The sequence below is a fragment of the Ferruginibacter sp. genome (genome assembly GCF_028288465.1).
Classification (GTDB): domain Bacteria; phylum Bacteroidota; class Bacteroidia; order Chitinophagales; family Chitinophagaceae; genus Ferruginibacter.
Genome location: NZ_JAQBNR010000011.1, coordinates 1 through 115343 on the forward strand (window position 1 = coordinate 1; position 115343 = coordinate 115343).

106 protein-coding genes, 1 tRNA gene and 1 riboswitch (1 of these 108 running past the window's edge) are annotated in these 115343 nt (G+C 40.2%); of the genes, 59 read left to right on the plus strand and 48 right to left on the minus strand.

The genetic code is table 11. From position 1 onward, the window contains the following. Positions 1–117 precede the first annotated feature (117 nt). Positions 118–663, plus strand: a complete 546-nt coding sequence (locus JWR61_RS03805) for a sugar phosphate nucleotidyltransferase (protein WP_301926712.1) — start codon at positions 118–120, stop codon at positions 661–663. A 41-nt stretch (positions 664–704) separates the two neighbouring features. Here the strand turns inward: JWR61_RS03805 and JWR61_RS03810 are convergent, their stop codons facing one another. The 5 genes from JWR61_RS03810 to JWR61_RS03830 all read right to left on the minus strand — a co-directional run bounded on the left by JWR61_RS03810 (position 705) and on the right by JWR61_RS03830 (position 9147). After that, entirely contained in the window at positions 705–3110 is a 2406-nt protein-coding gene (locus JWR61_RS03810) for an outer membrane beta-barrel protein (protein ID WP_301926530.1), read from the minus strand. A 102-nt stretch (positions 3111–3212) separates the two neighbouring features. After that, positions 3213–4559: an efflux RND transporter periplasmic adaptor subunit gene (locus JWR61_RS03815; RefSeq protein ID WP_301926531.1), complete on the minus strand. Its 1347-nt coding sequence runs from the start codon at positions 4557–4559 to the stop codon at positions 3213–3215. 271 nt (positions 4560–4830) lie between these two features. Continuing rightward, positions 4831–6426 carry a TolC family protein gene (locus JWR61_RS03820; protein WP_301926532.1) on the minus strand — a complete coding sequence of 532 codons (1596 nt, stop codon included), beginning with the start codon at positions 6424–6426 and terminating at the stop codon, positions 4831–4833. A 144-nt stretch (positions 6427–6570) separates the two neighbouring features. After that, complete coding sequence (locus JWR61_RS03825) at positions 6571–7737, minus strand: PLP-dependent aspartate aminotransferase family protein (protein ID WP_301926533.1); 1167 nt, start codon at positions 7735–7737, stop codon at positions 6571–6573. 18 nt (positions 7738–7755) lie between these two features. Beyond that, a complete protein-coding gene (locus JWR61_RS03830; protein WP_301926534.1) occupies positions 7756–9147 on the minus strand; it encodes an APC family permease in 1392 nt (463 codons plus the stop codon). A gap of 112 nt (positions 9148–9259) precedes the next feature. On the opposite strand from JWR61_RS03830, the gene JWR61_RS03835 reads away from it, so the two are divergent. The 7 genes from JWR61_RS03835 (at position 9260) to JWR61_RS03865 (ending at position 16889) form a co-directional block, all read left to right on the plus strand. After that, positions 9260–9628, plus strand: coding sequence for a hypothetical protein (locus tag JWR61_RS03835; protein WP_301926535.1), 369 nt, complete (start codon positions 9260–9262; stop codon positions 9626–9628). A 58-nt stretch (positions 9629–9686) separates the two neighbouring features. Continuing rightward, on the plus strand, positions 9687–10619 hold the full coding sequence (locus tag JWR61_RS03840) for a hypothetical protein (protein ID WP_301926536.1): 933 nt from the start codon (positions 9687–9689) through the stop codon (positions 10617–10619). An 85-nt stretch (positions 10620–10704) separates the two neighbouring features. After that, a riboswitch (cobalamin riboswitch) is annotated at positions 10705–10934 on the plus strand. A gap of 129 nt (positions 10935–11063) precedes the next feature. Further along, a complete protein-coding gene (locus tag JWR61_RS03845) occupies positions 11064–12995 on the plus strand; it encodes a TonB-dependent siderophore receptor (RefSeq protein WP_301926537.1) in 1932 nt (643 codons plus the stop codon). Between the two features lie 208 nt (positions 12996–13203). Next, positions 13204–13701 (plus strand): PAS domain-containing protein, encoded by a 498-nt coding sequence (locus tag JWR61_RS03850; RefSeq protein WP_301926538.1) that lies wholly within the window; start codon positions 13204–13206, stop codon positions 13699–13701. 158 nt (positions 13702–13859) lie between these two features. Then, positions 13860–16124 (plus strand): TonB-dependent receptor, encoded by a 2265-nt coding sequence (locus JWR61_RS03855; protein ID WP_301926539.1) that lies wholly within the window; start codon positions 13860–13862, stop codon positions 16122–16124. Positions 16125–16223: 99 nt separating this feature from the next. Then, complete coding sequence (locus JWR61_RS03860; protein WP_290340637.1) at positions 16224–16814, plus strand: MarC family protein; 591 nt, start codon at positions 16224–16226, stop codon at positions 16812–16814. 3 nt (positions 16815–16817) lie between these two features. After that, positions 16818–16889, plus strand: a tRNA-Arg gene (locus JWR61_RS03865). Positions 16890–17505: 616 nt separating this feature from the next. Here the strand turns inward: JWR61_RS03865 and JWR61_RS03870 are convergent. Then, positions 17506–19803, minus strand: a complete 2298-nt coding sequence (locus JWR61_RS03870; protein ID WP_301926540.1) for a GH92 family glycosyl hydrolase — start codon at positions 19801–19803, stop codon at positions 17506–17508. Positions 19804–20581: 778 nt separating this feature from the next. Between JWR61_RS03870 and JWR61_RS03875 the strand changes: the two genes are divergently transcribed. Then, positions 20582–21664: a hypothetical protein gene (locus tag JWR61_RS03875; RefSeq protein ID WP_301926541.1), complete on the plus strand. Its 1083-nt coding sequence runs from the start codon at positions 20582–20584 to the stop codon at positions 21662–21664. Between the two features lie 38 nt (positions 21665–21702). On the opposite strand, the gene JWR61_RS03880 is transcribed toward JWR61_RS03875, so the two are convergent. Continuing rightward, complete coding sequence (locus JWR61_RS03880; RefSeq protein WP_301926542.1) at positions 21703–22362, minus strand: hypothetical protein; 660 nt, start codon at positions 22360–22362, stop codon at positions 21703–21705. 187 nt (positions 22363–22549) lie between these two features. Then, positions 22550–22993 carry an Hsp20/alpha crystallin family protein gene (locus JWR61_RS03885; RefSeq protein WP_290340632.1) on the minus strand — a complete coding sequence of 148 codons (444 nt, stop codon included), beginning with the start codon at positions 22991–22993 and terminating at the stop codon, positions 22550–22552. A gap of 361 nt (positions 22994–23354) precedes the next feature. On the opposite strand from JWR61_RS03885, the gene JWR61_RS03890 reads away from it, so the two are divergent. From JWR61_RS03890 to JWR61_RS03910, 5 genes are all read left to right on the plus strand, one after another. Next, positions 23355–23957: an HD domain-containing protein gene (locus tag JWR61_RS03890; RefSeq protein ID WP_301926543.1), complete on the plus strand. Its 603-nt coding sequence runs from the start codon at positions 23355–23357 to the stop codon at positions 23955–23957. 9 nt (positions 23958–23966) lie between these two features. Next, entirely contained in the window at positions 23967–26723 is a 2757-nt protein-coding gene (locus JWR61_RS03895; RefSeq protein WP_301926544.1) for an MFS transporter, read from the plus strand. A gap of 44 nt (positions 26724–26767) precedes the next feature. After that, positions 26768–27226: a cyclic nucleotide-binding domain-containing protein gene (locus tag JWR61_RS03900; RefSeq protein ID WP_290340629.1), complete on the plus strand. Its 459-nt coding sequence runs from the start codon at positions 26768–26770 to the stop codon at positions 27224–27226. Positions 27227–27380: 154 nt separating this feature from the next. Beyond that, positions 27381–28175, plus strand: a complete 795-nt coding sequence (locus JWR61_RS03905) for an NIPSNAP family protein (RefSeq protein ID WP_301926545.1) — start codon at positions 27381–27383, stop codon at positions 28173–28175. 49 nt (positions 28176–28224) lie between these two features. Further along, the gene (locus JWR61_RS03910; RefSeq protein WP_301926546.1) at positions 28225–28995 is read left to right on the plus strand and encodes a DUF1080 domain-containing protein; all 771 of its coding nucleotides are present in this window, start codon (positions 28225–28227) and stop codon (positions 28993–28995) included. A gap of 70 nt (positions 28996–29065) precedes the next feature. Here the strand turns inward: JWR61_RS03910 and JWR61_RS03915 are convergent, their stop codons facing one another. From JWR61_RS03915 to JWR61_RS03935, 5 genes are all read right to left on the minus strand, one after another. Beyond that, a complete protein-coding gene (locus JWR61_RS03915; RefSeq protein ID WP_301926547.1) occupies positions 29066–29821 on the minus strand; it encodes a ThuA domain-containing protein in 756 nt (251 codons plus the stop codon). Positions 29822–29830: 9 nt separating this feature from the next. Then, the gene (locus JWR61_RS03920; protein WP_301926548.1) at positions 29831–30517 is read right to left on the minus strand and encodes a DUF1080 domain-containing protein; all 687 of its coding nucleotides are present in this window, start codon (positions 30515–30517) and stop codon (positions 29831–29833) included. 11 nt (positions 30518–30528) lie between these two features. Beyond that, positions 30529–30939 carry a c-type cytochrome gene (locus JWR61_RS03925; protein WP_301926549.1) on the minus strand — a complete coding sequence of 137 codons (411 nt, stop codon included), beginning with the start codon at positions 30937–30939 and terminating at the stop codon, positions 30529–30531. Between the two features lie 43 nt (positions 30940–30982). Next, the gene (locus JWR61_RS03930; RefSeq protein WP_301926550.1) at positions 30983–32038 is read right to left on the minus strand and encodes a sugar phosphate isomerase/epimerase; all 1056 of its coding nucleotides are present in this window, start codon (positions 32036–32038) and stop codon (positions 30983–30985) included. Between the two features lie 114 nt (positions 32039–32152). Next, positions 32153–33319: a Gfo/Idh/MocA family protein gene (locus JWR61_RS03935; protein WP_301926551.1), complete on the minus strand. Its 1167-nt coding sequence runs from the start codon at positions 33317–33319 to the stop codon at positions 32153–32155. A 356-nt stretch (positions 33320–33675) separates the two neighbouring features. On the opposite strand from JWR61_RS03935, the gene JWR61_RS03940 reads away from it, so the two are divergent. The 20 genes from JWR61_RS03940 to JWR61_RS04035 all read left to right on the plus strand — a co-directional run bounded on the left by JWR61_RS03940 (position 33676) and on the right by JWR61_RS04035 (position 55631). Continuing rightward, on the plus strand, positions 33676–34971 hold the full coding sequence (locus JWR61_RS03940) for a sugar MFS transporter (RefSeq protein WP_301926552.1): 1296 nt from the start codon (positions 33676–33678) through the stop codon (positions 34969–34971). Between the two features lie 22 nt (positions 34972–34993). Next, complete coding sequence (locus JWR61_RS03945; RefSeq protein WP_301926553.1) at positions 34994–35893, plus strand: hydroxypyruvate isomerase family protein; 900 nt, start codon at positions 34994–34996, stop codon at positions 35891–35893. Positions 35894–35948: 55 nt separating this feature from the next. Next, entirely contained in the window at positions 35949–37628 is a 1680-nt protein-coding gene (locus JWR61_RS03950; protein WP_301926554.1) for a GMC oxidoreductase, read from the plus strand. Between the two features lie 52 nt (positions 37629–37680). Further along, positions 37681–39396 (plus strand): GMC oxidoreductase, encoded by a 1716-nt coding sequence (locus JWR61_RS03955; RefSeq protein WP_301926555.1) that lies wholly within the window; start codon positions 37681–37683, stop codon positions 39394–39396. 98 nt (positions 39397–39494) lie between these two features. After that, positions 39495–41207 carry a GMC oxidoreductase gene (locus tag JWR61_RS03960; protein ID WP_301926556.1) on the plus strand — a complete coding sequence of 571 codons (1713 nt, stop codon included), beginning with the start codon at positions 39495–39497 and terminating at the stop codon, positions 41205–41207. Positions 41208–41229: 22 nt separating this feature from the next. Next, positions 41230–41793 carry a gluconate 2-dehydrogenase subunit 3 family protein gene (locus JWR61_RS03965; protein ID WP_301926557.1) on the plus strand — a complete coding sequence of 188 codons (564 nt, stop codon included), beginning with the start codon at positions 41230–41232 and terminating at the stop codon, positions 41791–41793. Positions 41794–41885: 92 nt separating this feature from the next. Next, on the plus strand, positions 41886–42806 hold the full coding sequence (locus JWR61_RS03970) for an alpha/beta hydrolase (RefSeq protein ID WP_301926558.1): 921 nt from the start codon (positions 41886–41888) through the stop codon (positions 42804–42806). 61 nt (positions 42807–42867) lie between these two features. Continuing rightward, positions 42868–43746 carry a sugar phosphate isomerase/epimerase gene (locus JWR61_RS03975; RefSeq protein WP_301926559.1) on the plus strand — a complete coding sequence of 293 codons (879 nt, stop codon included), beginning with the start codon at positions 42868–42870 and terminating at the stop codon, positions 43744–43746. A gap of 349 nt (positions 43747–44095) precedes the next feature. Then, entirely contained in the window at positions 44096–45097 is a 1002-nt protein-coding gene (locus tag JWR61_RS03980; RefSeq protein ID WP_301926560.1) for an aldo/keto reductase, read from the plus strand. Between the two features lie 395 nt (positions 45098–45492). Then, positions 45493–45933 carry a MarR family winged helix-turn-helix transcriptional regulator gene (locus JWR61_RS03985; protein WP_290340607.1) on the plus strand — a complete coding sequence of 147 codons (441 nt, stop codon included), beginning with the start codon at positions 45493–45495 and terminating at the stop codon, positions 45931–45933. A gap of 75 nt (positions 45934–46008) precedes the next feature. After that, positions 46009–47220 (plus strand): aminotransferase class I/II-fold pyridoxal phosphate-dependent enzyme, encoded by a 1212-nt coding sequence (locus JWR61_RS03990; protein WP_301926561.1) that lies wholly within the window; start codon positions 46009–46011, stop codon positions 47218–47220. Continuing rightward, positions 47217–48338, plus strand: a complete 1122-nt coding sequence (locus tag JWR61_RS03995) for a hypothetical protein (RefSeq protein ID WP_301926562.1) — start codon at positions 47217–47219, stop codon at positions 48336–48338. The genes JWR61_RS03990 and JWR61_RS03995 overlap by 4 nt, the downstream gene beginning before the upstream one ends. Continuing rightward, positions 48335–49318, plus strand: a complete 984-nt coding sequence (locus JWR61_RS04000) for an NAD(P)-dependent oxidoreductase (RefSeq protein WP_301926563.1) — start codon at positions 48335–48337, stop codon at positions 49316–49318. Before JWR61_RS03995 ends, JWR61_RS04000 begins: the two co-directional genes overlap by 4 nt. 64 nt (positions 49319–49382) lie before the next feature. Continuing rightward, positions 49383–49838, plus strand: a complete 456-nt coding sequence (locus JWR61_RS04005) for a phosphatidylglycerophosphatase A (protein WP_301926564.1) — start codon at positions 49383–49385, stop codon at positions 49836–49838. Further along, a complete protein-coding gene (locus tag JWR61_RS04010) occupies positions 49838–50218 on the plus strand; it encodes a GtrA family protein (RefSeq protein WP_301926565.1) in 381 nt (126 codons plus the stop codon). Before JWR61_RS04005 ends, JWR61_RS04010 begins: the two co-directional genes overlap by 1 nt. Beyond that, positions 50215–52770, plus strand: coding sequence for a DUF5686 and carboxypeptidase-like regulatory domain-containing protein (locus JWR61_RS04015; protein WP_301926566.1), 2556 nt, complete (start codon positions 50215–50217; stop codon positions 52768–52770). Before JWR61_RS04010 ends, JWR61_RS04015 begins: the two co-directional genes overlap by 4 nt. A gap of 18 nt (positions 52771–52788) precedes the next feature. After that, positions 52789–53499, plus strand: a complete 711-nt coding sequence (locus JWR61_RS04020) for a CDP-alcohol phosphatidyltransferase family protein (RefSeq protein WP_301926567.1) — start codon at positions 52789–52791, stop codon at positions 53497–53499. Positions 53500–53509: 10 nt separating this feature from the next. Next, positions 53510–54049, plus strand: coding sequence for a DUF4833 domain-containing protein (locus JWR61_RS04025; RefSeq protein ID WP_290340597.1), 540 nt, complete (start codon positions 53510–53512; stop codon positions 54047–54049). Between the two features lie 23 nt (positions 54050–54072). Beyond that, on the plus strand, positions 54073–54702 hold the full coding sequence (locus JWR61_RS04030) for a sterol desaturase family protein (RefSeq protein WP_290340596.1): 630 nt from the start codon (positions 54073–54075) through the stop codon (positions 54700–54702). Continuing rightward, complete coding sequence (locus JWR61_RS04035) at positions 54702–55631, plus strand: phosphatase PAP2 family protein (protein ID WP_301926568.1); 930 nt, start codon at positions 54702–54704, stop codon at positions 55629–55631. The genes JWR61_RS04030 and JWR61_RS04035 overlap by 1 nt, the downstream gene beginning before the upstream one ends. Before the next feature lie 238 nt (positions 55632–55869). Here the strand turns inward: JWR61_RS04035 and JWR61_RS04040 are convergent, their stop codons facing one another. From JWR61_RS04040 to JWR61_RS04055, 4 genes are all read right to left on the minus strand, one after another. Continuing rightward, the gene (locus JWR61_RS04040) at positions 55870–56094 is read right to left on the minus strand and encodes a PLDc N-terminal domain-containing protein (protein WP_301926569.1); all 225 of its coding nucleotides are present in this window, start codon (positions 56092–56094) and stop codon (positions 55870–55872) included. 5 nt (positions 56095–56099) lie between these two features. Further along, the gene (locus tag JWR61_RS04045; RefSeq protein WP_301926570.1) at positions 56100–56741 is read right to left on the minus strand and encodes a hypothetical protein; all 642 of its coding nucleotides are present in this window, start codon (positions 56739–56741) and stop codon (positions 56100–56102) included. Continuing rightward, on the minus strand, positions 56738–57928 hold the full coding sequence (locus JWR61_RS04050; RefSeq protein ID WP_301926571.1) for a 6-bladed beta-propeller: 1191 nt from the start codon (positions 57926–57928) through the stop codon (positions 56738–56740). Before JWR61_RS04050 ends, JWR61_RS04045 begins: the two co-directional genes overlap by 4 nt. Positions 57929–58054: 126 nt before the next feature. Then, complete coding sequence (locus JWR61_RS04055) at positions 58055–58381, minus strand: hypothetical protein (protein WP_301926572.1); 327 nt, start codon at positions 58379–58381, stop codon at positions 58055–58057. Between the two features lie 1043 nt (positions 58382–59424). On the opposite strand from JWR61_RS04055, the gene JWR61_RS04060 reads away from it, so the two are divergent. Continuing rightward, positions 59425–59835 (plus strand): helix-turn-helix domain-containing protein, encoded by a 411-nt coding sequence (locus JWR61_RS04060; protein ID WP_301926573.1) that lies wholly within the window; start codon positions 59425–59427, stop codon positions 59833–59835. 243 nt (positions 59836–60078) lie between these two features. On the opposite strand, the gene JWR61_RS04065 is transcribed toward JWR61_RS04060, so the two are convergent. Continuing rightward, positions 60079–61935 carry a 2-oxoacid:acceptor oxidoreductase subunit alpha gene (locus tag JWR61_RS04065; RefSeq protein WP_301926574.1) on the minus strand — a complete coding sequence of 619 codons (1857 nt, stop codon included), beginning with the start codon at positions 61933–61935 and terminating at the stop codon, positions 60079–60081. A 277-nt stretch (positions 61936–62212) separates the two neighbouring features. Between JWR61_RS04065 and JWR61_RS04070 the strand changes: the two genes are divergently transcribed. Then, entirely contained in the window at positions 62213–62968 is a 756-nt protein-coding gene (locus tag JWR61_RS04070; protein WP_301926575.1) for a Bax inhibitor-1/YccA family protein, read from the plus strand. Between the two features lie 65 nt (positions 62969–63033). Here JWR61_RS04070 and JWR61_RS04075 read toward each other — a convergent pair whose 3' ends face one another. The 11 genes from JWR61_RS04075 to JWR61_RS04125 form a co-directional block, all read right to left on the minus strand. Next, positions 63034–63459, minus strand: a complete 426-nt coding sequence (locus JWR61_RS04075) for an arsenate reductase ArsC (RefSeq protein ID WP_301926576.1) — start codon at positions 63457–63459, stop codon at positions 63034–63036. Between the two features lie 46 nt (positions 63460–63505). Beyond that, on the minus strand, positions 63506–64582 hold the full coding sequence (gene arsB / locus JWR61_RS04080; RefSeq protein WP_301926577.1) for an ACR3 family arsenite efflux transporter: 1077 nt from the start codon (positions 64580–64582) through the stop codon (positions 63506–63508). Positions 64583–64604: 22 nt separating this feature from the next. Further along, on the minus strand, positions 64605–65453 hold the full coding sequence (locus tag JWR61_RS04085; protein ID WP_301926578.1) for an arsenite methyltransferase: 849 nt from the start codon (positions 65451–65453) through the stop codon (positions 64605–64607). An 18-nt stretch (positions 65454–65471) separates the two neighbouring features. After that, on the minus strand, positions 65472–65807 hold the full coding sequence (locus tag JWR61_RS04090) for a helix-turn-helix transcriptional regulator (protein ID WP_301926579.1): 336 nt from the start codon (positions 65805–65807) through the stop codon (positions 65472–65474). A gap of 108 nt (positions 65808–65915) precedes the next feature. Continuing rightward, positions 65916–66710: a TIGR00266 family protein gene (locus JWR61_RS04095; protein WP_301926713.1), complete on the minus strand. Its 795-nt coding sequence runs from the start codon at positions 66708–66710 to the stop codon at positions 65916–65918. Positions 66711–66804: 94 nt separating this feature from the next. Then, positions 66805–67215, minus strand: coding sequence for a hypothetical protein (locus tag JWR61_RS04100; RefSeq protein WP_301926580.1), 411 nt, complete (start codon positions 67213–67215; stop codon positions 66805–66807). Between the two features lie 181 nt (positions 67216–67396). Next, complete coding sequence (locus JWR61_RS04105) at positions 67397–67600, minus strand: DUF4287 domain-containing protein (protein ID WP_301926581.1); 204 nt, start codon at positions 67598–67600, stop codon at positions 67397–67399. A gap of 11 nt (positions 67601–67611) precedes the next feature. Then, a complete protein-coding gene (locus JWR61_RS04110) occupies positions 67612–67998 on the minus strand; it encodes a DoxX family protein (protein WP_301926582.1) in 387 nt (128 codons plus the stop codon). Between the two features lie 24 nt (positions 67999–68022). Beyond that, positions 68023–68442, minus strand: a complete 420-nt coding sequence (locus JWR61_RS04115; protein WP_301926583.1) for a VOC family protein — start codon at positions 68440–68442, stop codon at positions 68023–68025. Positions 68443–68841: 399 nt separating this feature from the next. Next, positions 68842–69234: an iron chaperone gene (locus JWR61_RS04120; RefSeq protein ID WP_301926584.1), complete on the minus strand. Its 393-nt coding sequence runs from the start codon at positions 69232–69234 to the stop codon at positions 68842–68844. A gap of 41 nt (positions 69235–69275) precedes the next feature. Next, a complete protein-coding gene (locus tag JWR61_RS04125) occupies positions 69276–69716 on the minus strand; it encodes an SRPBCC family protein (RefSeq protein ID WP_290340579.1) in 441 nt (146 codons plus the stop codon). A gap of 162 nt (positions 69717–69878) precedes the next feature. On the opposite strand from JWR61_RS04125, the gene JWR61_RS04130 reads away from it, so the two are divergent. Next, complete coding sequence (locus tag JWR61_RS04130; protein WP_301926585.1) at positions 69879–70856, plus strand: GlxA family transcriptional regulator; 978 nt, start codon at positions 69879–69881, stop codon at positions 70854–70856. Here JWR61_RS04130 and JWR61_RS04135 read toward each other — a convergent pair. The 5 genes from JWR61_RS04135 to JWR61_RS04155 all read right to left on the minus strand — a co-directional run bounded on the left by JWR61_RS04135 (position 70853) and on the right by JWR61_RS04155 (position 78764). Then, entirely contained in the window at positions 70853–71383 is a 531-nt protein-coding gene (locus tag JWR61_RS04135; protein ID WP_301926586.1) for an NADPH-dependent FMN reductase, read from the minus strand. The genes JWR61_RS04130 and JWR61_RS04135 overlap by 4 nt on opposite strands. 329 nt (positions 71384–71712) lie before the next feature. Next, positions 71713–75318, minus strand: coding sequence for an efflux RND transporter permease subunit (locus JWR61_RS04140; RefSeq protein ID WP_301926587.1), 3606 nt, complete (start codon positions 75316–75318; stop codon positions 71713–71715). Positions 75319–75531: 213 nt separating this feature from the next. Continuing rightward, entirely contained in the window at positions 75532–76773 is a 1242-nt protein-coding gene (locus JWR61_RS04145) for an efflux RND transporter periplasmic adaptor subunit (RefSeq protein ID WP_301926588.1), read from the minus strand. A 10-nt stretch (positions 76774–76783) separates the two neighbouring features. Further along, the gene (locus tag JWR61_RS04150; RefSeq protein WP_301926589.1) at positions 76784–78121 is read right to left on the minus strand and encodes a TolC family protein; all 1338 of its coding nucleotides are present in this window, start codon (positions 78119–78121) and stop codon (positions 76784–76786) included. A gap of 1 nt (position 78122) precedes the next feature. Then, entirely contained in the window at positions 78123–78764 is a 642-nt protein-coding gene (locus JWR61_RS04155; RefSeq protein ID WP_301926590.1) for a TetR/AcrR family transcriptional regulator, read from the minus strand. 235 nt (positions 78765–78999) lie between these two features. Here JWR61_RS04155 and JWR61_RS04160 point away from each other — a divergent pair, with 235 nt between their 5' ends. The 7 genes from JWR61_RS04160 (at position 79000) to JWR61_RS04190 (ending at position 87143) form a co-directional block, all read left to right on the plus strand. Then, a complete protein-coding gene (locus JWR61_RS04160; RefSeq protein ID WP_301926591.1) occupies positions 79000–79617 on the plus strand; it encodes a hypothetical protein in 618 nt (205 codons plus the stop codon). A 146-nt stretch (positions 79618–79763) separates the two neighbouring features. Next, positions 79764–80417, plus strand: a complete 654-nt coding sequence (locus JWR61_RS04165) for a DUF502 domain-containing protein (protein WP_301926592.1) — start codon at positions 79764–79766, stop codon at positions 80415–80417. 36 nt (positions 80418–80453) lie between these two features. Next, positions 80454–81422: a zinc dependent phospholipase C family protein gene (locus tag JWR61_RS04170; protein ID WP_301926593.1), complete on the plus strand. Its 969-nt coding sequence runs from the start codon at positions 80454–80456 to the stop codon at positions 81420–81422. Between the two features lie 319 nt (positions 81423–81741). Beyond that, entirely contained in the window at positions 81742–82809 is a 1068-nt protein-coding gene (gene serC, locus JWR61_RS04175; protein ID WP_301926594.1) for a 3-phosphoserine/phosphohydroxythreonine transaminase, read from the plus strand. Positions 82810–82850: 41 nt separating this feature from the next. After that, positions 82851–84089 (plus strand): DUF1015 domain-containing protein, encoded by a 1239-nt coding sequence (locus JWR61_RS04180; RefSeq protein ID WP_301926595.1) that lies wholly within the window; start codon positions 82851–82853, stop codon positions 84087–84089. 91 nt (positions 84090–84180) lie between these two features. Continuing rightward, a complete protein-coding gene (locus JWR61_RS04185) occupies positions 84181–85194 on the plus strand; it encodes a M48 family metallopeptidase (RefSeq protein WP_301926596.1) in 1014 nt (337 codons plus the stop codon). Positions 85195–85355: 161 nt separating this feature from the next. After that, positions 85356–87143 carry a long-chain fatty acid--CoA ligase gene (locus tag JWR61_RS04190; RefSeq protein ID WP_301926597.1) on the plus strand — a complete coding sequence of 596 codons (1788 nt, stop codon included), beginning with the start codon at positions 85356–85358 and terminating at the stop codon, positions 87141–87143. A gap of 18 nt (positions 87144–87161) precedes the next feature. Here JWR61_RS04190 and JWR61_RS04195 read toward each other — a convergent pair whose 3' ends face one another. The 12 genes from JWR61_RS04195 to radA form a co-directional block, all read right to left on the minus strand. Beyond that, entirely contained in the window at positions 87162–88097 is a 936-nt protein-coding gene (locus JWR61_RS04195; RefSeq protein ID WP_301926598.1) for a hypothetical protein, read from the minus strand. Between the two features lie 84 nt (positions 88098–88181). Next, positions 88182–88832: an endonuclease III gene (gene nth / locus JWR61_RS04200; RefSeq protein WP_301926599.1), complete on the minus strand. Its 651-nt coding sequence runs from the start codon at positions 88830–88832 to the stop codon at positions 88182–88184. A gap of 53 nt (positions 88833–88885) precedes the next feature. Further along, positions 88886–89122 (minus strand): hypothetical protein, encoded by a 237-nt coding sequence (locus tag JWR61_RS04205; RefSeq protein WP_301926600.1) that lies wholly within the window; start codon positions 89120–89122, stop codon positions 88886–88888. A gap of 92 nt (positions 89123–89214) precedes the next feature. Then, positions 89215–89520, minus strand: a complete 306-nt coding sequence (locus JWR61_RS04210; protein WP_290340563.1) for a septum formation initiator family protein — start codon at positions 89518–89520, stop codon at positions 89215–89217. 77 nt (positions 89521–89597) lie between these two features. Beyond that, on the minus strand, positions 89598–90887 hold the full coding sequence (gene eno, locus JWR61_RS04215) for a phosphopyruvate hydratase (RefSeq protein ID WP_301926601.1): 1290 nt from the start codon (positions 90885–90887) through the stop codon (positions 89598–89600). Between the two features lie 38 nt (positions 90888–90925). Next, positions 90926–91837, minus strand: a complete 912-nt coding sequence (gene gldA / locus JWR61_RS04220; protein ID WP_301926602.1) for a gliding motility-associated ABC transporter ATP-binding subunit GldA — start codon at positions 91835–91837, stop codon at positions 90926–90928. A gap of 65 nt (positions 91838–91902) precedes the next feature. Beyond that, a complete protein-coding gene (gene ricT, locus JWR61_RS04225) occupies positions 91903–93426 on the minus strand; it encodes a regulatory iron-sulfur-containing complex subunit RicT (RefSeq protein WP_301926603.1) in 1524 nt (507 codons plus the stop codon). A gap of 289 nt (positions 93427–93715) precedes the next feature. Then, the gene (locus JWR61_RS04230) at positions 93716–94927 is read right to left on the minus strand and encodes a hypothetical protein (protein ID WP_301926604.1); all 1212 of its coding nucleotides are present in this window, start codon (positions 94925–94927) and stop codon (positions 93716–93718) included. Between the two features lie 102 nt (positions 94928–95029). Beyond that, the gene (locus tag JWR61_RS04235) at positions 95030–95536 is read right to left on the minus strand and encodes a glutathione peroxidase (protein WP_367881790.1); all 507 of its coding nucleotides are present in this window, start codon (positions 95534–95536) and stop codon (positions 95030–95032) included. Positions 95537–95650: 114 nt separating this feature from the next. Continuing rightward, complete coding sequence (locus JWR61_RS04240) at positions 95651–97084, minus strand: hypothetical protein (protein ID WP_301926606.1); 1434 nt, start codon at positions 97082–97084, stop codon at positions 95651–95653. Between the two features lie 39 nt (positions 97085–97123). After that, on the minus strand, positions 97124–97720 hold the full coding sequence (locus JWR61_RS04245; RefSeq protein ID WP_290340555.1) for a ComF family protein: 597 nt from the start codon (positions 97718–97720) through the stop codon (positions 97124–97126). A 164-nt stretch (positions 97721–97884) separates the two neighbouring features. After that, a complete protein-coding gene (radA, locus tag JWR61_RS04250) occupies positions 97885–99267 on the minus strand; it encodes a DNA repair protein RadA (RefSeq protein WP_301926607.1) in 1383 nt (460 codons plus the stop codon). 487 nt (positions 99268–99754) lie between these two features. Here radA and JWR61_RS04255 point away from each other — a divergent pair, with 487 nt between their 5' ends. From JWR61_RS04255 to JWR61_RS04270, 4 genes are all read left to right on the plus strand, one after another. Next, positions 99755–102007: a carboxypeptidase-like regulatory domain-containing protein gene (locus JWR61_RS04255; RefSeq protein WP_301926608.1), complete on the plus strand. Its 2253-nt coding sequence runs from the start codon at positions 99755–99757 to the stop codon at positions 102005–102007. A gap of 37 nt (positions 102008–102044) precedes the next feature. Then, positions 102045–102686 carry a hypothetical protein gene (locus JWR61_RS04260; protein ID WP_301926609.1) on the plus strand — a complete coding sequence of 214 codons (642 nt, stop codon included), beginning with the start codon at positions 102045–102047 and terminating at the stop codon, positions 102684–102686. A 294-nt stretch (positions 102687–102980) separates the two neighbouring features. Beyond that, positions 102981–103571 carry a hypothetical protein gene (locus JWR61_RS04265; RefSeq protein ID WP_301926610.1) on the plus strand — a complete coding sequence of 197 codons (591 nt, stop codon included), beginning with the start codon at positions 102981–102983 and terminating at the stop codon, positions 103569–103571. Further along, a complete protein-coding gene (locus tag JWR61_RS04270; RefSeq protein WP_301926611.1) occupies positions 103564–103857 on the plus strand; it encodes a transcriptional regulator in 294 nt (97 codons plus the stop codon). Before JWR61_RS04265 ends, JWR61_RS04270 begins: the two co-directional genes overlap by 8 nt. A gap of 54 nt (positions 103858–103911) precedes the next feature. Here the strand turns inward: JWR61_RS04270 and JWR61_RS04275 are convergent, their stop codons facing one another. Further along, positions 103912–104289: a T9SS type A sorting domain-containing protein gene (locus tag JWR61_RS04275; protein WP_301926612.1), complete on the minus strand. Its 378-nt coding sequence runs from the start codon at positions 104287–104289 to the stop codon at positions 103912–103914. Between the two features lie 424 nt (positions 104290–104713). Here JWR61_RS04275 and JWR61_RS04280 point away from each other — a divergent pair, with 424 nt between their 5' ends. The 3 genes from JWR61_RS04280 to JWR61_RS04290 are packed head-to-tail and all read left to right on the plus strand — an operon-like array spanning position 104714 to position 107233. After that, entirely contained in the window at positions 104714–105643 is a 930-nt protein-coding gene (locus tag JWR61_RS04280; protein ID WP_301926613.1) for an ABC transporter ATP-binding protein, read from the plus strand. Then, complete coding sequence (locus tag JWR61_RS04285; RefSeq protein WP_301926614.1) at positions 105621–106514, plus strand: ABC transporter permease; 894 nt, start codon at positions 105621–105623, stop codon at positions 106512–106514. Before JWR61_RS04280 ends, JWR61_RS04285 begins: the two co-directional genes overlap by 23 nt. An 11-nt stretch (positions 106515–106525) precedes the next feature. Beyond that, entirely contained in the window at positions 106526–107233 is a 708-nt protein-coding gene (locus JWR61_RS04290; RefSeq protein WP_301926615.1) for a hypothetical protein, read from the plus strand. A 101-nt stretch (positions 107234–107334) separates the two neighbouring features. On the opposite strand, the gene pdxA is transcribed toward JWR61_RS04290, so the two are convergent. Next, entirely contained in the window at positions 107335–108423 is a 1089-nt protein-coding gene (gene pdxA / locus JWR61_RS04295) for a 4-hydroxythreonine-4-phosphate dehydrogenase PdxA (RefSeq protein ID WP_301926616.1), read from the minus strand. A 178-nt stretch (positions 108424–108601) separates the two neighbouring features. On the opposite strand from pdxA, the gene rsmA reads away from it, so the two are divergent. From rsmA to JWR61_RS04335, 8 genes are all read left to right on the plus strand, one after another. Further along, positions 108602–109417: a 16S rRNA (adenine(1518)-N(6)/adenine(1519)-N(6))-dimethyltransferase RsmA gene (gene rsmA / locus JWR61_RS04300; RefSeq protein WP_301926617.1), complete on the plus strand. Its 816-nt coding sequence runs from the start codon at positions 108602–108604 to the stop codon at positions 109415–109417. A 252-nt stretch (positions 109418–109669) separates the two neighbouring features. After that, positions 109670–110191 (plus strand): hypothetical protein, encoded by a 522-nt coding sequence (locus JWR61_RS04305; RefSeq protein WP_301926618.1) that lies wholly within the window; start codon positions 109670–109672, stop codon positions 110189–110191. 195 nt (positions 110192–110386) lie between these two features. After that, positions 110387–111187, plus strand: coding sequence for a hypothetical protein (locus JWR61_RS04310; protein WP_301926619.1), 801 nt, complete (start codon positions 110387–110389; stop codon positions 111185–111187). 14 nt (positions 111188–111201) lie between these two features. Continuing rightward, the gene (locus JWR61_RS04315; RefSeq protein ID WP_290340539.1) at positions 111202–111585 is read left to right on the plus strand and encodes a hypothetical protein; all 384 of its coding nucleotides are present in this window, start codon (positions 111202–111204) and stop codon (positions 111583–111585) included. Between the two features lie 21 nt (positions 111586–111606). Then, a complete protein-coding gene (locus tag JWR61_RS04320) occupies positions 111607–112578 on the plus strand; it encodes a DUF5777 family beta-barrel protein (protein ID WP_301926620.1) in 972 nt (323 codons plus the stop codon). 18 nt (positions 112579–112596) lie between these two features. After that, a complete protein-coding gene (locus JWR61_RS04325; protein WP_301926621.1) occupies positions 112597–113094 on the plus strand; it encodes a hypothetical protein in 498 nt (165 codons plus the stop codon). Between the two features lie 466 nt (positions 113095–113560). Further along, a complete protein-coding gene (locus JWR61_RS04330) occupies positions 113561–114913 on the plus strand; it encodes an ethylbenzene dehydrogenase-related protein (protein ID WP_301926622.1) in 1353 nt (450 codons plus the stop codon). Between the two features lie 37 nt (positions 114914–114950). Continuing rightward, on the plus strand, positions 114951–115343 hold the 5' portion of the coding sequence (locus JWR61_RS04335; protein WP_301926623.1) for a hypothetical protein. The gene runs 9 nt beyond the window's last position; only the first 393 of its 402 coding nucleotides appear in the window; it begins with the start codon at positions 114951–114953; its stop codon lies off the right edge, out of view.

Genomic DNA, 115343 nt, shown 5'->3' on the forward strand with positions numbered 1-115343 from the left:
CCCAAAGCACTGGCGCTGGTAAATGTCAAGAATTTATAGCAAAGAAATAATGAATACCTGCACAAATATAACATTACAGATGTAGTTGTAAATGTACACCATTTTGCAGACCAGGTAATTGACGCAATCAAAGCAAACAATGGATGGGGAAGCAAGATAACTATCAGTGATGAAACTGAAGCACTACTGGAAACCGGTGGCGGACTGCTAAAGGCAAAAAACCTGTTATCTGGCAATGAGTCCTTTCTGTCTCTGAATGTAGATATCGTCACCAATCTCGATTTAAATAGACTTATCGCCTTTCACCGGCAATACCACCCGTTGGTTACATTTGGTGTTACAAACAGAAAATCGTCAAGAGTATTGTTATTTGATAAAGACAACCGCCTGCGTGGCTGGCGAAATGTACAGACCGGTGAAGAAAAAGGTCCGCATTTAAATGCGGCCGAAACTGGTTTAAAGGAAATGGCCTATAGTTGCGCAGTAATTTACCAACCCGAAATATTTGATTTAATAAAACAGCAGGGCAAGTTTTCTATCATTGAAACCTACCTCGACCTGGCTGCTGAACACTCCATCCTGGGCTATGATCATAGCGGCGATTTATTGGTGGATGTTGGAAAGCCGGAGAGTGTGGCAGTGGCAGAAAAATTGTTTCTTTAAGGCGGCCATTACCAATAGTAAAATATTCCTTCGTTCAGCTTTTAATTATCCTTGCTATCCACCGGCGCTCCAAATGTATTGCCTTCTTTTTTTGGCTTGCTTAAGCCCAGGTTATAACGGAAAGTAAGGCCCAGCCTGCGGGTATCATTTACCCTTGATCCGCTGGCATGTACATTTCCCTGGTTGAGTGTAAAGTTGGTATGATTGGTTTGCAGCAAATCATTTACCGATAGAATCACATTGCCTTTTTTATTCAGCACCGCTTTGTTGATGGAAAAATATAAGCCACCAAAATTATCAAGTTCGTAAAAATTCTGCACCGCTTTGGTGCGCATAAATCCCTGTACATTCAATGTAATTGTTTTGGTCGCCTTCAATTCCTGGTACATAAAAAACAACCAGCTGCCGCGTTTGTAATTGAGTGGCTTATTTTGATAAATGCCATTGTACTCGTTGTAATTGTACTGGGCACCCATGTAAAAAAAATATTTGCCACCGGGCGGCATACCCGCTATAACACGCATATAGGTTTCTTTATTTTTACCCAGGTTATCATAGGTGCGGTAGGCAATTTTGGTTACATCATCCTGGTAAGTGACGTTGCTGAAGATGTCATTGGTTTGATTGATCCCTACTGCAAAAACAGGGAAATCCATGAAGGTTACATTCACTTCATAATTGGTAGTAAACTGCGGCTGTAGTTTCGGGTTGCCCACATCAAACAAATACTGGTCAATGTATTTTGGGTAAGGGTTTAGTATTTCATAATATGGCCGTTTGATGCTGCGCCTGTAGATAGCATTGCCCACCAGGTTGCGGCCAAACATCTTAAACAGGTTATGCCGTAAAAAAACATACGGAAAAAGATCAGTTCTTTTGATGGAAAAAACGGTGTCTTTCGGTATCAGCTGCCGGCCATTGATATCGGTTGTCTCCAACCTCAGCCCGGGTTTTAACGTAAAGCCAAAAAACATTTTGGCTACCTGCACATAGGCGGCGCTGACAGTTTCTTTGTATCTAAAGGTATTGGTCTGATAAAGGTCGGGTTTTGCGGGTCCATTACCGGTTGAATAAAAATAATCAGCGCTGTTATTACTGTTGCTGGCTGTTAATTTAACCCCGGTTTCCAGCGTAATTGTTGAAGGCAGTTTTAGGATAAGATCAGTTTGTGCTACATAAATATTTTTACCGTTTTTATTTTCACCACTGCCATTTACAACCGGGCTTGCAGGCAAAATAAAATTGTTATTGTAGGCCTGTGTATTGTTGTTTTTATAATAATTATAGTCCAATTCTGCGGTCCATTCGCTGCCGGCAGAATCGATTTTATATTTGGCAGTTATGGTATTGCCAATAAACAGGGCGTCGGTTTTATTGGTAACACCAGAGCGGCTGTTGTTCAACACATCCATTGCCGGTTCCTGGTAAATGGCATTGCTGTTACTTGCATTGCTGTTGCTGCTGGTATTGGTCAGCCTGATGTCGTAAGCAAGGTCAAATTTTTTTGTTAGCGCCACATCCAGTCCGCCGCCGAAATAATTGTTTACAGAAGGGTAGGAAGTGTAGGAATTTTGTGCCAGTAAGGAAGAGTCTGTTTTTATCAAACGGTTTGAAGTAAGCGCTTCATAGTTGTTCCGTTTGGTATACTGGTAACTGAAATAGCTGTTTACTCTGCCGGTACTTTTGTTAAGATTAAATCCCAGGGTTGCCGTATTATACACACCCTGGAATACCGCTGCATTTACACTGCCGCTGGTGCCCAGTTTTACTCCCTTTTTTAAAACAATATTTACAATACCGCCGCTGCTGGCAGCATCATATTTTGCCGAAGGATTGCGTAATATTTCTATTTTGCTTACACTGCCTGCCGGTAAACTTTTTAGTAGAGAAGCAATGTCGGCACTGCTAAGTTTCATTTCGCGGCCATTGATAAAAATAGTGGCGGGGCTTGTGCTGCTTAAATACACATTACCATCCTGGTCAATGACTGCTCCAGGTGTTTTCTCCAGGACCTCATACGCATTGCTGCTGCTGTTGGCCAGTACGGTGGCATCTATAATGGTTTTATCATCTTCCTGTTTTAGTAATTGCTTCCTGGAAATTACTTCTACTCCGGATAATGAGGCAGATTTTTTTACAAGCAATATGGGTAATTGTATGGGCAGATCTTTCACAGAAATGCTGGTTTCAATTGCTTCATATCCAACCGCCGATACCTTCAAAAGATAAACTGTAAATGGTGACACCCTAAATAAAGCAGTTCCTTTAAGGGATGCAACCTGTGCTGTCAATAAAACCGAATCAGTTAAAGTGTACAGCTGCAATGTGGCGCCTGCCGCAGGTTCACCTTTAGCGGTGGAGACATTTACCTGCAGGGAAACCTGCTGGGCTGCAGCAACAATAGTGAAAAACAAAAAAGGTATTAAAAAAATTAGTTTACGTTTCAAAACAGGGATGATTAAAACAGGGTGATTAAAACAAAAATGCACAACTTTTCATTTTTTGAAAAGTTGTGCAATGCAATGTATTACAAAAATTAAATCCGGCGATTATTTTTTAGGCGTAAACAGCTCCTTTTTATCTACCACTTTCACTTTATCTTTTTCCTTGAGGGTTTTGCTTACAATATCATAAGGGCCGGTAATTACTTCCTCTCCTTCGGTAAGGCCTTCCGTTACTTCAATGAAATTAATATCCTGTATAGACGTTTTTACTTTTTTCTTACTTACAGATCCATCCTTGTTTAAAATAAATACAACCACCTCCAGGTCATCCATATTAACAGTTGGCTCCTGTCCGTCTACGGGCTTTTTAACGGCTTTGGTGCTGTCATTTTTTTCACGTGTGGTTACCGCATTGATCGGTACGCTTAGTACATTGACATGCGTTTTGGTTTGAATGTCCGCACTGGCGCTCATTCCCGGGCGGAATGGATAGCTTGACTTACCCAGCAGATCGGGATAACTTTCCGGCAGCAAACGAATGTATACTTTGTAATTGGTTACATCGGTACTGGTGTTGGCAAGAGCGCTTTGTGTACTGGCGCCGTTGTTACTGCTGGCTATCTGTGTAACAATGCCTTTGAACTTTCTGTCTGTATAAGCATCTACGGTTACAATGGCACTATCTCCCAACACTACTTTAGGCACATCACTTTCACCAACATCTACCCTGATTTCAATTTTGCTCATATCCGCAATACGCAGCATTTCTGTACCCGCCATCATATTACTTCCCACTACACGTTCGCCTTTTTTCACACTCAGCAAACTTACCACGCCATTCATGGGCGCCAGCAGGGCGGTGCGGCTTAAATCTTTATTGGCTTTGGCCAGGTTGCTTTGCGCAGCCTGTACTGCAGCCTGTCCGCCGCGGATACCCTGTTTAGCGGCATTATAATTGGCAACGGCTGCTTTATAGGCAGCATCTGCCACATTAAATTCGTTGGGGCTGATTACCTTATCATCATACAACCTCTTTTGCATGTTGTAGGTTTTTTCTGTTTGGTCTACCTGGGCTTTCAACGCATCCAGCGCAGCCTGCGAGTTGGCTACCTGTGCCTGGCTTTGTGCTACGCCACTGGCGGCCTGGTTGGCCTGGATGCTGTAAATGTCCGCAAAAATGCGGGCCAGTATCTGTCCTTTTTTTACGCTGTCGCCTTCCTGCACGGTTAGTTCGGTAATTTCGCCACTTACATCCGGACTTACTTTTACTTCAATTTCCGGGTATACTTTACCGCTGGCATTTACAATTTCCGTGATGGTGCGTTTCTGCACTTTTTCCATGGTAACTTTTATTCCCTCTTCCTTACCAAAAATGCCGGCCGCTTTAAGACCGCCCAATAATACCACTAAACCGATCACGCCAAAAAGAATCCATTTTACAGTTTTGCTCATGTTAATTAGTTTTATCCCGGTTGTTTATTGCAACTGAAGATGAGATTATATTATCGATTGAATGATTTCAGCTCTTAATTATAGTGCTAAGTAAAATCATTTCATTTAAAAAAAGTAATTATTGTCCGGGCTGTTATAGCAATGGGCAACATCGTTGTGTCACTCCCTTTTGCCGCATACTTATAATCGGCCCTAACAAAAACCAGGTATATGCTTAACCTGAAGGCGTGAACAACCAGCAACAGGTTTGCATCGCTTAAATTTAAGCGCCTTATAACTTGATACCCTGCCCGCGGTAAAACTCCAGTACTTTCATTTTAAATACAAAATCATACTGGTTCAACACGGCCTGCAGTTTGGCCCTGAACAAATTGTTTTGTTGCGTAATTAATTCAAAGGTTCCCAGCATACCCACTTCATATCTCTTTTGCGCATAATCGTAAGTGCGTTGCGAAGCCGCTACACTTTTCTGGCTGGCATTGAATTTTTCCAATGCTACGGTGGCTGCATTGTACGCCTGGTAAATATCCTGCTTAATACTTAAATTATCTGACTGCTGTTGTAATTCAGCAGATTTAATATTTAATTTACTACGTCGGTAGTTGGTGCGTAGTTGTCCGGCACTAAAAATGGGCACACTCATACTTAACCCTATCTGCTGACGAAAGTTATTATCTATCTGCGTAAAAAAAGGCGTTCCTTTTTTACCTACAATGCTGTAATCCGGCGAACTCACTTTATATACAGTACCATTTACATCTATTTGCGGGCTCAACGGGTTATTGCTATAAGTTCCGGTGGGAGCATAGATGGAAGATTTTGCATTAATGTAGTTACTGCTTAAACCGCCAAACAATGAAAACGTAGGATACATATTGCCTCTTGCAGCTTCGGCTGCTTTTTGAGCAGCTTTTAATTTAAACTCATTTACCCTTTGTTGTGGCAGGTTTTTAATCGCCAGTTCATATACCGCGTCGGGTTGCAGGTCGGCTATCTTTTCTAATGGTATCAATTCTACCGGGGGTACAGCCACGTCAAAAGGTTGTGCTGCATCCATATTCAGAACCGACTTTAATACAAGAGTAGCCTGTACTACGTTTCCCCTGGCGCTGATATAGTTGGCACTATCCACCGCTTCCTGCGCTTCCAGTTCCGATGCATTTAATTCCGGTAACGAGCCTGCATCTACCAGTTTGCGTGTATTGGCCAGTTGCGCCTGCGTTTGTTTTAATTGTACCTGCGCAATATTCTCCTGTTCGCGGGTTAACAATATCTGCAGATAATCGTTGGCTACGGTCAAAGAGATATCATTCTTTAATTTGTCAACAGATGCCTTGGAAGCTTCATACTGCCATTGGTTGCTTAAAATGGTATTCTTTTTACTAAACCAATTAAATATATCGGCACTTGTCTGTAACTGCAGCCCAGCATTCAGATAAGTTTGCGTGATAAGGCTAAAGGAAGTAGGATCCTGGTTACGACCACTGTTAACGCTGGTACTGGCGTTGAAGTTGGCGTTGGGATACAATGCCAGCTTACTTTGTTTGTAAGCAAGTTCGGTAATGGCAGCCTGTACTTCCGATTGTTTAATACTGATATTATTGGCCACAGCGTAATCTACAATTTTACGCAGGTCCCATTTTTCCTGTGCATGGATAGAGGTGCAAAAACAGGTAATGGCTATAAGGGTGTAACTAATGTATCGCATATTCCAAAAATATAACTTCCTGTTGTAACGCAACACATCCATTATTATAAACGGTAAAAAACCAACAAAAAAGGCAGGTGTGCAAATGAACAGTGTTTTAAAAGCCAGTGTTGACACTAGTTTAATTGTCCAACCTGCATTTCCAAATGCGGCGGGCATATTAATCTTTGCAAATTAATTTCTTTAGCAACGGCCTGGTTTGGGTTAGTAAACTGGGTAATAGTGCAACTTGCGATGGCTACCGGTTTATAAACAGCCGGGGTGCTGACAAGGAATTGTGAGGGTTTTTTCGAACGGCCTGGTTTACTGCCCCATCATTCCGAATCCCCGCTCCAAATCCTTGATTATATAGTCAGCTTCTTCCAACCCAACATATAAGCGCAGCGACCTGTGCTCTTTATGCTGCGGATTAAAGGCAGAAGCCGGCAGCCCCGAGCATTTTGGTATGATAAGGCTTTCATGTCCACCCCAGCTTACGGCCATTAATATGTGTTGCAGGCTGTTGCAAAACTGTTCTATTTGTTCAACTTTATCTGCTTTAATAATAAAAGTAAGCAAACCACAGGCACCTTCCATTTGTTGTTTGGCCAATGCATATTGCGGAAAGGCTTCATCAAAAGGAAATAATACTTCTTCTACTTTATCATGCCCTTTTAGATAGTCAATTACCCTGGCAGTGGTTTGCGTAATGTGTTGCAGGCGCATGGGCAGGGTACGTAAGCCGCGTATTAGTAACCAGGCATTAAAAGGGGAGATGCCGCTGCCAATATTCATGTATTCTGAATTGAAAATTCGCGTAATCATCCCGGCACTGCCGCTTAATACTCCGGCAACGGTATCACTGTGGCCGCCAATGTATTTGGTTGCTGATTGAAGCGTAAGGTCAATGCCAAATTCAATTGGCCGCTGATAGATGGGTGTGCAATAACTGTTGTCAATAATGGTAACAATATCTTCTGCCTTTGCCAGTTCAGCTACTGCTTTTAAATCCTGTATGGCATAGTCCCAGCTGTTCGGACTTTCCAAATAAATTACTGTCGTATTCGGCAGAATGGCCCGTTCAAAATTTTCAATATCCCGGCCGTCAACATAAGTTGTAGTTACACCAAAACGCGGTAAAATTTCATTGAACATTTTTTGTGCCCAGGTATACGGCTTTCTAACAGACACAATATGATCGCCACTTTTTACATTGGCCAGTACCGCTGCGAAGATGGCTGCTGCGCCGCTGTTAAACACGAGGCAATCTTCCGCTCCATCCAGGGCAGCTAATTTTTTTCTTAAAATATCAACGGTGGGGTTGAGTCCCCTGCTGTACAGATAAGTAGAATATTCATCTGCAAAAGCGCCCCTCATATCATCTACTGTTTTAAACGCAAAATTGCTGCTCTGTATAATGGGCGGTGCGATGGCGTTAAAATAATTTTCTCTGTCTTCGGCCAGTTCGTTGATGATGTAAGAAATATCCATTGGTGAAATTTTATAGCGTTAATTTTTATTCTTTTTTAAAGCGGTCAATACAAAATACAAGGCGGTAAAAACCGCCATTACTGAAAGACCTATAGCCGCTGCATAGCCATTCTTTTTATAATCCAGCGCAATACTGATGGCAACAAATGAATAGGCAATGATAAAGATAACCGGCATCAGCGGAAACAGTTTCATTTTATAAATACCGGTATCATCCAGGTGCTTTGTCTTCTTTCTTAAAATAAAAATAGTGGCGGCAGAAAGTACCATCCCAAAGCAATCTAAAAAAATAGTAAAGCTTAATATTTTATCAAATGCCTTTGCCCAAAAAATAATGATGATGCAAATAGCAGCAAATACAGAAAGCGAAATGGTAAGTACATCTGTTTTTGCATTGCGGTGTTTAAATACGGGTGGCAGAATGTTATCTTCGCTCATGGCATACATTACCCTTGGGTTACTCATCAGCAAAACATTTACATAAGCCAGTACGCTCAAAAATAAAAAGCCCGACAATATTCTTTCTGCATTAACGCCAAAAATTTTTGAGGCCATAATGGCCGCGATATTGGTGGTGGTTTCCTGGTGCAGGGTATTAAAGCCAATTACTTTTATGTAAGCGTAGTTAATGGTAAGGTATAATGATACAATAATTGCAATGCCTAAAAAAATGCCACGGGGTATATTTGTTGCAGGCTTGTCAACCTCTGCACCAAAATTGATGGTCTGCTGGTAACCGCCATAGGTAAAGCTTACAGCAACCAGCCCGATGCCAAATGCTTTTATATACTCCTGAAAAGTTGGGGAGATTGTCGAAGGGCTGATAAACTGACTTGCTGCATGGTTATCTGCAAAAAACAATGGTGCAATTAATAGCAATATTAAAATGATCTTGATTACCGTTAGTACATTTTGTGTTTTAGCACTCATCTTTAAGCCGGCAAGATTTACAAAATAAAAAAGTACAATTGCTGTAATGGCAATGGTGATATGGATGTTCCCGATATAATTTACATTGGCAGGAATGTCCATCCAGTTCATATCTTTTGAAAGCGGTATAAAAATGCCCGTGATGTATTCTCCGCCAACCAACGCCACCGCTGCCAATGAGGCCGCATTGCTGACTAAGATTACACAGTTAATGGCAAACGCGACAGATGGATGATAAGCGTAAGAGAAAATCTTATAGTATGCCCCGGTTACAGGCAGGCGGCTGCCGATTTCGGCATAGGTTAGTGCGCCACACAAGGCTACTATTCCGCCGGCCACCCAGGCTGTAAAAAATAAAAAAGTATCAGGTGATGCTTTGGCTACATTGGCCGGCGTACGAAAAATGCCCATGCCAATAACCAGGCTCACTACAATCATGGTAAAATCAAAAAGGGTAAGCTTATTGGTTTTTGATGTCATGCTTTGAAGATACTGAAAGCTGATTATAAATTATCGGTACAGAAAAAAATACAAGTTTTATTTTATGACTGGCCTCATAAAATAAAATGGAGATAGCCTTATTTTTGCATGCATGTTTAAGCAACTAACAGCCATCATTTTAATTGCAGCATTTGTAGCACAAACGTTTAGCGGTGGTTTTGTTATGCTTGATTATTATACCAACAAGGCAACCTTCGCCAAAAACTGCATCAACAAAGCCAGACCGGTATTGTACTGCAATGGCAAATGCCAGACGATGAAGAAACTGAAACAGGAAGAAAGCAGGGACAAACAAAATCCTGAGCGAAAAAACGCCGGCAAAAATGAAGTACTGTATTTAACAACTGATCAATATACCTGTCAGTTATCAGCAAATCTTTTTAGCAATACCCATCCGCCTTACAATAGTAAAATTGCTATCGGAATCGCTTTCGATTTCTTTCAACCTCCCAGGGTATAATCACCATATTGTCTTTTACCTGCTTTAGTATTATTTACTTTATTTAATTATTATTTAAATGAAAAAGTTATTCATTGCTGCTATTTTATTAATAGTAGTGTCGGTTAGTTACGCATGCCCTATCTGTGGCTGCGGTGGTGGAAATTTATACATGGGTCTGTTTCCCAATTTTAAAAGTAAGTTTATTGGCATAAGATGGAATTATGCTGCTTACCATACACATCTCATCAATGATCCAGCACAGTTTAGTCACAATTATTATAATTCAACCGAAATATGGGGAGGGATCAATATCGGCAAACGCTGGCAGGTATTGGCTTTTCTGCCCTACCATTCCAATATACAATTCGATGATGATGCAGGTCATACCACCAAAAGCGGCCTGGGAGATATCACTTTGCTGGGTAATTACAAATTGTCTGATACAAGATCAGGAAATACATCATCACAACAAGTTTGGATCGGCGGCGGTGTTAAAATACCTTCCGGCTCTTTTAATGTTGATGCAAATAATCCTTCAACAACACTGGCGGATATCAATGCACAAATCGGAACAGGAAGTGTGGATCTTTTTTTAAATGCAAGGCATTCTTTTCAGTTTAAAGACTTTGGCATAAATACTTCAGCCAGTTATAAACTAGGGATGGCCAACAGCCAGCACTACAAATATGGCAACAAACTAGACATTAACAGCATAGCATTTTACCAGCTAAAAACAAAGCGCTTTATCATTGCACCCAATGCCGGCCTGGCGTATGAAAATACCGGGGGCAATCGCTTAAACAAACAGCAAATTTATTTAAGTGACGGGCTGGATGCAGGATCATTTACCACCGGTGGCCATGCGTTGAATTGCTTAGCCGGCGTTGAAGTAAATTTTAAAAAGATAACCGTAGGCGCCAATATTCAATCACCTATATCGCAACAATTTGCAGCGGGCCAAACCAACTTACATATGAAGGCAATGGTTCATGTAACTTTTTCTTTGTAATATTTTTGAGATTGCTGATGCAGGCAAAACGAAAATGAATTTATTAGAATCCGCCTTTTATTTGGATTGTAAAAATCAATGTATATACATTTGCAATGAATTTGGTTTCTCTGCTTCAATGCAGAGAATTAAAAGGGAAGCCGGTGTAATTCCGGCGCTATCCCCGTAGCTGTAAGAAGCCCCTCCAGCCTCCTCAAAGAGAAGCTGGGGAAGAGTAAAATTGTTGAAGTTTCACCACTGTTCCAACCAATGCGGAATGGGAAGGTTTCAATAATGCTTCGAGCCAGAAGACCTGCCAGGTATCATATTTAATCATTCACGGCTTTCGGGCGAAAGGCATGGAGTGTAAGCGCTGTAAGGCATTTATATTTCTAAACAATGTGCGTATTATTTTACCAGCATTGTAATTTTCCGGAAGCAGTCACAAAAAAATTTTTCAAAAAAATGAAAAGAAAATTTTTATTGGTGACTGCTGTAATTATCAGTAGTCAGTTGTACGCACAGGACAGTACAAAACAAACTTTGGATGAAGTAGTAGTAACCGCTACCAAAACTCCCATTAAGCAATCACAAACGGGCAAGGTAATAACCGTAATTGACCAGGCCACACTGCAGCGCAATGCAGACAAAACCCTCACAGAAATACTCAATTACCAGGCGGGTGTGTACGTGAATGGTGCCAATAATATATTGGGCACCAACCAGGAAATGTATATGCGTGGAGCTGCATCCGGTAACACACTTATTTTGCTGGATGGAATTCCCGTAAATGATCCCTCGCTGATCAATAATTCGTTTGATCTGAATAATATCAACCCTGCGCAGATTGAAAAAATTGAAATTTTAAAAGGTGCACAAAGCACACTTTGGGGCAGCGATGCTGTGGCAGGTGTCATCAATATCATTACCAAAAAAGGAGGTACAAAAAAACTTACCCCATCAGCCAATACTGCTTACGGCAGTTACCATACTTTTAAAGCCGGCGCCGGCATCAGCGGCAGGATTGACAAGTTTACTTATAACGTTAATTACAATCATACCAACAGCAAGGGCTTTTCATCTGCTTATGACAGTACCGGTGGTAATTCGTTTGATAAAGATGGATTTAAACAAAACAACGTACAGGCAAATCTCGGCTATGTTTTTTCACCAAAATTGTCCGTTGCTGGTATGACGAATTACGGCAAGTATAATACTGACCTGGATGGCGGCGCTTTTAAAGATGATAAAGATTATACCGGTGTGAATACAAGTTTTATCAACTCACTTACGCTTGTTTACAAATTAAGGAATGCGTCTTTTCATTTCAGCAATACACTCGTCAATACCCACCGTACTTTATCAAATGATACCAGTACCGATGCAGCCAATGGCGATTTTTACCGGGCAGATTTTAAAGGTACTTCGTATGTATCCGAATTGTTTGGTAATGTATCTTTCAGCAATAAATTATCACTGGTAGCAGGTGTTCAGCGCAACGCACAAAATACCAGCCAGCATAACAATGGCTACAGCAGGAATTACGATTATTCGTATTCATCTGCCCTTGGCAAAGACAGCGCTAAAACAAATAACTATGCACTATATGCTTCCTTAATGTTGTTGAACTTAAATGGCTTTAACGTAGAAGGTGGCGTACGTTACAATCACCATAATATTTATGGCAGCAATGCTACTTTTTCATTTAATCCATCTTATAATATTGATGAAAATACACGGGCATTTATTAATATTTCATCTGCTTACAAAGTACCATCCCTTTACCAGTTGTACAGTGAATACGGCAACAGGGATTTGCAACCGGAAAAAAGTATTAACTACGAAGCGGGAGTGCAATTCTTCGGCAACGACAAAAAAAATTCATTGCGGTTGGTAGCATTTAAAAGGGATATCCGCCAGTTAATTATTTTTTATTCAGACCCCGTAACCTATGCCAGTCAATACATCAACAGGGATAAACAAAACGATTATGGCTTTGAGCTGGAAAGTAATATGGCGGTTTGCAAAAAAGGCAACTGGATAAATAACATTACTTATGTAGATGGAAAAGGAAATACAGGGAGTGAAAAGGTGAAAAATTTTTACCGTCGTCCGAATTTTACGTTTAACAGTACGTTTAGTTTACAACCTGTTTCGCAACTGACCTTATCGCCTTCTTTTCGTTTTGTTGGCAGCAGGTTAAAGGGGCAATACGATGCTGGACCGGCCAGCATGCCGCAATATTATACGCTTGATTTTTACGCCGGCTACCATATTACCAAACAGGTAAACGCGTTTGCAGACATCCGGAATATCACCAACCAGCATTACCAGGATATTGTGGGTTATAACAGCCGTGGATTTAACTGGATGGCAGGTGTAAGTATTTCTTTTTAATGTAAAGGATTAGCAGGCAATCAATAAATGGCGGTCCATCAACCGCCATTTATTATTTTCTTACTGTTAAGGATATTTCAGCGTTGAAATAAAATTAAATTACCTCTCAACAATTTGGCGGGTACTGTTGTTATCAGGTTTTAATAGCAGGAACATTGTCCTCTTATACGAATTGTCCTTTTAAAAAATTGGTTTTAAAAAATATTTTATGCAAGATCTGAATTTTGATATGAAGGCGCCCCTGTTAAGCTGGGATGTTTTTTGCGGCACTTATAATACCCTGATGAAGGATGCTGAAAAGTACCAGCAATCTGTACAGCAAATGAAGCAGATTGCGAAGGTAAATTTGTGGAGCAAAGAGCAGTTAAATGAAGCCCTTAAAAGCATCCGGCAGTTTGTAATTGTCATTACTGATCCAGCACAACAAATTGCTTTCACAGGTCCGGGATTTGAAGAGATGACGGGCTATTCAGCTGAAGAAGCCTATGGGCGAAATCCCAAATTTTTGCAGGGCCCTACCACCAATAAAAAAAATACACAGACCATAAAGCAACAGTTAACCAATAATAAGGTTTCCGAAACAGTGCTGGAAAACTATCGCAAAGATGGGAAACTTTACCTCTGTAAAATCATTATAAAACCTGTTGTTAACATTCGCAAACAACTGGTAAATTATATTGCTTACGAACAGGAAATTGCGGCCTGAAATGGTAGCTTTACTTGCTCCATTAAAAAATCTGCCCACCGGTTATCAAATTAGGTATCGCTGATTGTTAGTGCTCTGAACGATATTTTTAGCAAACAAAATTATCCGGCAAAAGAGATTTAAATGGCGTTACTTGCAATTTCATTTATCAATCTGTTATGCGGTATACCATTGTAATTATTTTTTTGCTGAATTGTTTTTGCTGCCGTGTAATGGCCCAGTATAATTTTACAGGCATTGTTCGCAGCGCGGAAAATAACCTGCCGCTGGCTGGCGTAACCATTTCAATTTCCGGTAAACCCATTACTCAAACAGATAGCAGCGGTGCGTTTCAGTTTAACGATAGCAGTGATAAAATCAGTATTCATTTTTCTCATATAGGTTACATGTCTGCCGTGGGTAAATATGCAGCAGCCCAGCCAATCAATTTGTTGTTAAATCCTGCGGGCATCACCTTATCATCTGCCATAGTAAAAGCTTTTGAAAGTAATACTACATTAAAGAATATTCCAGTAACAGTAAGCGTGTTGGGGAATACTGATTTGGAACGCTATAGCAATACATCTATCCTGCAAGCTGTAAATACTGTACCCGGTGTTAAGATGGATGAACGCAGTCCGGGTAGTTACCGCTTATCTATCCGAGGAAATTTGTTACGCTCGCCTTTTGGTGTACGTAATGTAAAAGTGTACTGGAATGGTATGCCTTTTACCGATGCCAATGGTAATACCTATCTTAACCAGCTTGGTTTTGAAAACGTAGGTAAGATTGAAATTATAAAAGGGCCGGGTGGCAGTTTATATGGAGCTGGCACCGGCGGCGTGGTGTTGTTAAACAGCCGTACTGCGGATAAAGATGAAAACAGCATTGCCATTAATTCACTCGCCGGCAGCTGGGGAATGTTTGAAACAAATGTAGCCTACAAAAAAAGTGATGATCATTCCAATGTTGGTTTTAGCTATGCGCATCAGCAAAGTGATGGCTGGCGCAATCACACCAATATGCGCCGTGATGTAGCCAATTATACTGCTTTATTTGATATCAATAAAAAGCAAAGCATACAAACCAATATTTTTTACAGCGACTTATATTATCAAACACCGGGCGGGTTGACTGCGACGCAACTGGCTGCTAATCCACGCCAGGCAAGGCCTGCAGGCGGCCCATTTAAAAGTGCAGCAGACCAGCAGGCCGCCCTGTATGTAAAAACATTTTACGCAGGGTTCGGTAATACTTATCGTTTTAATGATGAGTGGACCAACACAACCAATGTATACACTTCCAATACCCGCTTTAGCAATCCGAGTATTTTAAATTTTCAGCGCAAGACGGAGCAGGGTATTGGAGGCAGAAGCATTACCCAATACCACCATGATAATTTTACAATGAATGTGGGCGGAGAATACCAGTATGGTTTTACCAGTACCAGAACATTCGGCAATAAACTCGGCGTGCCGGATACGCTGCAGTTTGATGACGAGATTGGTGCTACGCAATACAATGTTTTTTTACAGGCAGACATCAGTCTCGCTGACGATTTTACATTAAATGCCGGGATCAGCTATAACAATTACAATTACGGTTTTACCAGGCTGAATAACCGGCCGGTAAAAACTATCAATAAAACATTTGATCCCATTGTTGTGCCCCGCGTTTCTTTATTGAAAAAGATGGGTAACTATTTTAGTGTCTACGCTACCGTTAGTAAAGGGTATTCTCCGCCCACGATTGATGAGATTGTACCATCCGCCGGCATTTTTAATGCAACGCTTGATGCAGAAAAAGCAGTGAATTACGAACTGGGTTTCAGAAGTGAACCCGTAAAAAATAAATTGTTTATTGATGCTGCCTATTATATTTTTTACCTCAGTAATACCATTGTTACAAGGCGTGATGCAAGTGGTGCGGATTACTTTGTAAACACCGGCAAAACCAGACAAAGCGGCCTGGAAGCAACCGTCACCTGTTATCCTGTGCGCAATGCCGCCGGCTTTATAAACCAGCTGAAAATCTGGAGCAACTATACCAACATTCACGCACGGTTTAATACCTACCAGCAAGGGGTGAATGATTACAGTGGTAACAAATTAACCGGCACACCGCCGAATGTGTTTTTAGCGGGTGCTGATATTACCACCCGGCCGGGGCTGTATGCTAATATTACTTACAGTTATACAGATATATTACCGCTCAATGATGCCAATACATTTTTTGCTTCGCAGTACAATTTGCTGATGGGGCGTGTTGGATATAAAAAAAGGTTGTGTAAATCACTGGATGGAGAAATCTATTTTTCCTTTGATCGTTCTTTTAATACGCCCTATAGTTTAGGCAACGATTTAAACGCTGCTGGCAACCGGTATTTCAATCCATCTGCTCCCGAAAATTATTACGGTGGCATTAAATTAAAATTCAATTTGTAAGCCGCAACCTTGCACGATGCAACCATTTAACACGCACTTAAAATAACGACGGTACTTTGCCAGTGGTTGAAAATGTATATTTGCAAAAATTTTTAATAAATGGATTTTGGCGAAATAGCGATTAAGGAAATTGTAACCGTAGCATTTACCCTTTTTGCGGTAATTGATATGGTGGGCAACATTCCCGTATTGGCTTCGCTGAGAGTGAAGATGGGGGGTGAAATCAGGTCTACCCAGGCCACGCTGGCATCGGGCGCACTGATGATTCTTTTTCTTTTTTTAGGAAAGCAGTTTTTAAATTTATTGGGACTGGATGTGCAGTCTTTTGCTGTAGCAGGAAGTATCGTCATATTTATTATCGGGCTGGAAATGGTATTGGGCCACGAGTTCTTTAAATCAGACGGCAATGCAAAGAGCGGCAGTGTAGTACCGATCGCATTTCCACTGATAGCAGGCTCCGGCACACTTACCACCATCATGAGTTTAAAGGCTAATTATGGAGACATCAATATTTTTTTAGGCATTCTTATCAACTGCATCATTATCTATATCGTTTTAAAATCGCTGAAATGGATAGAAAAAGTGATGGGTCCTAACGGCATGGTGGTAATAAGAAAATTTTTCGGCGTAATATTGCTGGCCATAGCGGTAAAAATATTCGGTAGCAATTTCAGCCATTTCGGAAAGTGATATGGCCTCGTAGTACAATGGATAGTATAAGGGCCTCCGAAGCCCCAGATCCAGGTTCGATTCCCGGCGAGGCCACAAAATTTACATCAGCCCTCATCAGTTTATTTTGGTGAGGGTTTTTGTTTGTCACAAACGCCGGCCAGCCCTTTTCGATATCTGACTTTCAAATATAACGTCTTACCAAAACGAACATTCTTATCCATTCGTCGAAACAACAACTCTGTTAAACGAAAAATAAAAAAGGCTGACATTATTTGGTGCACTTTTACATCAGAAAGCGGGCAACGTACCAACTTTCAACACCAGTTTTAAATTGAATATTCTAACGAAACAAACCAATCCGAACAACCAATCAACATCCAACTATTTTAAAGAAAAGCCAGATCCTAAAAAACCAATAAACGAATATCCGATACCCTGATTAAAGACCAACATCCGATTAACTAAAAAAAGACCAACGAGTATTTAATATCCTACTAAAAAAAGACCATTGTCCCGCCTTGAAAAACGCATTGTAACCAATGCTGCCATCAAAACGGATCAAAAACCAACTTGAATATATTTAAAATGCCCCTTTAAACGGGCATTTTTTTATGCGCGGGCTGTTATGCCTTCCTCGTCTTTTTAAACATCGTGGTTTACCTGATAATAATAATACCTGCTGTTTTAGGTGACTGCCTATTAAAAGGTTCTACTTCCAGTTTTTATTCGGCAGAGGCCCCATTTCAAAAACCAGTTGGTGGCCGTTGATAATACTGGTATGCATAATGAAAGGATGATCTATTGATTTGCCATCCAACTGTACACTTTGAATGTATTTATTTTCAGCAGAGAGTTTGTTGGCAATAATGGTAAATTTTTTTGGCTGATTGCTGGCTTTATATTTCAACACCAATTTTGGAAACTGCGGGGCACCGATGGCATAAATGCCTGAGGCAGGTGTTACCGGGTAAAAGCCCATCACCCCAAAAATATACCAGGCGGCCATTTGCCCGCAATCCTCGTTGCCATTGATGCCGAGCGGTTCGTTGCGGTAATTTTCTGTGGTGTGCTTTCTTATCAGTTCCTGCGTTTTCCAGGGTTCACCACAATAATCATACAGGTAACTGTAGTGGTGGCCCGGTTCATTGTCATGCCGGTAATGGTTACCGTTAAAATTTTCATCCAGTTTGGCAATGAATTTTTCCCTGCCACCCATCATATCAATCATACCCGGAATATCCTGCATAGCACCAAACAAATAGGTCCATTGATCGCCTTCTGTAAAACCGTCCTGCCTGCCCAGTTTATTTTTTGGATTGAATTGTACAAATGTACCGTCCGCTAATTTGGGGATCAGGAAACCGGTTGTTGAATCGTACAGTTTTTTATAGTTTTTACTCCACGCTAAAATTTTGTTGTAATCGCTTGCCTTGCCCATCGCTTTAGCCATCTGCGCCACGGAATAATTATCCGATGAATATTCAATGGTACGGGAAACAGACTCGGCTGTTTTTCCGAAAGGTACATATCCAATGCTGTTGAAAGCGGTTAATCCTGCCCTTGCTTCGTAACCAGTCCACAGGTCACGATCGCCATACGCCAGGCTGGTATCATTTTCCGGCGGCACCATGGCGTCTTTCAGCAAGGCCTCGTAGGCGAGTTTGGTATCATAACCACGCAAACCTTTTACATATGCATCCGCAATTACTGCATCGGCATGTGTACTGATCATGATATTTGTTTCAGCAGGATTGGGCCACATGGGTAAACGGCCACCTTCTCTATACATCTGTAACATGGCGGTGATCATTCCGTTGACACGATCCGGCTGAGAAAAGATTAATAAAGGATGCAGGGCACGATACGTATCCCATAAAGAGTAATCGGTGTACGAACTTCCTGTGTGAATTTGATCATCAAAACCGCTGTAATATTTTCCATATTCCGACATCTCCCTCGGGAATTGCATGGTATGAAAAAGTGCGGTATAGAAAATTGATTTCTGGTCTTCCGAAATGCCTTCCGGCTGCATGCACTCCAGGTTTTTTTGCCAGGTGTTGCGGGTTGCTGTAACCAGTTGCGCAAAATTGCGGCCCGCAATTTCTTTAGCCATATTGATTCTTGCCTGCTCAAGACTGATGAATGAAGTGCCAATGCGCAATTCAATCTTTTCGTTCGCTTTTGTTTTGAAATTGATGTAAGCACCCATTCTTGTGCCCAGTTGTTCAACCGAAGATGGACTCACAGTAGCATTATCCCAGGTGCCAAATGACGCAATTTTTTTATTACACTGAATAACAAAGTAACCTTTAAAGTTTGGCATATCAGGACCAATCTGTGCTGACATCCGGTCGGGATTATAGCCGGTGATTTCATTTTTAACGGTATCAATTTTTACATAGCCTTTGATCGATTTCATCCTTGGGCCATAATCGTTGGAAGGATCTGCCAGTTCCGGATTTAAATCAATGCCCTGAATGATAAAACGGGCTTGCTCTGATGCAGGGAAAGTAAATTGAAAAATAGCCGCCCTTGAAGCAGCTGCAATTTCTCCTTTTATTTTTTGATTGTTGCCTGCATTCAGCAACACGGAATAGTAATAGGGGTGCGATACTTCATCACTGTGTTCAAACGGCAGAGCCCTTTCTTTGGGTAATAATTTTAACTCACCAATCTGCGGCATTACCGAAACATAACCATAGTCACCCATCCAAACCGTTGGCTGGTGCGAAGCCAGAAACCCCATGATGCTTTTTTCTTCATACACATAGGCATTAAGGCCCATTTTAGGCTCTGCGGTTTGAGCCAGGAAATTGGTCATGGCATAGGGCGTCCCCACGGCAGGCACGGTTCCACCACCATCCAAGCCCTGTTTAAACCCGGCGTATGGCGTACCTATTAAGGGGTTTACATAATCTACTGCCTGTTTGATTTTACCTTTTTGTTGCGCAAATGCAACGTAGCTGGTAGTTAACATGCAAAGAAATAAAACACTGTTTTTTTTCATACTGAAGCTTAGAATAAATGATTAGGTATTTGTGATGCCGTGCTATAGCCGGAGTTATTGTATCTAAATGACTTTTTTTTAAACAAAATGGATATAAAGCCGGCAACGCAATCGGATGCAATCATACGAAAACCTTTTTCCAAATCGAACATTTTGTTCTATTCGACGAAATTAAATCATCATTAAGCTAAAAATAAAAATCAGCGCAGGTATTTGATGCATTTTTACATCAGAAAGCGGGCAACGTACCAACTTTCAACAACCGGTTCTAAATTTTAATATCCTGACGAACAAACCGTATCCGAACAGCCGATCAACATCCAACTATTTTAAAGAAAAGCCAGATCCTTAAAACCAACAAACGAATTATAATATCCTGACCGAACGACCAAAACCAATTAACTAGAAAACCAATAACAACCGTTTATCCGATACCCTGATTAAAGACCACATCCGATTAACTAAAAAAGACCAACGAGTATTTAATATCCTACTAAAAAAAGACCATTGTCCCGCCTTGAAAATCGCATTGTAAAAAATGTGTGTTATCAAAACGGATCTAAACCAACTTGAATATATTAAGAATGCCCTTTTATAGAGGGCATTTTTTCTTCGGATAAATCTCCTTTCCATCCCTGCTTTTAATTAACATTTTGCTTCTCCCCAAATATACTTTGTGGTATGTGGTTTGTGCCATCAGTGATATAGTTCCTGACGCAGTTTTTATTTTAAGTGCCTGTAGCTGGAAACTATTTTAACCTTCTAAAGTGTGCTTGCGATGAAAACAGTCCTTCAATCTTCGGCAGATAATATAGTGGCAGATATGCACTATCATCCCCTGATTTCAATACAGATGTCGTTTGACCCCAAAATGGTATTGAAATCGAAACTGGTGGAGAAATTAAATACAATAGAATGTAGGGTAGAGCAGCAGTTGCTGGATAAATACAATGGAGATACTGCCATGCTGATGATAGATAAATTGCGCACATTAATTGCCGGGCTGAATTATAATACGCATAAAAAAAGTATCGCCATTTATTTATCGCCTGTTTTTGAAAAAGTACTTTACCTGGAAATAGATGTACAGGAAAAAGTAACGATTGACGGCGCTTTTGACATACGGGAATTGGTACACCAAAAAAAGAAGGAGCCTTCTTTTCTTGTTATGCTGCTTACCAACAAAGAAAGCCGCATCTATCGTGGTAACAATGGAAGTTTGATAAGGATTGTTACCACCACACCAAAGCCGCTACCTTCCTATAATAAAAATGCAACCGCAGCAGATTTGGAAGATGTTAAACAATCAATGCTTGATCATTTTTTGCAACATGCACACAATGCGCTTGGTATTATACTAAAGGCTTATCCTTTACCCTTGTTTATCCTGGGTAATGAAGAATTATTGAATCAGTTTAAGACTGTATCCAGGGGAGGCCACCCGGTTGTTGGTTACATTTACGAAGAAGTAGCAGATGCTACCGTTCAGGAGATCCAAAAAAAGATTACGGGGCATATTGCAGACTGGAAATCAATTCAGGGCAAATATATCGCCTGCCGTTTGGAAAAGGCTGCCAGGGATGGGCGATTTGTGGCTGGCATAAAAAATGTGTGGAAAAACGCCATACACCACAAAGGTAGCCTGCTGCTTGTTGAAAAGAGTTATCCTTATCCTAATCAACAGGATACTGGTGAAGAAATTCTGCTGCATATAATGGAACCTTACCATCCCTCTTCCTATATAAAAAACACAGTGGATGAAATTATAGAAAAGGTTTTTGAAAATGGCGGGGATGTTGAGTTTGTAGAAGACAATTTTTTGGCAGCCTACGGACATATCGTACTGATGCAGGCTGATTAAATTCATCTTGCAGCGAAGCGTTTTTTATCAGAGTGGGACTATTCGTTTGATGCAACGCGTGTGTGCTGATCTGTTAAAATATCGCTCTTCACCATATCCTTAACAATTAACCGGCCGTATTCATGCCCTAAGCTTTCTGAACTGCCCGGATCAAATGACTGCGTTTGAACAGAATACACTAGTTTCTGACTAGGCATGTCGTACACATTGCTTTCCCAAAAGTCTTTGGTATCAATAACGTAATAGCCGGGTTCGTATATGCGGTTATACAACGCACTTCTATAGCCCCAAAAACGGCTGTAATAAAAACCGTAGGGTGAGTAGTACATCGTTCCCGGAACATATTTCCTTTCTTTTCGTTTATCAAGTAAAACAATTGTAATTACAGCATCCACGCCTGTATTCTTTAATTTGCCAATGGCGGTATTTTCGTCCATTTTGTCGAAAGCCTTAGGTCCGTATTCCTGCAATGAAGAGATGGCATTGTATCCCAGATTTTCCAAATCACCTACCATGTGTTTTTCCATATTTTCCTGCAGCGTACGATCTTTTTCATTGATAAGAGCAAGTACCATGATCTTGTTATATTTCCTCACCTGAATATCCGGAGCCTTCCAGGAACTGGTGATTTTAGAAGTGGAAGAACAACCCGTCAAAAGCGCTATCAGCACCAGGCTGATCCATTTATATTTTTTCATATTGCCATTATTTTATCTTGTTGTCAAAGTACACATAAATCAGTACTGTAAAAATGATTGCTGTCAATGCAAAGAGCAATTAAGATCATATACTGCTGGCAGGGCGGTTTCCCAACATAAATACCAGTTATAAAATACCCCGCCCATTAAAGGCGGGGCTAAAAATGCAGATAGCAATAATCAATAATCAATTTACATTGATGTGTTTTGCTGAAATTTTTTTTGTTTCTTCCTTGCGGGGCAGCGATATTTTTAATACGCCGTCTTCATACTTCGCAACAATTTTTTCCTGGTTAATTTCTTCAGGCAAATTAAAACTGCGGCTGAAAGAGGAGTAGCTGTATTCTTTGCGGGTGCATCTTTCGTCCTTGTTCTCTTTGTTTTCTTCTTTTTCGCTGCTAATGGTGAGCATGTTGCCATCAACATCTATTTTAAAATCATCTTTTTTTAAACCGGGTGCGGCCAGCGATACTTCGTATTTATCTTTCTGTTCAACGATATTTACAGCCGGTACCTTCAGGGTTCTTCCCCAGGTACTACCGCCATCAAACCATTCGTTCCAGGGTTTAAAGAAATCATCGAAAATTGTCGGCATATCATTGCTGATCTTTGCCAATGTTTGCGTTGCCATAAAAGCCTCCTTTTTTTTAAATTTTTATTGATTGTTTACCTGACAAAAATAGACAGCACACAAGGCAGAAGCAAAGACGATGGTCAGTGAAAATGCTGAGTTTGGTCAGACAGTTCATCGGTTTAAAAGCCCCGGTAGAAAGTCATTCCGTATTTTATAGATGCATTTAGAATGTTTCAACCATCGGGTTTTTATTGGCTCCATTTTCCAAAGAAAACACGGAGTTTTTATTTGTTAAGCAGGGGCAGTCAGCCATTTTTGGAAACCCTATACCAAGTATATTTGTAGTTTAACCTTAATTTTAGAGGGGCTTTTTAACCATTTCAGCAACTGTACTGATTTTATCCTAATATTATCGTCCATGGTAAATGTAAATATTATCGAATACCAGGTATTAACACGTTTAAAAAAAGAACTCTCCGCGGAACTCACGTATCACAATGTGGCACACACTATAGATGTGATCAGGGAATGCCAGGCAATAGCAAGAGCAGAAGGCATTACAGATGAACAAACTTTAACTGAACTGCACATTGCTGCCATTTACCATGATGCCGGTTTTTTATTTGTGTATAACGGTCACGAAGAAATGGGTTGTGAAATGGCGCGGGAAGAACTGCCTGCTTTTGGGATAGGTGCGCATTCTATCGACAATATCTGCAGGTTGATTATGGCCACTAAAATGCCGCAGTCACCTGATGGTCTTTTGCAAAAAATTATTTGCGATGCCGATTTAGATTACCTGGGAAGGGATGACTTTTTTTTAATCAGCAGCAACCTATGCAAAGAAGTACTGGCCTATAAAATTGCAAACAATAAAAAAGAATGGGAAGAGCGACAGGTGCATTTCCTGCAATCACATACTTATTTTACACAGTCTTCAAGACAAAGCCGTTCGCCTGTTCAATGCGCGCACATACAAAAACTAGTGTTGGATAAAAATAAAAAAACGGATCAGGTTTAAGCTTTCATTATGTCGAAAAAAAACGGGTATTGGTTAAATGCGCTCAATATAAGGCCGAATGAATGGTGGCTGGTAAAAAAGCTTTTTATAATGCAGTTCATGCAGGGTGCCGGCATTGCTTTTTTCTTTACTGCATCTTTTACATTGTTTCTTCATGAAGTGGGCATTACAAAATTGCCTTATGTCTTTATTTATGCTTCTGTATTGTTGTGGGTTACGGGATTTTTTTATTCCAGGTTGGAGCACAGATATGAGATTGGCAAGCTGGCCATTATTGTTACGGTTTTTATTGCGGTGTCTATGTTGCTTTTCAGGTTAGTCTTTGCCTATGCCAATGGCGAATGGTTTTTGTATGGTATGCTGGCCTGGTTTAATGTATTATACCTGTTGAACAACCTGGAGTTTTGGGGCCTTGCGGCAGTACTGTTTGATGTACGCCAGAGTAAGCGCCTGTTTAGTGTAATCAGCGCGGGCGATATACCGGCAAAATTCATCGGCTATACACTTGCGTTGTTAACGGTTGAGTATATCGGTACTATTAATTTATTATGGGCAGGTGTATTGTGCATGCTGGCATCCGTGCCCTTCCTAATCAGTATAAAAAAATCGGCTAACCTGCTTGAGCACAATCACGCTAACCATGGACATCAGAAACACAGTGATCATAAAATAACCACACTGGCAGAAAATTTTGCCGGCAATACGCTTATCCGTCGTCTTGCAATTATTACAATCATTGTTTCTGCCTGTTTTATAATTATTAATTATGCTTTTTATGCCGGTATAAAGGAGGCTTACAAAGACGATGTATCACTAGCCCGCTTCATTGCGCTTTTTATGGCTGTAAGCAGAATTATTGCCATGGGCGTAAAGACAGTATTGACCGGTAGGCTCATCAGCAGGTTGGGCATTATTAAGTCTTTGATGATAACACCTGTGATAATGATTCTGATGATTATAATGGTTTTAATTGTGCGTACCATGCCTGGCAATGAAAAAATTATATTTTATTTATTTGGTGCTACCGCCATTGCAATAGATATTTTACGCTCCGCCATCAGTACGCCGGTTTTTATTACTATTATGCAGCCGCTGCCTACGCATGAAAGACTGCGGGCACATAACATACTGAAGGGGATTATGGATCCTTTTGCATCACTTTTTACCGGTCTGCTTTTGCTGGTACTAATCCAATATCAGCCACATGCCGATTTAACCAACATCTACTACATCCTGCTGGCACTGGGCATTTTATGGATAATTGGTAATTACAGGGTAAATAAAGAATATCTTAAAACCATCATTAATACCATCAGCAGCAATTATTTTAACCTGCAAAATTTTTCCATTGATGACAGTGATACCGTAAAATGGGTAAAAGAAAAAGTTGTTTCGGGCACCGAGATGGAAGTGATCAATATTTTAAAAATGCTGGATGCTACCAAAAGTGTTTTGTTTAATGAACTGGTGGTGAGTTCACTGCAGCACGCTTCCGAAAAAATAAAGGCGGCTGCAATTCAGTTAATTCAGCAAAAAAATATTCCGGTAGAAAAAGATATTTTATTACAGGTGCTGGCAAATAACAGCAGTAACGTTAAGGCATCCGCCCTGCAAACACTTTGTAAAACGGGTGTAGATTATCAGCTGGTATTACCATACCTCAATGATGTTGATGCTTCAGTTAAAGCTGCTGCCATTACAGGGCTTATCAATTACGGGGATGGCATCGCGAAGGAAACTGCAGGCGCCTGCCTGCAGCAATTGGTACATTCAGCGCTGCCTGCTGACAGAATAAATGCTGCGGGTATTTTAGCAAACCTGCATCAGTATAACAGCGGCTGGCGAATTTTGCAGATGCTTCCCGAAGCAGATAATGCAGTTCGCAAAGCTGTGCTGATGGCTGCAGGTAAAACCCGGGATTCTTTATTGCTTGATCAAATTATTGCACACCTGGTAACTGATGAGCCGGTTGCATTACAGGCACTTTTTTTGGCTGGTGAAAATGCGCTGCCTTTCATAAAATCTACCATTGCAGATAAAAATACGCCGCAGTTACTGCAGGAAAAGCTGATTTACCTTGCAGGCCGGATTAGTGGCAGCAAAGCACATGAATTGCTTATTGGGCTGCTCACCAATAAAAAGGAACTGTATAAACCTGTTGCGAAGGCGTTATTCAGAAGCCATTATAGTACGGATAGAGGACCTAAATTTTACCTTGAAGGTATTGCGAGGGAATTATTAGCGCACAGCGCTGCCATTGTATATATGCAAAATGTATTACTGCAGAATAAAGATAAATACCAGGTATTGATTAACGCCATGCAAATTGAATTGTGCGACCTGCGGGATGCTTTGCTCAATATTTTTGCCGTATTGTACGACCGGGAAAAAATCAGTAAAGTAAGAACAGCTTATAACACGGGCAAAAAAATAAACATTCTGAATGCGCTCGAAATTATTGAAATGCTTGTACGCAAAGATTTGGCCCTGCATTTTAATGTGATCAATGAACCGGGTGAAATTGCCAACAGGATGGCAGAGTTACATGAATTATATCCTGATCCCTTTTTTAAAAAGGTAGAGCAGGTACTGATCAATATCCTGGCTGATGAAACCTGGTCGTATCACTATTGGACAATGGCCTGTTCGCTTTATACAGCCGGGCAACAACAGCACAACGTTGGTAGAACACTGGTGGAAAAATATGCGCTTGCTGAAAATATATTACTGCGTGAAACAGCTTTGTTTGTTAAACTAACTTCGTAATTTTATCAGTCTATATTTATAAATGAAAATTTAAATTTTATTGTATGTCAACATCTGCGGGCAGCCAGGGTTTATTACTTATTGAAAAAGTACTGCTGTTAAAATCATTGAGTATTTTCAGTGAAACGCCTGAAACTATTTTGGCAGAACTGGCGCCGTTGATGCAACAGGAAGAAGTGGAAAAAGGAACACAAATTTTTCAGGAAGGCGAAACAGGCGATTGTATGTATATTATTTTCAGTGGCGAAATTGAGATTCATAAAGGCAAAACCAGCCTGGCTATATTGCAGGAAAAGGAAGTGTTTGGTGAATTGTCATTGCTGGATGCGGAAACAAGAAGTGCTTCAGCAACTGCAAAAACAGATTGTCTTCTTTTTAAAATTGACCAGGAGCCCTTTTACGAACTGATTGAAGCAAGGCCTGAAGTGGCTATGGGCTTCATTAAAATTTTGTGCAAACGGTTAAGAGCACTCAATGATAAAACTGCTTTGCGTGGCAGTTGATTTTTTTAATTCACATCATGTCGTAATCTTTTATATGCCTTAATTGAGTTAACATTTTTTCAGCAAATTGTACGCGTTATCCTCCAAATGGACATCGGAATTTAAACATACCTTTCCTTTTTATTCATTCATTAACAACCACTTTATTCAACACATGAAAAAACAATCATTGCTTCCCGTAACATTTTTACTTGCCTTTCTTTTACTGAACAGCAGTTTTATACCCGCCGCGAAAGATCCCGTGGGGGAGTATTATCAACTTACAATATATCACTGTAAAACAGCAGATCAGCTTGCCGTAACGAGTGCTTATCTTAAAAGTACTTACCTGCCAGCCCTGCATAAAAGCGGGTTAAACAATATTGGTGTATTTACCAGTGTTAACAATGACACGGCTGCTGATAAACGTTTGTATGTATTGATACCGTTTGCATCATTACAGAAATATGAGGCATTGATGAATTCACTGACAGCAGGGTCACTCATAAAAAATGATACTTCTGCCTACACCAATGCGGCGCATGATAAAATGCCTTTTGAAAGAATGGAAACTGCTTTGCTGAAAGCATTTAAAGACATGCTGCACATGAAAAAGCCATCCTTAACGGCGCCATTAACAGAGAGAATTTATGAACTGCGCAGCTATGAAGGCCCCACCGAAAGATTGTATCGTCAGAAAGTAAAAATGTTTAATGATGGGGGAGAAGTAACACTCTTTGACCGCCTGAATTTTAATGCTGTTTTTTATGCTGAAGTGTTAAGCGGCAGCCACATGCCCAACCTGATGTATATGACTACATTCAACAATATGGCTGAAAGGGACGAACACTGGAAAAACTTTGGCAGTGACAGTGTTTGGAAAAGAATTTCTGCTATGCCGGAGTACCTGAATACAGTTTCTAAAGCCGATATCTTTTTTCTTCATCCTACTGATTTTTCAGATTATTAATCACCGTAGTTTTCAAATTAATTAAAGCAACACCATTTAAAATTGCCACATGAAATTAAAAAAGACATGGATGCTGTTGAGTGCAGCAGCTATTACAACAGTTTCCTTCGCACAACAGGGCGACCCAAAAGCAACTGAATTTTACAGCCCCGTTCCGAAAGTAATAACACCGGGTAAAACTGCTGCCGATGCGCCCTCCGATGCCATCGCGTTATTTAATGGTAAAAACCTGGATGAATGGACGTCTACAAATGATACAACTAAAGCCGCTGCCTGGACCGTTGCGAAAAATATCTTGACAGTTAAAAAAGGAACTGGTAATATTCAAACGAAAAAATCGTTTACAGATTACCAGTTGCATATTGAATGGCGCATACCGGCCAACATTACCGGCGAAGGACAAGCCCGTGGAAACAGTGGTATTTTTTTAGCCAGCACCGGCCGCGGCGATGATGGATATGAAATCCAGATCCTGGATTGCTATAATAATTCTACTTACGTAAACGGCCAAACCGGCAGTATTTACAAGCAATCTATCCCATTGGCCAATGCATGTAAAAAGCCTGGCGAATGGCAGGCCTATGATATAATCTGGACCGCTCCCCGTTTTAATGATGACGGAACAATAAAAACTCCGGCACGTGTTACAGCCATGCACAATGGCGTGTTAGTGCAGAACAATTATGAGTTAAAAGGAGAGACGAGATATATCGGAGCACCTTATTATAAAAAGCATGGCCCGGCGCCCATTAAACTGCAGGCGCATGGCGATAAAAGTGAGCCAATCAGTTTCCGTAATATCTGGGTAAGAGAATTGTAGAAGTCAAAGTTGTTGCTAAATAAAAAAGAGGTAGCCGTTCGGACTACCTCTTTCCATTTGGTGAATTTTTTTATTTTTTACCCATTGCATATTTTATGCCGCCCAACAAATGTTGCAGGTAATTTTGCTCGCTGTATGATTCGATTGTATGACCGAGTTCTGTATAAAAAACCCTTCCGCCTTCAAACTGCTGGTACCAGGCCATTGGATGATTATCGCCATTTTTACCACCCTCGTAACTTGTCTCATCAATCTTAATCAACACTTTAACATCCGGGTTCATGTTTTTAAAATTATACCATTCATCTTTTCTAACCCAGGTGGCAGGCAGGTGTTTGGTAGATGCGTGAGTGTTGTCAACCACTATCAGTTTGGCTTCCTGCTGCCTCGGATGAGAAAGAAAATTGGCTCCAATCATTTTATCATACCAGGCAAAATCATATTCGCAATCAGTTGCAGCATGTACTCCCACAAAGCCACCACCGTTGTGAATGTAATTTTGCAATGCCTGTTCTTCAGGCTTACCCAGCACGGTACCAGTAGTACATAAAAAAACAACGGCTTTGTATTTTTTGAAGTTGGCATCATTCAGGTAAGTTGAATCTTCTGTTGCATCTACATCAAAGTTGTTGGCGGCGCCCAGCTTTTTAATGGCTTCAATGCCGGTTTCAATACTTTCGTGCCGATACCCATTGGTCTTTGAAAAAACCAGGATCTTGTCTTTTTCTGCTTTTGCAGTAATAGTGTTTTTAAAGGTGAAAGAAACGGCAGCTATGCAGCAGCACAGCAAAAAAAGATTACGGGCAATTTTAATGGCAGGCGTCATGGTATTTTTTTATAGTTGTTTAATTTTAATGTTTCGGTACCAAACAGCGTTACCGTGATCCTGCAAGGCAATTCTACCTTTTTTAAAAGTACCAAAATCAGGCATGTTTTTAAATTTGCTTCCTGCAATTAATTGTTTCCAGTTATCATCCCACATGGTAGTAGTTACCACGTTTACGTTGTTCACAAATATTTGCAGTTTGCCTTTGTTGCTGATAATTTCTACGGCATTCCACTCGCCGGGCGCCTTAACAGGTTCTGAAGAACTTTTAATCAGATCATATAAATCGCCTGCACGGTGTTTCAGAATTTTGCCATCGGGATGGCCTTCATTGTCCAATACCTGTACTTCGGGACCGGTTTTATAAGTCTCGTCGTATTTTGTCGGGTCTTCGTGAACATTGAATATAATGCCGCTGTTGCCATTTTTAGAAATCTTCCATTCCAATTTTAAATCGAAGTTGTCGTATTCGCCGTCTGTTACAATATCGCCGCCATCTTTAACAGTATTGTCAATATAAAGTGCGCCATCAGCCACTTTCCAGCGATCGTTTACTGCATCCTTACCGTAAGTATGCCATCCTTTTGTTGTTTTGCCATCAAACAGCATTTTCCAGCCGCCCTGGTTATTACCCGCCGTATTGATTTTTGCAGTCCCCATAAAAAAAGACAACAGGGAAATTAATAATATTTTCATGTGCAATTGGTTTAATTATTTTTTAGCAATAAAACATATTTAGCCATTGCAGTCGCATCTTCCACAGATAATTTATCATGTGCTGCCATTGGAATAGAACCCCAATTTCCCTGGCCGCCTTTGATAATTTTATGAGCAAGCGTATCCAGTGTAGAAGGATTGTTTGGGTATTTATTGGCAACATCCCTGAAGGCCGGGCCAATTAATTTTTCATCTACTTTATGGCAGGTTTTACAATCATTGTTGTTAACCAGTTCAAGTCCTTTTACAAAATCCGGACTATCCGTAACATCCGCCTTGGCAGCAGGTTTTTCGGCAGCAGGTTCAGTTGTCGTCGCTGTTGTACTCTTCGTTTCTGTTCCTCCGTTATTACAGGCATAAAAGCCTGCTGTCAATAAGCAAATGGTGATAATTTTCTTCATGTGAATATGCTTTTTTTTAATAAATTTTTGAATGATAAAATTACTACTCTAATCCTAAAACAGTGCGGTTAAATTTTTCGTTACTGCCTGTGTTGGCAAAATCGTCAAAAGCCCGTTCTGTAACACGGATAATATGATCTTTTATAAATACGGATCCTTCTTTGGCACCTTCTTCGGGATGCTTGATGGCGCATTCCCATTCCATTACCGCCCAGCCCTTGTAATCATAACCAGCCAGTTTGCTGAAGATGCCTTTAAAATCAACCTGCCCGTCGCCCAGCGAACGAAAACGTCCTGCCCGGTCGATCCAGTTTTGGTAACCGCCATAAACACCTTGTTTGCCGGTCGGGTTAAACTCAGCATCCTTTACATGGAACATTTTTATGCGCTCGTGGTAATAGTCTATGTAAGTTAAATAGTCAAGGCACTGCAATACAAAATGTGAGGGATCATATAAAAGGCAAGCCCTTGAATGATTGTTTGCTTTTTCAAGAAACATTTCATAACTCACGCCGTCATGTAAATCTTCACCGGGATGAATTTCGTAACAAAGATCAACGCCCTGTTCATCAAAATGGTTCAGTATAGGTAACCATCTTTTTGCAAGTTCATTAAAACCGGTTTCCACCAAACCTGCCGGGCGCTGCGGCCAGGGATATACCGTGTGCCACAACAACGCTCCACTGAAGGTAGCGTGCGCAGTCAATCCTAAATTTTTGGAAGCAATGGCGGCGTACTTTAATTGTTGCACAGCCCATTCTGTTCTTGCTTTTGGATTATTGCGGTAAGCTTCCGGCGCAAAGCCATCAAACAGGGCGTCGTACGCAGGATTTACTGCTACCAGCTGGCCTTGTAAATGGCTGGACAATTCGGTTATTTCCAGCCCGCAGCCGTTGATGATTCCTTTTATTTCATCACAGTATGTTTTGCTTTCAGCAGCTTTCTGCAGGTCAATCAGGCGCCCATCCCAGCTGGGAATTTGTACGCCTACAAAGCCAATACTTTTTGCCCATTTACAAATGCTTTCCAGCGAATTAAACGGAGCTGCATCTCCCATAAATTGCGCTAAAAAAATTCCGGGCCCTTTTACTGTTGTCATAATTTTTTATTTTATTTCGCACAACGAACGCAACGGAAACAAAGCACACAAAGCTTTTGCAACGCTGTGGCCGTGGTCTTCTCTTTGTTCTTTGTGAGAAAAATTAGCAGAGAATTAATTTACTGTGTGATCGTACCATTTTTTATCAGACTGTGATGATGCTACCACGTTATCAATAAATGCCATGCCCCTGATGCCATCTTCAACTGATGGAAAATCCAGTGCTTCTTTTGAAGGAGTTGTTCCATCAATTTTGGCAGATAATGTTTGAGCAAAATTGCGGTAGATGTTAGCAAATGCTTCCAGGTAGCCTTCCGGATGTCCGCCCGGCGTACGGCAACTATTTTTTGCAAAGCTTGAAAGACCCGGGTAATTGCCGCCGGCCCTCAAAATCTGTGTTGGCTGATCAAGCCATTTTGCCAGCAGGGTATTGGGTTCGTGTTGTGCCCACTCTAAGCCACCTTTCTCTCCATACACCCTTATTTTCAAAGCATTCTCTTCGCCGGCTGCAACCTGCGATGCCATTAAAACACCGGCTGCACCGTTGCTGAATTTCAGCAATACATTGCCATCATCATCCAGTGCACGGCCATCAACGAGGATGCTTAGATCAGCACATATTTTTGTTATCTGTAAGCCGGTAATGTATTCAGCCAGGTGAGCCGCATGCGTTCCGATATCGCCCATGCAACCACTTTTTCCGCTCTTGGTTGGGTCGGTTCTCCAGGCAGCCTGTGCGTTGCCTTCTCTCTCACTCAACTTACTTAACCACCCCTGCGGGTATTCTACCCATACCTTTCTGATTTTTCCCAAAGCACCTTCTGCAACCATGGCTTTTGCCTGCTTTACCATCGGGTAACCAGAGTAAGTATGCGTTAAACAAAGCGTTAGACCGGTTTCCTCTACCTTGGCTTTCAGTTGTTTTGCTTCGTCTAAAGTAAAGGCAATGGGTTTTTCTATCACTACATGAAAACCATGGTCAAGCGCCATCATGGCCGGTGCAAAGTGCGCAAAGTTGGGTGTAACGATGGTTACAAAATCTATCCGCTTATCGGCGGATAGTTCGCTTTCTTTTTTTATTAATTCATCGTAAGTCAGGTACGTTCTTTCTTTTGGTAAGAAGAGCATTTCACCTGATTCGCGGGCAATATCCGGATTAATACTCAGTGCACCGGCTGCCAGTTCTATCAGGCCATCCATGTTAGAGGCGAAGCGGTGTATGGCGCCGATAAAAGCATCCTTGCCGCCACCGATCATTCCCATCCGTAGTTTTCTGTTCATGTTGTTTATAATTATAAGTGGTTGATTGTTTTAAAGCATCGTTGTTGAAATGAATACATGGAGTAAAAATGCAACACATATCGTTTTTTCGGGAAGGCTAAATTATCATTTTATTTTAACACATAGCCAGCTGCCTGAATTAAAATAAAGTGATTTTATGTACTAAAGGTAAAAGGCAATCAGGCTAAAAATTCATCTTCTTAAAAATTAATTTTATGCGCCTTTAAAATGTGCGAAGGTGTATTTGTAAAAGATGGTTAAAAAGCACAAACGATATATTTTTATTAGCGATTCGATTTTTTATTTAGATAAATTCATACCTTGTCAACTCATTGCTTAAAAAAAACTTAACGATTATGCCTGCCTCAATTCAGCGGAATAAATTATTTGTAGCCAGTTGTATGGCTTTGTTGGTGACTTCACTTTCTTTCGGTATCCGGGCCGGTTTATTGGACACATGGAAACATAGTTTTGGACTTACCCAGGAAGATGCAGGTATTATTACAAGTACTGCTTTCTGGGGATTTCCACTGGCTATCATTATAGGCGGATTTATTGTGGATGTTATTGGAATGAAAAAGTTATTGGTAGGTGCAGGTATATTTCATTTGGCCGGTATTTTATTAACGGTTTTCGCAACCGGCTTCTGGACACTTTTTTTCTCTACCTTATTAATCGGCCTTGGAAACGGACTGGTTGAAGCCGCTTGTAATCCGCTGGTAGCAAGCCTTTACCCGGAAAATAAAACTACCCGGCTCAATTATTTTCACCTGTGGTTTCCTGGTGGAATTGTAATTGGAACATTGATCGTTCGTTTTTTTGGAGTACACATTCCAGACACATTGTACATGGCCAACTGGCAGATACTGGTTGCAGTAATGCTTATTCCTACAATCATTTATGCTTACCTGTTTAGTAAACTGGACTTTCCTGTTACCGAAAGGGTTTCAAGTGGTGTATCCACTTCTGAAATGTATGGCGCACTGATCAATCCATTATTTTTCCTGATGATTATTTTGATGTTCGGTACGGCCATTACCGAATTATTCACGGGCCAGTGGATTGATGTATTGTTAAAAAATGTTAGTGATAACGCCCTGCTTTTATTGACCATTGAAACGGGTGTGATGGTGCTGGGGCGTGCTTTTGCAGGTCCGGTTGTTCATCGCCTTTCGCCCTCTGGTGTGTTATTGTTTTCTGCTATTTTCGGTGCACTGGGTTTATATCTTTTGGGTCATTCAACCGGTAATATGCTATTTGTTGGTGCATTGATATTTGGTATTGGTGTTTGTTATTTCTGGCCAACGATGCTTGGATTTGTTTCTGAAAATTTACCCAAGACAGGTGCTGTAGGCATGAACCTGATGGGAGGTGCCGGCATGTTTGCGGTTTCTATTTACATGATTTTTATGGGTGGATATTATGACAGGCTGGTTGCTGAAAAGTTGCCCGCCGGAGCTTCTGTAAGTGCTTATTCTGCGCCAGATGCAACACCCGCAATGGCTACCGCACTCAACGATGCGAAAGCCGCTGCCGGTCCCGCTATCATCAATGTAACCCTGGTAATTCCTATTATATTAATTATTGCATTTGCCGGTCTGTTCTTCTACATGCGTTCGAAGAAAAAAGTGGCGGTTCAGCCTGCATATTAAATCACCTTATACAACTATCTTTATGTCAACACAAAACAGACGTGCAGTTATAAAAAATCTGCTGGCAGGTTCAGTGGCTGTGGGAGCGTCTTCTATATTAAATGCATGTGCTGCAGAAACTAAAAACGATACAGGCCTGATGAAATTAAAAGGAAATATCAACCACTCAGTTTGCCAATGGTGCTATGGATCGGTACCGCTGGAAGAACTGTGCCAGGCGGTAAAAGAAATTGGCTTTGGTGCCATTGATCTGATTGGTCCAAAAGACTGGCCAACACTGAAAAAATATGGTTTGTATAGTTCCATGTGTTATCATGGAGGCAATGTTAGTTTAACCAATGGGTTCAATGACAAAAAGTTTCATGAACAATTGATTAAAGATTATACAGAAGTTATCCCTTTGATGAAGCAGGCGGGCTATACAGACGTAATTTGTTTTAGCGGAAGCCGCAACGGTATGGACGATGAAACAGGATTGAAAAATTGTGTAGAAGGATTGCAGAAAATTTTGCCGCTGGCAGAAAAAAATGGCGTTACCATCCAGATGGAATTGCTGAACAGTAAAATTGATCATAAAGACTATATGTGTGACAAATCTGCATGGGGTGTTGAATTGTGCAAGCGTTTGGGAAGCGAAAATTTTAAACTGCTGTACGATATCTATCACATGCAGATAGACGAAGGTGATGTGATCCGCACTATTCAGAATAACCACCAATACTTTGGTCATTACCATACAGGGGGTGTGCCTGGAAGGCATGAGATCGATGAAACCCAGGAATTGTTTTATCCGGCTATTATGAAAGCCATTGTGGCAACAGGCTTTAAAGGATATACAGCGCAGGAATTTATACCTACAGGAAAGGAAAATAAAGACAAACTGGCCAGTTTAAAAAAGGCTGTATTGATTTGTGATGTATAATACGCTTCAGGCGCAGGATTAAAATTCATACATAAACTCTGATAATTGTTAACGAATGCCAAACAACACGTATGATGCGATTGTGGTAGGTTCGGGGATTAGTGGTGGTTGGGCTGCCAAGGAACTTACAGAAAAGGGATTGAAAGTTTTGATGCTGGAACGTGGTCGTGATATTGAACATGTGAAGGACTATGTAAATGCCAATAAAGAAGCATGGGATTATCCCCACCGTGGCGAACGTACCCAGCAAATGATAAAGGATTATCCGGTACTGAAAAGAGATTATCCGTTAAACGAAACCAACCTCGATTATTGGGCAAGTGATAAAGACAGCCCCTATACAGAAATAAAACGCTTTGATTGGTTCAGGGGATATCATGTAGGCGGACGATCGCTGATGTGGGGCAGACAAAGTTATCGCTGGAGCGATTTTGATTTTGAAGCCAACCTGAAAGATGGCGTTGCCATCGACTGGCCCGTGCGATACAAAGACATTGCTCCCTGGTATGATTACGTAGAAAAATTTGCAGGCATTAGTGGCTCAAGAGATGGCCTGCCACAACTACCCGACGGGCAATTTATGCCGGCTATGGACATGAATATTGTGGAGAAGGATGTGAGTGAGCGGATGAACAAACATTACAACAGTTACAGAAAAATGATCATCGGCCGTACGGCCAATATTACTGAAAAATTACCCGGACGAACCAATTGCCAATACAGGGATAAATGTTGGCTCGGATGTCCTTTCGGTGCCTACTTCAGCACCCAGTCATCTACTTTACCTGCCGCCCGGGCTACCGGAAATCTTACACTACGGCCATGGAGTATTGTTACAAAAATTTTATACGATAAAGATAAAAAAAGAGCAACAGGTGTGGAAGTACTGGATGCACAGGACAACAAGACTTATGTCTACAATTCCAAAATAGTATTTCTGAATGCATCTACTTTAAATAGTGCCTGGGTACTGATGAATTCTGCCACCGATGTTTGGGAAGGCGGATTGGGAAGCAGCAGCGGAGAACTAGGACACAATATCATGGACCATCACCTCGGTGTTGGTGCAAGTGGTTTGGTTGAAGGTTTTGAAGATAAGTATACGTTTGGCCGTCGTGCCAACGGCATTTATATTCCGCGGTACCGTAATTTGTTTGGCGATAAAAGAGATTACCTGCGGGGCTTTGGCTACCAGGGTGGTGCAGGCCGCGATGGATGGGGAAGAAACATTCCGGAGTTTACCATTGGTGGCGACTTTAAAGATGCTGTGGCTGAACCAGGTGCATGGAGTATGGGAATGGGCGGTTTTGGAGAAACGCTGCCTTATCATGAAAACAAAATAACACTAGATAAAACTAAAAAAGATAAATGGGGTTTGAATGTGCTGGCGATGGATATTGAGTACAAAGAGAATGAAAAAAAGATGCGCATCGACATGCAGAAAGATGCGGAAGAAATGCTCACCATTGCCGGGGTTAAAAACGTAACCAGTTACATGGGCGATGGAACGCTGGGTCGTGGTATACATGAAATGGGATCTGCACGAATGGGCAGAGATCCTAAAACATCTGTGCTGAACAGTTTTAACCAGGTATGGGATGCACCCAATGTGTTTGTAACCGATGGTTCTTTTATGACGTCGGCCGCTTGCCAAAATCCGTCACTAACTTATATGGCTTTTACAGCAAGGGCAGCCGATCATGCAGTAAGCGAATTGAAGAAAATGAACTTATAATTTATAAACTATTCCGGTAACGACAACCGGAGCCAAACAAAAAAAGATAATTATGCCACAGGATTCAACCAATGTGAACAACAAGGCAGTGACTCAAAATACGTATGATGCTATCGTTGTAGGTTCCGGCATCAGCGGGGGATGGGCTGCAAAAGAATTAACAGAAAAGGGATTGAAAGTATTGTTGCTCGAAAGAGGCCGCGATATTGAACACGTAAAGGATTATGTAAACGCCAATAAGGAAGCGTGGGATTATCCGCACCGTGGCAGGCGCACCCAGCAAATGATCAAGGATTATCCGGTATTAAAAAGAGATTACCCTTTAAACGAAACCAACCTGGATTATTGGGCCAGTGATAAAGACAGTCCTTACACAGAAATTAAGCGTTTCGACTGGTTTCGTGGCTATCATATGGGCGGTCGTTCATTGATGTGGGGCAGGCAAAGTTATCGCTGGAGCGATTTTGATTTTGAAGCGAATTTAAAAGATGGCGTTGCCATTGACTGGCCAGTGAGATACAAGGACATTGCGCCCTGGTACGACTACGTTGAAAAATTTGCCGGCATCAGCGGATCAAGAGACGGCCTGGCTCAATTACCAGACGGACAGTTCATGCCTGCCATGGATATGACGATTGTGGAAAAGGATGTGGCTGCCAGAATTAAAGAACACTACAAGGGAAAACGTGCTATGATTATTGGCCGTACTGCAAATATTACCCAGCCATTACCTGGCCGCACCAATTGCCAGTACAGGAACAAATGCTGGCTGGGATGCCCGTTCGGCGCTTATTTCAGCACACAGTCTTCTACTTTGCCCGCAGCAAAAGCAACCAACAATCTTACGGTTCGTCCATGGAGTATTGTTACAAAAATTTTGTATGATAAGGATAAAAAGAAGGCAACAGGCGTTGAAGTGCTGGATGGCGAAAACAACAAGACATACACTTACAATGCAAAAATTATTTTCTTAAATGCTTCTACTTTAAACAGTGCCTGGGTACTGATGAATTCTGCTACCGATGTTTGGGAAGGCGGGCTTGGAAGCAGCAGCGGTGAACTCGGACATAATATCATGGACCACCATCTGGGCGTTGGCGCAGGCGGCCAGGTAGAAGGTTATGAAGATAAATATATTTTTGGTCGTCGTGCCAACGGTATCTATATTCCGAGGTATCAGAATTTATTTGGTGATAAAAGAGATTACCTGCGAGGTTTCGGTTACCAGGGTGGCGGCAGCAGGGAAGGTTACAGCAGGTCTGCAGAAGAAATATCAATCGGTGCAGGTTTAAAAGATGCTTTATCAGAACCGGGTTCATGGACAATGGGAATCGGTGGTTTCGGAGAAACACTTCCCTACCATGAAAATAAAGTTACGCTCGACAAAACTAAAAAGGATAAGTGGGGATTGAATGTGTTGGCAATGGATATAGAGTATAAGGAGAATGAGAAAAAGATGCGTAAAGACATGCTTGCAGATGCCATCGAAATGCTGGAAGCGGCGGGTGTAAAGAATGTAAAGGGTCGTGAAGGTGATGGCACTTTGGGAAGAGGTATTCATGAAATGGGCTCAGCCCGTATGGGTAAAGATCCTAAAACGTCTGTACTCAACAGCTTCAATCAAATATGGGACGCACCCAATGTTTTTGTCACAGATGGTTCATTCATGACTTCTGCAGCTTGTGTAAATCCGTCTTTAACTTATATGGCATTTACTGCAAGAGCAGCGGATCATGCGGTAAGCGAATTGAAAAAAGGAAATCTGTAATCAAGTTATAAGCTATGGGTTGTAAGTTATAAGTGTACTAGCTAACCCATTTGAATACGCTTTTTTGAATTTTTATTTTTGAATTTTAATTTGTCACAATGCCAGGCGATTCAACCGGGATAAATAATAAGGCCAAAACCCAGAATACCTATGACGCCATCGTAGTAGGTTCTGGTATCAGCGGCGGTTGGGCTGCCAAGGAGCTAACAGAAAAAGGCTTAAAGGTACTGATGCTGGAACGTGGCCGGCCTCATGAGCATATCAAGGATTATAAAACGGCTGGGAGAGATCCATGGGAATTTGAGCACCGGGGCCACACCACATTGCAACAACGAAAAGATTACCCGGTAATCCATCGGGGCTGGGCTGCCAGTGAACCAGTAATGGATTCCTGGGCCAGCGAAAAAGATTGTCCTTATACAGAAATAAAGCCTTTTACCTGGTGGCGCAGTTACCAGGTGGGGGGGCGCTCCGTTTTATGGGGCAGGCAAAGCTACCGCTGGAGCGATTTTGATTTTGAAGCCAATGCAAAAGATGGCGTAGCGATAGACTGGCCCATAAGATATAAGGATCTGGCACCCTGGTACGATTATGTTGAAAAATTTGCTGGCATCAGCGGTTCAATGGAAGGATTGGCGCATCTGCCGGACGGCCATTTTTTACCGGCGATGGAGTTAAATATCGTGGAAAAAGATGTTGCTGCAAGAATAAAACAGCAGTTTAAAAACAGGTACATGATCATCGGGCGCACGGCTAATTTAACGGCACCACTGCAGGCCAGAACCCAATGCCAGTATCGCAACCGTTGCTGGGAAGGGTGTCCTTTCGGCGGCTACTTCAGCACACAGTCGTCTACCCTGCCAGCTGCACAAGCTACGGGTAATATAACGGTGCGGCCCTGGAGCATTGTTACTAAAATTATTTATGATAAGGATACCAAAAAGGCAAAAGGAGTAGAAGTACTGGATGCAGAAACCAATAAAACTTATGAGTTCTTTAGTAAGATCGTCTTTTTAAATGCCTCTACCTTAAACTCTGCCTGGGTTTTAATGAATTCTGCTACAGATGTATGGACTGATGGATTGGGTAGCAGCAGCGGAGAACTTGGACACAACATTATGGATCATCATTATAACCTGGGGGCTTCTGGCACCGTGGAAGGATATGAAAATGAGACCACATTTGGACGCCGTGCCAACGGATTTTACATTACACGGTTTGCAAATTTGTATGGCGATAAAAGAGATTACCTGCGTGGCTTCGGTTACCAGGGCAGTGCTTCCCGCCAGGGCTGGAGCAGGGAAATTGCAGAATTGAATATTGGTAGTAACTTTAAAGAAGCGTTGACAGAGCCTGGTGCATGGACCATCGGTGCTACCGGCTTCGGCGAAATATTACCTTATCATGAGAATAAAATAACTTTGGATAAAACAGTAAAAGATAAATGGGGATTGCCGGTGCTTGCCATGGATGCAGAAATTAAAGAGAACGAATTAAAAATGCGCAAGGATATTTTAACAGACCTGGTAGCTATGTTTGAAGCATCGGGCGTTAAAAATGTAAAGACACATGATACGGGTCACGCTATGGGCCATGGTATTCATGAAATGGGTACGGCAAGAATGGGAAAAGATCCAAAGACATCTGTGTTAAATAAAAACAACCAGCTTTGGGATTGCCTGAATGTATTTGTAACGGATGGAGCCTGCATGACTTCTTCTGCATGTCAGAATCCCTCTTTAACTTACATGGCGCTGACTGCAAGGGCTGCGGATTTTGCTGTGAACGAACTTAAAAAAGGAAACTTATAACAATCATATAAAAACTATCAATATGGAAAGAAGAGAGCTATTAAAAATGATTGCGGCCTTAACGGGCGGTGCATTCATTGGTGGTGAATTGCTCACCAGTTGTAAAAGCGGGCCTATGGTTGGCGGTCCAACATTCGGTGAAGCGGATACCGCTTTTTTGGATGAAGTTGCTGAAACCATTTTACCTGCCACCAAAACTCCGGGTGCAAAAGCAGCCAAAGTGGGTCAGTTTATGGTAGTGATGGTGAATGATACTTATGAAGATAAGGATCAGAAAATCTTTCATGAAGGCATTGGTAAACTGGAGGAAGCAAGTAAAAAAGCAAACGGTAAATCTTTCCTGGAAGCTACCCCTGAACAGCGCACTGCTTTACTAACAGGCCTTGATAAAGAAGCTAAAGATTACCAGAAAAGTAAAAAGCCGGAAGACCCCGCCCATTATTTTACTATGATGAAACAGTTAACGTTATTCGGGTACTTTACTTCAAAAGAAGGTGCCACACAGGCGTTGCGTTATATAGCGGTACCGGGCCATTATGATGGTGCTTATCCATATAAAAAAGGGGATAAGGCCTGGGCTACCTAGTATTGATATTTTGCCTGCTAAGAACTAATTAATCATTTTGCCCAAAGAATTTTCTTTGGGCAAAATGATATGTACAGGACTTTATAAAAACGATGATGAAAAAAATTGCCCTTGCAGTATTCCTTTTTCATGTTGCCCCATTAATACTGATGTCGCAGACAACTATCCCGCTTTACAAAGACAAGATACCCAACAGCAAGCCTGCACCGGACGAAGAAAAATCAGAACAGCAAAATGGTATATTGATCATCAGTAAGGTATCAAGGCCTACGCTAACAATTTATCTTCCGCCAAAAGAAAAAGCAACTGGCGCCGCAGTGGTAATTTGCCCCGGTGGTGGTTATGCTGTTTTAGCAGCGGGCCATGAAGGTGCAGATTTTGCAAAGAAATTTGTAGAAATGGGCGTTGCAGCTTTTGTTGTAAAATATCGAATTCCCAACAGTGCTACTATGATAAACCCTGAAATCGGTCCGTTACAGGATGCGCAGCAAGCAATTAAAATTGTTCGGGAGGGGGCCCAAAAATGGAACATCAATCCTGCCAGTATCGGCATCATGGGCTTTTCTGCCGGCGGCCATCTCGCTTCAACTGCAGGAACTCATTTTGATAAAGCAGTCATTGATAATCCAAACAACACCAGCCTTCGCCCGGACTTTATGTTATTGATTTATCCGGTGATCAGTTTTACAGATAGCCTTGCTCACATGGGCTCCCGCGAAAATCTGGTGGGTAAAAACCCATCTGCTGAAAAAATAATTGAATACTCCAACGAGTTGCAGGTAACGGATAAAACACCTCCCACTTTTTTACTGCATGCGAGTGATGATGGTGCGGTAAGAGTTCAAAACAGTGTAGAATTTTACCTGGCCTTACTAAAAAATCATGTTGATGCAGAGATGCACCTGTACGAAAAAGGGGGGCATGGATTTGGGCTGCATTTGAAAAATAAAAATGAGCAATGGATAGACCGGTGCAAAAACTGGATGCAGAATCATGGCTGGGTTGCACCATAGATATTCAATATGATCGGTATTAATATGGGCCGCTTTAAATCTTAAAATTAAAAACACACACATGCTTACACGCAGAAAATTTATTCAGCAAAGCTCACTGCTTGCTGCTGGCTTAATGGTTAATAAAACAGATCTCTTTAAAATGCATAAAGATCTCGGTTTGCAATTGTACACCGTAAGGGATGAAGTGAAAGATTTAAAAAATGCACTTCGAAAAATATCAGCGGCTGGTTACACCAACCTTGAATTGTTTGGTTACAACAACCGAATGTATTTTGGCAATACCGTTGCGCAGTTTTCCGCTATGTTAAAAGAAAATAATTTAAAAACAGTCAGCGGCCATTATGGCTTATCTGACATGTTGCATGCACCAGACTACAACTGGGATACCTGGAAATACCTGATCGAAGATGCTACCTTGTTGGGCCATAAATACGTTACCATCCCTTATTTGGACGATAAACACAGAACAGGCGATGATTTTAAAAGAATTGCGGAACGCCTTAATAAAGGTGGCGAATTGAGTGCAAAAGCTGGCATTACTACAGCTTACCACAACCATAATTTTGAATTTGAAAAAGAAGGCGATATTACCAAGTACGAGATACTGCTGAATAATACGGATGCCAAACTGGTAAAGTTTGAAATGGATTTGTATTGGGTTGAAAACGCAGGACAAAATCCTGTTGACTGGTTTAAAAAATATCCGGGTCGTTTCCCGATGTGGCACATTAAAGATATGGAGGCGCCCAGTGCAACAGGCGCTAAAGGACAAACCTGCGAAGTTGGCAAAGGGGTAATTGACTGGAAAAAAATATTCGCAGCCAAAAATATTGCTGGCCTCGATTACACTTTTGTAGAACAGGAGCAATACAGACGGCCTGTGTTTGAATGTATTAAAACCAGTGCAGATTACATGAAAAAGAATTTGCTGAAATAAAAAGCACCAAATTAGTTGAATGGCCGTGTAGCTTAGCTATCCGGCCATTTTTTTCTTGTCTGTCAAATAAACAGACGGGTCATATATCAATGCTACTTTTAAATTTATATTTACCAAGTCTACAAATCAATAGACAACATGCTACTAATATGAGGGTAACTATTGATGCATGCCGGGACATACAGCCATTTTCAGGTATTGAAAGTGAATCAGCACACTTCAAAAAGCAGTACCATTACATTAAAACCAATAAAAAGTGAAAATGTAAATAGCGCATGAAAAATACTGCCCCAATGTTAACCGACATAAAATTTACGGAATCAGTAAAAGCGGTTCATAAAAATTAAAAATGAGTTACACACCTTCTTCTACACGATATGATACTATGCCGTATAACCGTTGCGGAAAAAGCGGCATACTTTTACCGGCTGTTTCGCTTGGCTTATGGCATAACTTCGGCGGCGTAGATAATTTTGAAACCGGCCGTGCTATTATACGTGCGGCTTTTGATAAGGGCGTTACACACATCGATCTTGCAAACAATTATGGCCCCCCTCCCGGCTCTGCGGAAGAAAATTTCGGCAGCATTTTGAAAAAGGATTTTCCTGGCTATCTACGCGACGAATTGATTATTTCCAGCAAGGCAGGTTATAACATGTGGCCTGGCCCGTATGGCGACTGGGGGTCACGAAAATATTTAATAGCGAGTCTTAACCAAAGTTTGCAACGAATGCAATTGGATTACGTGGATATTTTTTATTCCCATCGTCCTGACCCAACTACACCTTTGGAAGAAACAATGATGGCCCTGCATGATATTGTTAAAAGTGGTAAGGCATTGTACGCGGGCTTATCCAACTACCGGTTGCCCGAAGCAAAACAGGCTATTCAAATACTAAAAGCCCTTGGTACGCCATGCCTCATCCATCAACCAAAATATTCTATGTTTGAAAGATGGGTAGAAGATGGCCTGGTGGATGAGCTCGAAGCCAACGGCATTGGATGTATCCCGTTTTCTTCCCTGGCCCAGGGCCTGCTAACCAACAAATATTTGCAGGGAAATATTCCTGAAGAATCAAGAGCAGCCAAGGCGCATGGTGCGTTGCAAACGAGTGCCATTACGCCGCAGGTTTTATCTCAATTAAATGCTCTGAACAATCTGGCTCAAAAGCGTGGACAATCGCTTGCACAAATGGCGCTGGCATGGATATTAAAAGATAAAAGAATAACTACAGTTTTGATAGGGGTAAGCTCCGTTGCACAATTGAATGACAATCTTGCCACATTAAATAATCTGGCTTTTACTAACGACGAGCTAACTGCCATCGAAAAAATTTTGAAGATAGGTTAGTTGATAAGGCAGATACACAAAAAGGATAATTTTTAAATTTATATTAGCAATATGGTCAAAAGCAGGCAACTCAAACAACCTCCCTTTGTCTTAAAAACTTGTATAAGTATATTGTAAAAATTAAACAGGTTTTAAAATCAGTTTCCGCTATTTGTACTATCTTGTTTTATAGTATTTATTTCTTTTAATGCTCCCGTATTTTGTTAAAATATTTTAACGGTAATTTTTTAAAAAGCAGGGATTTTATCTTGCGGATTGTACCGGAAAAGTAGCTTTTAATCACTAACCAATGAGTAACAACCAATCACCGCTGTTATCCCTATTTTTAAAAAAAGTTGACCTTTACAAGAATATATCGTTAGTTTTGCGATAGTTTACTACGCAACTATTGATATATGGACTGTAAAGAAATGCCGGATACGCTTGGTTTTATGATTGTTCACACGGGTAAACTGTTGTTGAAAACAATCAATGGAGCCTTTTCCGGTATCACAAAAGATATCACCTTTGAGCAATTAGGGGTGTTATATTATTTGTCACGCAGCACAACCAAAGAAATGATACAGCAGGATATTGCCACGGTGATGGACAAAACTAAATCTGCAATATTGCGGTCCATTGACATTTTGGAAGAAAAAGGATTTGTGAAAAGATTACCGGTAGCAGGAGACAGGAGGAAAAATGTAATTGAGCTAACCTCAACAGGAAAATCAATCATTGATATTATGCACGGAAAGTTTTTGGGGCAGGACGGAATTTTAAAGGAAGGAATCAGCGAAAAAGACGTGGAAACCTGTATGGACGTACTCGCAAAAATTCAGGAAAAGTGTAAGTAGCAGTCTGATAAAAATGAAAAAGTACCAATATTTTTTGTAATTATATCGCTTAAGGAAACATTTTAAAACACTGCAATGACTAATAAAACCTTGCTAGAGAAAGTATCCGCTTTCAAAACTGCTGAAAATTTAAAAGCAGCTGACATTTATCCTTTTTTCAGGCCACTGGAGAGTGACCAGGACACTGAAGTAATTATTGCCGGTAAACGGGTGCTTATGTTTGGCTCAAACAGTTACCTTGGTTTAACCAATCATGCAGCTGTAAAAGATGCAGGAAAAAAAGCCATTGATAAATATGGCAGTGGCTGCGCCGGCTCCAGGTTTTTAAATGGAACACTCGATTTACATATTGAACTGGAAGAAGCATTGGCCCAGTTTGTTGGCAAAGAAGCGGCACTGGTTTTTAGTACCGGTTACCAGGTAAATGTAGGCGTACTTTCTGCTTTAGGAGGAAGAACAGATTATATATTTTCAGACGAATTAAACCATGCCTGCATTATCGACGGCGCCCGTTTATCTTTTTCTAAATTGTATAAATATGGCCATTCTGATATGGCGCATCTTGAAAAATTATTGAGCAATGTGCCTTATGAAGCATTTAAAATAATTGCTACAGATGGGGTATTCAGCATGGAAGGCGACATCTCTAAACTGGACGAAATTGCTGCCCTCGCTAAAAAATACAATGCGTCAATTTTCCTGGATGATGCACATTCTCTCGGTGTTCTCGGACCTGCTGGACAGGGAACTGCCGCTCACTACAACATCACGCATAATGTCGATCTTATAATGGGAACATTCAGTAAATCGCTGGCTTCTATCGGTGGTTTTATTGCAGCTGACAAAGTGATTATTGAATACCTGAAACACCATGCCCGCTCTTTAATTTTCAGCGCGAGCATTACACCGGCAGCCACCGCAAGTGCTTTAGCTGCATTGACTGTATTAAAAAATGAGCCGCAGAGAATTGAAAAATTATGGGCCAATACCAACTATGCACTGGATGCTTTTAAGAAGGCTGGTTTTGACATCGGCTTATCCGAATCACCTATCATTCCAATTTTTGTAAGAGATAATGAGAAAACTTTCTTAATGGCGAAAATGCTGATGGACGAAGGCATTTTTGTAAACCCTGTAGTTTCTCCTGCGGTTAGCAGTGACTCATCTATGATCCGGTTTTCATTAATGGCTACGCATTCCTTTAAACAAATTGATTATGCGGTAGAGAAAATCAAAAAGGTTTCTTACAAATTGAAAGTGCCTTTACTAAAAGTAAAAAGAGCATGATTGAAATAAAGAAGGTCGAAAGCAAAAAGCAGTTGGCTGCTTTTGTAGATTTTCCGCATGAGTTATACCGGGGCGATAAAAATTATGTTCCCGAACTGCACATTGCACAGCGGGACATTCTCACACCTGGCAAACATCCTTTTCACGATCATTCATCCATGCAGCTTTTCCTGGCTTACAAAAACGGAGTGCTAACAGGGCGTATTGCAGCTATTTTGAATAACAATCACAATAAATTCAATAATGTAAGTGAAGGATTTTTTGGTTTTTACGATCTGTACAATGATCCCGAAGTATCAAAAAAATTATTGAGCGAAGCAGAAAAATGGCTCGTTGCAAATGGTGCAACTAAAATGATCGGGCCTGTTAATCCATCTACAAATGAAACTGCGGGTTTACTCGTTGAGGGATATGATTCTCCTGCAGTTGCTATGATGACTTATAATAAGCCGTACTATCTCGATTTACTGACTGCAGAAGGGTTTACAAAAAACATAGATCTCTTAGCATATGATTTGCCCACAAACGTCGTAGACAAAAAGTCAATTAAGTTAAAAGAATTACTGGCTCAAAGGCTGAAGGATAGAAATATTACCGTTAGAAATATTAACCTTAAAAATTTTGATACCGAGGTAAAAAATATTTTAAAAGTATACAATGCAGCCTGGCAGGAAAACACCGGTTTTGTACCTATGACGGACGATGAATTCAGGTACCTGGCAAAAGATTTGAAACTGATACTGGACAAGGATTTTGCTTTTGTTGCTGAGTATGAAGGAAAGGCAATCGGATTTGCCCTGGCAATTCCAGACATTAACCAGGTATTGATTAAAATAAAAAATGGCCGGTTATTGCCCACTGGTATTTTTAAATTATTGTTTGGTAAAAAGAAAATAGATTATGTAAGGGTGATAGCTCTGGGCGTGAATAAGGAATACAGAAGGGTTGGAATTGAAGCTTTTTTTTACTCAGAAATCATTCAGCGTGCAATAGATAAAAAAATAAAAGGTGGCGAAGCGTCCTGGATTTTGGAGAACAACGAAATGATGAATAACGGGCTGTTAAAAATGAACGCCAGGGTGTACAAGCGGTACAGAATTCTTGAAAAAGCAATATGATTGAAAACGTCCTGATAACAGGTGCCAGTGGTTTTTTAGGGTATCATTTAATAGTAGCGGCACTTGAAAAGAATCTGTCAGTGTATGCTGCGGTAAGAAAGAACAGCAGGATTGATCACCTGAAAGCATTGCCGGTTAAATATGTCTTTCTAGATTACAATGATGTTGAGGATATGGCTGAAATCCTTGCTGACAACAACATTCATTATATAATTCATGCCGCTGGTGTAACAAAAGCTGTTAAGCAGCAGCATTACAATGATATCAACGCAGGTAATTCGGTCAACCTGGCCAGGGCGGCAGAAATCAGCAAAGTACATTTTAAAAAAATGGTATTTATCAGCAGCCTTGCTGCGGCTGGCCCGGCAACTGATTTGGCTGATACTATTACAGAACAAAAAGAACCAAGGCCGGTTACTGCATATGGAAGAAGCAAGTTGTTAGCTGAGAATGAACTGTCAAAATTGAACATACCACTTGTTACCTTGCGGCCGACAGCTGTTTATGGTCCGGGTGATAAAGATATTTTTATAATGCTGAAAACTGTTAGCAGGGGCATGGATCCTTACATGGGACGGATTGCTCAGCAACTTAGTTTTGTTCATGCAGCAGATGTGGCAACAGTAGCAGTGCAGTCTCTGTTTTGTGATGCGAAAGGTGTTTATAATATTACGGATGGCAATAAGTACGGCAGGTATGAATTTGCAGATATCACAAAAAAAATATTAAATAAAAAGGCATTGCGGTTTCATATACCAATGCCTTTAATAAAAGTATTGGCTTATTTTTTGGAAACTGCCAACGGCTGGATAAACAAGCCTGCGGTAATTAACAGGGAAAAATTGCACGAACTGGCGGCTGCTAACTGGTATTGTGATATTAGTAAAGCAAGAGAAGATTTAAACTTTAAACCAAAATTCAGTCTTACAAACGGATTACAAAATAGCATAGACTGGTATAAAAAAAACAGGTTGTTGTGAAAGGAATTTGGAGTGGATTTTTAAATAGAACAGCTGATTGCCGTAAGCTTGTTGAAAGACTGTAATGAAGATTTATAAAACAATAGCATCTGTACTGGGCATAGGTTACGTAGGTAAGGGAGGCGGTACAATTGCGGCTTTGTTATATTGTATTATATGGTTATTGCTGCCTGCCGCCTATACAGATTCAGTCTGGCAGATGGTAATAACCATTTTTATTATTGTGGCGGGTGTTATATGCGGCAACGAAGTAGATGCGGTTTGGGGAAAAGACAGCAGTAAGGTGGTGATAGATGAAGTAGCCGGGATGGCCATTGCTTTATTATTTGTGCCACATAAACCGGCGTACGCTTTTATTGCACTTATGCTTTTCAGGTTTTTTGATATTGTGAAACCGCTTGGCATAAAATACCTGGAAAAGTGGCCCGGGGGTTGGGGCGTAATGGCGGATGATATACTGGCGGGCATTTATGCTCTGATACTTATTCAACTGCTGTTGCAAATTCAATATTTTTTGTAATGAAAACATTTCTAAAAGTAAATGTGGCTTCTTTAACTGCCAGTTTTTGCGATTACCTTGTTACCATTTTGCTGGTTAAGTTTTTATCTGCAGATCCTTTAATGGCGGGCGTTACGGGAACTGTTGTTGGAGGATTTGTAAATTTTTTCATTGGCAGGCATTGGGTTTTTAAGGTACGCGACCACTCAATGGGATTACAAGGCAGAAGATACCTTATAACATGGACGGGAAATTTATTTTTAAATACCGCCGGATTATATGTGCTGATTAAGCTGTTTAAAATTCAATATATAATTGCGAAAGTCACTGTTTCAATTATTGTGGCCTTTACATACAATTACCACATTCAGAAAAGGTATGTGTTTAAAAACAAGGGATGAAAATTAAAAATTGCCGGACGAAGCTGGGTGTGTTATTTTTTTTAATGCTGATGTGTGCCATTACAGTAACTGCCCAAACTTCGGTTAAAGGTTTTATAAGAGATGCTGTTACCCAGGAGCCGCTTGCATTTGTAAGTGTTTATTTCCAGGGAGGCAACGGCGTGACCAGTAATGACGACGGCAGCTACTCTATATCATCCAATAATGGCAGGTATACAGCGCTTGTATTTTCTTACACCGGTTACAAAAAAATAACAAAAAAAATTGTCCCGGGTACAGAGCAAACAATCAATATTGATCTGGAGACTACCAATTCTTTAAGCACGGTTGTTATAAAAGCAAAACGTGGTAAGTACAGAAATAAAAACAATCCTGCGGTAGAGTTAATTGATAAGGTAATTGCAAATAAAGAGAAAAACAGGATAACAGCATACGACTATGTGCAGTACCAGCAATATGAGAAGCTTGGTCTTTCTTTGACAAATAAGCCGGAAAAAATAATGAATAACCGGTTGTTTAAAAACTATAAGTTTATTCTTGAAAATGTAGATACTACAACGCTTGAAGGCAAAGCGTTGGTGCCTGTATACCTGGAAGAAAAGCTGGCTCAAAACTATTACAGAAAAAATCCGCTTAAAAACAAGTCTTACATACTGGCATCCAAAAAAGTGAATTATGGAGATTTAATTGATGATAAGGGGATCACCTCTTACCTTAAAAGATTGTATGCCGACATCAATATCTATGATAATAATATTGTTGTTTTAACTTCGCAATTCCTGAGCCCCATTGCTGATATGGCGCCAACATTTTACCGTTTTTTTATTACCGATACAGTTGAAAACGATGGTATCAAACTCATCAGACTAAACTTTATGCCCCGCAATACTACTGATCTTTTATTCAGGGGGGTAATGTATGTAACACTCGACGGCAATTATGGCGTGCAAAAAATTAATTTATCCGTCAGTAAAAAAGCAAATCTTAACTGGGCAAGAGAATTAAAAATTGACCAGAATTTTGAAAAGAATCCTGCAGATGGAAGGTATCATGTAATAAAGAGCAGTATGAAGGCTGAGTTTGCGCTACGGCAAAATTCAGCTTCCGGTATACTTGGTGAAAGAACGGTATCATTTAAAAATTTTGAAATTAATAAACCAGCTGCAGACACTACATATACAGGCAGTGATGAGGTGATAGTAAATACCCCCGGAAGTGAAAGCGACAGTTTCTGGATATCCAGCAGGCACCAGCAATTATCTAATGTAGAAGCAAAAGTGTATTCCAATATCGACAGTCTAAAAAACATGAAGTCGTTTAAGAATACACTCAAAATTGCCACCTTGCTTTTTTCGGGCTGGATTAAATTTGGTCCGATTCAGATCGGCAATACAAATACTTTTTACAGCTTTAATTCGCTGGAAGGTTTCAGGGCTAAGGTAGGTGGCCGTACCACCACTGATTTTAGCAAAAGGTTTTACCTGGAAGGTTATGGCGGCTATGGTTTTAAAGATAAGAAATACAAATACCTGCTTGCCGGTGCTTATTCTTTCAATGCCAAATCAATTTACACCTACCCGCTTAATTATGTAAAGTTTACCCGCCAGTATGAAACAGCTTTGCCCGGTCAGGAATTGGTTTTTGCACCGGAAGATAATTTTTTACTGTCTTTTAAAAGAGGTACAACTGATAAATGGTTTTACCAAAGCAGCTATAAGCTGGAGTATGTGCACGAATTTGGTAAAAACTTTACATATAAAATCCGCTACCAAAATTTAAAACAAACGCCGGCCGGCTCATTAGTTTTTGAAAAGCCTGCCAATATGGGATTAGATACTATACAAAACATTACCACTTCAGAATTTACTGCGGAATTAAGGTGGGCGCCGAATGAACAATTTTACCAGGGCATCAATTTCCGTACGCCTATCCGGAACAAATTTCCCATTTTTACACTGCGGTTACAAGATGGGATAAAAGGCTTTTTAAAGGGTCAGTATAATTACCAGCAGCTAACACTTGCCATTGCTAAACGATGTTATTTATCCCAGCTGGGTTATCTCGATGTAACGCTGGAAGGCGGTCATATTTTTGGGCAGGTGCCTTTTCCTTTGCTGGATATTCATCGTGCCAATCAAAGTTATGCCTATCAGCTGAATGCATATAACCTGATGAATTTTATGGAATTTGTAAGTGATAATTATGCAGCCGTTAATACTGATTTGTATTTAAATGGTTTTATTTTTAATAAGATTCCATTACTAAAAAAATTGAAACTGAGAGAAGTGGGTAGCTTTAAAATATTGTATGGTGGCTTAAGGGATGAAAATAATCCTGCAAAAAACCAGGATGTATATAATTTCCCAAAAGCCGGGCCATTGGGGGTTCCAACAACTTATTCATTAAGCAGGGCTCCGTATATGGAAGCAAGTGTAGGCATTGCAAATATTTTTAAGTTTTTACGGGTTGATCTTGTAAAAAGATTCGCCTACCTTGATCACCCCGACATTTCAACCTGGGGAATAAGAACGAGGGTTAAGTTTGATTTTTAATCATTAAAAGTTGAAAGTATGGAAGATACTTTAGTAAGAGACAAGCTGCAAAAAGGAATTTATAAAGTAATTAATCCACTGGTAAGGGGATTGATAAAAATTGGATTTACGCCAAACCTGGTAACAGTTACCGGGCTTGTATTAAATATTATGGTGGCGATTGTATTTATAAAAGGCGCCGAACAGGGTAACCGCGGTGATCTTTCCTACGTGGGTTGGGCTGGCGCATTGATTTTATTTGCCGGGCTGTTTGATATGCTCGACGGCCAGGTAGCCAGGTTGGGAAATATGAGTTCGTCTTTCGGCGCTTTGTTCGACTCAGTGTTAGACAGGTACAGCGAATTAATTATGTTTTTAGGTATTTGTTATTACCTGGTGTCGCATCACTATTTTATAAGTTCACTAGCTGCATTTATTGCCATGATAGGCTCTATGATGGTAAGCTATATCCGGGCACGAAGTGAAGGGTTGGGTATTCAGAACAGCGGAGGGTTAATGCAAAGGCCGGAAAGGGTGATTCTTTTGGCTTTATCTGCCATTGCATGTGGCATTACCGGTCACTTTATTGGGGGGAATTATAAATACTATGTGCCTGGCATTTCTTTTCATGTATTTGAAACGATGACGATTTTTACCCTGCCAATAGCAGTAATGGCAGTATTAACTAATATAACAGCAATTAAAAGACTAAGGAATGCAAAAAAGGCATTGGAGGCTAAAGGCCGGTAAACGAAAATTTATGAATTTAAAAAGATTATTTTTTATTGTAATTCTATTCATTGGTGAGCTTGTATTTAACTTTGCATTAGCGCAGGAAAAAGTTTTTCCTGTGCCGGAAGGCAATGCTAAACAGTTGTTTTTTTTGCAACGCACCCCTAATACCAATACCATAGTATGTGAATTAAATTATAAAGACGGAACGGTAGATAAAGAAGATCCCATTCGTGTTTTCTGGATACGCTACCAGGAAAAAGGGCAAATAGAAGACCTGAGTTATATACAAAGGAAATTCGCCTATGGGGTAAAGTCAAAAGCAATTGGTGAAAATAAGTACGAACTTAATTTTGTATCGTACAAAAAATACAAAATGTACCTGATGCTGTCGGCCGATAATCAATATCATGTGTTCACTACCATCAATAAAAAGCCTGCGATACTAACACGTATTTATGTTGCTATCAAGGGCGGCTCATTTTGGTCACCCAATGTGGAGTATGTTGAAGTGAGCGGAGTTGATCCGGCAACGCATTCACCGGTAACAGAGCGGTTAAAAATTTAATTCTACCATTTAAATTGACAGCAATGAAAAAGACATATGTTTCAAATTCTGAGGAATCGATAAGGATGTTTAAGAGTGATTTGATGGAAAGCCTTTCCAAGGTTCATTTTGCTGTACCCTTATTTATTTTTGTACCAGCTATTTTTATTTTTATATACAAAGCATTTTCAGCAGGCGCAAGTTTTATAAATTTTGGATTGTATTTTTTAATCGGCCTGGGAGTGTGGACGTTAACAGAATATGTTATGCACCGTTTTATTTTTCATTACCATCCGACTTCTGAATTTGGTAGAAAAGTACACTTTATATTTCACGGCGTTCACCATGATTATCCCAGGGATAAAAAACGCTTGGTTTTACCTCCATCGGTAAGTATTCCGCTGGCTACTTTGTTCTATTTTTTGTTTAAAAGCTTCCTGGTATCGCAATTGTTGTTTTCATTTTTTCCCGGATTTTTACTGGGCTACTTGTGTTATGATATGCTTCATTACGCTATGCATCATCATAATTTTAAAAGTGGCATCATGAAAAAAATTAAGCAGCATCACATGCTGCACCATTATCAGGATCCTGATAAGGGTTATGGCGTTAGCAGTTCGCTTTGGGATATCATTTTGCGAACTGGTTTTTCCAGGCAATCCAATAAAAGTTAATGACAAAAAATGTTACTGGTTTTTATTCTGTTAAGCAGGCAGCAATTGTAATTTGTATTGTTGCCATATACCTGCTGGCTTCCTTTTTTTTAATTGGGTTTAATTCGGACCAGCTGTTATTGTCTTTTATTTTTTGCGCAGCTTATTTCAGTACTGCCCTCAGCAGAAAATTCATTATTGGGTTTGCCATTTTCATAGTGTACTGGATCATATTTGACTATATGAAAGCGTTTCCCAATTACGCTTACAATGACGTCCATATCTTGCAATTGCACAATACAGAATTATCCTTCTTTGGTATTCATCACAATGAAAAACTGATAACCCCCAACGAATTTTGGTTGCTGCATTCCTGCGCTTTCCTCGATATCATGACAGGAGTGTTTTACCTGTGCTGGGTACCCGTACCGCTTGCGTTTGCGGCATGGTTATTTTTTAAGGACAAAGAAATTTTTTTACAGTTTGCGTTAACTTTTGTGCTGGTGAATTTTATAGGCTTTGTAATCTACTATGTTTATCCTGCGGCGCCACCCTGGTATTTTCAAAAATATGGAGCCGCTTTTATTGCCCATACGCCCGGCAATAGCGCAGGCCTTCAGCGATTTGATGACTATTTTAACGCCGGCATATTTAAAGGAATTTATGCCAAAAGCAGCAATGTATTTGCTGCTATGCCCTCTTTGCATTCGTCGTACCCGGTAATTGTATTATACTACGGCATACGGGAAAAATTGGGCTGGGTGAATATTGTATTTGCAATTGTAATGGCCGGCATTTGGTTTGCCGCTGTGTACACAAGCCATCATTATGTGCTAGATGTATTGGCTGGTATAACCTGCGCCATTGCAGGGATTGCTATCTTTCAGCAGCTGATATTAAGAGTGCCGTCAGTGCAGAAATTTTTGCGGTTTTATCATTCTAAAATATAGTGGCAATAGGAAAGGTTGGAGATGATAGTGAGCTAAACGTGGGGGTTTGAAACACTTAACTCTGATTAAGATTTGCCTCCAGGTCGTTCGGTTCAATTAGATCAGCCCTAAATATTTTACCCTAGAGTTACTGGAAGCCAATTTGATTTTTTATTTGCAAGTACTTCCAAGCAAGTTGTTGTTGCAATTATACCTTATCTTGCTGTTTCCTTCTAGTTCTTATGCTTATGAGAAATTCCTAAGCCACATTTGTATGAGTAGGCCTGCCAAAAATTGTATAAATAACCGCTCCAATAAATCCTAAGAAAATAGAAATTAATAACCAGATTAATTTTACAGAATCATTACTGAATTTTGTTTTTACTATTGACACAATAGTATAAATCCAAAAAAAAAGTCCGGCTATAACAGCTAACACAAAGAACCATTGAGCTCCATGGGGAATTGCAAATAGAAGTTTCATAAATTTTATTTTAAATTGAGGTTATTGAAATAAATTTTGATGATTTCAGAAAAATTGCTTTTAGGAACGAAAAAATTATTTGCTGCCGAGTTGTGACTAATAGTAAATATATAAGAAGTATTTCCATTTTCTATTTCAAAAGGGAAAAGCCCTTTTTCACACCAGTAAACAGGGTATGTAATATTTGCGAGCTTTTTCCACTTCAAATAGGCATCAGAATTAGAAAAATCCACCAATACTATAATATTATATTTTTCCTTTAATGAGGGTTTCTGTCCTTCCATTATAGCAAAAGTGCTGTCAGTACATGAATTACAGCCAATTTCTGTATACCTAACGATAAGTGTTTCTCGGTCTTTTTGTAATAAATTGGAAATTTTTTGTGGATTTATTTTATCCCCGTCAGACAGTTCAAAATATTTAAGACTACCAAATTCGTAGAACTTATTATTTTCCTTTCCGGAAATTTCAATTGTCTTTATTAAATAATCTTGTTTATATTTTAATAAATCCAATTGGGACATCTCGCTCTGTAAATCTACATATAGATTTTCATTAGCAATCAGTAATTTATTATAGAAATAAAGTGCGAAAAAAAATGAGACCACCAAGATCGAAAAAATTATTATAGTTGTTGTTTTTTTCATATAATAAATTTTGCTTTTACTACATAGAATTGATAAGGTGAGTCAGAAATAATATTTTTGAAAACACTGTTTGGGTAAAGTAATTTTTTAAGCTCAATGCCTGGAACAACTGAGATAAATTCATTAGACTGGTTGTCATAATAGATAAAATTGGGCAATTGCATGTTATAATTGATTGTATCAACTAACTTCCTTGCGCTAAACATTTCCTGATTTACACCTTTGTTGTATAACGTTACAAAAGGGTTTCCATAAAGTCCTGAAGTATCCTTTGATCGGATTAAAATATATTGAGGCGTTTCATTCCAAGCCCCCTGTAACATTGCGTAATTTTTAAAAAGTTCTGCACGTATGTTAGGTGAAATATGTCGATCCTTAAAAAGCTCCAGACTATCTTTTACGATTTTGAATATATCTTTTGGTGGATTGTTGTACCTATATTTTATTTCATATCTTTCAAACAACATATTATCCACAATATTATATACAATATTGTCGTACGATTTAATGAAACGAATAGAATCGCCTAATTTCGAAAAATGCTGTCCGTATATGGGCCAAAGAACACCTTGCAACTTCTTGTCGAAGAATTGATCTACCTTATTTATCTCAAGCTTGTCATCCAAAAATGCAATTGAATAGAACTTGTCATGAAACGGGCTATTGTAATCACTAAAGTTTGCATAACCGACATACCCGTTACCTGTGTTCATTAAGCTAATAAAATGATTTAGCTTTTTTGATTTAAACGATGAAGTGCGAACAAAAAGAGAATCAAATTTAATAACTTCCATTTGCGCATAGTCGTAAACTTCAAGGTCCCCATCTTTTGTAAGCCACATATCAGTCATATTTAATGGATAATTGACATTGTCACCTACCTTACAGACCAATTTGTTGAACGAGCCATCTGCATTGAATAAAAGAATCTTATTCGAATTTAAGCGATCATAAATTAAATATTTATTATGGGAGATAAGCACTTTGAAAACACTTGCAAAGTGATTTTTATCATCCTCGATTAATGGAATAATTTTTATTGACGCGATGTAGTTAGAAACATTTTTGACATCCAGAATTTTTGAATTATCAATACTTATTATTTGATGTGATTTAGAAGTAGTATTCGAACATGATGCTAACAACACGAAGCAGCCAATAAAAAAAAAGGGTTGTAGAAATTTCATATAAATTAACTTTTACTAAGACTATCTTAAAACTTAATTATCTGCCTAAAAAGAGAGATTAAGTTAATGTGTCTCAGCTACATAAATAAAGAGGCTGTATCACAAATATGATACAGCCTAAGCAATTTAGGGTGCAAGAACGCAATGTCTGTGGGTAATGGTACCGTAGCAGCCAAAACCCTCGCAATCGTAAGGAGCACCATATACCCCTGTGAAACTGCAAAAAGATTGTTGCCCTAAGTCGAAACCACAATTTAATACAGTGATGATATAACATCCTTGACCGTTCATCATAGGGGTTACGCTTTTGGAAGCACCCTTGGTACCTGAAAAAGCTATGTCATTAAATTTTGAGGAATTTTGTGCATGAGAACTTTGGAAACTTAGCACTGCAAAACTTCCTGCCAATATTACCGTCAGGGCTGTAAAAACTTTCAAAAAAGATTTTTTCATTTCTTTAAATTTTAAAGGTTTAAAAATTGCTTCTTGTTATGGGTCGGCTTTGTCATGTTAATGTAACTATGAAGACAAATTTTAATTTTTGGTTTGCTCGTTTATTGCTTTTGCAGGGCATACAGCATTCTCCCTTTATCCGAAGGCCATCGAAATATTTTAATAAAAAGTTGTATTGAAATGTTGGATACAAATATTTTGAGTACAAATACTTTAGAATGTTTTTGTCGAATAAAGGTTGTAAGAAGGTATTCAAAAATAAAATCGTATTTAGAATAATCTTACTACTTTTAAGATCATAATAACGAGCCATATTATCTTCCTAAGGAGAGAGGTTGAGTTAGCGTTTCTCAGGTTCATAAATACAAAGAGGCTGTATCACAAATATGATACAGCCCCAACAATTTTAAGGCGCAAGAACGCAATGTCTATGTGTAATAGAACCATAACAGCCGAAACCCTCACAATCGTAGGGAGCACCGTACACTCCAGTGAAACTACAGAAGGATTGTTGTCCTAAACCGAGACCGCAGTCTAGGATTGTGATGATATAGCATCCTTGACCGTTCATCATAGGCGTTACACTTTTGGAACCACCTTTGGCACTTGAAAAAACTACGTCGTTAAATCTTGAGGAATTTTGGGCATGTGACCTTTGGGAACTTAGCACCGCAAAACTTACTACCAACAAAACCATCAGTGTTGTGAAAATTTTCAAAAAAGATTTTCTTTTCATTTCTTAAGTTTTAAAAGTTAAAAATTGCCTCTTTTTCTGGCTTCGGCTTTGCCATGGTTGTCACTAAATAGCTATTTAATTTTTGGTTTGCTCGTTTATTGCTTTTGCAGGGCATACAGCATACTCCCTTTATCCGACGGCCATCGAAATATATTTATTAAAAAATTGCAGTGAAATGCTGGATACAAATATTTTAAGTAGGAATACTTTAGAATGTTTTGTGAAATAAAGGTGGTTAAAAGTTATTCAAAAATAAAATCCTATTTAGAATAATTTTACTACTTTTAAGATTATAATAACTACCCATATGTACGGCGAAAGAATTAGATACTATAGAAAACAAAAAGGGCTTAGTCAGGCTGAAATGGCGCAGGAACTCAACATGGAGCCAGCCAGCTACAGTAAAATAGAAACTAACAGAACAAGGCTGGCTACTGATGTATTGGAAAAAATTGCCGGTATATTGGATGTGTCGCCACTTGCAATTATGAAGGATGACCCTATTGTAGTAAACTTCAATGAAGTCGCAAATAACCACGGTACTGTAAACAGTTGGATAAATGCTGAAACAGTCTTCAATTATCAAAAAGAGTTGGTGGACGGAATTGTAGCCGCCAGAGATGCTGAAATAACTACTTTAAAAAATACGTTGGATATACAGCAAAAGCTACTACAGCAACAATCGGGTATTATAGAGAAATTGAGTGGAGGTAAGTAGGCCATTGCAATTGCAAAACATAGGTCTCACCATGACGCAGGAATAGGGAAGGTCAATGTGTTGTATAATGAAGCTTTCCTGTGTTGGAAGTTATTAACAAATGAAAGGTCTGCAACATGGAACTACTGGAAGAATCTCGATGATTAAAGAATAGTTACAAGTAACACAGGAAAGATACCTTCACTGACAAAAAAAGGCGCTCAATTTTTGAGCGCATTAATATCAGCCATCAGCTATTAATCATCAGGCAATCAACTTATTAATTTCATCCACCAATTCAGCTTTTGTAATTGGGATACCCATTATTTTATTGTACGGTTTCGCATCAACAAAATATACATCGCGGATAATTTTTACGAGCTGCCCGTTATTGATTTCAGGTATTAAAACATGATCGAAGTTTTTGATGATATCGCCCAGGTTTTTTGGGAAAGGACGGATATACCTGAGGTGAGCATGAGATACTTCAACGCCTTTGTCCTGTAAGTCTTTGCAGGCACTTTTAATGGTGCCGTAGGTGCTTCCCCAGCCCAGTACCAGCACCTTTCCTTTTTCAGCCCCGCTGTCTAATTTCTGTTCCGGTATATGTTCTGCAATCAGGTCTACCTTTTTTTGCCTGGTCTTCACCATGTGCTGGTGGTTCTCGGTATCATAACTGATATTACCGGTAACGTCTTGTTTTTCCAAACCGCCTACCCGGTGTTCAAGGCCCGGTGTGCCTGGTATCGCCCAGGGCCTAACCAGTCTTTCATCTCTTTTATAAGGTTGAAATTTGCCATTGGCATCCAGGTCCGAAGCATTGTTTTGAGATGCATAAGACACTTTTATTTCCTGTAATTCGGCAGCAGATGGAAATTTCCATGGCTCGGCACCATTGGCAATATATCCATCACTTAGCAAAATTACCGGCGTCATGTGTTGCAGACTGATTCTAACTGCTTCATACGCTGCACTGAAACAGTCGCTCGGAGTTGATGCAGATACAATGGGCATCGGGCATTCGCCATTGCGGCCATAATAAGCCTGCATCAAATCACTCTGTTCTGTTTTGGTAGGTAAACCCGTACTTGGTCCTCCGCGTTGTATGTTAATTATTATCAAAGGAATCTCCAGCATTACCGCCAGCCCCATTGCTTCTGCTTTTAATGCCATACCCGGGCCGCTGGTTGTTGTAACAGCAAGATTGCCACCGTAACTTGCACCGATGCTGGAAGCAATCGCAGCTATTTCATCTTCCGCCTGGAAGGTTTTAATCCCAAAATTTTTATACTTACTCAGCTCATGTAAAATATCACTGGCAGGTGTAATAGGGTAGCTGCCTAAAAATAAAGGCAGACCACTTTTTTGCCCGGCGGCGATTAAGCCGTAGGATAAAGCCTGGTTCCCCATGATAGACCGGTAAGTGCCTGATTCCATTTTTGCTTTCTCTACCGTATAACGGGTGGTGAAAGTTTCAGTAGTATCTCCGTAATTGAAACCAGCCTGCAAGGCCTTTATATTGCTTTCAAAAATCTCTGGTTTCTTTCCAAATTTTTCTTTTATAAACTGGATGGTGTTCTCCATATCCCGGTTGTACATCCAGTATAAAAAGCCCAGTACAAACATATTTTTTGCACGGTCTTTTTCCTTCATGCCCATGGTAAAATCCTTCAGGGCTTCCCGGGTCATTTTGGTAACATCCATTTTGATCAGCTGGTAACTGTCAAGACTATGATCTTCCAATGGATTAACACCTTCCGGATAATTGGCAAGACGCAGGTTTTTTGAATCAAAACCTTCTATGTTAGCAATAATAATACCGCCCGCTTTAAGGGTTTTTAAATTCACTTTTAAGGCAGCCGCATTCATTGCTACTAGTACGTCACTGGCATCACCGGGAGTAAAAATACGGTCGCTGCTAAAGCGCAACTGGTAGCCACTCACGCCCGGAACAGTACCGATGGGGGCACGTATCTCGGCCGGAAAATCGGGGAAAGTTGCCAGGTCAATGCCCAGCAAGGCAGTGTTGTTGGTAAACTGGCTTCCGGTCAATTGCATACCATCGCCGCTATCGCCTGCAAATTTGATTACTACTTCGGGTAAAACCTGGTCTGATCTCATATGTTTTTATAAATTACTGCAAGTTACAACCATTTCTATTTGTGCCAACTGGCTTTTGATCTTTATATATTGGGCAGCAAAGAGGAAGAATTGTCGCAAAATTAGCCAATTCACCAACGCTGATTGCAAAAAAATATTGGATAATGCGCAAATTATTAAAACACTAAAAATTCGTAGCATGACATTTTCTGAAGAGAAAAATTAACAGCACTACAATAAATCAATTACAGAGACTGTTATAAATTGAATTAATTTTACACCCTAAAAAACAACAACTATGTCTCTATTCAAATCAGGTAATCCAGCTTTATCAGAGAAAAATTTTCAATCGGTTTTTGTTGGCGCCAACAGCGACGCCATGACGATGAAGGGAACGCTCAACAAGTTTGGCTTTATGTTGCTGATGCTAATGGGTTCGGCTTTTTATTCATGGAAAGAATACGCCCGCGGAGGAAATGTGCAGCCACTTATCTGGACCGGTTTAATCGGTGGTTTAATTCTTGCCTTTGTAATTATTTTTAAAAAGGAATGGTCCGGTTATCTTGCTCCTTTATACGCTTTGATGGAAGGCCTTTTTTTAGGCGCCATCTCAGCCATGTACAATGATGCGTTTGCAACCAAAGCACCCGGTATTGTAATGAATGCAGTGGGACTGACATTTGGTACCGCTGCCGCTATGTATTTTTTATACAGCTTTAAAATCATCAGGGCTACAGAAAAATTTAAAGCCGTGATTATTATGGCAACAGCAGGCATCGCCATTTTTTACCTGATTGCAATGGTGCTGAGAATGTTCAACGTTGACATTGCTTTTTTGCATGAAGGGTCTTTAATGGGCATTGGGTTTTCATTAGTGGTGGTGGTAATAGCCGCACTAAATCTTATTTTAGACTTTGATATGATTGAGCAGGGGTCTGCGGCCGGCGCCCCAAAATACATGGAGTGGTATGGTGCATTTGGGTTAATGGTAACCATTGTTTGGTTGTACCTGGAGATATTAAGACTACTGGCAAAACTGAGCGACAGGAAATAACCAGTTTTTAAAATTATATAATTAAAAACGGCTGGCTCTTTAAATTGAGTCAGCCGTTTTGTTTGTTACAGACTATCTATCAGTTCTTTCACTTTTCCTTTTATAAAATCCCGCACTTCGTTGAACTGTTCTGGTGCCATGTGTTTGGGATCGGGTATCTGCCAATCAATAAATTGTTTGGCGGGCATCCATGGACAGGCATCGCCGCAACCCATTGTTACCACTGCATCAAAAGGTGCAAATGCTTTTACTTCGTCCAGGCTTTTACTGTCGTGTGTACTTAAATCGTAACCCAGTTCTTTCATGGCCGCAATGGCTTTAGGGTTTACAACGCCACTTGGTTTACTGCCTGCACTGTAAGCTTCCACATTTTCGCCGCCAATCATTTTTGCAAAGGCCTGGCTCATTTGAGAACGGTTGCTGTTTTCGATGCAGACAAAAAGTAATTTCTTTGGCAGCACTTTGTTTGCTTCTGTAGAAGAATTATTCATCACTAAATGGTATGTTTTTATTTAAGGTAGATGGTGTTGTTTTTTGTTACTGAACGGCTGATTTTAAATAGTATTTTTTTCTGAACCAGAACGCCACATTTACCAGTGCGATTAAAGCCGGAACTTCAACCAGCGGACCGATAACGCCTGCAAATGCCTGGCCACTGTTGATACCAAATACGCCAATCGCTACAGCGATCGCCAGTTCAAAATTGTTGCCTGCGGCTGTGAATGCGATCGAAGCATTGGTGGAATAATCAGCCCCCATTTTTTTGCCAATGAAAAAGCTAATGACAAACATGGTGGCAAAATAAATTACCAGCGGAATCGCTATCCTGATAACATCCAGCGGTATCTGAACAATCAGTTCGCCTTTTAAACTGAACATTACAACGATGGTAAACAACAAGGCAATGAGTGTAATGGGCGAAACAAAAGGAATAAATTTATTTTGATACCAGTCAGCTCCTTTTGCTTTTAAAAGAAAAAAACGTGTTAGAAAACCGGTTGCGAAAGGAATGCCAAGGTAGATGCCAACGCTTGTTGCAATTTGCCCGATACTAATGTCAACAACAGAGCCCGTAATGCCAAACAAGGGTGGTAAAATAGTAATAAAAACATAGGCATAAACGCTGTATAACAATACCTGGAAAATACTGTTCAATGCCACCAACCCTGCGGCATATTCCCTGCTACCTTCTGCCAGTTCGTTCCATACAATTACCATGGCAATGCAACGTGCAAGCCCGATCAGTATTAATCCGATCATGTATTCGGGATAGCCATGCAAAAAAATGATAGCCAGGAAAAACATCAGTACGGGACCTATCACCCAATTTAACAATAAAGAAGCACCCAAAACTTTTGTGTTTTTAAAAACTACGTGCAGTTGATCATACCTCACTTTGGTAAAGGGCGGATACATCATCAGGATTAACCCGATGGCCAATGGAATATTGGTAGTGCCGGTGGAAAAGGAATTAATAAATTTGGATGAAGACGGAAAGAAATAGCCAATGGCTACGCCCGCAGCCATGGCTATAAAGATCCAGCCTGTAAGGTACCTGTCTAAAAAGCCCAGTTGTTTTCTTTCACTTGCCGGAGCACAATTATTTGAGGCCATATTTTGTGTTGATGATAAATAATTAATTGCAGCACCCGGGTTCGCAACAAGTCGCTTTTTCTGTAGCAGGCTTTTCTGCATATACCGTAACACTTGTTAGTCTTGCCCCACCGGTTTTGTATTCATTGATTTCTTCAGCACTAAAATGATTGCTTAAAATATCCTCCGGTATAATGATGGGTTTAGCCTTTTGCAGTGTAATATTTGTAAAACCTGCAGCACCAATAAAGTCAAGATAAACCTGCTTTTGAATAGCCCCGGAAACACAGCCTGAATACATTTCCGCAACCTCTTTCCATTTAGCCGGCAACTCGCCTTCCAGTACAATATCTGAAATGGAGAAGTGACCGCCGGGTTTCAGTACCCTGAAAATTTCTTTAATCACTGCCTCTTTATTCGGCACCAGGTTCAATACACAATTACTCACTACCACATCTGCAATGCCTGATGTAACCGGCATTTTTTCAATATCACCCTGCCGGAACTCTACATTGTGAAAGCCAATTTTTTCAGCGTTCGCCCTTGCCTTATCAATCATGGCGGTTGTAAAATCGATGCCAATTACTTTTCCTTTTTCGCCGGTCTGCCTTCTTGCTATAAAGCAATCGTTGCCTGCACCACTGCCAAGATCAATCACCGTATCGCCTTCTTTTATTTTGGCGAATTCAGTTGGTAAGCCGCAGCCCAAACCCAGGTCTGCATCCGGATTGTAGCCTTCCAGCGTAGTATAGTCATCGCTCATAATATTGTACACTTCGGTACTGCAGCCACCAGCACCGCAGCAACTGGATTGGTTGGTGGCTTTATCCTGTAAGGCGATTTCGCTGTATTTCTGTCTTACCATTTCTTTTAATTCATTTTCTGTTTGCATATCATTTATTTTAAAAAGTTAACAACATGATTTTTCGTTTTTGATTTTCAGGTTGGTGAACAGCCAGCTGAATTCCTGGTTAAATTTTTCAAATGCTTTCCAGTTAATGCAATAGCAACTGCGTGGACCATCAACGCTTCCATTGATGAGGCCTGCACTTTTTAATTCTTTTAAATGCTGCGATACGGTGGATTGCGCCAGCGGCAATATTTCAACAATCTCTCCGCAAATACATTCGTTTCGTTGAGCCAGCACTTTTAAAATTGCAATACGGGCAGGGTGGGCCAATGCTTTTGCAAAAGCTGCCAGGTCCTGTTCCTTCTGGGTAAATTCTTCTTTTTTATGAACAGCCATAATCTTTAATCTTATATCGCAAATATACGATTAATCAATTTCAATTTCCAAATAAAAAATAAAAAAGCCCCACTCTGCAGTGAGGCTTTCAGTATAAAAGCTTGTTTTTTATTCCCTTCCATCCAGTAAATTACCAAGGCCGCCTAAAATACTGCCTTCTTCTTTTCTGCCACCCATTTGTGGTGCGTACCGTATAATTCTGCCTGCCAGCCTGCTGATGGGTAAAGATTGTAACCATACTTTTCCCGGTCCTGTCATCAGGGCAAAATACAAACCTTCGCCACCAAACATCCAATTTTTAATACCGCGGATAAATTCAATATCGAAATCAATGCCCGGAGTATACGCTACTACACAACCTGTATCCACTTTTAATATCTCACCGGGCGCCAGTGTTTTTTCTATTACATAACCACCTGCATGTGCAAAGGCCAGTCCATCACCTTCCAGTTTTTCCATGATAAAACCTTCGCCTCCAAAAATACCGGTGCCTAGTCTTTTCTGAAATTCGATACCTATACTTACACCTTTGGCAGCGCATAAAAAAGCATCTTTCTGTGCGATGATTTTTCCACCTAATTCCTTCAAATCGAACACCACAATTTTGCCGGTGTAAGGCGCGGCAAAACTTACTTTCTTTTTGCCCTGCCCAACATTGGTAAATGCGGTCATGAACAAACTTTCACCTACCAGTAAACGCTTGCCCGCACTGAATAATTTACCCAGCAAACTATTATCCTGCTGCTGACTGCCATCGCCAAATATCGTTTGCATTTCTATGCCGTTTTCCATCATCATAAATGCACCACTTTCAGCAATAGCGGTTTCGTTGGGGTCCAGTTCAATTTCAACAAACTGTAATTCCTCGCCAAAAATTTTGTAGTCAATTTCGTGATTTGAAATCATATAATTTTTTTATAAAGATACAGAGCTGAATAAATATTGCATGTTTATTATCAGCTTATTTTACCTGCTGTAATTTTTATTTGGCCACACTTTAAGCAGTCAGGGGAACCATACAACGCACGTCTTTATCACAGGTATACATTTCAAGACAATAGCCATTCGGATCAATGCCCGGGTATGCAAGCAGGGTTTTAAATGCGTTGCCAATTGCGGTAGTATCGTCACAAAAATCAGCAATGAATTCACTGATATAATTTCCCTTTTTTATGGTGAAAGATTCAAAGCCTGTTTGCTCAGCTTCATTGTCATACATAGCCTCGGCAGCAGCCTTATAAATAATAGCACCATTTTTACCAGGATATGAAATACCTGCAAATTTTCTTCGATCAGTGTCAGGCAATTCGTTGTGTAATATTTTATGTGCCTTCAAAACACCCTGCGGGAAGGAATCTGCCTGCTGACACAGTACGTTGATATCTTCTTCTATAACAAAAATTTCCATTTTAAAATTTTTATGAAAATGATTAATTGCCGCCACTGTTATCGCCCTAACGTCTGCATGGCTTTTTGCCTGCACCGAATTGCTGAACTATTGCATCCGGAACAACTATGCCGGTAGCCGTTTTGCCTGCCTGGAAAAGGGGTGTTCTAAATTTCATTTTTAATTATTATTTGCTGAATGATTAAGCGGTTTTTCCTTTAAAACTGGCATAGATCGCCATGGCATGTCCATGCCCCAAATCAAAATCTTCTTTCAGCCATTTTACAATTTCGCCTGCTTTTACACCTTCTTTCAGCCAACCTTTTTTTTCGGCAAGTTGTTTGAAATCTGCAGGCGATTTACCTGTCTTTGCTTTTATATTATCAATGTAAGCCTGGAATGACATGAGGTTAAAATTTATAAGCTGAGCGGTTTTAGTTTGCTGTCGTTTATTTTGTGGTAATTTATATAGGAAACGATTAAAACAGCCAGCACAATCAACGGAAAAAATGCAGCGCCTTTTAAACCGTCCACAGCCCAGTTACTAAAAAAGGCGCTTAGAAAATCAAAGGTAAATCCGGCATAAGCCCACTCTTTAACCCGTGCAGGTATTTGTGGTATAATCAATACCAATGCACCCAATACTTTAAATACGGTAAGCATCACGCCAAAATAATCAGGATAACCTAAATGCCGTATGCCTTCTTTTGCCATTTCTGTTTGGGAAGTCAATGCAGGCATTACGCCCTCAAACAAAAAGATTAGCGTAGTACTTACCCAGAAAATAATTTTAGCAGATTTCATATTGTGTTGTTTTTAGATTGAAAATTAAAGTGTTTGATTCTTATCGAAATTGAGCAACCAATGATTGCCATATTTGTCTGTAAGATCACCGAAGAGTGCGCCCCAGAATGTATTTTCCAACGGATGCGATGCCTGCCCTTCAGCCGAAAGTTTTTTATAACAATCTTTTATGGCAGCTTCACTTTCACATGCCAGCATCAGGGAAACCGCATTGCCTTTATGCAAGCCCTGTTCGCTTACCATGTCAGACCCCATCAGCAATAATGAACCGTTAGAAAGCTGTGCATGTAAAATATAATCCTTCATATCCGGTGGCATTTTATCCGCCATCGGCGATTCTCCGATTGTTTGTATTTTTAATTCGCCGCCCAGCACATCTTTATAAAAACTCATGGCTTCGCGGCAATTACCACCAAAGGTTAAGTAAGGGTTGATGTTTGACATAGTATTTTATTTACCGTAAAAATTATCCAGCAGCCTTTAAAAGTCAGGTAAAATTTCAGCTGTGCAACCTTTGGTTGTAAGCCAATTTTTAAAATGAAGAGCTTCGAATTGCTGCGTACCATAAACCACTCTTAATATTTTGTCGCCATCTGAAAGGTCGAAATTTGCCTTATAGCCAGTGAAAGTTTGATGGATTTCTTCAATTAGTCTGCTTGCCTTTTCAGGACAATGAATGTTGGTGCTGAAAACCTCTATGATATCTTTGCGTTTAACTAATCTGCAATTTCGCCGCAGGTTACCCTGATTACCAAAGGCTTGCCCGTGCCAGATTTATGAGTGGTGGGGAACGGGTATTTTATCTTTTCGACCTGTAAAACTTTGCATCCGGGAATAACTTTATCAATTTGATTTTGTCTTTTTGATGCTTTTACTTTTTTCTTTCTCCAGGTTTTCTTTCATCCTCGCTTTTACTATTTTTTTTATCAACGCAACCGGAAGCGGCTTATCGGCAGGAAAGCGGATGGCACCCTTTGAAGTACCAAAAGGCTTCAGATCTTCTTTAAATTCTTCTACCGTTGTTGAGTTCCAGGGATAAAATCCATAATGTTCTTTTGCTGCAGCAAACCCAACCAGCATGCCATGGTATTTAAAAGAAGGCATTCCATAACTGATAATTTCCTCAGCCTCCGGTGCGACGGCTTTGATGGTCTGGCGCAGCTTTTCAAGACTTGCCTGTGCACTTGCCGGCTGGTTTAAAATGTAATTGTCGATGTTTGTTGCAGCGATTTTCATGATGGCTTTTTATTTATAATAATGAAAAATAGATCCTGAAATTAAATGCTTTCTATATAGTTTTTAAAGTTATCGAGTATGGCCTGCCAGCCTCCCTTTTGCATCTCGGGCGAATTGGTTGTTTCTGCTTCAAAGCTTTCAATCACTTTGCATTTGTCGCCTTCTTTTACAAAATCAACTTTTACAGTTCTGCCGTCTGCAATTCCATATTCAATGGTTTGGTATTGCTGAACGTTGGTGTAGACGCCTTCAAAATCAAAACCCATCGATCCATCTTTTGCTTCCATACGGGTTAAGAATTTGCCACCGGTACGGAGGTCATTGGTAGCTTTTGGGGCATGCCAGTCATCTGAAGCCTGGCACCATTTTACGATGTGCTCTGGTGCTGTGAAGCATTCCCATGTTTTTTCTATTGGAGCATCAATTGTAGTTTCTACGGTGATGATGATTTTTTCTGCTGTTGTTGAATCAGTCTGTTGCATGTTGTGTGATTTTTAATTGCCGGCACTTTTAAAGCCTGCAGATGAAAAGAGTAGTTGAATTTTTTTACAATACAAAGATGCAATTCTGCCAACGAAAATTCAAGTGTAAAAACGACATTAGGAGGGGTTGATTACGACAATTAAGCTGCCTATATTTGTTGCATGAAAAATGTCTCTATACTTGTTCCGGAAACCGCTGTGATAGAAGCCGTTGCCGATCCGCATTACATGTTTAAAGCAGTGAATCAGTTTCTGCAGGTGGCTGGTAAGGAACCCCTGTTTAATGTGCAACTGGTGGGGCTTTCAAAGGAAATTAAATTAGACAACTGCGTCTTTTCCGTACACACAGATGCACTGCTAAAGGATGTAAAAAAGACCGACCTCATTTTTATTCCGGCGGTAAGTGGTAATATGGAAAAAGCCATTGAATTGAACAAGGGTTTGCTGCCGTGGATTGTTGAACAATATAACAACGGATCGGAAGTGGCTTCGCTTTGTGTGGGTGCTTTTTTGCTGGCAGCTACCGGTTTACTGAAAGGAAAAAAATGTTCTACACACTGGAATATGACCAACGATTTCAGAACAATGTTTCCGGAAGTAGAGCTGGTGGATGGCAGTATTATTACAGAAGAACAAGGTATTTATTCAAGCGGTGGTGCTACCTCTTACTGGAACCTGTTATTGTACCTGGTTGAAAAATATACTGACCGGGATACTGCTATACTGGCCTCCAAATATTTTGCAATTGATATTGACCGCGACAGCCAGTCATCGTTTATGATGTTCCAGGGACAGAAGGAACATGAAGATGCGGAAATTATAACCACACAGGAGTTTATAGAAAACAATTACCAGGAAAAAATTACGGTGGATGAGCTGGCGGACATGGTAGCCGTTGGAAGAAGAAGTTTTGAACGCAGGTTTAAAAAAGCCACGAATAATACAGTGGTAGAATATATTCAGCGGGTAAAAATTGAAGCCGCTAAAAGAAAATTTGAAAGCAGCCTGAAGAATATTAACCAGGTAATGTATGACGTGGGTTACACCGATACCAAGGCTTTCAGAACAGTGTTTAAAAAAATTACCGGGCTTACGCCAATTGAATACCGTAATAAATATAACAAGCCCGCAGTAAATTAAGACTGGCTTATTTTCTCCATTAAATTATTTAAAAGGGATTGCAGCGCTTGGATAGTTGCCGCATCTGTTATGGTGCCGTCGGGGCTCATTTTATTTTTGATGTTGCCAATACTTATAGAAGATTGTGCATCGAACCTGGTGCCCAATGCGGTAAGGGTTAACAGTAAAGAAGCGAGTGCTTTATCACCACCTGAATAGAGCGGAGAAGCACTGATTGCTGCAATTGGTTTTTCATTGAGCTCACCGGATGATACCAGCCAATCCAATGCATTTTTTAATGAGCCGGGTATTCCAAATGCATATTCCGGCGTTGAAAAAATAACGCCAGCCGCCTTGCTAATTTGTTTACGGAAATCATTTACAAATTTATCGCCTGCTTCTATATCAGGACTAAAGTGGGGTAGCTTTTCAAGCCCGTTTACTATGCTGATGTGTACGTTTTCCGGTGCTAATGCGGCAATGGTTTTCAGGATATTTGTGTTGGAGGAAGTTGACTTTAAACTTCCTGAAATGGCTGCAATATTCATGCTGTTATATTTTGAAATGCGATGTCGACTGCAAAATACTATGAAATAATTTTATTCAATAAAATCTGTGTGTTAAATGCCTGCTTGTTGAACCTTAACAAAAAATCTCAAAAAGCCCGGCCATAATCAACTGCCCAATGGCTGCCGGATAGGAGACGAATGGCGGGAGTAACCCTGGCGACGGTTGTAAACCCGGCCAGCGGTCGGGGAGGGCTTGCAACGGATAGCAGGAACAACAGCACAGGGAAAAATGAATGTTCACAGTCCCAAATTGAATGCATAAAAAATGCCGCCATTCGCAGGCGGCATTTTTGTAAACAACTTCTGATTTATAACCAGCTTCCGTTCCAGGTTTTGCTGGAGGCGGTATCATTTTGTAATCTTCTTTTTCTGCGTCTCACATCCCTGTTGTGCCGGAAGGCAGTGATAATCATCAGCGGCATAAACAAAAATATCAATGGCGGTATGCCCATAAAGCTGATCCATTTACCGCCGAACATATTGCGCATCGGGCGTTTTAATCTTTCAGCAATCAGGTACATCGCGGGTACAATTACCAGGGTCATAAAGAAGGCGAATGCCAAACCAAAGATGATCGTCCAGCTCAATGGTTTCCAGAATGCCACGTTATCGCCACCAAAATAAATGTGCGGATTTAATTCGGAAAACAACGTGACAAAGTTAATGTTGAAACCTACTGCAATCGGGATAAAAGCAAGGATGGCTGCGAGGGCGGTTAACAATACCGGGATGATGCGTGTTTTACCGGCTTGTATTACTGCTTCCCTTGTTTTCATGCCGCGACCTCTTAATTCATCTGCAAACTCTATCACCAAAATGCCATTTTTTACCACGATACCGGCAAGACCTACGATACCCAAACCGGTCATTAAAACAGACACTTCCATACCAGTTATGGCGAAGCCAAGGAGCACACCTATTACACTAAAAATAATTTCGGTAAGAATGATAATCGGTTTGCTCACACTGTTAAATTGTATTACCAGTACCAGTAAAATCAACCCTAATGCATAAGCCAGGGCTCTTGAAAGAAAGGCACCTGTTTCTGCCTGTTGTTCGCCTTCCCCGGTTTGTTTAATTGTAACACCGTCTGCTTTTCCTTTAAAGGCATTAATGTAGTTGGTAATAATGGCATTTACAGAAGTGGCATTGTATCCTTTTGTAGTAAGCACATTGCTGCGCAGTGTAATGACACGTTTTTGATTTTTACGTTTGATACTTCCAAACGTACTGGTGGGTTCTATTTTAACGAGTGCACTGATGGGAATATTTTTTACAGCTCCTCCAACGGCCATGTCGCGGAAAGATACCCGCATATTTAAGAGGTTGCTTAAATCCTTTCGCTGCAGTTCATTGTTGCGCAACTGAATTTTATATTCGTCTTTTCCTTCTTTAATTTTTGATATTTCACGGCCAAATAAACCGGTACGGATTGCCTGGCCAATCTGGGCCGAAGACACTCCTTGTATCAATGCACGCTCCCTGTCAACAGTCAATGTTATTTCAGGATTGTTTAAATCAACATCCATTTTCAATTCCTCTACACCGGGCACCTGTATAGAGTCTAAATAATTTTTAAGGTTAACCGCCGTTTTCACCAGGCCATCAAAATCTTCACTGGACACTTCAATGTTTATCGGTGGATCAGTAGGCGGACCACTGCTTTCCTGGTCAACACTTATTTCAGCACCTGGTATGCCTTTCATTTCAGCCCGTATCTCATCAAGATAGGGTTTGGTTGATTTACCATGTCTTTTTTCGTATTCTACAAATGATACCTGTATACGGCCCAGTTCGCTTCGTGTGCTCCTGTCGCCGCTGGAAGGGTCGCCTGCGCCAATGGCCACGTTGCTGATGACACTCTCAACAATGGGATTTTGTTTGTTGGTTTCGGGATCTACGCCCAACACTCTGTTCACTCTTTTTTCGAGCAGATGGGTCACCGAATCGGTATACTCTACACTGGTACCTACGGGCAATTTCAGGTACACAAAAATCTGGTTTGGATCTGCCTTTGGAAAAAATGCGATTCCTACACGTCCGCTTTGTATTGATAATACAAATACAATTACCGAAATTATTAACAACCCGACGGTACCTAATAAAAGATGCACCGGCCGCCAGCCCTTTAATGCCCAGCGTAATAAATTTTCGTAATGCCCCATAATCCATGGTAATGCATGGTTTTGAAAATAATGAATGGCATCTGTAAGAAAATATTTATTTAATACCACCAGCAGCATAAAGAAAATGAGCAGGTTGCCCAGGAAGGTAAACCCGGTAACATCCAGTAAAACACCGGCTGCTACGGCAATCCAAAAAGCAGGTTTTTTAAAGATCGCTGATTTTGGTTCTTTCGCTTCACCTTCGGGGTGGTTCATAAAGTCTACTGCAAAAACGGGATTCATTATAAACGCAACTACCAGTGATGCTGCTAACGTAAAGATGAGCATGGTTGGTAAATACACCATAAAGCGGCCAATAATTCCAGGCCAGAACAGCAGTGGAAAGAAAGGCGCCAGCGTTGTGAGCGTACCAGCTAATACCGGTATGAAGACTTCGCCTGCAGCCATTTTGGCTGAGGTATTAATTGTCATTCTTCCTGCCCCCTGTACAAATATGCGGTGGGTATTTTCTATTACAACAATGGCGTCATCCACAATAATACCGAGGCCAAATAATAACGCAAACAGCACGATAAAGTTGAGTGTAACATGGGTGCCTACGATGAGATCCGCACCTGGTAAAAATACAAATGCCAGGAACATGCTCAACGGTACAGACAGCGCCACAAAGAAGGCGTTGGTTACCCCCATAAAAAACATCAGTACAATCAATACCAAAATAAAACCGATGATGATGGAAGTTACCAGGTCATTAAATGAAGTCCTGGTTTTAATGCTTTGATCGCCGGTGATGACCGTTTTTAAATCTTCAGGATATAAAACACCTTTCGCTTCTGCTACTGCTTTTTTAATACCATCGCTTGTTTCAATCAGGTTTTCGCCGCTGCGTTTAATAATGTTAAGTGTAACCACATTTTTGCCATCCAGCCGGGCGAAACTTTCGGCATCCTTTGTCGTGTCTTTTATAACGGCAATATCTTTTAAATAAATCGGCGCACCGCCTGTGTTGCGCACCAGCACTTCTTCAATATCGTATTTGGTTTTAAACTGGCCTTTCAGCTGCAGGTTACGTTTCATAGAACCCACGTCCAGCAAGCCTCCGGAGATATCCATGTTTTCCCTTTGTACCGCATTTGCGATATCATCAAAGGTTACGCCTGCGGTTTGCATACGGTAGTTGTCTACGTTAATCTGAAATTCCCGTTCAGGAGCTCCAACTATATCAATGCGGTTAATTTGTGGCACATCTTCCAGTTTATCTTTTAAATCGTCCGCAAATTTTTTCAGCCGGGTCATGTCATAATCGCCACTCATGTTTACATACATAATCGGTACGTCGCTCAGGTTTACCTCCAAAGCCGTAGGTACCTGGGTAAGATCTGTTGGTAAATCCTGCTTGGCCTTATCCATGGCGTCCTTTACTTTTTGCAGCGCCACGTCGGTTTTAACATCTGTATCAAACTCTACAACTATGGCAGAATAGTCCTGCTGTGACGTGCTGGTAAATTTTTTGATCTTGGCACCGGTAATACCCTTTATCTGTTTTTCAAGGGGCCTTGTAACCAGGTTTTCTATATCCTTTGGCGAGTTACCTACATAAATTGTTTGTACATAAATAGTCGGTATCACAATATCCGGAAACTGTTCTTTGGGTAAAGTAACAAACTGGTAAATTCCCATCAGCGATACAAACAACATCACCAGGTAGATGGTGGTTTTGTTGCCGATACTCCAGGAGGTTGGTTTAAATTCTTTAAACTTGTTTTTAATTTTTTCTATTGAACTCATACAAATTAGTTTTACGCCCGATCTCCAAAAAGAGTTGGTGCGATTGTGTTTTATGTGTCTTGTTCCTGATGTTACTTTTATGAATTTGTCTGTCCGGGCTTCAGTATTTCATGTCATCATCGTTGTGTCACTCCCTTGTACACCAAACCACTGTGGAACGCCTTCAAATTGAATGGTGAACTGTCTTTGGCTCCCCTTCAGGAGAAGGAGGAATTATTTCAGCGTCACTAACTGCCCTTCGTACAAACTCCCGAATCCTTCAGTAATCAATACATCGCCGGCTTTTAAACCTGTTTTTACTTCCAGCGAATCGCCATTCAACTGGCCAATATTCACGGTTCTTTTATGCGCAATCATTTTACCATTCTCGGTAGTTGCCACCATCACAAACTTTCCTTTCTCATCGTTCTGCAATGTGTTCAACGGAACAACAATGGTATTGGATGCTCCATAATCCTTGATCTTCATCAGGGCTATCTGGTTTGGTTTAAGCGATGGGTCAGCAGGCAGTTTTGCTTCCACAACAAATCCCCTGTTGATGACATCAATAGAAGCGCCTACAAAACTTACATTGGCGTTAATCGTTTTGTTGGCATCCGGAAGCTGAATGATTATAGGACTTCCTTTACTTACAGAGCCGAGATAATTTTCAGGAATATTGCCGGTGACTTTCAGCTGGCTGTTGTTTACAATTTTTATAACACCAGACCCGGGGCTGCCAAATGATTCGCCCATCTTTACCGTTACCTGGTCGGCAATGCCATTAACATCACTGTATACCAAGGAGGTGTTGGCTTGTTCCTGCACAGCCTTTACATTTTCTTCACTGGCCTGTAATTGGTTTTCCAAAGTAGCTACATTGTTCTTTGCAGTAATCAATTGCACTTCAGTGCCAATACCCTGGTCCCATAAATTTTTCTGGCGCTGGTAAATGTTTTTTGCATAGCTCAGCTGCGTTTTAATGCTTTCCAGGCCTTGTCTTGCTGCTACTACGTTTTGCTGCACTACCGCATTATCCAGCTTCAATAACAGCTGGCCTTTTTTTACCTGCTGGCCCTGCTTTACGTAGATAGCTTTTACTTGTCCGGGTGCACCACGTGGCGTAACATAGCTTACATTTTCAGCATCAATTCGTCCCTGCAGTTCAATGTAGTGAGCGAAGTCACTGGTAGCTAAAGTTTGCACTGCTACCAGTTTTGCTTTTTGTTGTGCTGCTGCACTGGTATCAATTTTAGCAAGATCCGTTTCAAGACTGGTAATCTTTGAATCCAGTTTATCTTTTTCGCCTTTTAATTTTTCAAGGGCTGCTTTTTTATCATTCAAATTTGCATTGCTGTCTTTTTTACTATCGCCGCAACTGCACAATAATATCAATGCAGCAGCTGGTATCGCTACAAATTGTTTCATGGTTGTATGGTTCATTATTTTATTCACGTTGTTAGTTTTATTGATCATGAGTTTATATTTAGTTCAGCTTGCCCGTTGCTTTTAAAAAATCAATCCTGGCAATAATGGCATCATAGAGAGCGCTGATGTAATTTGTTTGCGCCGTTTTTAAATCAACCTGTGCCGTATTTATTTCTGTCGTACTTCCGGTACCTACTTCGTATTTCTTTTTGGTTTGCTCATACACCGTTTCTGCCAGGGCCATGTTTTTCTTCTGATAATCGATGGTGGCAATAGCCGTAATAAAATTATTTTTAGCAGCTGTTACATCGTTGTCGATACTTATCTTTTGCGCTTCCAGTTGGTTTTGCGATTGTTGCAACGCAAGCCTTGCTCCTGCTATTTTAGCCCTTGTACTAAAGCCATTAAAGATTGGAATGGTAAGATTAAAACCTATAAAAGAGGTAGTAAACCAATCTCCGCTGCGTTTAAAAAAATCAAACTGTGTACGTTGCGCCTGCTTGCTGTAATTGGCGTTAAAGCTTAAGGTTGGTATCTGGCTCAGTTGATACCTTTTTATATTAAAGCCATTTAATTTGCTGGTTAATTCAGCCAGTTGATATTCCTTACGGTCGCTGTACTGATAGTTTGAACTTTCTAAAATGTTTTCTTTTAATTCGTTTTCACTCAAGGTGTCCGTTAGTTGAAGACTGTCTTTCATTGGCATACCCATCAATACTTTTAAACCTGCATATCCATTGGCGATGCTGTTGAGCGCCTTTAATTTTTCCGTTTCCAGGTTGGCTATCTGTACGGTTAATTTATCAACATCCACTTTTTCAGCAAAGCCGTTTTTGTAAATCTCTTTTGTGTCGTGCGACAGTTTTTCCAGCCGGGAAATGTTGGCATTTAATAACTCAATCTGCGTTTTACTTACCACCAGCTGGTAATAAATTTTATAAATATTGGCTTTGATGTTTTCCTCAGTAACCTCAGCAGCTTTTACCCTCAGGTCAATGCTGGTTTTGCGGGCCTGTAAACCAACAAATACCTGGCCGTCAAAAATTGTCTGGTTAAGCGATATGCCTCCGGTGGCAGAATATTTTGTTCCAAACTTTACAGGTATAAAAGTGCCAGCCGGTGCGCCAAAAAATTCACCGGGCAACAACGAGGTGGGGATATTTAAGTAATCATTAAATGCCCCTGTTGCTTTTATACTCGGATAAGCTGCTGCTGTAATGTCCTTATTGGTTTGCTGCTGTACCAATATATCGAGCAATGCGTTTTTGACCTGTACTGCATTTTTCAACCCATATTCTACAGCCTGTTTTGCCGACAATTGATTTACCTGTTGTGCCTTCACGATGCTGCCAATCATTAGCAATGCCGCGATCATTATTCCTGTTAGTTTTCTCATATTATTTTGTTGCATCTTTACTTTTATTAAGTCGCTCCTGCTGATATTTTACAATCATTTTATATCCTTTGGGAGAAGCTATTCCAAAAAGAAAATGAATAATAAATTCTTCTTCAATCTCTGCCATATTGTGTTTCATTTTTGATTGAAACTCGGGGTTGAAAGGAATCATAATGCTTTCCACCCTGAACCTTGAAATGATGTCGATATTGAGTTCGGGTCTGTATAATTCTTCCCTGATTCCCCTGACTACATTCGTGCGGATTACGTTGAACAGGTAATCATTTTTATGCGAATGAAATTTTTGAAACACTTTTGGAAAATATTTCTGCATATCAAATACCAGTGATGGGTTCATGGTGCTGAACATTTCCACCACCTTGTCCATGGCCATAAATATTTCGTCAATGGCGTTTTTTGAATTCACCCGGTCGTATTCACAAATACTTTCATTTTTCCTGAACTCTGCGTCAATCACGGCATCTACCAGTTCATCCTTATCGGCATAATAATGGTAAATTGTTTTTTTACTGATGCCAAGGCTGTTGGCAATATCATCCATGCTTACACTGCGTAAGCCAAACTGCATAAAAAGCCCGTGCGCTTTTTGCTGAATCCGTTCACCTGTTTCTATATCTGCCATAATGAAACGCAAAACTACGGAAACTTTTTATGTAACCAAAGTTTCCATCCTTTTTTAAAACCATTCATAACAATTTTTTCATGTTAAGTAGGGCCTGCAGATTTTCCAGGTGAGGGAACAAATAAATTATTTTTGATTGCTACGATGTTCAATTGAATACCTTCGGAAAATATTTGTTATCATATAATTTTAATTATCCTTCATCTATCCGTAGATTATAGATTTATTCAACAACATGGGTACTAAAGCCATTGCAATTGTTTTAGTTGTATCAATAGGCATAGTTTCAATATATAGCCGCTGTACCAAAGATGTGGTGGGATGTACGGGAAATTCTTATGCTTTTAAGGTGGATGCAAAAGTCTATCCCGACAAAGATTCTATTAATATTGGCGATACAATATGGGCAGAAATGAATTTTTCCTCTTCCCTTTTGGATCAGACAAATGAAATAGTTGATTTTAGTAATGCAAATAATTTGGGCACCGAGATGGGATTTGTAAAAGTTGTAAATGCGTCGCCTGTCGAGCTAAAGGATGTGGTCAACGATTTTACATTTAAACTTGTTTTTGGCAAAGAATTGGGCTCACCAAATACGCAACTTTTAAAAGAATATTCGTTTCAGGAATTGGGTCATAAGTATATGTTTAAACTTGCCATGATACCAAGAAGCAGCGGGACTTATCGGTTTAACATGGTGAAGGCAATAGACGTTTATAGAAATGGCAATGCCTGTCCCAAAGCCTCTTTTTACTATCAATTGTTTAATACTACCAATCAGCATTATTATTTATATCCCGGGGGGGCTGGCGTTACGCCTGCCGGCGCAGATTATTATTTTTATGTGCGTTAAATAGCGGTGAAATAATTTGAAATAATATTGCTATTATAATACTCCAATTCCTCAAAGCGCTTTGGATTTGCCCAGCCGCTTTGTTGTTTTTCTTCTTTATTATAAAGGCTGTGCAATAAAGTATCTTTGTTTGTCAAACTATTTTTATGCAACAACCATTTACTTATAAACGCTTATTTCAATATTTTTTGCAGGGTTTGCTGATTGTGGCGCCTATCGCCATTACTTTTTGGGCCATTGCTTCCATATTTGGTTTTATAGATGGCATTTTACCCAACCTTATCCACTTCATTTTTCCCAGCCTGATGGAAGATGCGCAGGGCAATATCAGGCGTATTCCCGGGGTAGGTTTTATATTGGTGATTTCGATGGTGTTACTGATCGGTTATGTCTCTTCTTCCTATATTTTTACCAAAATTGTCGATGTATTCGACCGGGTGCTTGAAAAAACACCTGGAATAAAGTTCGTTTATTCCACCCTGAAAGATTTTTTTGAGGCGTTTGCGGGAGAAAAGAAGAAATTTACCAACAATGTGTTGGCCAATGTAGATGACAATGACGTTTGGCGTGTTGGATTCATCACACAAGATGATATGGAGGAATTTGGTTTTAAAGATTATGTAGCGGTGTATATACCGATGGCTTATTCCGTTGCCGGTAATGTGTACATTATTCCAAAGAGTCGTGTAAAGCCTATCACCAATATCAGTGCGGCCCAAACAATGAAGTTTGCGGTAAGTGGTGGCGTTACAGATGTTGTGGAACCGCATGGCAAGGAATTTTTTAATCCTGCTAAATAAAAAAATTGTAATACTTTTCGGCTGTCAAACATTTTAATGAAACGCATCGTTTTATTTGTCAGCCTTTGTTGTATCTGCAACCAATGTTTTTGCTGGGGATTTTATGCGCATCAAAAAATAAATTACTACGCCGTTTTTTTATTGCCACCGCAGATGATGGCGCTGTATAAACCCAATATTGCTTTCATCAGCGAACATGCGGTTGACCCGGATAAAAGACGTTATATCGTAGCAGATGAAGGGCCAAGACATTTTATCGATATCGACCATTACGGAGCGTATCCTTACGCCGTTATACCACGCAAGTGGAAAGCTGCCATAGAAAAATATGGCGAAGATTCATTGAAAGAATATGGCATTGTTCCCTGGCATATACAAACCATGCTGGGCAGGCTCACAGCAGCTTTCAAAGAAAAGAATTTCAGCCGCATCATGAAGAACAGTGCTGAACTTGGTCACTATATCGCCGACTCACATGTGCCCTTGCATGCCAACAGCAATCATAACGGGCAATACACCAATCAGAGAGGCATTCACGGTTTTTGGGAAAGCCGTGTACCTGAATTGCTGGCAGAAAATGAGTTTGATTTTTTTATCGGTAAGGCTGCATACATCACCAATCCGTTGGAGTTTGCCTGGGCAAGGGTATTGGAAAGTGCCAAAGCAGCCGACTCGGTTTTGCTATTTGAAAAAGAGCTGACACAGCAATTTGGAAGCGATCAGAAATATGCTTTTGAAAACCGCAACGGCGTGCTTGTGCGCCAGTATTCTTCCGCCTTTACCATTGCCTATAATAAAAAGCTGGATGGCATGATTGAAAGAAGGATGCGGCAATCGATTTTTGCCGTTGCTTCTTTCTGGTATACTGCCTGGGTAAATGCAGGTCAGCCGGATCTTACGGGTATATCAAAACAACATTTTTCAGAAGATGATATAAAGGCTTTTGATGAATTGAATAATCAATGGCGTTCGGGCAGTAAAATGATCGGGAAGCAGGAAGAATAATGCAATGTCTGATGGCTGATGTCCTCCTGACTTTAGATTTTAATTTGTTCAGCGATTTTTAGTCACGGTGGTTGTGTAAACAGAAAAAGCATTAGTATAGGCAACTCTTGTTAATATAAAAAGGCGTGGGATGAAATAATGCGCCACCGTTTTGAAAAGAATCGGCCATCAGTCATCAGAGATAAGGTATCATAATTCAGGCATTATCGGTCCTTCATCTGCCATCGAATAAATAAATTTTTCTTCCTGCTCCATTCGTTATTTTTGCAAAAATTATTTAGCAAAGAAGATAAAATTACCTTTTAGGAGAAAGGAATGTATGGTACACAATTTTAACGCAGGCCCTTCCATATTACCCAAAGAAGTTTTTCAGCAGGCATCCGAAGCTGTGCTGAACTATCAGAATTCAGGATTGTCCATTTTAGAAATAGGCCATCGTACATCTACTTTCCAGGCGGTAATGGATGAAGCTCGGGCATTGGTTAAAGAACTGATGCACTTGAACGATGACCGGGAAGTATTGTTTTTACATGGCGGCGCATCTACCCAGTTTATGCAGGTGCCTATGAATTTGCTAGACGATAAAGAAACAGCCGCTTACGCCGATACCGGCGTGTGGGGCCTCAAAGCAATTAAGGAAGCAAAGTTATTCGGTAAGGTAGAAGTAGTTTGTACAGGAAAGGAAAGTAATTACACCATTATACCAAAAGATTTTGCGGTACCGAATGATGCGAAATATTTTCACATTACCACTAATAATACCATTTACGGAAGCCAGTGGCAAAAAATTCCGAAGACAAGTGTACCCCTGGTAGGGGATATGAGCAGTGACATTTTCAGCCGCGTAATCGATTTTAATGCCTTTGATTTAATTTATGCCGGTGCTCAAAAAAATATGGGACCTGCCGGCGTAAACCTGCTGGTAGTGAACCCTGCTATCCTGGGCAAAATCAAACGTGCTATTCCTACAATAATGGATTACCGCAATCATATTAAAGAGGGTAGTATGCTGAACACGCCACCTGTGTTTGCAGTATATGTTTGTATGCTCACACTTCGCTGGCTGAAGACGCTCGGTGGCGTTGCAGCAGTAGAAAAATTGAATGATGCCAAAGCGGCTTTATTATACCAGGAGATAGATGCCAATCCTTTGTTTACCGGCACTGTAACAAAAGAAGACAGAAGCAAAATGAATGTTTGTTTTGTTATGAACAATCCTGCACAGGAAGAAGCTTTTTTAAGTTTCACGAAACAAAAAAACATTGTTGGCATTAAAGGTCACCGGTTGGTAGGAGGCTTCAGGGCTTCATTATACAATGCATTACCCATCAGCAGCGTGGAAGTACTGGTGCAGGCAATGAAAGAATTTGCTGCAAAAAATCCATAATATTTATCGCTATTATTTTTACCACAGATAACATTGAGCACATGATCACTATCAAGCCCTTTAAAGCATTAAGACCCCAGGCTGAACACGCAAAACAAGTCGCGAGCCGCCCCTATGATGTGCTTAGCAGCAAGGAAGCAAAAATAGAAGCGCAGGGTAACCCCTTTAGTTTTTTGCACATTACAAAAAGTGAAATTGATTTACCAGAAGATACGGACAGCCACTCGCAGCAAGTGTATGACAAAGCAAAAAACAACCTGGATGCTTTTATAAGCCGTAACGTGTTATTCAGGGAAAGTAAACCGTGCTATTATATTTACCGGCTCATCATGAATGGCAAAAGCCAGACGGGACTGGTATGTGGCAGCAGCGTGGACGATTATGAAAATGACCTGATAAAAAAGCATGAATTTACCAGGCCTGAAAAAGAACAGGACAGGATCAATCATATAAAAACAACCGGTGCACAAACGGGTAATGTTTTTTTAGCGTATAAAAATGTAGCAGAGATTGATACCATCATCAGCGACTGGCAAACAGGTAAAAACCCGGTGTATGATTTAAAAGCGGATGATGGCATACAGCATACCATCTGGATTATCAATGACAATGAAGCTATTCAGAAGATAAGCGATATATTTAAAACGCAGGTGCCTTGCACTTACATTGCTGATGGTCATCACAGGGCAGCTTCAGCGGCCAAAGTGCGTACAGCCCTGGGCAAAGATGCACCCGCAGGTGCTGGTATATTTCTGACCACTTTATTTCCGGCAAGTCAGCTGATGATTATGGATTACAACAGGGTGGTGAAAGATTTAAACGGATTAACGACAGAAACATTACTGGAAAAAGCTTCAGAAAAATTTGTAATTGAAAAAGCAGCAGAGGCTTTTTCTCCCGTAGCATTGCACCAGTTTGGTTTATATGCCAACAAGCAATGGTACCAGTTAACGGCTAAAGAAAATACTTATACCACAGACCCGATTGGTATTTTGGATGTTACCATTTTACAGGATAATTTTCTTGATCCCATTTTAAATATTAAAGATCAACGGACGGATACACGTATTGATTTTGTAGGTGGTATCCGGGGACTGGGGGAGCTTGAAAAAAGAGTGGACAGCGGAGAAATGGCCATCGCCATCAGCCTTCACCCTGTTACTATTCAGCAGCTGTTTGACATTGCTGACAGCGGGAACGTGATGCCTCCTAAAAGTACCTGGTTTGAACCTAAATTGAGAGACGGCTTATTGACCAACCTGATTTATGATATTGCATAGTCAGCGATGTGGGGCACGTTTAGTAAAAAATTAAGTTTTCGCTAAGCGCTAACTGCAGGCGGCTTTGGTTTTTTCATAGTATTTTTAGAGAATGAAGCGAATAAACACCATTATAATTTTGTTGACTTGCAGCTGGCAATTGGGGTATGCTCAAACAGCCTCAGAGTTGCAGGCTACTGCAAAATCATTCATGCAGCAGGGAGATTATGCCAATGCCGTTTTGGTACTGAACAGGGCAATACAAATGGAGCCGAAAAATATCGAGATCATAAAAGATCTTTCGATGGGGTACTATCTTCAGAAAGACAATAATAAGGCGCTTGAACTAATCAAAACAACACTGGACAGAGAGGACGCGGACGACCAGAGTTATCAGATTGCAGGGATTATTTACCAGCAAATGGATTTGCCAAAGGAGTGTGAAAAATTGTACCGCAAAGGCCTGAAAAGATTTCCTGTAAGTGGTCCTTTGTATAACGAACTGGCAGAACTACTATACAGCCAGAAGGATTATACTGCTATTAAATTATGGGAAAAAGGAATAGAACTGGACCCGGATTATTCTAAAAATTATTACAATGCCTGTAAGTATTATTACGTTTCGGGCACTGAAAAGATCTGGAGTATTCTGTATGGGGAAATATTTGTAAATATGGAACCGCTGAGCAGTAATGCCCCTGAAATAAAATCGATTATATCTGAGAGTTATAAAAAACTTTTTATCGATACGGATATTTCAAAAGATAATACAGATAAGAACAGGTCTGCTTTTGCCAATGCTTTTATTGAAACAATGAATAAACAATCGGGCGTGGCTGTTTCAGGTATCAATCCCGAATCGCTGACGATGATAAGAACCCGTTTCATATTAGACTGGGAAAAAAATTACGAAGTCAAATTTCCTTTCCGGTTGTTTGAATTACAAAAGCAATTACTACAGGATGGATTATTTGATGCCTACAATCAATGGCTTTTTGGAGCTGCACAAAACCTGGCAGTTTTTCAAAATTGGACTGTAGCGCATGCTACTGAATACAATGATCTCAACCGTTTTCAAAAAGGCCGCGTTTTTAAAATTCCTGTCGCTCAGTACTACCGCTATTGAATTTGTTTCTGCCCCAAAGAAACGGTTAATTAATTTTAGCTATCTTAGTTTTCAATTAATTTCTTGTGCCAAAATAATTGCAGTCATCTATGTTACACAATACAAAATCTGAAAGGTTAAGAATAATAATTGCACCAGCTTACAGTTAACGATTGCTCATTATGAACGACCACTCAAGAATATTTGATTTTTTGCAGTATCAGCTGGATACATTTCCCAAAGCGGATATGCTTGCAGGAAAAGAAAACGGCAGCTGGAAATTGTATAGCACGGCAGAAGTAAAAAGCCTCGTTGACAGACTTAGCGTTGGCCTGATAAAACTGGGCCTCGGCGGCAAGGATATGACTATAGCCAACCAGGATAAAATTGCACTTGTAAGTAAAAACCGCCCCGAATGGCTTATTCTTGATCTCGCCTGCCAGCAAATAGGTGCTGCACTTTGCCCTATTTACCCTACAACCAATATTAACGAATTAGAGTTTATTTTTAATGACGCGACAGTGAAATTAGCCTTTCTAAGTGGCGATGATATTTTGTCGAAAGTAAGCAGTATTCGCAGCAGGGTACCTTCCCTGCAAGATATTTACAGTTTCGATGAAGCGGAAGGAGCCAGTCACTGGACAACAATTCTGGGTCCCGTGGATTATACTGATTTGTTAAGACTGGAGAAAATAAAACAATCAATTTTGGCTGAACATTGCGCTACTATTATTTATACCTCGGGCACAACCGGTACGCCTAAAGGAGTTATGTTAAGCCACCGGAACATCGTAAGCAACGTGTTAAACTCAAAAAAATCTTTTCCTTTTGAGGACAACATCACAGCAAGGGCATTGAGTTTTTTGCCGCTCAATCATATTTTCGAAAGAATGGTTTCCTATATTTATATCGATAGCGGTATTTCAATTTATTATGCTGAAAGCCTTGATACCATAGCCGAAAATCTGAAGGAGGTAAAGCCTAACTTATTTTGTACAGTTCCCCGGTTGCTGGAAAAAGTGTACGAAAAAATAATGGCCAAAGGAACTGAACTCACAGGCGTCAAAAGGAAATTATTCGATTGGGCCGTAACGCTGGGCAATCAGTACGACAACCGCAGCAATATGGGTAGCTGGTACAATATGAAGCTTGCTCTTGCCAACAAGTTAGTCTTTAGCAAGTGGAGAGAAGGCCTGGGCAACAATGTAGAGTTTATTGTAACAGGTGGAGCTGCCTGCCAGGTAAGATTAATCAGAATTTTTACTGCGGCAAAAATTCCCATTTACGAAGGCTACGGCCCTACCGAAAATAGCCCGGTGATCAGTGTAAACTGCCAGCGTAAAGGGGGGACAAAGTTTGGCACCGTGGGGCTTGTAATAGAAGGCCAGCAAGTGAAGCTGGAGCCGGATGGGGAAATATGTGTAAAGGGTCCAAGCGTTATGATGGGGTATTACAAACGCCCTGATTTGACTGCAGAAACAATCATTGACGGTTGGCTACATACTGGTGACATTGGTATTTTTGAAGATGGACAATATTTAAAAATAACAGACCGGAAAAAAGAACTGTTTAAAACCAGCGGCGGAAAATATGTTGCACCGCAGCCGATTGAAAATAAGATGAAGGAATCACCTTTTGTAGAACAGATGATGATTGTTGGCGCTGAACAAAAATTTGTGGGGGCGCTGATTGTTCCTTCAATACCTAACCTTAAAGAATGGATGCGCCAGCAACAAATCAGTTTTACCAGTAATGAGGAAGCCATTCACCATCCTGCAGTATTAGACTTATACCGTAAGCTGATTGATAGTTTCAACGAATTTTTTAATCACGTGGAGCAGGTAAAGCGTTTTGAATTACTACCGAATGAGTGGACGATCGACAGTGGCGAACTTACGCCAACATTAAAATTGAAACGCAAGGTAATAATGGAGAAATATAAAGATGCGATTGAAAGAATTTATAGGTAAAGTAACCGTATTTTCTGCTTATCTTTTTTCCCAACCCAACAATATTCCTATCTTAAGATTAAAGCTAAAAAAGGCATCATTGTTTTTCGGATTGCCCCTGATTTGTCCGCCATTGGGATTGATTGGATATTTTGCATCTGTTTTACTCCGCCTGTCATTTAGCGCAATGGCATCGGACAATTGACTTCCGCTAAAATAATTTGCAAAGAGTGAAGGATTGATATATCGCGTACTTAAATCGTCCAGGTAATCCGTAGTTAAAAAGCGATACATAAACTCAGCACGAAGATTAAATATGCGAGACAATTCGTATTTCATACCTATGCCGACCGGGAAACTTATCTGTTGCAATTTATATGGTTTCCTGGTGGGGTATTCTGCAAAACCCTGCCCTTCGGTACTAAGTGGTTGCAGGTCAACCGTTCTACCATTCAACACAGTTTGCGGATTGAAGGAAAAATAACCGATACCGGCCAGCAGGTAAGGCGAAAATGATGGAGGTTCATCATCCCGGCTTGCCCAGTTAATAAATAGAAACATGGGATACATTTCGCCTATAACAGAAAACTCAGATATTTTAGAAGTAAAACTCAGGTTGCGGTTGTAACGGGGTGTAGTTTCCTGTACAGGTTTTAAAATACTATCGTACGCCTTTATATGTCCAAAACTTCCTTCAATCCTTAATCCTACGGCTTCCTTATAAATTGCAGTGAAATATACACTGCCATTTAGCTGGTTATTACCCAGATTTAAATCTTTCACAAATCGCTTTCCAAGGCCCCTTCTGCCCCCTAAATCTGTAAGGCAGTTCATTGCGCCAACAGATCCGCCAAATTCAAACATTAGTGGGGTATTGTAATAGTTATTATCGTAAAAATAATATTGCGCAGATGCCTTGGGGGGAGGCATTAGAAATACAAACAGAGTAACAGTTAGAATTGCGATTTTTTTCATTCAACTATAGTGATGATATATAAATTTAATTATTATTCTGTAATAAAAAAATTAGCGTTATGATAAAAACGGCCATACCGGCCTTTATATTTTATGGTTTTTGTTATTGTTATAATATTTGCAGATAGCTTTCAAACCACAAACCGTACACTTTGGACTTCTTGCTGTGCAAATATACCTCCCATGCAGTATAAGCCAATGATGTGCTTTAAATATATAATTATCCGGAAAATATTTTGTGAGTTGCTTTTCCGCCGCCAGTGGCGTTTTTGCGTTGGTCGTTAAACCTAACCTCGCACTTACCCGGAACACGTGGGTATCTACTGCCATATTGGGCTGTTCATCAATAACTGATGTTATCACATTGGCCGTTTTTCTTCCCACGCCGGGAAGCAACATTAATTCGTCTACAGTCATTGGCACCTGGCCCGAAAATTTTTCTACCAGCATATTAGCCATCCCTATAAGATGTTTGGTTTTGGTATTTGGGTAAGAAATACTTTTTATTAATGGGAATAAAGTTTCAAAATCAGTACGGGCAAGATCTTCAGCCGTAGGATATTGTTTGAAAATAGCGGGCGTGGTCATGTTCACCCTTTTATCAGTGCATTGGGCCGACAATATTACAGAAACCAGCAACTGGTAAGGGTTATCGTAAAATAATTCAGTTGCGGCGTCAGGTGCGTGCATACTGAAGTATTCGATTACAAACTGGTATCGTTGCTGTTTCGTCATAAAAAAAGTCCCGTATAATACGGGACGCAAATTATATTAAAAATCAGTAGAATTTAAACCTCCGTACCATGTGCAACCAATTTTTCGGCATACGCCAAAATATTGTCGATTGCTTTTTTACGTGGTGAAAAAGTTACCTTTTCAAGAGCTTGCTGAGCTGATAGTATTTCTTCATATTTTTCACGAAGTTTCCAATCCGTTTCAAGAGCACCCCTGATAGCTGCCGATTTTTGTGTAGAAGTCTCATTATAGACATACTGAATGAGATCCTCTGGTGTAAAACTGTGCATAGGCAAATTAATAGCTTGTTTAAAAATTAAATATCATATCCATAGTCATAAACGACCATTGGTAATCATTATTGTACAGGATTGTTGATAATTTAATTGGCGGGAGCCGAAGATACAATAAATAAATCCTCATTGTCCTTCTTCATCAGGTATTTTTCCCGGGCATATTTTTCAATAGTTCGGGCATTTGTCTTTAACTGCTCCAGTTCTTCTTTTGTGTCTTTTATAATACCGGTAAGATGATCTTCCGTTTTTTGAAGTTCTTTTAATTTGGCATTTTTATCATATGCTACACCCCAGTCCTTAGGGTCAAAGAAAAACATCCACACAACAAAAAAAACTGCTGCCAGCAGGTATTTGTTCTTTAACCACGAAGGTATTTGCGACAGCAATTTCATTTAAACTATATTAATAGCCGGATAGAAACCTGGAATTTTTACCTCCAATTTCTATCCAGCCAATCAATTGAACAAACCTATTTACCAAATTTAATCTTTCCTTTTGGATATATTGCAGTGTCAGCCAACATTTCTTCAATGCGGATTAACTGGTTGTATTTAGCCATACGGTCAGTTCTGCTTGCAGAACCTGTTTTAATCTGGCCACAATTCAAGGCAACTGCAAGATCTGCGATGGTAGTATCTTCTGTTTCACCGCTGCGGTGGCTCATGATAGTATTATAACCAGCCTGCTGTGCCATGCTTACGGCATTGATGGTTTCAGTAATGGTACCAATCTGGTTTACTTTTACCAATAAAGCGTTGGCAATTTTTTCGTTAATGCCTCTTTCCAGGCGGGTAACGTTGGTTACAAAAAGATCATCACCTACCAGCTGGCATTTGCTGCCCACTGATTCTGTAAGCATTTTCCATCCCTTCCAGTCATCTTCTGCCATACCATCTTCAATTGAACAAATCGGATATTGTTTCACCCAGCTTGTCCAGTAAGCAACCAGTTGTTCGCTGGTCATTTCTTTGCCATCACTTTTATGAAACACATACTTTTTCTTTTTTGCATCCCACAATTCACTGTTGGCAGCATCCATGGCAATCATTACCTGGCTGCCTGTTTTGTAACCTGCAGATTGAATAGCAGTCAAAACTGTTTCAATGGCTTCTTCATTGCTTTGAATGTTTGGAGCAAAACCGCCTTCATCGCCTACGTTGGTACTGAAACCTTTCTTTTTTAATACTTGTTTCAACGCATGAAAAATATCAACACCCCATTGTAAACCTTCACTGAACGTTGTAGCACCAACTGGCATAACCATAAATTCCTGGAAATCTATTTTGTTATCCGCATGTGCACCACCATTAAGGATATTCATCATCGGGATGGGAAGAATTTTCGCGTTGGTACCACCAATATAGCGGTACAATGGCAAGTTGGCTTCCAAAGCGGCAGCTTTAGCTACAGCCATACTTACAGCCAGGATTGCATTAGCGCCCAGTTTGCCTTTGTTTTCGGTACCATCCAGAGCTATCAAAGCTGCGTCAATGCCAGCCTGATCCGCAATATCCCAGCCCAGTAAATTTTCAGCAATCGTCGTATTTACGTTTTTTACTGCTTTCAATACGCCCTTGCCACCGTACAATTTTTTATTGTTATCTCTCAGTTCAACAGCTTCGTGAATGCCTGTGCTGGCGCCACTCGGCACTGCTGCCCTTCCTAATTTTTCGTTTTCTGTTAATACATCTACTTCAATTGTAGGATTACCACGGCTGTCTAAAATTTGACGGGCGTAAATACTTGCGATGTAACTCATGATGTTGTTGGTTGTTTTGTTAATTATTATATTAATTTCTATTTTGCCGATGTAAGATTTCTGAATATCGCTTCCAGGCTGTTGCTTTCACTTTGCAAAGAAACAATGTTAAGGTTGTTTTTCAAACTCAATTCCAGCAATTGCTTTCTTATACTTTCAGGATTCGCAGTATGAATCTTGTAGGATGTGGTATCAACCTGTTCAATACGGCCCGCTCCTTCCAGTTGTTGCAGCATTTCAACAGCTACACCTTCTTTAAACTGTATCAGTACTATATGCTCGCCATCTTTTACTTTCTGCAGATTGCTGAGTGTATCATCCGCGACAATATTCCCTTTATTAATTATGATCACCCGGTCGCAAATGGCCTGTACTTCCTGTAGTATATGGGAGCTGAATAAAACTGTCTTGTCTTTTCCCAATGTTTTTATTACTTCCCTTATTTCAACTATCTGGTTGGGGTCAAGGCCGGAGGTTGGTTCATCCAGTATTAACACTTCAGGGTTATGTATCAGTGCTGCAGCAAGCCCTACTCTTTGTTTGTAACCCTTACTTAACTGCCCTATTTTTTTATTAGCTTCCAGGGTAAGGCCAACAGTAGCAATTGTTTCTTCAATCCTGTTTTTAGAATGGTTCATCTTATGTACGCCTGCAATAAACTCCAGGTATTCCCTTACGTACATATCGAAATAAAGCGGGTTCGCTTCAGGCAGGTAGCCTATTTTTTTCTTTGTGGATAATGAACCGGTACTTACCTTTTCATTGCAGACTTCTACTTCACCGCCATCACATTCAAGATAACCGGTGATGATTTTCATGGTGGTGCTTTTGCCTGCCCCGTTCGGTCCCAAAAAACCTACTATTTCTCCTTTACCTACACTAAATGAAATATTGTTAACCGCTTTTTGAGCGCCATAATTTTTTGAAAGACTGGTTACCTTAATTGACATGTGCGACTTTTATCAGGCAAAAATAAAAACGTCAGGTATAAATACCCGACGTTTCAGTTTATTAATTAAGTATTTTTTTCTTCTTTGTTTTCTGCTGGTTGGTCAGGTCCCGGCTGCGACCGGTTATCCTGTTTTTGAGGCGGCCGTTGCGGCTGGTTACCGCGTTGGTTTGGCGGTCGCTGACCCTGTCCTTCTCTTTTCTGCTGGGGCCGTTGTTCGTTGCGGTTTTGCTGAGGCGGCCTTTGCTGTTGGTTTGGCCGCTGATGATCCTGTCCTTCTCTTTTTTGCTGCGGCTTTTGTTGTTGCTGGTTACCCCGTTGCTGCTGGTTGCCCCTGTTACCATCTTTGTTTTGTTGCGGTGCACGCCCGTCGCGACCTTGTGGCTGCCTGTTTTGTTGTGGCCGGTTGTTATCCTGCTGTGGCTGATTGTTGCGGTTTTGCGGCTGCCTTTGTTGTTGCGGACCACGTTCCATATCCCGGCGTTTACGACTTGTTTTTTCCAGGCTTTTTAAACTGATTTGTCCCACTACATCTGCATAGGTAGGCTCAATTTCAAGCGGCTTTTTGCTTACGACTTCTACAGTTTCCAGTTCTTCGGGCTTAATACCCTGTTGGTTAAGTGCCTTTATTTTTTTTACCCTTTCAATAGTCAGGGGATATTGTTTATTACTGTCTGGCATGGTATACCACATCAGGTTGCGGAAAATATCTTTTTTAACCAAAAATGCCCTGCTCCTTGCTACTTCAATCATGTCACAATCATCGGGAAAATGTTGTAAAGCATCCAGGTATGTATCCAGCTCGTAATTCAAACAGCATTTTAAACGGCCGCACTGCCCGCTTAATTTGGTTTGGTTAATGCTTAAATTCTGGTAACGGGCTGCGTTGGTATTTACACTTTTAAAATCGGTAAGCCAGGTACTGCAGCAAAGTTCACGGCCGCAGCTTCCTATTCCGCCCACTTTGCCAGCTTCCTGCCGGGCGCCAATCTGCTTCATCTCTACCTTTACCTTAAATTCACCAGCATAGATTTTAATCAGTTCTCTGAAGTCAACCCTGTCATCGGCTATGTAAAAAAAAGTGGCTTTACGACCGTCTGCCTGAATTTCTACCTCGGCCACCTTCATCTCCAGCCTTAGCTGCTTGGCAATGGCCCGGCTTCGGATCATCACGTCTTTTTCCCTTGCCTTTGTTTCTTTCCATTTATTCAGGTCGGTCTCGTTGGCCCTGCGCAGAATCTTTTTTATATCAGCGCTGTCTTCCTTAATATTATTTTTTTTCAGCTGCAACCGCACCAGTTCGCCTGTTAAATTCACGCTGCCAATATCAAAACCACTTACGCCTTCCAGCGCAACCATATCTCCCTTTTCAAAAAAATAAGTAGTAGTATTTTTAAAATAGTCCTTACGGCTGCCATTATTAAAACTAACTTCCACAATCCTGCAGCCACTTTCCGGGTCGCTAAAGGGCAGGTTGGCCAGCCAGTCATGCACGTTCATACGGTTGCAACCACCGCTGCTGCAGCTGCCATGGCTCTGGCAACCGCCCGGTGCGCCGTCTTTACTTGTTCCACAACTTCCACATCCCATATACCTGAGTAGTTAAAAAAATGAATAATGCTGAGGGGAAATTTTGTTGAACCAGGCAGGAGAATTAGTATCAGGCTTCATTGGCGTCGCACTCTTGTACTACAGTTATATATTGAACGGCCCATTTAACCTGTGTAAAATATTACTGATGCTTGCGCACTTTCAGGCTTTTGTATAACTAAAAGCTTCCCGAATTATCGGGATCGACATACAATGTTAACTACTGAAGAGAAAGTTTTTTAATCAACAATCATCTTTCTCTAAATTCCAACCTCACCGGTCACTTTCCTCAATTTATCAAAATTAACGAATTGTTACTAATAATATGATACAACTTAATTGAAAGGGCATGAAAGAGCATTTTGCCGTTTGCGTTGCGTTCAACATAATAACTGGCTTTATCAAGTTCATTTATTATAGCTTCCTGCTGGGGAATACTGCACAATTTATTCAGGCGAAGGGCAAAGTCCTGCTCGTTACTACCTGTATTTGCGTTGTCTAAAAGCGAAGGAATGCTTTTGATGCGAATGGCCTGTTCCAGCAAATGGGTAAAGTATTTTAAAAATTGTTTTTGTTTTTCCCGGCCCTGCTTGCTCATCTCCTCCACCCATTTTACCTGGCCTGCGAGGTTTTTTTTCACCAGCAGATTTAACCATTCTCTAACGGTTGCCTGCCAGTCGTCTTCCACATGTTGTAACAATTGCAGCGCTTCCCGGTAATTTCCTTCGCTTAAAGCTGCCACTTGCCGTGCTTTTTCCATTGCCACGCCGCCTTTCAATTCCAGCGACGCTTCAATTTCCAAATTACTGAGTAGTGGAATTTTTACCAGTTGCGTTCTGGACAAAATCGTGGGCAAAATCATCGCCTCATTTTCTGCCACCAAAATAAACAGGGTATTCGGTGGTGGTTCTTCAATCAGCTTTAATAATTTATTACCATTTTTAGTGAGGTATTCCGGCATCCATATAATCAGGATCTTGTATTGGCTTTCAAAACTCTTTAAACTGATTTTTCGGTTAATATCATTGCATTCTTCAGCGGTAATATTGCCTTGCTTGTTTTCGGCATGTATAAATTGCAGCCAGTCATACACATTGCCGTAAGGGTTAGCCGAGAAAAACTCCCTCCATTCAGCAATAAAATCGGTACTTACAGGAGTCTGACCCGCTTTTTTGGTAATTACGGGGTAGGAGTAATGTATATCAGGATGCATTAACTGGTTCGCTTTTGTGCAGGCAGCGCAAACACCACAGGAATCAAGCTGTGTATTGATTGCTTCGGATACAGAAGGTTCTTCTCCAAACAAAGATGGTCCCGGAGTTTCTTTTTTGCCATTTACTTTTTCGCAAACGATATACTGCGCAAATGCCATGGCGAGCGATAATGCGCCGCTTCCCTCTTTCCCCAAAAAAAGCAGCGCATGGCTTAGGCGGTTGTGTTGCACCATTTGTACCAGCTGTTCCTTTGTTTCTTTCTGACCTGTTATATTATTGAATTGCACGGTGCAAATATAGTTTTTAACGGGTTTAACAAAAGCAGCAATTATTGGCAAATAAAAAAGCGGCACCAATGAGATACCGCTTTCAAACTGTTGTATGTAATTTTATAATTTACTGGTCAGCTCGTCGCTCATCGGGGTAACCTTGCTGTCAAATTTGGTAACAATGCGTCCGTTTTCATCCAGCAAAAATTTATTAAAGTTCCAGGTTATTGTTGCATCCAAAACGCCATTTTCACTTTTGTTGCAAAGCCATTTATAAATGGGCGCTGTATCATCTCCTTTTACAGAAATTTTTGCTGCCATTGGAAAAGTAACGCCATAGTTCTTTTTGCAAAATTCTTTTATTTCTCCGTTTGTGCCAGGTTCCTGTCCGCCGAAGTTATTCGCAGGAAAACCTACAATAACCAGTTTGTCCTGGTATTTTTTGTATAAAGCCTCTAAACCTTCATATTGCGGCGTAAATCCACAGGCAGAAGCTGTGTTTACAATCAAGATTTTTTTGCCTTTGAATTTGGCAAAGTCAATGGTGCTGCCGTCAAGGGCTTCTACTTTGAAATCATAGATTGATTTGGAAGCAACCGTGGCAGAAGATGGATTTGGGTTTTGCATCGATGTGTTTTTAGTAGTGGTTGCACTAAACAAAAGCGCAAAGCTGACAGATAATAATTTGATCATACAATTGATTTTGGTTTATAACGTATAAAATAACGGTTTGTTTAATTTTTATTGTTTTTCATAACAACCGATATCCGGCAAGCCTACCGACCGTTTGTTATCATCCAGATCTTTCACAAAACCAGTGCCACCAATTCCCTTGTCAATTCCCGGGGCCAGCCTATTATTGATATGAAAATCGAACAGTTGTTTGGCAACATCTACCGAATCAAATAATGGATCCTGGTTCTTTACCGCTTCGGTAATTGTAGCATTTACGGGATCTTCTTTTGCTTTATACAGGCAATGGTCGAACAATACATTAAATGCACCTGAACCTTGTTTATCTGTAACAACTTCATTATCTACACTGCTGTTATCGCTCCAGAAAATACAATTGCGAAATACTGCATTCAAATCTGCCGACAGGGTTGCGCCATTTAAGGTAGCATAATCTGTCACTGTCAGCACAGGTTTTTTATGCGTAATATAAGAAGTGGAATAAGCCGCCACAGTACAGTTGGTAAGATGATATTTTCCGCCATAGGTTAAACCGATATTGGTGCCACAATTGGTGATTAAGCTATTATCAGCATCAATGCTTGAATTAACACAAAGCAGGCCGGCATCATACGCATTGTCAATGATACATTGATGTAACACCAATTTTGGGTTGCTGTTTACAGATGGTTTTTCAGCTACCACCGCCTGGTAGGCATTTTTTACAACGGCATAAGTCAACACATTGTTCTTACTGCTTTCCCTGAAATAAATGCCCGGCCAGCTGGCGGGTAAACTTTTATAATCCGCATCCAGCCGGTCGCCGCTAAAAATTACCTTCTTTTCTTTTGTACCATTTATGATGAGTGTACCATCCACAATGATGGGTGCATCTGCATGAGAATATATTTTGCACCCGGAGTCTATCGTAAGTGTGGCGCCGCTTTCAATATGCAAACTGCCGAGCAATACATAAGGCAGCGGGCTGCTCCATTCTACATCCCCTTTAATTACCCGGCTTTTTAAAAAATTGGCATTTTGTCCATACGCCTGCAATTGTACAAAGCGGGTGTTTCCGTTATAACTTATCATGATGCTGTCCCGTACAACAAAGGGAAGATTACTGAGCGTTGGATTAACATGTATTGTAACAAAAACATAAATACTATCATTGGCAGCAATCTCGATATTGCTTGCTTCATCAGCAGGTGAACCGTTGATATTTATTTTAAAAGCAGATGCAGGACCGGCCATCAGTTTAACTGTACTCAATAACAATTTTTGATTGTTAGGATTGCTGATTTTAAATGACTGCGTAATGGAACCAATACTTGTAAAAACAGTATCATATTTCAGACTATCTACACTCGTTGACAGCTGTGCATTTTGACTGGTGATAAATGAATCTTTCTGGCAGGAAGAAAAAAGCAGGCAGCACATCGTAATCAACAGACTTGCGATAAATCGCAGCCTGAAAATATTTGGAGTACTTTGCTTCATCATTCAAAAATAGTTAATTGCCGCTTTATTAATGGTATGCTTTTATTTGGGTGCATGAGCCAGTGTTGCAATGCTCAGTTGTACGTTTTCAATCGCAGCAATTGTACTGCCGCAAGCCTCCAACGTGGCTCCAGTCGTAACGACATCATCAACCAGCAAGAGATGTTTGCCGGATAGCTGGCCAGGTATTTTACAAGTAAAACTACCCGCTACATTTTCCCATCTTTCAATGCGGTGCTTTTTTGTTTGCGTGTCTGTATAGCGCTGGCGAAGCACATTGTTTTTAATAACTGGAATATTCATTACTGATGACATCCCATCGCAAATAATTGCTGCCTGGTTATAGCCGCGTTTTCTTTCTTTGTCAGGATAAAGCGGTAAAGGTATCAATGCATCTACTGTATCAAAGCGATTGCTTTCTACCAGACTTTTACCCATCAGCTCACCTAAATACATTCCGATGCTGGTATTACGTTTGTATTTTAACTGGTGAATGAGTTGTTGTATAAGAGCGTTTTTAGAAAAATAGTATTCACTGTGTGCAGCGGTTAATGGTATACGCCCCCAGAATATTTTCTCTACCGGGTTGTTGGCATACAGCGCAAAATTAGTAGTCGGTAAATTGGTGATACATTTCAAACACAGCAGGCTATCTGGATTTAACAGATCACTGCCGCACCCGGTACATATATGCGGGTAAAAAAGATGAACGGTATCTGATAATATGGTTTTAAAAAAAGGCACATATTAAATGTACAGCAAACCATTTCGGAATCAAAGCTTTTGGCTGAGCTGTCATTTTTTTAAAACAAATATTGATACAACTCTTCCACTTTTGCCAAAGGAACTATTTCAATACCTGAACCGCCTCCTTTTACTTTGCCCAGCGATTTGGCATTGTACTTACTAACAATAATTTTTTCAAAGCCCAGTTTTTCTGCTTCGGCAATGCGTTGTTCAATGCGGTTTACCGCTCTTATCTCACCGCTCAAACCCACTTCGCCGGCAAAGCAGTAATGCTGGTTCACCGGAACATCTTCGTAACTGCTCAACAGGGCACATACAATGGCGAGGTCAATGGAAGGATCTTCTATTTTTATACCACCGGCAATATTTACAAATACATCTTTAACACCAAAGTGGAAGCCACCCCTTTTTTCCAGCACTGCCAGCAACAATTGAAGCCTGCGCAAATCAAAACCACTAACGGTTCTTTGCGGCGTGCCATACACACTTTGCGTTACAAGCGCTTGTCCTTCTATCAACAGCGGCCGTATGCCTTCGATGGTTGCTGCAATGGCAATACCACTCAGTTGTTCTTCCTTCTGCGTGATTAATATTTCGGATGGATTGGTTACTGCCCGCATACCATCACCGGTCATTTCATAAATGCCCAGTTCGGCAGTTGAACCGAAACGGTTTTTTAGAGTGCGTAAAATGCGGTAAGCATAATGACGGTCGCCCTCAAACTGCAATACGGTGTCTACCATATGTTCCAGTATTTTCGGACCCGCAATGCTTCCATCCTTTGTGATGTGGCCAATCAGAAAAACAGGTGTGTTGGTTTCTTTGGCGAAGCGTTGCAGTTCAGCGGCACATTCTCTAATCTGGCTCACGCTGCCGGGACCACTTTCAACAAAAGGCGATTGCAATGTTTGTATGCTGTCGACAATTACAAGCTGTGGTTTCAATTTTTTTATTTCCTGGAAAATGGTCTGCGTATTGGTTTCTGTAAGCAGGTAAAAATGATCGCTCTTAATGCCTACCCGGTCTGCCCGCATTTTGATCTGCTGTTCACTTTCTTCACCACTGATGTATAATGTTACCACGTCGTTCAACTGAAGCCCTATTTGTAAAAATAAAGTGGACTTGCCAATGCCGGGTTCGCCAGCCACGAGGACAATGCTGCCCATAACAATGCCGCCTCCCAGTACGCGGTTTACTTCAGCATCTTTTGTAATGATTCTTTTTTCTTCTGCACTGCTTACATCATTAATGGAAATGGTTTTCAATTTTCCAACACCATTGTATTCTTTCCATTCATTGATTTCCTGTTTGTCATTTCCCTTAACAATTACTTCCTCAACAAAAGTATTCCAGTTATTACATGATGGACATTTGCCGGTCCACTTGGTACTTTCATATCCGCAACTCTGACAAAAAAATGCTGACTTGGTTTTACTCATCCGGTAAAATTAAAACGTAAAAAAATTACCAGCATTTATTTTTTAAAAACAATAATGCTTAAAAAAATAGCGTGCAGTACATCGCATCAGAAAATATTTTTTAGAAAAATTCAAGACTTAAAAAAAGGCAAAAAATAACAAAGATGTAAGGAAGAAAATGGCCTGTAATTAAAATAGTTGTAAAAGTAAAAGGGTCAACATTTCTGCTGACCCTTTGTACTTACTAACCCATTAAATTCTATTGCTAAATTACAAATTGCGCCCACATAAAAAAATAAATCTTTTGGGATGTTAATAAGTTTTCAACCATATTGCTGGCGACAGAACTCAAATTTGAACGCATCTAAATACATGATTATCAAATTAATAGAGTAAAATTCAACGCTCTAAAATGTAATTTTATTAAGGAGAAACGAGCCAAAAAATAAATAATTTAATTTGGTTTATAAAATAAACTACTTTACGTTTGTGATGAAATTGTAAGGCGATGAAGACAGCATTATCCGTTATTTTTTTCTTTCATTTTTTACCTTTAACAGCTCAAATTTCTATTTCCGGGCGTGTTACTGACAATAAAAATAAAGCGCTTAGGGGAGTAAGCGTAGCTTTAAAAAATACCTACGATGGTGCGACAACGGATTCCACGGGCCATTATTCTTTTTCTACAGATGAAAAGGGAGAACAGCAATTGGAAGTCACCATATCAGGATATTATGCCATATCTCAGAAAATAGTGCTAGGTGATAGCCCTGTTACCCTGAATCTCTCAATGAAGGAACAAATTACCGAATTGAAGGCCGTGGTAATTTCGGCTGGTTCATTTGAAGCAAGTGACAAGAACAAGGGTGCGGTATTGAGTGATATTGACATTGTAACTACTCCAAGTGCAAATGGTGATGTTACCAGCGCCTTTAAATCACTGCCCGGAACTCAGCAGGTAGGAGAGAGCGAGGGGTTATTTGTAAGGGGAGGCACAGCCACTGAAAGCAAGATTTTTATGGATGGAAACCTGGTAAATAACTTTTTTTTCAGCAGTACACCGGGCATGGCTACAAGAGGCCGTTTTAACCCGTTTTTATTTAAAGGCACGATCTTCAGCACTGGTGGTTACTCTGCCCTGTACGGACAGGCACTGTCATCTGCATTGATACTTGAAAGCAAAGACCTGCCTGAAAAGACCGAGGCTGACCTGGGCATTTCGGTTGTGGGTGTGGGCGGCGGTATCCAGCATTTGTCAAAAGATAAAAAATCATCCTGGGGCGTGTCTGTTAATTACACCAATCTTTGGCTTGCATTTAATGTGATAAAACAAAAACAGGATTTCTTCCAGGTGCCGCTTGCAAAACAAGCAGACGCCAATTTCAGGATAAAAACGAAAAACGGTGGTTTTATAAAATATTACGGGTATATCAGTACCAACAAAACCGGGTTTCGTTCGCCGGATATTGATTCCGCTATTCTGAAAGATGCTTTTTCCATCAACAATATCAATACCTACCAAAACATTAGCTGGAAGGACAGAATTGGCAATGGCTGGAAAATAAATACCGGCATCAGCTTCAGCACCAATAAAGATGATATTGTAAACGAAATACAGGATGCTGACAACGGAAAATTTACCGGAACCAATCCTTTATTCAATTATAAGAATTTTAACCTGCTCAATAAGGCCAGATATGCACAGGCAAGAGTGGTTTTTGAAAAGAAATTGTTTGGTTTAAATGCCATCCGTTTTGGAACCGATTATTTTTACAGTAACGAAAAATCTACTTACACTTTATATGATGGTACAAAATTTACACAGCAGGTAAACGATCACCTGCTTGCAGCGTTTGCAGAAACAGATATTTATGTAACCAATAATTTGGCCGCAAAAATTGGCAGCCGCCTGGAACATTCAACCATTATTGACAAATGGAATATTGCGCCGCGAATTTCGCTGGCATATAAGGTGGGTGCAAACAGCCAGGCATCATTTGCCTATGGCATCTTTTATCAAAACCCCGAAAGAAAATATTTGCCAGGTCTTGCGGGGCTTGACTATTCAAGGGCCAGTCACTATATTTTTCAATATTCCAAACAAACAAAAAACTATACTTTACGGACAGAGTTGTTTTACAAAAAATACAGTAACCTGTATAAAACAGACAGCAGTATTGGTGGCCGGGAAATAGCCGCAAATAACAATGGTTATGGCGATGCCAGGGGGATAGAATTTTTTTGGCGGGATAAAAAAACAATCAAAAATGTGGACTATTGGTTGTCTTATTCATATCTCAACACCAAAAGAGATTTTCTAAACTACCCTACGGCGATACAACCATCCTTTGCTGCTACACATACTGCCGCATTTGTGTTTAAACGTTTTTTTCTGCCTTTAAAAACACAGTTTAACCTGAGTTATAATTTTGCAACGGGCCGGCCTTATTACCGCATTGCCAAAAATGCGAGTGATAAATATATGATTACAGATGCAGGCAAAACCATCAACTACAACAGCATGAGTTTTAGTGTAAACTGGTTGCCGAATATTGGTAAAAAAGACGCCAGGACATTTGCAGTTTGGGTATTGGGAGTAACCAATGTACTGGGACAAAATATCATTTACAATTATAACTATAGCTATGAGGGCAGCAGAAAAGAAGCGGTAACACCGCCCAGTAAACGTTTTGTTTTTATCGGCTGTTTCCTGAGTTTTGGTATGGACAGAACACAGGATGCCATCAACAATAATTTATAGAGTTTATTCAACCAACACCAATTAAAATCAAAAAAAAATGAAAAAATTATTTATCTCCGCATTCGTATTACTTACAGCAGTAGCCTCGTTTGCACAAAGTGAAAAGTTTACTGCTGCAATGAAAAAAAATCTTGCAGCAATGGACAGCAGTTTTAAAAACCCTCCGGATATTTTAAATGTTGCCAATAATTTTGAGCGCATTGCCAATGCAGAAAAAAATCAATGGCTGCCCTATTATTACGCGGCCTTTTGCCAGGTAAACTATGGTTTTATGGAACAGGATAAAGACAAAATAGATGGCTATGCAGATAAGGCTACTGAACTGATTGCAAAAGCAGATTCGCTTTCGCCAAACAATTCAGAAATATCCTGCATTAAGAGTATGATCGCCAGTTGCCACATGATGGTAAATCCCATGCAACGGTGGCAGGAGTATGGCCAGGAAAGCAACAGCAATATGGAAGCTGCCATGCAACAGGATGCCACCAATCCGCGACCATATTTTTTAAAGGGCCAGGGTTTAAAGTATACACCCGAGCAGTTTGGAGGCGGATGCAAAACGGCTAAACCTCAGTTGCAGACTGCTTTGGATAAATACGCAACTTTTAAACCTGCCAATGATATCAGTCCGAACTGGGGAAAGGAAAGAACTGAATCACTGATTAAAGATTGTAAATAATTTTTCAGATCACAATAGTAATTGTTTGCTATACTTTCAACGCCTTTAAATATGGAACAGGAAAATTTTTCTCCGCAACAAAGTATTGATTTAATTCAGAACATGATTTCCAAAACAAAAAACACTGTTGCCGACAGCAGTGTTTTTTTTCTTTTGTGGGGATGGGTGGTTTTTATGGCTCTTTATTGCAATACTTTCTAAAAAAATAAAGTGTACTTGTATCATTATAATGACTGACTTCATTGTTACAGAATAATTAGGTCGAAGCAATACAAAAAATAAAAATTGAATTAAATGAAGGAACAGCAATTTTCAACAGAAGAAAGCCTGCAGCTTATAGGAGAGATGATTGGAAAAGCTAAGCGGAGTTACGTTTCCAAAGGCATTGCCAGCATTGTGTGGGGCATATTGATTATATTTTGCAGCATCATTACCTGGGGGCAAATAGAGTTTAACATTGATATCGGGTTTGACATATGGCTGCTTTTATTGCTGGCACTTTTGCCGCAGGTATATTTTGCAATAAAAGAAAAACGGGGGAAAACATTTATAGGTCATGATGAGGAAACGATGCATTATATCTGGATTAGTTTTACAGTCTGCATCTTTATAACCTCATTTTACAACAGTCGCTGGGGTGGCGAAAGTTCAACCACGCTGATTATGATGTTATACGGAATTCCAACTTTTATTACCGGAGGCATTTTTAAATTTAAGCCAATGATCATTGGTGGAATTACTTGTTGGGCGATAAGTATCTGTTCCATTTATACCCCGTTTAAAACAGATATGTTGCTGATGGCTGCCTGCGGCCTTTTTGCCTGGCTAATACCCGGAATAATTTTGTGGAAACGATATAAAAAGCAACAGCAAGTACATGTTTAAAGATCTGGATCCAATATTACATTCACAACTCAGGTTAGCTGTTATTAGTTTGCTGATCAGTGTTAAGGAAGCGGAATTCACTTTTTTAAAAGAAAAGACAAATTCCACCGCCGGTAACCTGAGTGTGCAAATAAATAAATTAAAAGATGCGGGCTATATTGAAGTAGTAAAGCAGTTCAAAGACAACTACCCGCAAACGGTTTGTAAAATATCAGCCAAAGGCATCGAAGCATTTGAAGTTTATGTTAATGCGCTGAAGTCTTATATGAATCCCAGCGGAGAATAAAAAAGCCCTTCCTTTAAAAGAAGAGCTTTTGTTTGTGCCTGGTAATTTATAAGTTTACTTCCAGATCATAAATGAGGAAGTGTAGGTTTCGTTGTTGCTGATTAATTGAATGGTATAAGTTCCTTCGTTCAGTTTGTGAAAATCATCAATATTGATGCTGTTCTTTCCTGCTGATATTGTTGCATTTTGCTGCAATACTTTTTTACCTGTTTCATCTAATACAACCACTTTACCAGTGGCAGCTTTGTCTGAAGTAAAAATAACTTTTACATCGTTGGTTGAAGCATTTGGCATAATGGTGATGCCCTTTTTTTCAATACCATTTGTATAACTGGAAACAGATGAAGTGTGTATAGCAACATCAAAATTGCCTTTTGCATTAACAGAAATAATAGCGATTACTGCAAATAAAGTGGTAAAAATCGTTTTCATCTTGTGTGTATTTAGAAGTAAGAAATAAGCTAAATGAATAATTAATTCAGGTAGTTAATACACAGTAAATTGAGATTAAAGAAGTAGTTTAGTTCAGCAGGATTAGGAAATCTAAATTAATAGACTTTTTGTAGAGTTGTGTGGTTCTTGTAAGAAAGTGTGGTAAGCATCTTTCTGAAACAAAGCTAATACTTTATTTCAAACCACCAACTTTTTCTACAATAAATTCGACGAAAATATTTACCCAAACAATAATGGCTGAATTTAATGTTGCAGCGTTATTTTTCGGGTTGCCAGCTTTATAAAAACAGATTCTGAGTGGATACAATCCTTTAAAACGATTGGCAGCGCTTAAGACAATTTTAAAAGCCTCCTGAACAATTGCTCTTTATTTCCGTTTTACCTTTGTCATTAATAAAGGCATATGTCATTGATCATAGAGGTAAATCATTTATCAAAAAAATTCGGCGATATCCTGGCAGTAAATGATTTGTCATTCACCGTAAATCAGGGCGATATTTACGGGTTTCTGGGACAAAATGGAGCTGGTAAATCAACTACCATCCGCATGCTGCTTACGCTGATACATCCTACAGCCGGAAACATTAAACTGTTTGGAAAAGATCTTTCAGCTAACCGGTCTGCTATCCTGCAACAGGTAGGGGCGGTAATAGAAAAACCCGATCTGTATAAATATTTATCTGCCTACGATAACCTTTCCATCTTCGCGAAAATGAGTGGTATAAAAGTTACCAGGCAGCTATTGATGCAACAATTGCAAATGGTTGGTTTGGAAGACCGAGCCAAAGATACTGTCAGAACTTTCAGTCAGGGTATGAAGCAACGTTTAGGCATTGCTGTTGCACTGGTACACAACCCGGCGCTGATTATTTTGGATGAACCGACCAACGGGTTGGATCCCCAGGGAATAGCGGATATAAGAAATTTAATTTTACGCCTTAGCAAGGAAATGGGAAAGACTGTTTTAATTTCTTCTCATCTGCTGAGTGAAATTGAGTTGATCGCAACGCGGATGATCATATTGCATAAAGGAAAGAAAATGGTAGAAGGTAATGTAGCAACACTGCTTGATCCGGCTCATACCTTAATAGAAATTGAGACTCTCGACAATACCACTGCAAAACATCTGTTGGCACAATCGCAATGGGCCGCATTTGTACAACCCGGCAATCAGTTGCAATTGATGATGGATAAAATAAAAGTACCACAACTGATTAATTTCCTTGTATCGGGCGGCGTACAATTGCTTTCGGTTAACTCCAGTCATTCCCTTGAAAATTATTTTTTATCACTTACAACCCAATCCGGCAATGTGGACGCTTTTGCAAATTGAACTTTTCAAAATATCTAAACGGCCAAGAACTTATATTGCTTTTGCAGCCGTAGCGGCCATCGTGTTTATTTTTCAGTTTGCATTTAAGGCAGATGGTCAGAGTTACATGGACCTGATGTTGCAAAGTGTAAAAGATACCTTTACTTTCGACAGGGTTCAGGCTATCAACGGCTATTTCATGTGTTACATTATTTTGAATACATTATTGATCCAGGTGCCAATTTTAATAGCGCTGATTGCGGCTGATTCTATTTCCGGTGAAGCCAACATGGGAACACTTCGTTTACTGATATCCAAACCCATTAGCCGGACACAATTGATACTGGTGAAGTTTGCGGCTGCTACTATTTTCACCATTTTTTTATTGCTTTGGATGGCCGTTACGGCCCTGTTCATGAGCCTGCTGATATTTGGAACAGGCGATATGCTGGTGTTCAGATCAAAGGGGGATGAATCGCAGATATTGCTGATAACAAAAGATGATATTATGTGGCGTTACCTGGCAGCTTTTGCATATGCCACGGTAGCATTAACTGTGATAGCAGCACTTTCTTTATTGCTGTCTATCTTTGCTGAAAACTCAATCGGACCCATCATTGCTACAGTCTGCATTGTAATTGTATGCACTATTATCAGTAACATCAATGTACCCATTATAGATAAAAATGTAAAACCGTTTCTGTTTACTTCTTACCTGGTTGGCTGGAAAGGATTTTTTTATATTGGTACGGATGCAGATGGAAAAACAATCCGCGGAAGCCTTGAAAACTGGCCCGCCATCCGTAAAAGTTTACTGATTTTAATAGCCCATATTTTTATATTGGTAACAGCCGCTGTAGTAGTTTTTAAAAAGAAAGATATTCTATCCTAAATAATAATAAAATGATCCGTTTAAAAAAAATAACAACCCTTGTAGTGCTCGTTTTAATATCATTTGTTTGTGTACAGGCACAGGATGTAAATGCACTAATCGCCAAAGTGAAATTTAATATTGATAAGGTAAATGATTACGAAGCTACCGCCAGGATGATCACCAATGTATCCTTTTTAAAAGTGCCTGATGCAGATGTAAAAGTGTATTTTAAAAAACCCAATCAACTAAAAATTAAAAATGAAAAAGGCATTTCCTTTGTGCCCAAAGGAGCCGTAAGCATTAACCTGAATAATATTTTAAGTGGTGGAAAGTACACCGCCATAGATGCAGGCACAGATAAAATAGGCAATACAACGGTAAGGATTGTTAAGTTATTACCGGAGGATGATAATGCTGATGTGGTATTATCCACGGTGTATATTGACGAAGCTGCGCTGGTAATAAGAAGAGCGAAAACCACTACCAGGGCCAATGGCAGCTACCAGCTGGAAATGAATTATGGAAAATACAGCGCCTTTGGTTTACCCGATAAAATCGTTTTTACTTTTGATACAAAGGATTATAAACTGCCCAAGGGAGTAACGTTTGACTTTGACGATGGTACCCAAAATAACCGGTCGGCGGCAGATAAAGCAAAGAGCAAAAATGGTAAGGCTGAAATAACTTTTAGCTCTTACGTGGTTAATAAAGGCGTTGCTGAAGATGTATTTAAATAGTATCTCTGATGGCGGATTTACTGATGTGTTACTGCCTTTAGCGAAAAGCTAAAGTTATTAAATCGCAGTGTCTGTAAAAATCATGCATCAACCATCCAGTATTATTCCTCAATAATTTTTTCATCTCTTGCATTGGCTACAAATGCAGCACTTATTTTCTTCAAAGGGTTTTTATGCTGGCTGGCGTATTCTTTTCTGGCTGTAATGATATCAATGCATTTAAAAACAGCTTCCCTGAAAGAGGCTTCATCAGCCTTGCTTTTGCCTGCAATATCAAAAGCAACACCATGGTCAGGCGAGGTACGTATGCCGTTTAGACCAGCGGTATAATTAACTCCTTCGCCATTGGCCAGCGATTTAAAAGGAATCAGTCCCTGGTCATGATACATGGCCAGCACCGCATCGAATTTTTCGTATTGTCCCCTGGCAAAAAAAGCATCTGCCGGATAAGGGCCAAAACAAAATATGTCTTTAAACTTGGCTTCTTTGATGGCGGGTTTTATGATCTCTTCTTCTTCTTTACCGACAAGGCCTTCATCGCCTGCATGCGGGTTTAAACCCAGTACAGCAATTTTTGGTTTGTCTATACCAAAGTCTTTTTTCAGTGAGTTATTCAGCAGGTGCAATTTGCTGAGTATGGCTTCTTTGGTAATGAACTGCGCAATATCTTTTACAGGCACATGCTCGGTAACCAATGCTACCCGCATATTTTCAGCCACCATCAGCATTACTACATCAGGCACTTCAAATAAATTTTTAAGGTAAGGCGTATGACCGGTAAAATTAAAGGCTTCAGAATTGGTATTTTTTTTATGAATCGGCGCTGTTACCAGTCCATCGATTTTTCCTTCTTTTAAAGCCTGGGCAGCCGTTACCAAACTGATTACTGCATATTTTCCACCGGTCTCGTTCAGCAACCCGGGAGTAACCGCTACTTCTTCTTCCCAGCAACTAAAAAGATTTACCTGTTTGTGATTTACCCTGCTGGCATCCTTAATGGTTGAAAAGTTAAAATTAATATCTGAAAGGGCTTTACGGTAAAAGTTCAATACTTTATTACTGGCAAATATCACAGGCGTGCATATTTCAAGGAGGCGGGCGTCGCCCACCGTCTTTATGATCAGTTCCAGGCCAATGCCATTGATATCACCGCACGAGAGTCCGATTACCGGTTTATTTTCATTTATCATATCAGCAAAAAATTAAGGTGTAAAAATACAACATTGTATAATACATAGTTTAAGGGAAGCAATCTGCTTGTTTAACAACGATGTTCAAGGAGACAGATATTGCCGTCGCAACTAATTAAGCAAGGCATCTCAAGACCTCTGCTCTTAGCAATGCCATAAAACTCGCCGGGGAACTGATATGAACACCGTTGACAGCATATTGTGTACTTTTGCAAGTTATCCGGAAACAATAACACCACGCATGTTTAAAATAAAGAAATCGTTAGGCCAGCATTTTTTAAAAGATGAAATAGTAATTCAGAAAATTATTGATGCTTTAAAAGAAGACAGTTGTACCAACCTGCTGGAGGTTGGTCCGGGTGGCGGGGCACTAACCAAACACTTGTTACAGCTGCCCGGTATACATTTTAAAGCAGTGGAGCTGGATGATGAAAAAACCGCTTATCTCAAAAATGCTTACCCGGTTCTTAAAGACAATATTATCAGCCAGAGCTTCCTGGATATTGATGCGCCGTTTGATGCGCCCTTTACTGTGATTGGTAATTTTCCTTATAATATTTCAACACAGATTTTATTTAAAGTGCTGGACTGGAAAGACCAGGTTCCTGTTGTGATCGGTATGTTTCAAAAAGAAGTAGCGCAAAGGGCCGCCTCAAAGGAAGGAAACAAAGTATATGGTGTGTTGAGTGTGTTAATCCAGGCTTTTTACGATGTTGAATATTTGTTTGATGTAAGCAACCAGAGTTTTAACCCGCCGCCAAAAGTGCAGAGTGGTGTAATACGGCTTAAAAGAAGAACTGTACCACTGGATGTTAAAAGCGAACGTGCTTTCAGGGTATTGGTAAAAACCGCCTTTAACCAGCGCCGTAAAACATTGCGCAATGCAGTAAAAAGTTTATTTACCGCAGAGGTTTTACAGGACCCTGTTTTTGAGAAACGGGCAGAAGCATTAAGTATAAAAGATTTTGCTGAATTGACATTCAAAATGAGTTGAAGTAATTAATTTATCTGCATAAGATATCTTACAGCATGTTTGATATGTAAACTTCAAAAGACAGCTATTCCTCAAAACCATTTATAAACCGGTTTAAAAAATAAAGACCATCCTGCAGCTCCGGGGTGGCATTTTATTATGCTGTCTTTTATTTGCATACTTTTAATTTCTTTTTAAATGAATAGTATTTGTGCCAGTTCGGATGAAATTATTTAGCACATCGATATTCACCGTCGTTGCAATTATTAAATTATGAACACCAGTTTTTATGCATACCTGCAGCAGCTTGAATTGCTGGGCTTTTTTACTGGTTATCCGTTACTGTATGCGGCTACTCTTTTTATCGCCGGTAACCAACCAGTAAAAAATAATCTTAAAAGCCGGGTCGTTTCACTTTTGCCTTTCGCATATGCTTTAGTTGGTACTTTATACCTTGGGCTTCAATTAAAGAATTTATATCCGCACTACTCTTTTGAAAATGTAAGGTTAAGTATTCAGCACCCCTGGTTAACAGGGTGGGCGATTCTGGCAGTTTTGTTCTGGATACCTTTTCTTGCTAAAAAAAAAGTGCTTAGCCTGTTCCATAGCCTGGTATTTTTCTTCCTTTTTGTAAGCGATTTATTATCAAATTTAAAGCAGCCTTCTTCCGGAGCAGCGGCTATCCGCAATGATATGAAAATATATACCGGCAGTCTGCTTTTTAATCTTTCCGCCTTTGCTTTAGTGGTATGCCTGTTTTTTATAGCAAACTATTTTAAAAGAAAGAGTCAATAAAACGTGGAAAGTTAATCTGCATCCGGTATAACCACCAATTCTCCCTTCCTGATCACAAGCCATGGTTGTAATACATATCTCAACATGACATATGTCACAAAATACATTGCGTACGGTCATTAATTATCCCTCTTTGCCACTATAGATTTGTGCTTTCACATTTAATAAAGATTTACTCATTTTAAATATTAATTTATGAAACTGCTTAGCAACAAAACATTAATGCTTCTGCTTTTAATTATAAGCGGATCAGGGTACATAATAAGTTGCACTCATGATGACGATCTGCTCCTTCCTCCACCCGCATCAAATACCGTTGTAATTACACGGGGTACACACATTCACTTACCAGGAACGCTGACTACAGGAGATTCAACGCAATGGAAAGTTGATAAGGCGCACTCAGGTGTGTTATGGTCAACCAACTATGTAGGTGCAGCGGGTTTACTTACCGGGCGTTTTAACCAGTTTGGTATACACAATGTAACCGATGCGGAAAAACAAAATTATATCACTACAGGCCAGCCGGTAAAAGATACCTCATGGGCTTTTTATGAAAATGAACCCGCCAAAACTTATTTTAACGGGTATGTTCAGATCAATACTTCCAACACCGGGGAGCCGGGCAGGGACGCAGGGTGTAACATAAAAGCAATGGGTACAACACTAATTGTACCTGGAACCCAGAACCTTACCGATTCTAACATTGCGCAAATCCACACTACTAAAGTTGAATTTGATCCGTTAAGCAATGACTATATCGTAACACTCAATCTTACCTGGCATGGGTTATCACCAACACCCATTACACAGTCTATCGTTGGTAAATTAAAGTATGTCCCACAGGCACGTGTTCAGTTTGGAACGGCAGCGGCCTACAGTGTTTTTGGATTGCAATTGGAATTTCAGTTTAACTGCAGGGATTTTTTAGTTGCCAGTACGAGCATTTCAGACAAAATCAATATCGAGTGTAATATGAATTTTAACAACAAGTAGTTAAACCAAATACAATGAAAAAACTAATGATATACGCAGGTATTGGCTTTATGATGGCTGTTGGTTTAATCGGTTGTTATAAAGATATTATACTGCCAGACGCCAAAGTAGACCCGGATGCCCCGGCACTACCAGTAAGCTTTAAGAATGATATTGCACCAATGGTAAGTACTAAATGCGGCATAGATGGATGCCATGTTTCAGGAGCGCATAAACCCTACATGACCCTGGGCTCGTCTTACCAGGAAATTGTAAACGGTGGATTTGTAAACACGCTTATCCCAAAGGAAAGCACGATTTATAAAATGATCAACGGAGAAATGCAACAATATATTCCTTCTGCTACCGACAGGCAAAAAATTTACGACTGGATTAGAAATGGGGCACCCAATAATTAAGTGATCTAAAAAAATAATCAAATGAAACTTAAAATAAAAATACCAAACTGCCTGTTTGCATTTATCACCTTGCTGGTGACCGGACTTTTGATCCAGGTTTCGTTGGTGGCGCAGGACAGCACCGGTGCAACTGCAACAACCACCGCAAAGGTTAAAATGAAACCAGTAAAAAACACTTTTCAAAGTGTATGGATTATCGACAACCAAACTGTGATGGTGCCTGTTAAAGGTACTTTCGAGATGGACATCATGCACCGGTTTGGAACAGTCCAGAAAGGCTATGACGATTTCTGGGGATTTTTTGCTCCCTCCAATATAAGGCTGGGAGTAAGTTATGCGCCTGTCAACAAATTAAATGTAGGTATTGGCTTGACCAAGAGTAATATGCTTTGGGATGCAAGTGCAAAATATTCCATTATTACCCAAACAAAAGGCAAGTACCCCGTAAGTATAACCTACTATGGTGATGTAGCCTATGATACCAGGAAGGATGCCGATAAAAGCATCTTTAAATACCAGTCGCAACGATTGTTATTTTTTAACCAGGTCATTATTGCAAGAAAAATTACAGATAAATTTTCTGTACAGGTAGCCCCAAGCATTTCTCACCAAAATGCCGTAAATGGATATTATACAAAAAACGACAGTACAGGTACAGCGAAATTCAGTGAAATGAAACACGATCATTTTGCGCTTGCTGTATCAGCAAGGTATAAACTAACCACTGTAACCTCTGTTATGGTTAACTACGATCAGCCGCTTACAAAACATGCTACCAATAATCCCAATCCTAATTTATCTTTTGGGGTTGAGTTTAACACAAGCAATCACTCGTTCCAGTTGTTTATGGGTAACTATTCCCTCCTCAATCCTCAGCGAAATAATCTGTACAATACAAACAGTCCGTTCGGATATACTGATGTAGCAGGTAAAAAGGTAAGTGGTGGTAAATTCCTGATTGGTTTCAATATCACAAGACTATGGAACTATTAAAATTCGTTTATTTAAAAAATGAAGTTTAAATTTTTAATGTTCTTTTTACCGGTAATATTAATCTTTGCCTGTGCGGATTCGCACAGGCAAATAAATGTAAGCCTTAATAAAACTGATAATAAAGCAGCAAAACATAAACCGCCTTCCAGTTATGCTGATACTGTAAAAATTAATCCGATGGCATCAGTTGTTTTTTATAGCCCGGATACTGCGCAGCTTGAAAAAATAAAAGCAGTTAATGATAAAATGATTTTTGAATCTACAATGCATGAATTTTTTTACCAGATCCGAAATTCTAAAATAGTAGTAAAAAAATATTATCCAAACGTAAAGATCATGGAAGTTAAAAATGCCAGGTACCTCCTTTTTAAAAAAGCAGATGGAAAACAGGTGTTGATTGATCTGGATACAAAGGATGATCCCTGCGGGATGTTTATTTTTGATGGCTTTAAGAACCCGGAACTAGCAGATATGACGAATGTTGATACAGATATGGAATTCTATTTTAGAAAGTAAGAATTGTAATATCTTTATAAATGACCGGAATATACGGGCTGTTAAAATATTGCAACAGCTTTTTTAATAACGTACCGGGTTTGCGTAGATACTTTTTTTGAAATTTGTTCAACCAGCTTGTTGAAATAAAAAAAATATTGAGCTGGAAGAATTGCTGCTTCTGTAACTCTTTAAATTAAACTGCTTCCCACAGAATGCTGGCCGGAAAATGTTCTCAACTACAGTCTTATTTCATACCTGCTTTTTAGTAATCCTGATTTAAACACAACCAGCCGGTTGTTGGGTACAACAGCGATCCGCTCTTGCTTACTCTGCTGCTTATTTACCAATCCTGTGTATGATTTCAATCACATCAGGAGTTGATCCTACTCAGAGGATATGAAGCCTTATCACGATAGTTTTACCCCCTCAGATACGGCACGTATCTGTCGCTGCCTTCATTTTAATTCACCAAAAAAACAGATATATGAAACTGCTTCAATCAAAACAACTCTGGATTTTAACCTCATTTGTTTTATTTGCCGGCTACTGGCTTAGTTGCACAAAAAAAGATCAAATCATTACTTCAGATACTACGGTTACAGAAAATACAACCGACCTGGTATCACTTAAAACCGCTATTGCCCCAACCATTGATGGAACGATTGATGCAAGTTGGGATAAGGCGGAAAAACTAAGTGTTGAACCGCAGGTACCAGATCCAGGTAATGGTCTGTTTGCTGGTTATATCGGCCAAACTTATTCAGCTACCATCCGTTCCATGTATGATGATCAAAATATTTATTTTTTACTGGAAGTGGCAGATGCCACCAAGAGTATAAACGTAGCACCCTGGTATTTTAATCCGGATTTAAATGTGCCGGGTAAAACAGGTTGGCAAAAAGAACCTTCCAGCCGGTCGTTTGATGTAAACGGAAATTTATTAAGAGATGGTTTTGGCGAAGATAAATTTGCAATGCTTTGGAACATCGATTCGTCTACAGCCAAATTTACCGCCCAAACCTGTTATTCAAGCTGTCATATTTTTACTTCGTACATGGATTATTCTAAAAACCCTGCGGTATATACAGCAAATGCCAACGGCAATCACTATACAAATGCAGCCAATGAAAAAATTGATATGTGGTGGGGCCGGCTAGGCTACATAAGTAAAGATGCATCGCTTCAATTTGCCGATGATAATTACCAGGATTATGCGGGCGGCCCGGCAGTAAGTAATTTAACAGGCGGTAATCTAAACGGAAGACATGTGGATGGCATTTATGTAGATTCAGCAAAAACAACCCCATGGCCATATGGTCCGCACTATACTTCATCCCCATCACAAGGCGAAGTAAATAATTCACAGAACTTAAAAATAAATGATTCAGGCGCCACTGTCACAGTGCCGCTTTGGATAAACCCTGCGTTTACAAGCAATAATTTTATTTTATTGAGTGAAACCAAGAATGGTGTAGCTAAAAAAGTGGTAAAGGTAGATTCTACAGGTGCGCTGACTTTAAGCGATGGTACCATCATCACACCAGGAGCAGATTTTCAAAGAAGCAGTTCTGCCACCGGGGCAACAGCCAAAAACTCTATACCAGCATATATTGCCTATCCTCTACTCGGCGGAAGAGCAGATATCACCTGTTCAGCCGTGTATAACGGCACCGGTTGGGTTATTGAATACTCCCGTAAATTAAAAACCGGCGATACAATGAAACAGGATATTGATTTCTCAAATCTCGCTGATCAGCCATTTGGTTTAGCCTATTGGGATCAATCAAATTATCAACATGGTATTAAACCAAACCTGCTGCTGAAGTTTGCGAAATAATGTTTACCTGTTCTTTCAATAACTAAAAAAGAAGATCATGTTAGAAAAGAAAATAAAACGCATTCACTACTTGTCGGTTGTAGTTATTATGCTTACCATATTTGGCTGCGCCAAGGACACTACCGTTGTGATTGATAACTCGCCCGCTATTACTGAAACGGTCAGTTTTAAAAAAACAATCTTACCTATAATGGTACAGAATTGTTCCGGCAGCAACTGCCACAGCGGAAGTGTTAGCCCTAATTTATCCGAGGCACTTGCCTACAGCACACTCACATCCGGCAGTTATATAAATACGGCGGCACCGGCAAAAAGTGAATTGTATTTGTGGTTAACCGGAAAACGTTCCGCTGCAATGCCATTGGGTGCTACAAACAACCCTTCCAAAATAAATGCGTTAACTCTTGCCTGGATAACACAGGGTGCAAAA

Bases quoted from the DNA above. Each gene is read 5' to 3' on its own strand.
- JWR61_RS03860 (WP_290340637.1), top strand. From the start codon at position 16,224: ATGGATTTTGGCGAAATAGCGATTAAGGAAATTGTAACCGTAGCATTT.
- JWR61_RS04045 (WP_301926570.1), bottom strand. From the start codon at position 56,741: ATGAAAAAAACAACAACTATAATAATTTTTTCGATCTTGGTGGTCTCA.
- JWR61_RS04160 (WP_301926591.1), top strand. From the start codon at position 79,000: ATGGGTACTAAAGCCATTGCAATTGTTTTAGTTGTATCAATAGGCATA.
- JWR61_RS03940 (WP_301926552.1), top strand. From the start codon at position 33,676: ATGCCTGCCTCAATTCAGCGGAATAAATTATTTGTAGCCAGTTGTATG.
- JWR61_RS04170 (WP_301926593.1), top strand. From the start codon at position 80,454: ATGAAACGCATCGTTTTATTTGTCAGCCTTTGTTGTATCTGCAACCAA.
- JWR61_RS04085 (WP_301926578.1), bottom strand. From the start codon at position 65,453: ATGCAAACAGAAAATGAATTAAAAGAAATGGTAAGACAGAAATACAGC.
- gldA (WP_301926602.1), bottom strand. From the start codon at position 91,837: ATGTCAATTAAGGTAACCAGTCTTTCAAAAAATTATGGCGCTCAAAAA.
- JWR61_RS04130 (WP_301926585.1), top strand. From the start codon at position 69,879: ATGAAAAATGTCTCTATACTTGTTCCGGAAACCGCTGTGATAGAAGCC.
- JWR61_RS04100 (WP_301926580.1), bottom strand. From the start codon at position 67,215: ATGGAAATTTTTGTTATAGAAGAAGATATCAACGTACTGTGTCAGCAG.
- JWR61_RS04235 (WP_367881790.1), bottom strand. From the start codon at position 95,536: ATGCAAAACCCAAATCCATCTTCTGCCACGGTTGCTTCCAAATCAATC.
- JWR61_RS04150 (WP_301926589.1), bottom strand. From the start codon at position 78,121: ATGAGAAAACTAACAGGAATAATGATCGCGGCATTGCTAATGATTGGC.
- JWR61_RS04210 (WP_290340563.1), bottom strand. From the start codon at position 89,520: ATGAAATTGCTGTCGCAAATACCTTCGTGGTTAAAGAACAAATACCTG.
- JWR61_RS03920 (WP_301926548.1), bottom strand. From the start codon at position 30,517: ATGAAAATATTATTAATTTCCCTGTTGTCTTTTTTTATGGGGACTGCA.
- JWR61_RS04165 (WP_301926592.1), top strand. From the start codon at position 79,764: ATGCAACAACCATTTACTTATAAACGCTTATTTCAATATTTTTTGCAG.
- JWR61_RS03930 (WP_301926550.1), bottom strand. From the start codon at position 32,038: ATGACAACAGTAAAAGGGCCCGGAATTTTTTTAGCGCAATTTATGGGA.
- JWR61_RS04070 (WP_301926575.1), top strand. From the start codon at position 62,213: ATGTCTCTATTCAAATCAGGTAATCCAGCTTTATCAGAGAAAAATTTT.
- JWR61_RS04040 (WP_301926569.1), bottom strand. From the start codon at position 56,094: ATGAAACTTCTATTTGCAATTCCCCATGGAGCTCAATGGTTCTTTGTG.
- JWR61_RS04065 (WP_301926574.1), bottom strand. From the start codon at position 61,935: ATGAGATCAGACCAGGTTTTACCCGAAGTAGTAATCAAATTTGCAGGC.
- JWR61_RS03835 (WP_301926535.1), top strand. From the start codon at position 9,260: ATGTTTAAGCAACTAACAGCCATCATTTTAATTGCAGCATTTGTAGCA.
- JWR61_RS04290 (WP_301926615.1), top strand. From the start codon at position 106,526: ATGATCCGTTTAAAAAAAATAACAACCCTTGTAGTGCTCGTTTTAATA.
- JWR61_RS04125 (WP_290340579.1), bottom strand. From the start codon at position 69,716: ATGCAACAGACTGATTCAACAACAGCAGAAAAAATCATCATCACCGTA.
- JWR61_RS04330 (WP_301926622.1), top strand. From the start codon at position 113,561: ATGAAACTGCTTCAATCAAAACAACTCTGGATTTTAACCTCATTTGTT.
- JWR61_RS04060 (WP_301926573.1), top strand. From the start codon at position 59,425: ATGTACGGCGAAAGAATTAGATACTATAGAAAACAAAAAGGGCTTAGT.
- JWR61_RS03840 (WP_301926536.1), top strand. From the start codon at position 9,687: ATGAAAAAGTTATTCATTGCTGCTATTTTATTAATAGTAGTGTCGGTT.
- JWR61_RS03900 (WP_290340629.1), top strand. From the start codon at position 26,768: ATGTCAACATCTGCGGGCAGCCAGGGTTTATTACTTATTGAAAAAGTA.
- JWR61_RS04055 (WP_301926572.1), bottom strand. From the start codon at position 58,381: ATGAAAAAATCTTTTTTGAAAGTTTTTACAGCCCTGACGGTAATATTG.
- JWR61_RS03820 (WP_301926532.1), bottom strand. From the start codon at position 6,426: ATGCCCGCCGCATTTGGAAATGCAGGTTGGACAATTAAACTAGTGTCA.
- JWR61_RS04015 (WP_301926566.1), top strand. From the start codon at position 50,215: ATGAAAATTAAAAATTGCCGGACGAAGCTGGGTGTGTTATTTTTTTTA.
- JWR61_RS04285 (WP_301926614.1), top strand. From the start codon at position 105,621: ATGTGGACGCTTTTGCAAATTGAACTTTTCAAAATATCTAAACGGCCA.
- JWR61_RS04035 (WP_301926568.1), top strand. From the start codon at position 54,702: ATGACAAAAAATGTTACTGGTTTTTATTCTGTTAAGCAGGCAGCAATT.
- JWR61_RS04185 (WP_301926596.1), top strand. From the start codon at position 84,181: ATGAAGCGAATAAACACCATTATAATTTTGTTGACTTGCAGCTGGCAA.
- rsmA (WP_301926617.1), top strand. From the start codon at position 108,602: ATGAACACCGTTGACAGCATATTGTGTACTTTTGCAAGTTATCCGGAA.
- arsB (WP_301926577.1), bottom strand. From the start codon at position 64,582: ATGGCCTCAAATAATTGTGCTCCGGCAAGTGAAAGAAAACAACTGGGC.
- JWR61_RS03950 (WP_301926554.1), top strand. From the start codon at position 35,949: ATGCCAAACAACACGTATGATGCGATTGTGGTAGGTTCGGGGATTAGT.
- JWR61_RS04270 (WP_301926611.1), top strand. From the start codon at position 103,564: ATGTTTAAAGATCTGGATCCAATATTACATTCACAACTCAGGTTAGCT.
- eno (WP_301926601.1), bottom strand. From the start codon at position 90,887: ATGAGTTACATCGCAAGTATTTACGCCCGTCAAATTTTAGACAGCCGT.
- JWR61_RS03895 (WP_301926544.1), top strand. From the start codon at position 23,967: ATGTCGAAAAAAAACGGGTATTGGTTAAATGCGCTCAATATAAGGCCG.
- JWR61_RS04205 (WP_301926600.1), bottom strand. From the start codon at position 89,122: ATGCACAGTTTTACACCAGAGGATCTCATTCAGTATGTCTATAATGAG.
- JWR61_RS04005 (WP_301926564.1), top strand. From the start codon at position 49,383: ATGAAGATTTATAAAACAATAGCATCTGTACTGGGCATAGGTTACGTA.
- JWR61_RS03935 (WP_301926551.1), bottom strand. From the start codon at position 33,319: ATGAACAGAAAACTACGGATGGGAATGATCGGTGGCGGCAAGGATGCT.
- JWR61_RS03875 (WP_301926541.1), top strand. From the start codon at position 20,582: ATGAAAACAGTCCTTCAATCTTCGGCAGATAATATAGTGGCAGATATG.
- JWR61_RS03885 (WP_290340632.1), bottom strand. From the start codon at position 22,993: ATGGCAACGCAAACATTGGCAAAGATCAGCAATGATATGCCGACAATT.
- JWR61_RS03815 (WP_301926531.1), bottom strand. From the start codon at position 4,559: ATGAGCAAAACTGTAAAATGGATTCTTTTTGGCGTGATCGGTTTAGTG.
- JWR61_RS04310 (WP_301926619.1), top strand. From the start codon at position 110,387: ATGAAACTGCTTAGCAACAAAACATTAATGCTTCTGCTTTTAATTATA.
- ricT (WP_301926603.1), bottom strand. From the start codon at position 93,426: ATGGGATGTGGAAGTTGTGGAACAAGTAAAGACGGCGCACCGGGCGGT.
- JWR61_RS04105 (WP_301926581.1), bottom strand. From the start codon at position 67,600: ATGTCATTCCAGGCTTACATTGATAATATAAAAGCAAAGACAGGTAAA.
- JWR61_RS03960 (WP_301926556.1), top strand. From the start codon at position 39,495: ATGCCAGGCGATTCAACCGGGATAAATAATAAGGCCAAAACCCAGAAT.
- JWR61_RS03880 (WP_301926542.1), bottom strand. From the start codon at position 22,362: ATGAAAAAATATAAATGGATCAGCCTGGTGCTGATAGCGCTTTTGACG.
- JWR61_RS04050 (WP_301926571.1), bottom strand. From the start codon at position 57,928: ATGAAATTTCTACAACCCTTTTTTTTTATTGGCTGCTTCGTGTTGTTA.
- JWR61_RS04115 (WP_301926583.1), bottom strand. From the start codon at position 68,442: ATGTCAAACATCAACCCTTACTTAACCTTTGGTGGTAATTGCCGCGAA.
- JWR61_RS04135 (WP_301926586.1), bottom strand. From the start codon at position 71,383: ATGAATATTGCAGCCATTTCAGGAAGTTTAAAGTCAACTTCCTCCAAC.
- JWR61_RS04090 (WP_301926579.1), bottom strand. From the start codon at position 65,807: ATGGCTGTTCATAAAAAAGAAGAATTTACCCAGAAGGAACAGGACCTG.
- JWR61_RS04145 (WP_301926588.1), bottom strand. From the start codon at position 76,773: ATGATCAATAAAACTAACAACGTGAATAAAATAATGAACCATACAACC.
- JWR61_RS03975 (WP_301926559.1), top strand. From the start codon at position 42,868: ATGCTTACACGCAGAAAATTTATTCAGCAAAGCTCACTGCTTGCTGCT.
- JWR61_RS03980 (WP_301926560.1), top strand. From the start codon at position 44,096: ATGAGTTACACACCTTCTTCTACACGATATGATACTATGCCGTATAAC.
- JWR61_RS04240 (WP_301926606.1), bottom strand. From the start codon at position 97,084: ATGATGAAGCAAAGTACTCCAAATATTTTCAGGCTGCGATTTATCGCA.
- JWR61_RS03910 (WP_301926546.1), top strand. From the start codon at position 28,225: ATGAAATTAAAAAAGACATGGATGCTGTTGAGTGCAGCAGCTATTACA.
- JWR61_RS04315 (WP_290340539.1), top strand. From the start codon at position 111,202: ATGAAAAAACTAATGATATACGCAGGTATTGGCTTTATGATGGCTGTT.
- JWR61_RS04025 (WP_290340597.1), top strand. From the start codon at position 53,510: ATGAATTTAAAAAGATTATTTTTTATTGTAATTCTATTCATTGGTGAG.
- JWR61_RS04030 (WP_290340596.1), top strand. From the start codon at position 54,073: ATGAAAAAGACATATGTTTCAAATTCTGAGGAATCGATAAGGATGTTT.
- JWR61_RS04020 (WP_301926567.1), top strand. From the start codon at position 52,789: ATGGAAGATACTTTAGTAAGAGACAAGCTGCAAAAAGGAATTTATAAA.
- JWR61_RS03955 (WP_301926555.1), top strand. From the start codon at position 37,681: ATGCCACAGGATTCAACCAATGTGAACAACAAGGCAGTGACTCAAAAT.
- JWR61_RS04155 (WP_301926590.1), bottom strand. From the start codon at position 78,764: ATGGCAGATATAGAAACAGGTGAACGGATTCAGCAAAAAGCGCACGGG.
- nth (WP_301926599.1), bottom strand. From the start codon at position 88,832: ATGACGAAACAGCAACGATACCAGTTTGTAATCGAATACTTCAGTATG.
- JWR61_RS03995 (WP_301926562.1), top strand. From the start codon at position 47,217: ATGATTGAAATAAAGAAGGTCGAAAGCAAAAAGCAGTTGGCTGCTTTT.
- JWR61_RS04280 (WP_301926613.1), top strand. From the start codon at position 104,714: ATGTCATTGATCATAGAGGTAAATCATTTATCAAAAAAATTCGGCGAT.
- JWR61_RS03970 (WP_301926558.1), top strand. From the start codon at position 41,886: ATGATGAAAAAAATTGCCCTTGCAGTATTCCTTTTTCATGTTGCCCCA.
- JWR61_RS03855 (WP_301926539.1), top strand. From the start codon at position 13,860: ATGCGGTATACCATTGTAATTATTTTTTTGCTGAATTGTTTTTGCTGC.
- JWR61_RS04110 (WP_301926582.1), bottom strand. From the start codon at position 67,998: ATGAAATCTGCTAAAATTATTTTCTGGGTAAGTACTACGCTAATCTTT.
- JWR61_RS03890 (WP_301926543.1), top strand. From the start codon at position 23,355: ATGGTAAATGTAAATATTATCGAATACCAGGTATTAACACGTTTAAAA.
- JWR61_RS03925 (WP_301926549.1), bottom strand. From the start codon at position 30,939: ATGAAGAAAATTATCACCATTTGCTTATTGACAGCAGGCTTTTATGCC.
- JWR61_RS04000 (WP_301926563.1), top strand. From the start codon at position 48,335: ATGATTGAAAACGTCCTGATAACAGGTGCCAGTGGTTTTTTAGGGTAT.
- JWR61_RS04190 (WP_301926597.1), top strand. From the start codon at position 85,356: ATGAACGACCACTCAAGAATATTTGATTTTTTGCAGTATCAGCTGGAT.
- JWR61_RS03830 (WP_301926534.1), bottom strand. From the start codon at position 9,147: ATGACATCAAAAACCAATAAGCTTACCCTTTTTGATTTTACCATGATT.
- JWR61_RS04275 (WP_301926612.1), bottom strand. From the start codon at position 104,289: ATGAAAACGATTTTTACCACTTTATTTGCAGTAATCGCTATTATTTCT.
- JWR61_RS04255 (WP_301926608.1), top strand. From the start codon at position 99,755: ATGAAGACAGCATTATCCGTTATTTTTTTCTTTCATTTTTTACCTTTA.
- JWR61_RS04320 (WP_301926620.1), top strand. From the start codon at position 111,607: ATGAAACTTAAAATAAAAATACCAAACTGCCTGTTTGCATTTATCACC.
- JWR61_RS03845 (WP_301926537.1), top strand. From the start codon at position 11,064: ATGAAAAGAAAATTTTTATTGGTGACTGCTGTAATTATCAGTAGTCAG.
- JWR61_RS04120 (WP_301926584.1), bottom strand. From the start codon at position 69,234: ATGAAAATCGCTGCAACAAACATCGACAATTACATTTTAAACCAGCCG.
- JWR61_RS04140 (WP_301926587.1), bottom strand. From the start codon at position 75,318: ATGAGTTCAATAGAAAAAATTAAAAACAAGTTTAAAGAATTTAAACCA.
- JWR61_RS03985 (WP_290340607.1), top strand. From the start codon at position 45,493: ATGGACTGTAAAGAAATGCCGGATACGCTTGGTTTTATGATTGTTCAC.
- JWR61_RS03870 (WP_301926540.1), bottom strand. From the start codon at position 19,803: ATGAAAAAAAACAGTGTTTTATTTCTTTGCATGTTAACTACCAGCTAC.
- radA (WP_301926607.1), bottom strand. From the start codon at position 99,267: ATGAGTAAAACCAAGTCAGCATTTTTTTGTCAGAGTTGCGGATATGAA.
- JWR61_RS03915 (WP_301926547.1), bottom strand. From the start codon at position 29,821: ATGACGCCTGCCATTAAAATTGCCCGTAATCTTTTTTTGCTGTGCTGC.
- JWR61_RS04010 (WP_301926565.1), top strand. From the start codon at position 49,838: ATGAAAACATTTCTAAAAGTAAATGTGGCTTCTTTAACTGCCAGTTTT.
- JWR61_RS03850 (WP_301926538.1), top strand. From the start codon at position 13,204: ATGCAAGATCTGAATTTTGATATGAAGGCGCCCCTGTTAAGCTGGGAT.
- JWR61_RS04305 (WP_301926618.1), top strand. From the start codon at position 109,670: ATGAACACCAGTTTTTATGCATACCTGCAGCAGCTTGAATTGCTGGGC.
- serC (WP_301926594.1), top strand. From the start codon at position 81,742: ATGGTACACAATTTTAACGCAGGCCCTTCCATATTACCCAAAGAAGTT.
- JWR61_RS04265 (WP_301926610.1), top strand. From the start codon at position 102,981: ATGAAGGAACAGCAATTTTCAACAGAAGAAAGCCTGCAGCTTATAGGA.
- JWR61_RS03825 (WP_301926533.1), bottom strand. From the start codon at position 7,737: ATGGATATTTCTTACATCATCAACGAACTGGCCGAAGACAGAGAAAAT.
- JWR61_RS04180 (WP_301926595.1), top strand. From the start codon at position 82,851: ATGATCACTATCAAGCCCTTTAAAGCATTAAGACCCCAGGCTGAACAC.
- JWR61_RS04075 (WP_301926576.1), bottom strand. From the start codon at position 63,459: ATGAATAATTCTTCTACAGAAGCAAACAAAGTGCTGCCAAAGAAATTA.
- pdxA (WP_301926616.1), bottom strand. From the start codon at position 108,423: ATGATAAATGAAAATAAACCGGTAATCGGACTCTCGTGCGGTGATATC.
- JWR61_RS03945 (WP_301926553.1), top strand. From the start codon at position 34,994: ATGTCAACACAAAACAGACGTGCAGTTATAAAAAATCTGCTGGCAGGT.
- JWR61_RS03965 (WP_301926557.1), top strand. From the start codon at position 41,230: ATGGAAAGAAGAGAGCTATTAAAAATGATTGCGGCCTTAACGGGCGGT.
- JWR61_RS03905 (WP_301926545.1), top strand. From the start codon at position 27,381: ATGAAAAAACAATCATTGCTTCCCGTAACATTTTTACTTGCCTTTCTT.
- JWR61_RS04325 (WP_301926621.1), top strand. From the start codon at position 112,597: ATGAAGTTTAAATTTTTAATGTTCTTTTTACCGGTAATATTAATCTTT.
- JWR61_RS04260 (WP_301926609.1), top strand. From the start codon at position 102,045: ATGAAAAAATTATTTATCTCCGCATTCGTATTACTTACAGCAGTAGCC.
- JWR61_RS04195 (WP_301926598.1), bottom strand. From the start codon at position 88,097: ATGAAAAAAATCGCAATTCTAACTGTTACTCTGTTTGTATTTCTAATG.
- JWR61_RS03990 (WP_301926561.1), top strand. From the start codon at position 46,009: ATGACTAATAAAACCTTGCTAGAGAAAGTATCCGCTTTCAAAACTGCT.